This window comes from Leuconostoc citreum, assembly GCF_004354555.1.
Lineage (GTDB): Bacteria > Bacillota > Bacilli > Lactobacillales > Lactobacillaceae > Leuconostoc > Leuconostoc citreum.
Map to the genome: position 1 here is coordinate 345,720 of NZ_PUFH01000004.1, position 115,343 is coordinate 461,062.

At 38.4% G+C, this 115,343-nt stretch carries 107 protein-coding genes and 1 other annotated feature (2 of these 108 cut by a window edge); of the genes, 96 read left to right on the plus strand and 11 right to left on the minus strand.

All coding sequences use genetic code 11. The features are described from left to right. The 8 genes from C5L21_RS03505 to C5L21_RS03540 all read left to right on the plus strand — a co-directional run. Positions 1-2,334 carry the final stretch of a glycoside hydrolase family 70 protein gene (locus C5L21_RS03505; RefSeq protein WP_133286033.1) on the plus strand. Its footprint begins 3,450 nt before the window's first position, so 2,334 of the gene's 5,784 nt are visible here — the last part of the coding sequence; its start codon lies beyond the left edge, outside the window; it ends in the stop codon at positions 2,332-2,334. 307 nt (positions 2,335-2,641) lie between these two features. Beyond that, a complete protein-coding gene (locus C5L21_RS03510) occupies positions 2,642-3,280 on the plus strand; it encodes a Firmicu-CTERM sorting domain-containing protein (RefSeq protein ID WP_223245995.1) in 639 nt (212 codons plus the stop codon). Next, a complete protein-coding gene (gene xrtG / locus C5L21_RS03515; protein ID WP_004902005.1) occupies positions 3,273-3,857 on the plus strand; it encodes an exosortase family protein XrtG in 585 nt (194 codons plus the stop codon). The genes C5L21_RS03510 and xrtG overlap by 8 nt, the downstream gene beginning before the upstream one ends. Positions 3,858-3,860: 3 nt before the next feature. After that, on the plus strand, positions 3,861-5,201 hold the full coding sequence (locus tag C5L21_RS03520; RefSeq protein ID WP_133286034.1) for a TIGR03111 family XrtG-associated glycosyltransferase: 1,341 nt from the start codon (positions 3,861-3,863) through the stop codon (positions 5,199-5,201). A 2-nt stretch (positions 5,202-5,203) separates the two neighbouring features. Beyond that, positions 5,204-5,581, plus strand: a complete 378-nt coding sequence (locus tag C5L21_RS03525; RefSeq protein ID WP_004901999.1) for a 6-carboxytetrahydropterin synthase — start codon at positions 5,204-5,206, stop codon at positions 5,579-5,581. Positions 5,582-5,595: 14 nt separating this feature from the next. Further along, a complete protein-coding gene (locus tag C5L21_RS03530) occupies positions 5,596-7,161 on the plus strand; it encodes a TIGR03766 family XrtG-associated glycosyltransferase (protein ID WP_241652868.1) in 1,566 nt (521 codons plus the stop codon). A 246-nt stretch (positions 7,162-7,407) separates the two neighbouring features. Beyond that, positions 7,408-8,691 (plus strand): adenylosuccinate synthase, encoded by a 1,284-nt coding sequence (locus tag C5L21_RS03535; protein WP_004908014.1) that lies wholly within the window; start codon positions 7,408-7,410, stop codon positions 8,689-8,691. A gap of 29 nt (positions 8,692-8,720) precedes the next feature. After that, complete coding sequence (locus tag C5L21_RS03540) at positions 8,721-9,242, plus strand: YiiX/YebB-like N1pC/P60 family cysteine hydrolase (protein WP_004901994.1); 522 nt, start codon at positions 8,721-8,723, stop codon at positions 9,240-9,242. Between the two features lie 52 nt (positions 9,243-9,294). On the opposite strand, the gene C5L21_RS03545 is transcribed toward C5L21_RS03540, so the two are convergent. Continuing rightward, a complete protein-coding gene (locus C5L21_RS03545; protein WP_133286035.1) occupies positions 9,295-11,358 on the minus strand; it encodes an ATP-dependent Clp protease ATP-binding subunit in 2,064 nt (687 codons plus the stop codon). Positions 11,359-11,520: 162 nt separating this feature from the next. On the opposite strand from C5L21_RS03545, the gene C5L21_RS09425 reads away from it, so the two are divergent. The 35 genes from C5L21_RS09425 to C5L21_RS03715 all read left to right on the plus strand — a co-directional run bounded on the left by C5L21_RS09425 (position 11,521) and on the right by C5L21_RS03715 (position 46,571). Further along, on the plus strand, positions 11,521-11,694 hold the full coding sequence (locus tag C5L21_RS09425; RefSeq protein ID WP_004901989.1) for a hypothetical protein: 174 nt from the start codon (positions 11,521-11,523) through the stop codon (positions 11,692-11,694). 90 nt (positions 11,695-11,784) lie between these two features. Next, positions 11,785-12,792: a rod shape-determining protein gene (locus tag C5L21_RS03550; RefSeq protein ID WP_004901987.1), complete on the plus strand. Its 1,008-nt coding sequence runs from the start codon at positions 11,785-11,787 to the stop codon at positions 12,790-12,792. A 78-nt stretch (positions 12,793-12,870) separates the two neighbouring features. Next, positions 12,871-13,728: a rod shape-determining protein MreC gene (mreC, locus tag C5L21_RS03555; RefSeq protein ID WP_004901984.1), complete on the plus strand. Its 858-nt coding sequence runs from the start codon at positions 12,871-12,873 to the stop codon at positions 13,726-13,728. Beyond that, positions 13,728-14,255 (plus strand): rod shape-determining protein MreD, encoded by a 528-nt coding sequence (mreD, locus tag C5L21_RS03560; protein WP_133286036.1) that lies wholly within the window; start codon positions 13,728-13,730, stop codon positions 14,253-14,255. Before mreC ends, mreD begins: the two co-directional genes overlap by 1 nt. 42 nt (positions 14,256-14,297) lie before the next feature. Continuing rightward, positions 14,298-14,521, plus strand: a binding site (T-box leader). A gap of 173 nt (positions 14,522-14,694) precedes the next feature. Then, positions 14,695-15,336, plus strand: a complete 642-nt coding sequence (locus tag C5L21_RS03565) for an amino acid ABC transporter permease (RefSeq protein WP_040177251.1) — start codon at positions 14,695-14,697, stop codon at positions 15,334-15,336. A 3-nt stretch (positions 15,337-15,339) separates the two neighbouring features. Continuing rightward, positions 15,340-15,978 (plus strand): amino acid ABC transporter ATP-binding protein, encoded by a 639-nt coding sequence (locus C5L21_RS03570; protein WP_004901979.1) that lies wholly within the window; start codon positions 15,340-15,342, stop codon positions 15,976-15,978. Continuing rightward, complete coding sequence (locus C5L21_RS03575; protein ID WP_133286037.1) at positions 15,978-16,829, plus strand: amino acid ABC transporter substrate-binding protein; 852 nt, start codon at positions 15,978-15,980, stop codon at positions 16,827-16,829. Before C5L21_RS03570 ends, C5L21_RS03575 begins: the two co-directional genes overlap by 1 nt. A gap of 124 nt (positions 16,830-16,953) precedes the next feature. After that, a complete protein-coding gene (gene cls, locus C5L21_RS03580) occupies positions 16,954-18,408 on the plus strand; it encodes a cardiolipin synthase (RefSeq protein WP_133286038.1) in 1,455 nt (484 codons plus the stop codon). Further along, positions 18,405-19,682, plus strand: coding sequence for an EF-P 5-aminopentanol modification-associated protein YfmF (yfmF, locus tag C5L21_RS03585; RefSeq protein WP_133286039.1), 1,278 nt, complete (start codon positions 18,405-18,407; stop codon positions 19,680-19,682). The genes cls and yfmF overlap by 4 nt, the downstream gene beginning before the upstream one ends. Then, entirely contained in the window at positions 19,679-20,950 is a 1,272-nt protein-coding gene (gene yfmH, locus C5L21_RS03590; RefSeq protein ID WP_012305369.1) for an EF-P 5-aminopentanol modification-associated protein YfmH, read from the plus strand. The genes yfmF and yfmH overlap by 4 nt, the downstream gene beginning before the upstream one ends. A 14-nt stretch (positions 20,951-20,964) precedes the next feature. Then, positions 20,965-21,837, plus strand: coding sequence for a helix-turn-helix domain-containing protein (locus C5L21_RS03595; RefSeq protein ID WP_133286040.1), 873 nt, complete (start codon positions 20,965-20,967; stop codon positions 21,835-21,837). A 10-nt stretch (positions 21,838-21,847) separates the two neighbouring features. Further along, a complete protein-coding gene (pgsA, locus tag C5L21_RS03600; RefSeq protein WP_012305368.1) occupies positions 21,848-22,429 on the plus strand; it encodes a CDP-diacylglycerol--glycerol-3-phosphate 3-phosphatidyltransferase in 582 nt (193 codons plus the stop codon). 130 nt (positions 22,430-22,559) lie between these two features. Then, the gene (recA, locus tag C5L21_RS03605) at positions 22,560-23,705 is read left to right on the plus strand and encodes a recombinase RecA (protein ID WP_004901965.1); all 1,146 of its coding nucleotides are present in this window, start codon (positions 22,560-22,562) and stop codon (positions 23,703-23,705) included. A 111-nt stretch (positions 23,706-23,816) separates the two neighbouring features. Continuing rightward, entirely contained in the window at positions 23,817-24,506 is a 690-nt protein-coding gene (locus C5L21_RS03610) for a response regulator transcription factor (protein ID WP_100666120.1), read from the plus strand. Between the two features lie 183 nt (positions 24,507-24,689). After that, entirely contained in the window at positions 24,690-25,601 is a 912-nt protein-coding gene (locus C5L21_RS03615; protein ID WP_004901961.1) for a phosphate ABC transporter substrate-binding protein, read from the plus strand. Between the two features lie 113 nt (positions 25,602-25,714). Next, on the plus strand, positions 25,715-27,028 hold the full coding sequence (locus C5L21_RS03620) for a sensor histidine kinase (protein ID WP_099045062.1): 1,314 nt from the start codon (positions 25,715-25,717) through the stop codon (positions 27,026-27,028). 97 nt (positions 27,029-27,125) lie between these two features. Then, positions 27,126-28,007: a phosphate ABC transporter substrate-binding protein PstS family protein gene (locus tag C5L21_RS03625; RefSeq protein WP_133286041.1), complete on the plus strand. Its 882-nt coding sequence runs from the start codon at positions 27,126-27,128 to the stop codon at positions 28,005-28,007. Positions 28,008-28,096: 89 nt separating this feature from the next. Continuing rightward, complete coding sequence (gene pstC, locus C5L21_RS03630; RefSeq protein ID WP_004901956.1) at positions 28,097-29,020, plus strand: phosphate ABC transporter permease subunit PstC; 924 nt, start codon at positions 28,097-28,099, stop codon at positions 29,018-29,020. Continuing rightward, complete coding sequence (gene pstA / locus C5L21_RS03635; protein WP_133286042.1) at positions 29,020-29,904, plus strand: phosphate ABC transporter permease PstA; 885 nt, start codon at positions 29,020-29,022, stop codon at positions 29,902-29,904. The genes pstC and pstA overlap by 1 nt, the downstream gene beginning before the upstream one ends. 80 nt (positions 29,905-29,984) lie before the next feature. After that, a complete protein-coding gene (gene pstB, locus C5L21_RS03640; protein ID WP_004901951.1) occupies positions 29,985-30,824 on the plus strand; it encodes a phosphate ABC transporter ATP-binding protein PstB in 840 nt (279 codons plus the stop codon). After that, on the plus strand, positions 30,821-31,591 hold the full coding sequence (gene pstB, locus C5L21_RS03645; RefSeq protein WP_004901948.1) for a phosphate ABC transporter ATP-binding protein PstB: 771 nt from the start codon (positions 30,821-30,823) through the stop codon (positions 31,589-31,591). Before pstB (C5L21_RS03640) ends, pstB (C5L21_RS03645) begins: the two co-directional genes overlap by 4 nt. Positions 31,592-31,623: 32 nt before the next feature. Then, positions 31,624-32,298: a phosphate signaling complex protein PhoU gene (phoU, locus tag C5L21_RS03650; protein WP_004901946.1), complete on the plus strand. Its 675-nt coding sequence runs from the start codon at positions 31,624-31,626 to the stop codon at positions 32,296-32,298. Between the two features lie 153 nt (positions 32,299-32,451). After that, positions 32,452-32,805, plus strand: coding sequence for a phage holin family protein (locus tag C5L21_RS03655; protein WP_004901945.1), 354 nt, complete (start codon positions 32,452-32,454; stop codon positions 32,803-32,805). Between the two features lie 4 nt (positions 32,806-32,809). After that, positions 32,810-33,772, plus strand: a complete 963-nt coding sequence (gene hprK / locus C5L21_RS03660; protein ID WP_004901943.1) for an HPr(Ser) kinase/phosphatase — start codon at positions 32,810-32,812, stop codon at positions 33,770-33,772. Continuing rightward, complete coding sequence (locus C5L21_RS03665; RefSeq protein WP_133286043.1) at positions 33,765-34,781, plus strand: NAD(P)H-dependent glycerol-3-phosphate dehydrogenase; 1,017 nt, start codon at positions 33,765-33,767, stop codon at positions 34,779-34,781. The genes hprK and C5L21_RS03665 overlap by 8 nt, the downstream gene beginning before the upstream one ends. 35 nt (positions 34,782-34,816) lie before the next feature. Continuing rightward, the gene (galU, locus tag C5L21_RS03670; protein WP_004901937.1) at positions 34,817-35,689 is read left to right on the plus strand and encodes a UTP--glucose-1-phosphate uridylyltransferase GalU; all 873 of its coding nucleotides are present in this window, start codon (positions 34,817-34,819) and stop codon (positions 35,687-35,689) included. Positions 35,690-35,786: 97 nt separating this feature from the next. Further along, complete coding sequence (trxB, locus tag C5L21_RS03675; protein ID WP_004901935.1) at positions 35,787-36,755, plus strand: thioredoxin-disulfide reductase; 969 nt, start codon at positions 35,787-35,789, stop codon at positions 36,753-36,755. Positions 36,756-37,010: 255 nt separating this feature from the next. Then, entirely contained in the window at positions 37,011-38,210 is a 1,200-nt protein-coding gene (locus C5L21_RS03680; RefSeq protein ID WP_012305362.1) for an MFS transporter, read from the plus strand. 91 nt (positions 38,211-38,301) lie between these two features. Further along, positions 38,302-39,753 carry a sucrose phosphorylase gene (gene gtfA, locus C5L21_RS03685; RefSeq protein WP_004904914.1) on the plus strand — a complete coding sequence of 484 codons (1,452 nt, stop codon included), beginning with the start codon at positions 38,302-38,304 and terminating at the stop codon, positions 39,751-39,753. Between the two features lie 63 nt (positions 39,754-39,816). Continuing rightward, positions 39,817-40,473 carry a DedA family protein gene (locus tag C5L21_RS03690; protein ID WP_133286044.1) on the plus strand — a complete coding sequence of 219 codons (657 nt, stop codon included), beginning with the start codon at positions 39,817-39,819 and terminating at the stop codon, positions 40,471-40,473. A gap of 45 nt (positions 40,474-40,518) precedes the next feature. Continuing rightward, the gene (locus tag C5L21_RS03695) at positions 40,519-42,219 is read left to right on the plus strand and encodes a phospho-sugar mutase (protein WP_133286045.1); all 1,701 of its coding nucleotides are present in this window, start codon (positions 40,519-40,521) and stop codon (positions 42,217-42,219) included. A 121-nt stretch (positions 42,220-42,340) separates the two neighbouring features. Beyond that, a complete protein-coding gene (rplS, locus tag C5L21_RS03700) occupies positions 42,341-42,700 on the plus strand; it encodes a 50S ribosomal protein L19 (protein ID WP_004901922.1) in 360 nt (119 codons plus the stop codon). A gap of 341 nt (positions 42,701-43,041) precedes the next feature. Continuing rightward, positions 43,042-44,127, plus strand: a complete 1,086-nt coding sequence (gene dinB / locus C5L21_RS03705) for a DNA polymerase IV (protein WP_012305360.1) — start codon at positions 43,042-43,044, stop codon at positions 44,125-44,127. 65 nt (positions 44,128-44,192) lie between these two features. Next, positions 44,193-45,176, plus strand: a complete 984-nt coding sequence (locus C5L21_RS03710) for a DHH family phosphoesterase (protein WP_036061039.1) — start codon at positions 44,193-44,195, stop codon at positions 45,174-45,176. Between the two features lie 30 nt (positions 45,177-45,206). After that, positions 45,207-46,571 carry a DEAD/DEAH box helicase gene (locus C5L21_RS03715; RefSeq protein ID WP_004901919.1) on the plus strand — a complete coding sequence of 455 codons (1,365 nt, stop codon included), beginning with the start codon at positions 45,207-45,209 and terminating at the stop codon, positions 46,569-46,571. Between the two features lie 32 nt (positions 46,572-46,603). On the opposite strand, the gene C5L21_RS03720 is transcribed toward C5L21_RS03715, so the two are convergent. Further along, a complete protein-coding gene (locus C5L21_RS03720; RefSeq protein WP_004904904.1) occupies positions 46,604-47,434 on the minus strand; it encodes an alpha/beta hydrolase in 831 nt (276 codons plus the stop codon). After that, positions 47,424-48,641 carry a PTS sugar transporter subunit IIC gene (locus C5L21_RS03725; protein ID WP_133286046.1) on the minus strand — a complete coding sequence of 406 codons (1,218 nt, stop codon included), beginning with the start codon at positions 48,639-48,641 and terminating at the stop codon, positions 47,424-47,426. Before C5L21_RS03725 ends, C5L21_RS03720 begins: the two co-directional genes overlap by 11 nt. Before the next feature lie 152 nt (positions 48,642-48,793). On the opposite strand from C5L21_RS03725, the gene C5L21_RS03730 reads away from it, so the two are divergent. The 5 genes from C5L21_RS03730 to dltD are packed head-to-tail and all read left to right on the plus strand — an operon-like array spanning position 48,794 to position 53,236. Beyond that, complete coding sequence (locus C5L21_RS03730) at positions 48,794-48,934, plus strand: teichoic acid D-Ala incorporation-associated protein DltX (protein WP_004901910.1); 141 nt, start codon at positions 48,794-48,796, stop codon at positions 48,932-48,934. 14 nt (positions 48,935-48,948) lie between these two features. Beyond that, positions 48,949-50,481, plus strand: a complete 1,533-nt coding sequence (gene dltA / locus C5L21_RS03735; RefSeq protein ID WP_099044630.1) for a D-alanine--poly(phosphoribitol) ligase subunit DltA — start codon at positions 48,949-48,951, stop codon at positions 50,479-50,481. Next, positions 50,474-51,682 carry a D-alanyl-lipoteichoic acid biosynthesis protein DltB gene (dltB, locus tag C5L21_RS03740; RefSeq protein ID WP_004901907.1) on the plus strand — a complete coding sequence of 403 codons (1,209 nt, stop codon included), beginning with the start codon at positions 50,474-50,476 and terminating at the stop codon, positions 51,680-51,682. Before dltA ends, dltB begins: the two co-directional genes overlap by 8 nt. 28 nt (positions 51,683-51,710) lie before the next feature. Then, a complete protein-coding gene (gene dltC, locus C5L21_RS03745) occupies positions 51,711-51,947 on the plus strand; it encodes a D-alanine--poly(phosphoribitol) ligase subunit DltC (RefSeq protein WP_004901903.1) in 237 nt (78 codons plus the stop codon). A 5-nt stretch (positions 51,948-51,952) separates the two neighbouring features. Further along, complete coding sequence (gene dltD, locus C5L21_RS03750; protein ID WP_133286047.1) at positions 51,953-53,236, plus strand: D-alanyl-lipoteichoic acid biosynthesis protein DltD; 1,284 nt, start codon at positions 51,953-51,955, stop codon at positions 53,234-53,236. Between the two features lie 36 nt (positions 53,237-53,272). Here dltD and C5L21_RS03755 read toward each other — a convergent pair whose 3' ends face one another. Beyond that, the gene (locus tag C5L21_RS03755) at positions 53,273-53,992 is read right to left on the minus strand and encodes a YslB family protein (RefSeq protein ID WP_004901897.1); all 720 of its coding nucleotides are present in this window, start codon (positions 53,990-53,992) and stop codon (positions 53,273-53,275) included. 89 nt (positions 53,993-54,081) lie between these two features. Here C5L21_RS03755 and racE point away from each other — a divergent pair, with 89 nt between their 5' ends. Genes racE through ruvA form a run of 7 tightly spaced genes read left to right on the plus strand, consistent with a single transcriptional unit; the run spans position 54,082 to position 59,723 of the window. Continuing rightward, a complete protein-coding gene (gene racE / locus C5L21_RS03760; RefSeq protein ID WP_040190458.1) occupies positions 54,082-54,951 on the plus strand; it encodes a glutamate racemase in 870 nt (289 codons plus the stop codon). Continuing rightward, a complete protein-coding gene (locus tag C5L21_RS03765) occupies positions 54,926-55,528 on the plus strand; it encodes an XTP/dITP diphosphatase (protein ID WP_036061027.1) in 603 nt (200 codons plus the stop codon). The genes racE and C5L21_RS03765 overlap by 26 nt, the downstream gene beginning before the upstream one ends. 5 nt (positions 55,529-55,533) lie before the next feature. Continuing rightward, a complete protein-coding gene (locus C5L21_RS03770) occupies positions 55,534-56,070 on the plus strand; it encodes a YfcE family phosphodiesterase (RefSeq protein ID WP_133286048.1) in 537 nt (178 codons plus the stop codon). A gap of 37 nt (positions 56,071-56,107) precedes the next feature. Continuing rightward, entirely contained in the window at positions 56,108-57,166 is a 1,059-nt protein-coding gene (gene ruvB / locus C5L21_RS03775; protein ID WP_004901887.1) for a Holliday junction branch migration DNA helicase RuvB, read from the plus strand. Next, positions 57,166-58,026: a metallophosphoesterase family protein gene (locus C5L21_RS03780; RefSeq protein ID WP_133286049.1), complete on the plus strand. Its 861-nt coding sequence runs from the start codon at positions 57,166-57,168 to the stop codon at positions 58,024-58,026. The genes ruvB and C5L21_RS03780 overlap by 1 nt, the downstream gene beginning before the upstream one ends. Then, complete coding sequence (gene queA / locus C5L21_RS03785; RefSeq protein WP_004907961.1) at positions 58,019-59,086, plus strand: tRNA preQ1(34) S-adenosylmethionine ribosyltransferase-isomerase QueA; 1,068 nt, start codon at positions 58,019-58,021, stop codon at positions 59,084-59,086. Before C5L21_RS03780 ends, queA begins: the two co-directional genes overlap by 8 nt. Positions 59,087-59,132: 46 nt before the next feature. Beyond that, entirely contained in the window at positions 59,133-59,723 is a 591-nt protein-coding gene (gene ruvA, locus C5L21_RS03790) for a Holliday junction branch migration protein RuvA (RefSeq protein ID WP_004904886.1), read from the plus strand. Between the two features lie 38 nt (positions 59,724-59,761). On the opposite strand, the gene C5L21_RS03795 is transcribed toward ruvA, so the two are convergent. Then, a complete protein-coding gene (locus C5L21_RS03795) occupies positions 59,762-60,394 on the minus strand; it encodes a deoxynucleoside kinase (RefSeq protein ID WP_004901879.1) in 633 nt (210 codons plus the stop codon). 97 nt (positions 60,395-60,491) lie between these two features. Further along, positions 60,492-60,872 carry a large-conductance mechanosensitive channel protein MscL gene (gene mscL / locus C5L21_RS03800; protein WP_004901876.1) on the minus strand — a complete coding sequence of 127 codons (381 nt, stop codon included), beginning with the start codon at positions 60,870-60,872 and terminating at the stop codon, positions 60,492-60,494. 250 nt (positions 60,873-61,122) lie between these two features. Between mscL and C5L21_RS03805 the strand changes: the two genes are divergently transcribed. The 9 genes from C5L21_RS03805 to C5L21_RS03845 all read left to right on the plus strand — a co-directional run bounded on the left by C5L21_RS03805 (position 61,123) and on the right by C5L21_RS03845 (position 68,853). Further along, a complete protein-coding gene (locus C5L21_RS03805; RefSeq protein WP_133286050.1) occupies positions 61,123-61,311 on the plus strand; it encodes a hypothetical protein in 189 nt (62 codons plus the stop codon). Positions 61,312-61,338: 27 nt separating this feature from the next. After that, positions 61,339-61,830 carry a PH domain-containing protein gene (locus C5L21_RS03810; protein ID WP_004904883.1) on the plus strand — a complete coding sequence of 164 codons (492 nt, stop codon included), beginning with the start codon at positions 61,339-61,341 and terminating at the stop codon, positions 61,828-61,830. After that, a complete protein-coding gene (locus C5L21_RS03815) occupies positions 61,820-63,280 on the plus strand; it encodes a PH domain-containing protein (protein WP_133286052.1) in 1,461 nt (486 codons plus the stop codon). Before C5L21_RS03810 ends, C5L21_RS03815 begins: the two co-directional genes overlap by 11 nt. A gap of 88 nt (positions 63,281-63,368) precedes the next feature. Beyond that, positions 63,369-63,782: a 30S ribosomal protein S16 gene (rpsP, locus tag C5L21_RS03820; RefSeq protein ID WP_004904880.1), complete on the plus strand. Its 414-nt coding sequence runs from the start codon at positions 63,369-63,371 to the stop codon at positions 63,780-63,782. 166 nt (positions 63,783-63,948) lie between these two features. Beyond that, positions 63,949-64,545: a 5' nucleotidase, NT5C type gene (locus C5L21_RS03825; RefSeq protein WP_133286053.1), complete on the plus strand. Its 597-nt coding sequence runs from the start codon at positions 63,949-63,951 to the stop codon at positions 64,543-64,545. A 141-nt stretch (positions 64,546-64,686) separates the two neighbouring features. Beyond that, positions 64,687-65,451, plus strand: coding sequence for a DeoR/GlpR family DNA-binding transcription regulator (locus C5L21_RS03830; protein ID WP_133286054.1), 765 nt, complete (start codon positions 64,687-64,689; stop codon positions 65,449-65,451). Beyond that, on the plus strand, positions 65,448-66,365 hold the full coding sequence (pfkB, locus tag C5L21_RS03835; RefSeq protein ID WP_012305349.1) for a 1-phosphofructokinase: 918 nt from the start codon (positions 65,448-65,450) through the stop codon (positions 66,363-66,365). The genes C5L21_RS03830 and pfkB overlap by 4 nt, the downstream gene beginning before the upstream one ends. 9 nt (positions 66,366-66,374) lie before the next feature. Then, positions 66,375-68,294: a PTS fructose transporter subunit IIABC gene (locus C5L21_RS03840; protein ID WP_133286055.1), complete on the plus strand. Its 1,920-nt coding sequence runs from the start codon at positions 66,375-66,377 to the stop codon at positions 68,292-68,294. 61 nt (positions 68,295-68,355) lie between these two features. Continuing rightward, on the plus strand, positions 68,356-68,853 hold the full coding sequence (locus tag C5L21_RS03845; protein ID WP_133286056.1) for a methylated-DNA--[protein]-cysteine S-methyltransferase: 498 nt from the start codon (positions 68,356-68,358) through the stop codon (positions 68,851-68,853). A 182-nt stretch (positions 68,854-69,035) separates the two neighbouring features. Here the strand turns inward: C5L21_RS03845 and C5L21_RS03850 are convergent, their stop codons facing one another. Then, positions 69,036-69,866: a helix-turn-helix domain-containing protein gene (locus C5L21_RS03850; RefSeq protein WP_133286057.1), complete on the minus strand. Its 831-nt coding sequence runs from the start codon at positions 69,864-69,866 to the stop codon at positions 69,036-69,038. 232 nt (positions 69,867-70,098) lie between these two features. Between C5L21_RS03850 and C5L21_RS09595 the strand changes: the two genes are divergently transcribed. The 19 genes from C5L21_RS09595 (at position 70,099) to rfbD (ending at position 96,172) form a co-directional block, all read left to right on the plus strand. Next, positions 70,099-78,582: a glycoside hydrolase family 70 protein gene (locus tag C5L21_RS09595; protein WP_133286058.1), complete on the plus strand. Its 8,484-nt coding sequence runs from the start codon at positions 70,099-70,101 to the stop codon at positions 78,580-78,582. A gap of 110 nt (positions 78,583-78,692) precedes the next feature. Then, entirely contained in the window at positions 78,693-79,211 is a 519-nt protein-coding gene (gene rimM / locus C5L21_RS03860) for a ribosome maturation factor RimM (RefSeq protein ID WP_099044620.1), read from the plus strand. Beyond that, entirely contained in the window at positions 79,211-79,936 is a 726-nt protein-coding gene (gene trmD / locus C5L21_RS03865) for a tRNA (guanosine(37)-N1)-methyltransferase TrmD (protein ID WP_133286059.1), read from the plus strand. The genes rimM and trmD overlap by 1 nt, the downstream gene beginning before the upstream one ends. Positions 79,937-80,205: 269 nt before the next feature. After that, the gene (locus C5L21_RS03870; protein ID WP_133286060.1) at positions 80,206-80,973 is read left to right on the plus strand and encodes a tyrosine-protein phosphatase; all 768 of its coding nucleotides are present in this window, start codon (positions 80,206-80,208) and stop codon (positions 80,971-80,973) included. Between the two features lie 25 nt (positions 80,974-80,998). Then, complete coding sequence (locus C5L21_RS03875; protein ID WP_133286061.1) at positions 80,999-81,892, plus strand: YveK family protein; 894 nt, start codon at positions 80,999-81,001, stop codon at positions 81,890-81,892. A 16-nt stretch (positions 81,893-81,908) separates the two neighbouring features. Next, the gene (locus tag C5L21_RS03880) at positions 81,909-82,673 is read left to right on the plus strand and encodes a CpsD/CapB family tyrosine-protein kinase (protein WP_133286062.1); all 765 of its coding nucleotides are present in this window, start codon (positions 81,909-81,911) and stop codon (positions 82,671-82,673) included. A 28-nt stretch (positions 82,674-82,701) separates the two neighbouring features. Continuing rightward, positions 82,702-83,328 (plus strand): sugar transferase, encoded by a 627-nt coding sequence (locus C5L21_RS03885; RefSeq protein WP_133286063.1) that lies wholly within the window; start codon positions 82,702-82,704, stop codon positions 83,326-83,328. A 304-nt stretch (positions 83,329-83,632) separates the two neighbouring features. After that, complete coding sequence (locus tag C5L21_RS03890) at positions 83,633-84,454, plus strand: glycosyltransferase (protein ID WP_133286064.1); 822 nt, start codon at positions 83,633-83,635, stop codon at positions 84,452-84,454. A gap of 9 nt (positions 84,455-84,463) precedes the next feature. After that, complete coding sequence (locus tag C5L21_RS03895; RefSeq protein WP_133286065.1) at positions 84,464-85,378, plus strand: GT-D fold domain-containing glycosyltransferase; 915 nt, start codon at positions 84,464-84,466, stop codon at positions 85,376-85,378. Positions 85,379-85,395: 17 nt separating this feature from the next. After that, entirely contained in the window at positions 85,396-86,640 is a 1,245-nt protein-coding gene (locus tag C5L21_RS03900; RefSeq protein ID WP_133286066.1) for a CDP-glycerol glycerophosphotransferase family protein, read from the plus strand. After that, the gene (locus tag C5L21_RS03905) at positions 86,633-87,622 is read left to right on the plus strand and encodes a glycosyltransferase family protein (protein WP_133286067.1); all 990 of its coding nucleotides are present in this window, start codon (positions 86,633-86,635) and stop codon (positions 87,620-87,622) included. Before C5L21_RS03900 ends, C5L21_RS03905 begins: the two co-directional genes overlap by 8 nt. Then, entirely contained in the window at positions 87,580-88,764 is a 1,185-nt protein-coding gene (locus tag C5L21_RS03910; protein ID WP_133286068.1) for an EpsG family protein, read from the plus strand. The genes C5L21_RS03905 and C5L21_RS03910 overlap by 43 nt, the downstream gene beginning before the upstream one ends. A 2-nt stretch (positions 88,765-88,766) precedes the next feature. Then, positions 88,767-89,651 (plus strand): glycosyltransferase family 2 protein, encoded by an 885-nt coding sequence (locus tag C5L21_RS03915; protein WP_133286069.1) that lies wholly within the window; start codon positions 88,767-88,769, stop codon positions 89,649-89,651. Further along, on the plus strand, positions 89,638-91,146 hold the full coding sequence (locus C5L21_RS03920; RefSeq protein ID WP_133286070.1) for an oligosaccharide flippase family protein: 1,509 nt from the start codon (positions 89,638-89,640) through the stop codon (positions 91,144-91,146). Before C5L21_RS03915 ends, C5L21_RS03920 begins: the two co-directional genes overlap by 14 nt. A gap of 466 nt (positions 91,147-91,612) precedes the next feature. Then, the gene (locus C5L21_RS09500) at positions 91,613-91,960 is read left to right on the plus strand and encodes a glycosyltransferase (protein WP_241652869.1); all 348 of its coding nucleotides are present in this window, start codon (positions 91,613-91,615) and stop codon (positions 91,958-91,960) included. A gap of 718 nt (positions 91,961-92,678) precedes the next feature. Then, positions 92,679-93,551, plus strand: a complete 873-nt coding sequence (rfbA, locus tag C5L21_RS03930; RefSeq protein ID WP_133286071.1) for a glucose-1-phosphate thymidylyltransferase RfbA — start codon at positions 92,679-92,681, stop codon at positions 93,549-93,551. A 20-nt stretch (positions 93,552-93,571) separates the two neighbouring features. Then, on the plus strand, positions 93,572-94,165 hold the full coding sequence (locus tag C5L21_RS03935) for a dTDP-4-dehydrorhamnose 3,5-epimerase family protein (RefSeq protein ID WP_004903313.1): 594 nt from the start codon (positions 93,572-93,574) through the stop codon (positions 94,163-94,165). A 73-nt stretch (positions 94,166-94,238) separates the two neighbouring features. Next, a complete protein-coding gene (gene rfbB / locus C5L21_RS03940; RefSeq protein ID WP_133286072.1) occupies positions 94,239-95,276 on the plus strand; it encodes a dTDP-glucose 4,6-dehydratase in 1,038 nt (345 codons plus the stop codon). Between the two features lie 56 nt (positions 95,277-95,332). Beyond that, entirely contained in the window at positions 95,333-96,172 is an 840-nt protein-coding gene (gene rfbD / locus C5L21_RS03945; RefSeq protein ID WP_133286073.1) for a dTDP-4-dehydrorhamnose reductase, read from the plus strand. 52 nt (positions 96,173-96,224) lie between these two features. Here the strand turns inward: rfbD and C5L21_RS03950 are convergent, their stop codons facing one another. From C5L21_RS03950 to C5L21_RS03955, 3 genes are all read right to left on the minus strand, one after another. Then, complete coding sequence (locus tag C5L21_RS03950) at positions 96,225-97,919, minus strand: oleate hydratase (protein ID WP_133286087.1); 1,695 nt, start codon at positions 97,917-97,919, stop codon at positions 96,225-96,227. A gap of 44 nt (positions 97,920-97,963) precedes the next feature. After that, complete coding sequence (locus tag C5L21_RS09555; protein WP_260167115.1) at positions 97,964-98,092, minus strand: hypothetical protein; 129 nt, start codon at positions 98,090-98,092, stop codon at positions 97,964-97,966. 91 nt (positions 98,093-98,183) lie between these two features. Next, a complete protein-coding gene (locus C5L21_RS03955; RefSeq protein ID WP_004905923.1) occupies positions 98,184-98,741 on the minus strand; it encodes a TetR/AcrR family transcriptional regulator C-terminal domain-containing protein in 558 nt (185 codons plus the stop codon). A 153-nt stretch (positions 98,742-98,894) separates the two neighbouring features. Between C5L21_RS03955 and C5L21_RS03960 the strand changes: the two genes are divergently transcribed. The 13 genes from C5L21_RS03960 to C5L21_RS04020 all read left to right on the plus strand — a co-directional run bounded on the left by C5L21_RS03960 (position 98,895) and on the right by C5L21_RS04020 (position 115,140). After that, positions 98,895-99,956, plus strand: coding sequence for an aspartate aminotransferase (locus tag C5L21_RS03960; RefSeq protein ID WP_133286074.1), 1,062 nt, complete (start codon positions 98,895-98,897; stop codon positions 99,954-99,956). A gap of 10 nt (positions 99,957-99,966) precedes the next feature. Next, positions 99,967-101,403, plus strand: a complete 1,437-nt coding sequence (locus C5L21_RS03965) for a cryptochrome/photolyase family protein (RefSeq protein ID WP_133286075.1) — start codon at positions 99,967-99,969, stop codon at positions 101,401-101,403. Between the two features lie 86 nt (positions 101,404-101,489). Next, a complete protein-coding gene (locus C5L21_RS03970; RefSeq protein WP_133286076.1) occupies positions 101,490-102,827 on the plus strand; it encodes a threonine/serine exporter family protein in 1,338 nt (445 codons plus the stop codon). Positions 102,828-103,087: 260 nt separating this feature from the next. After that, positions 103,088-104,179 (plus strand): GntR family transcriptional regulator, encoded by a 1,092-nt coding sequence (locus C5L21_RS03975; RefSeq protein WP_133286077.1) that lies wholly within the window; start codon positions 103,088-103,090, stop codon positions 104,177-104,179. A gap of 256 nt (positions 104,180-104,435) precedes the next feature. Next, positions 104,436-105,860 carry an L-arabinose isomerase gene (gene araA / locus C5L21_RS03980; RefSeq protein WP_133286078.1) on the plus strand — a complete coding sequence of 475 codons (1,425 nt, stop codon included), beginning with the start codon at positions 104,436-104,438 and terminating at the stop codon, positions 105,858-105,860. 11 nt (positions 105,861-105,871) lie between these two features. Further along, positions 105,872-107,251, plus strand: a complete 1,380-nt coding sequence (locus C5L21_RS03985) for a sugar porter family MFS transporter (RefSeq protein WP_012305323.1) — start codon at positions 105,872-105,874, stop codon at positions 107,249-107,251. A gap of 96 nt (positions 107,252-107,347) precedes the next feature. Next, a complete protein-coding gene (locus C5L21_RS03990) occupies positions 107,348-108,970 on the plus strand; it encodes a xylulokinase (RefSeq protein WP_085698710.1) in 1,623 nt (540 codons plus the stop codon). A gap of 4 nt (positions 108,971-108,974) precedes the next feature. Further along, complete coding sequence (locus tag C5L21_RS03995) at positions 108,975-109,697, plus strand: L-ribulose-5-phosphate 4-epimerase (protein WP_004905907.1); 723 nt, start codon at positions 108,975-108,977, stop codon at positions 109,695-109,697. 166 nt (positions 109,698-109,863) lie between these two features. Next, complete coding sequence (locus tag C5L21_RS04000) at positions 109,864-110,817, plus strand: 2-dehydropantoate 2-reductase (protein WP_085698745.1); 954 nt, start codon at positions 109,864-109,866, stop codon at positions 110,815-110,817. A gap of 69 nt (positions 110,818-110,886) precedes the next feature. Further along, positions 110,887-111,411, plus strand: coding sequence for a peptide-methionine (S)-S-oxide reductase MsrA (msrA, locus tag C5L21_RS04005; RefSeq protein ID WP_004903281.1), 525 nt, complete (start codon positions 110,887-110,889; stop codon positions 111,409-111,411). A 165-nt stretch (positions 111,412-111,576) separates the two neighbouring features. Then, complete coding sequence (gene rnz, locus C5L21_RS04010) at positions 111,577-112,545, plus strand: ribonuclease Z (RefSeq protein ID WP_004903280.1); 969 nt, start codon at positions 111,577-111,579, stop codon at positions 112,543-112,545. A gap of 11 nt (positions 112,546-112,556) precedes the next feature. Next, on the plus strand, positions 112,557-114,521 hold the full coding sequence (recJ, locus tag C5L21_RS04015; protein ID WP_085698711.1) for a single-stranded-DNA-specific exonuclease RecJ: 1,965 nt from the start codon (positions 112,557-112,559) through the stop codon (positions 114,519-114,521). Positions 114,522-114,606: 85 nt separating this feature from the next. After that, positions 114,607-115,140, plus strand: a complete 534-nt coding sequence (locus C5L21_RS04020; protein WP_004903276.1) for an adenine phosphoribosyltransferase — start codon at positions 114,607-114,609, stop codon at positions 115,138-115,140. Positions 115,141-115,173: 33 nt separating this feature from the next. Here the strand turns inward: C5L21_RS04020 and C5L21_RS04025 are convergent, their stop codons facing one another. Then, a protein-coding gene (locus tag C5L21_RS04025) for an SAM-dependent methyltransferase (protein WP_085698712.1) crosses the window boundary here: on the minus strand, positions 115,174-115,343 show its 3' portion. Its footprint extends 547 nt past the window's final position; only the last 170 of its 717 coding nucleotides appear in the window; the start codon falls outside the window, past its right edge; its stop codon occupies positions 115,174-115,176.

Consider the following 115,343-nt stretch of genomic DNA (forward strand, 5'->3'; position numbering starts at 1 on the left):
GCCTTCCTACCTTTACAATTAATGAATCAAGACGCAAAAACAGGATTTGTTATTGATGCGGTAGGTGTTAAGTATTATTCTATTAGTGGTTATCAAGCGAAAAACAGTTTTATTCAAGATGATAATCATAATTGGTATTATTTTGATAATAATGGATACATGGTTCGACCAGAAAATGGCAAAAGCGGTTTGGTGCAAATGAAAGTAACAAATGCTGATGGCACTGTTCGAGAGAGCTTAGATTCATCAAATAAAGATGGACGCTATTATTACTTTATGCCAAATGGTATGGAAATAAGAAATGGCTTTGTTAAAGATATTGATGGTAAATCTTACTACTTCAACAGCGTGGGAGAAATGTTAACTAATCAATATGTATTTGATGCAAGCGGTAATGCATATCACTTGAATTCTGATGGAACAATGTCTACCGGTCTTGTTCTTGCAGGGTATAATAATGTATATCATTATTATGGCTTAAATGGTGTGCAGGTTAAAGGAAAGGTTGCATACGATAAAAATACAAATAAATGGTATAGTTTTGATGCAAATTCGGGAGATAGTCAAGCGTTCACTGACCGTCCAAATAACACGCAAGATTTTATCACAATTGATACTTCGTCAACTTTAGGTGTGAACGCTGATTATACAGCCTACATTACTAGCTCTGTCCGACAAGATGGTTTATTTGCTAATGCACCTTATGGTGTTATAACAAAGGATCAAACTGGGAATGATATAAAGTGGGAATTTATTAACAAGGACACGAAACAGTACGAAGGGCAACAAGTGCAAGTCACGCGTCAATACACAGACAGTAAGGGTGTGAGCTGGAACTTAATTACCTTTGCTGGTGGTGATTTACAAGGACAAAAGCTTTGGGTGGATAGTCGTGCGTTAACTATGACACCATTTAAAACGATGAACCAAATAAGCTTCATTAGTTATGCTAACCGCAATGATGGGTTGTTCTTGAATGCGCCATACCAAGTCAAGGGGTATCAATTAGCTGGGATGTCCAACCAATACAAGGGCCAACAAGTGACCATTGCCGGGGTGGCGAACGTTTCAGGTAAAGACTGGAGTCTGATTAGTTTTAATGGGACACAGTACTGGATTGATAGTCAGGCATTGAATACCAATTTCACACATGACATGAATCAAAAAGTCTTTGTCAATACAACTAGTAATCTTGATGGGTTATTCTTAAATGCGCCATACCGTCAACCGGGTTATAAGTTAGCCGGTTTGGCTAAAAATTACAACAACCAAACGGTTACCGTTAGTCAACAGTATTTTGATGATCAAGGCACGGTCTGGAGTCAGGTTGTCCTTGGGGGTCAGACGGTCTGGGTTGATAACCATGCATTGGCACAGATGCAAGTTAGGGATACAAACCAACAGCTCTATGTGAATAGCAATGGTCGTAATGATGGGTTATTCTTGAATGCGCCATATCGTGGTCAAGGGTCACAACTCATAGGCATGACGGCAGATTATAATGGGCAACATGTACAAGTGACCAAGCAAGGGCAAGATGCCTACGGTGCACAATGGCGTCTTATTACGCTAAATAATCAACAGGTCTGGGTTGATAGTCGCGCTTTGAGCACAACAATCATGCAAGCCATGAATGATGATATGTATGTGAATAGCAACCAACGGACAGATGGTTTGTGGTTAAACGCACCTTATACGATGAGTGGGGCTAAATGGGCTGGTGATACGCGTTCGGCTAATGGGCGCTATGTCCATATTTCAAAAGCTTATTCAAACGAAGTCGGCAACACATATTACTTGACGAATTTGAATGGTCAAAGCACATGGATTGACAAGCGGGCGTTTACTGCGACCTTTGACCAGGTGGTGGCATTAAATGCAACGATTGTGGCACGCCAACGACCAGATGGGATGTTTAAGACAGCACCATATGGTGAAGCGGGGGCGCAGTTTGTCGATTATGTGACAAACTATAACCAGCAAACCGTGCCAGTAACAAAGCAACATTCAGATGCTCAGGGTAATCAATGGTACTTAGCGACAGTGAATGGGACACAATACTGGATTGATCAACGGTCATTTTCACCAGTAGTAACGAAGGTGGTTGATTATCAAGCTAAGATTGTGCCACGGACAACACGTGATGGGGTGTTTAGTGGCGCACCCTATGGGGAAGTGAATGCTAAGCTAGTTAACATGGCAACTGCGTATCAAAATCAAGTTGTCCATGCGACAGGAGAATATACGAATGCTTCAGGGATCACATGGAGTCAGTTCGCGTTAAGCGGGCAAGAAGACAAGCTATGGATTGATAAGCGTGCTTTGCAAGCTTAAGGGAAGGATTCGACAAAGGAGGGTAACATTATCAGCGGATGGTGTTACCTTTTTTTGTTGTGCTAAATATTTCTCGCATAATTGAGACAGTTTCATGACAAATAAGCAAAACTAGTGTCAATGCTTCGGTTATGGGGTAAACTACTATTAACTATATTTAAGAATGAAATAGATATTAGCTGAGATATCTTTGAGGATGATTATGTTTAGTAGCAGAAAAATGTTTTTGTTAATTGTGAGCTTTTTTTGTGTTGCAGCATTGTTGTATAATTCCCCATCTGTAAGTGGGAATAGCACAGGTGTGGTTATGAATGGTAATTTTAAGGATTGGGAAGGAAAGTATCAGAATGTGCGTGCCAATAGTGACGCCTTTAGACATGTGGGTATTTGGGCAGATAAAGAGAATATTTACTTTTATATGGACTCGGCGCCAGATTTTAGGACTAATAACCAAGGCGGAGATAACCAACTCTATTTGAATACTGATTTTACTATAACTGTTGGAGATGAGGCATACCCAGTTAGTTCAGGACACGGATTCATGGATAACCAAATTATGAACTTTAATAATAGTTCTAAATCAGTGAGCCAAGTATTTGATATTAAGTATTGGGTTTGGCGACAAGAGTATGGTTATCAACCACCTACAGTAGGTAAAGCCTATGCACAGCATATAGTTGCTGGTAACCGCTCAAATAACATTTTTGAGGCGCAAATCCCATTCTCTGCTTTAGGCATAAAAGAGATACCTGAGAATACAAAAATTGCCATTTCAAATGAGTCAATTTGGCGAGGAAACGTGTCAATTAATTATGCTGGTTCACCAACAGGGCCATGGTTACTTGCCGGTATTGGTTTGGTTTTTGCTGGTGGTGGCTATTACCTACAAAATCAGCGCCGAAAAAAGATTACGGCATCAGCAACAAACGAGGTAATCCATGCTTAATAATGCGGTTATTATTGGTCTAATTATTATTTGGGTCTATGTATTATCTGTTCTGAAGCGTGCTAAAACGGATGCTTTTTATTTTTTGGCTGGCAGCGCAGGCTTGTTCGTTATTCTTCTTTTATGGAGTAAACCTTATGGTGTCTGGTTGTTTTCGACCATTCTCACTTGGTCGGCCGGAGTTGTTGGTCATCTTACTGGCTTATTTGATACTTTCTATGCGTCACATGTTATTCAGGTGGTGGCGAATCATCATACCAGCATTTTATTGGTTGATTATGAATGTTCAGGCATTATTGAAACAACGGCATTTTGGGGATTAATTGCCTTTTATCCTGTGTATGATGCACAAAAGCGGTTAATGTTGGCGCTTATTGGGGCATTATGGTTTTTCCTTGCAAATACGTTACGACTATCTTTTGTTGCAATTGTAATTTATTATTTTGGCGATGGGGCTTTTTATGTTGCTCATTCGATTATCGGACGCCTGTTGTTCTATTCAATTGCAATCTTACTTTATTATCTAGTCTTCACAAAGGGGCAACTTGTTAATCAAATGCTCAAAAAACAGGGATAAACTATGTCATTTTATTTACATCAATTTACTTATCAGTTAGGTTTTTGGTTCACTTGGTTGCTCATTCCGATTGTTGTGGAAATTTTCCCAGCTATTTATTTCAATCTAGTTTTGATAAAAACATCAAAAAACCATCAAGTGATGCAAGAACCATTGAAATTACCAATGGTATCTATTGTATTACCTATATATAATTCAGGACAAACATTATACCAGTGTATTCAGTCGATTAGTCAATCAACCTATCCAAAACAATTAATCCAAATTATTGCCGTGAATAATCAAAGCACTGATAACAGTTTTACGGTGTTTAATCAGGCTCAAGCTGATTTCCCAGTACTTAGAATGCAGTGGATGAACACAGATCAAGGTAAAGCGCGTGCACTAAATGCTGCTATTTATAATAGTATGGGGCAATATATTATTAATTTGGATACTGATGGTTGGTTAGAACCCAATGCCTTAAAACGGTTTGTGCTTTATTTTGAAAATCACTCAGAAATTGATGCAGCAACTGGTACGATTCTGACACAAAAAAAAATGATTCAAAAAACGCAAAGTAAATGGCTTAAATTGCTACAGTTAAACGAATATTTTGAGTATGCACAATCATTCTTATCAGGCCGTAGTATTGAAAACCGTGGTAATCGTTTGTTCACAATGTCAGGTGCATTTTCAGCGTTTAGACGTGATGTATTAGTTCAGACATTTATGTATAATGTTGACACGGTTGGTGAAGATACTGATATGACATTTCAACTGCGATTCCGCCTAGGCAAGCGTATAGGTTTCTGTGATGATGCCATGTTTTATGTTGAACCAATATCAGGTTATAGTGAACTTTATTTACAACGGCAGCGTTGGCAGCGTGGGCAAATTGAAGTCGCACAAAATTTCATGCAGAATAAGTTGAGTGTCCGTCAGATTTTTACTAACTTTATGATTAGTCGATTAATGATTGATCACACGTTTATATTTCCACGCTTGGTTTGGATTACTGGCCTTGCGATGTTATTATTTTTCGGTTACTCACCTGTCGTTGTGTCTATGTCAGTTGTGATGATGTACGTGTTATATGTTGCTTATGGGTTGATGAACTATACTAGTTCATATATGCTTTTGAAAGCGTTTCCCACTGAACGCGCTTACTTTAAAAATAAATGGTGGATAGCATTCACTATGCCACTTTATAATGGCATTAATACGTTAATTCGTTTTATTGGAATTATTAATACAATGACTAGAAATGCGGCTTGGCAGACAAAAACTTTTAAATCTGAAACACGTGATATTAAAAACATTCTGATGGCTGATTGGTCGCAGTTATGGAAGGATAAAAAATAGTTATGAGTAACAAGGTTTTAACATATAGGTTACGAACTTTTATTAATGCCACGCATGCAGTACGTTGGCAAGGAGTACAAGGTGTAGCACATCCTCACACGTGGGAATTGATTTTGGATATCCAACCGATGACTTATCCACAACCAATGAAGTTTGAAGATATTGAGACAGTGATTAATGATAGCATTGCAGTTTTTTCAGGTGAATTTCTAAACACTGTCGCACCATTTGATGACATTAATCCAACGCTTGAAAATTTTGCCGAAGTGCTATTTGATATTTTAACTACAGCTTTACTCAAAATATCATGTCAATTGCTGGATTTGTCTGTTGGTGAATCGCCAACGCGATTTATTAATATTGCTTTGGCGCAAGATTGAAGAGGTGGGTGGTGATGCGGACTAAATTACAACGGTGTGCTTATAATATACAAAAATGCCTAGATAGCATATATCTATTGTTTATTTTTATAACGTTATATTTTGCGGTGACTTCGACTAATTTGAATTTAAGAAGTAATTCAGGTGATGAATTTATTGGTATTGGCACGACTTGGGTATCCATCGTTTTTTTGTTGATAATCATTGCAATTGTATTGGCTTTTGCTGTTAATCAGACGTTTAGAACGCTTTGGCGACGAGTGTTTATACAGCATGGCGTGCTAGTAGCCACTATCATGGTTGTTTTAGCATTACTTTGGCAATTAATTGTCATTCTACAGACACATCCAGCCATTGGTTTTGATCCCGGTGCCATTCATGAAGCATTGACGCAAACGAGTTCAGCTAATATAAGATCTTATTATAGCTACAATACGAACAATTTATCATTATTATTGATTCAACATGAAATTGCCAAAGTAATGCATAATACCTCTTGGTTAATGTTTGACTTAGTCAACTGGTTATTGTTAATTGGGACTGCCCTCGTTAATATGACGACAGTCTGGTTCGTTGATAAACGTAAATTAGCGATTGGCTTGTATACACATGCTGTTTGGTTAATGCTTTTTCCAATGGTGTTGGTACCTTATTCCGACATTTATGTTTTACCGTTTGTAGCGCTTTTGATACTGTGTTATGTAATCATATCAACAACAAAATGGCATATAGTGTTAAAGGTGGGCATCAGCATTATAGCTGGTTTGACCTTGTCTGGCATTTACTTTCTCAAACCCTCAGCAATGATTCCTATTATTGCTATATTTGTTGTAGAATTTTTACACATTTTGATAACTAGAAATAATAATCAAAAAATAATGTTGATGAAAATTTTAGTGGTGACTGTATTTTTGCTGACAGCAGGATTCAGTTATCAGTTAGGCAACAAGGTATTACAAAATCAAACTTATATGGTGATTCAGAAAAATCGTACCTTACCACCAATTCATTTTATTAGTATGGGTGTGAGTGGCGATGGCGGTTATAATGCACAAGATGTCTTAGCAATGGCTAAACAACCTTCACAGGCTGCTATGTCACGCTATTCAAAAGACAAGTTAGTTGAAAGGTTACAACAGAAAGGGTTCATTGGCTATCTCATCTTTTTAGTTCACAAACAAGATAAAAATACATCAGATGGTACATTTGCTTGGCTGAAAGAGGGACGCTTTATCATCGATAAACCAGCAAAAAATGGTGTAAAAAGTGTGATACAAAATATTATTTATCCAAGTGGACATTATCTTTCTGACTTTCATTTTATTGCGCAATTCTGGTGGGTTATGTGTATCGGAATTATTAGTCTGGGATGGCGGCAAAAAGACCGACTGACAGCTGTGTTACGGCTAGCTATTGTTGGGGGCTTTTTGTATCTGTTGATTTTTGAGGGCGGCCGCTCACGATACATTATTCAGTTTTTACCGATATTTTTATTATTAACAGTGTTTGTCTGGCCACAAACAGTTGCACTAATTCAAGAGAAATTATCATGGCTTAATGTCAATAAAAAAAACATGTGATACTTTTTTAGAAACAACATTTTTTATTTGTTTTTCTATATCTTATCTCTCTTTTGTATGGTAAAATGTTTAGGTAAAAGGCGTTTATTGTTTTATTGTTCGTGTTTTACTAAAAAATAAAACGTGCCGTTACAGAGGGACACTCACGGATGGGCGCAAACAGGTGTTATCACGTTTGACTGACAACACTTTCTCCGACAAACCTATCCCGTCTGAAAGCAGCTGTGGCCGTACTAGGAGAAAAATATGTCTGGTGTAATTGTTGTTGGTTCGCAATGGGGCGATGAAGGTAAAGGTAAGATAGTAGACTTTTTTGCAGAGCATGCAGATGCAGTTGTGCGCTATCAAGGTGGCAATAATGCCGGTCATACTATCTGGCATGGCAATACAAAATTTGAGTTGTCAGCTTTACCTTCAGGAATCCTAACAGAAGGCCAATTAGCAGTTATTGGTAATGGTGTTGTGGTAAACCCTGAGGCTTTGCTTGCAGAAATTGCGGAAGTACAGTCTCAAGGTATTGCAATTGATAATTTGCGAATTTCAAATCGTGCGCATGTTATCATGCCTTATCACATTGCGCTTGATAAAGCTGCAGAATCATCAACAAATAATCGTATTGGTACAACTAAAAAAGGAATTGGTCCGGCTTATACAGATAAAATTTCACGTGTTGGTATTCGTGTGGCAGACTTAGTTGATCCTGATGTATTTGCTAAGTTGCTAAAAGAATACTTACCGTTTAAAAATGCACAATTGACCAAATTGTACAATGAAGAAGCACTGAACTACGATGACATTTATGAAACTTATGTTGAATATGGGCGTCAATTGGCGCCATATGTGACTGATACTTCCTATTTGCTTGGTCAGATGATGGCCAACAAAAAGCGTGTCGTTTTTGAGGGTGCCCAAGGTATTATGCTTGATGTTGATCATGGCACTTATCCTTATGTTACTAGTTCAAATCCTACTGCTGGTGGGGTTATGAATGGTGCTGGCGTAGGACCAAAACAAATTCAAGACGTGGTCGGGGTCATCAAAGCCTATACGTCACGTGTTGGGGAAGGCCCTTTCCCAACGGAATTACATGACGACATTGCTGATCATATTCGTGAAGTTGGTCATGAATATGGGGTGGTTACTAAGCGACCACGTAGAATTGGTTGGTTAGATGCTGTTGCGTTGCGACATGCGGTACAAGTATCTGGCTTGACAAAGTTAGCAATTAACTCACTTGATGTTTTGACCGGATTAAAAACGCTTAAAATCGCTACATCATACACCTATAAAGGCGAAGAAATTCATCATTTTCCAGCATCAGACACATGGTTTGAAGGCTTAGATGTTAACTTTGAGACACTACCTGGATGGGATGAGGATATTACTGGTGTGCAATCATTTGATGAATTACCAGCTAATGCGCAAAACTATTTAAAGCGTATTTCTGATTTATTGTCGGTCGACTTGTTAAGCTTTGCTGTGGGACCAAAGCCTGAGGAAACTCATTTACTCAGTGACGTTTGGCAATAATGTCTTATAACTTAGAAGGTGAGTAAGCAATGGTAACATTACAAGCAGCAGATTTGTTATTCGTACGAAATCAACATGATGGCATGGATGATGCTATTGCAGCCGCAACTGGCGATTATGTTCATGTTGGTATTGTGGTTGATGAGACACATGTTATTCATGCTAGTCCAAAATATGGTGTGGCAACGCAAACACTGGCACAATTTTTGTCGGATTCACCACATCCTGATCTTTATCGACCAGAAATTCAAAAACATCAAGCTGAGAATGTGATTGCGCAAGCCAAGACATACGAAGGTTTATCTTATAATAAAACTTTTTATCCAGATGGTGACGGTATTTATTGTTCACAGTTAGTAGAGTTAGCCTTTCAGGGTATGATTACATTTCCGACACAACCGTTACATTTTAATGATGATAAACAAGAAGTGTCAGATTATTGGCAGCATTATTATGACAAGCTAAATGTTGCTGTGCCAATTAACCAACCTGGCTCAAACCCAGAAGCCATGGCAAAAGATAAAAATTTAAAGTTTATTGACAAATTGTAAAAAACACGATTCCGCAACGACTAATCATGAGTCGCTAAGAATCGTGTTTTTCTTATGCTTTAACAGGAGATGCTTGATTTTCAGTGATAACAATATGATTGGCATCATCTAAATCAGCAAGTAATACGGTACTTGCTGGATGTGCCAAGTAGTAATCTGCCAGTTGATCTGCAATCTTATCTTGCAAGACACGCCGTAGAGGTCTTGCCCCTAGTGCAGGATTATAACCAAGTTCAGCTAACTTAGCTTTTGCTGAATCGCTAACAATGACATTCAGATTATTATCAGCCAAATTAGTGTTCATGTCAGCTAAGAGTAAATCAACAATAGTCAGTAAATGCTTTTGAGTGAGTGTTTGGAATTCAATAATATCATCAAAACGGTTCAAAAATTCAGGACGGAAATAATTTTCTAGGCGTTGCAAAAGTCTGCTTTGCGCATCAACTTGATTGAAGCCCATTGGTGTATTACCAGTATCTGTTGAACCGGCATTAGAAGTCATAATAACAATAGTATCTTTGAAACTAACAACATGTCCTTGAGCATCCGTTAAGCGACCATCATCTAAAATCTGCAAGAACATATTCATGACATCAGGATGGGCTTTTTCAGCTTCATCAATTAAAACTAATGAATAAGGGTGACGGCGAACTTGCTCTGTTAATTGACCGGCTTCTTCATACCCAACATAACCAGCAGGAGCGCCAATGAGCTTAGATACGGCATGCTTTTCCATATATTCTGACATATCAAATCGAATTAAAGCGTCTTTGCTACCAAACATCTCTTGCGCTAACTGCTTGGCGAGCTCAGTCTTACCAACACCCGTTGGACCAACAAAGAGGAAAGAACCAATAGGACGACCAGATTTTGTTAAACCAATTCGGTTACGACGAATGGCTTTAGCAACCGTTGCCACTGCATCATCTTGTCCAATAATGTGCGTTGATAGATTTTGATCAAGTGTCTGTAGTTGATTAGCTTCGTTTTCTTTTAGTGCACCTACAGGAATATCGGTCTTATCTTCAATGATTTGTAAAATATCTTTTTCTGTAATTGCTTGAGGTTTAAACATTTCAGGGTGCGCCTCAACTTGCGCTTTCTGTGATGTTAGCTGGTTGGCTTGATCGCGCCAGTAGCTTGCTTTTTCAAAATCCTCTTTATCAATGGCTTCTTGCTTTAGGCTCTCAGCGTGATCAATTTTTGCTTGGATTGTTTTAGGGTCAGCGATTTTCATTGACAGGTTCTTACGTGAACCAGCTTCATCAATGAGATCAATGGCTTTATCAGGTAAAAAGCGTTCTGTGATATAACGATCTGAGAGATCGACGGCAGCTGTTATTGCTTCGTCAGTAAACGCAACGTGATGATAATCTTCATATCGCTTTTGGATACCTTTTAAGATTGTAATTGTGGCTGACTTACTTGGTTCGTTAACCTGTACAGGTTGAAAACGACGCGCAATGGCACCGTCTTTTTCGATTTTACGGTACTCGTTTAAGGTTGTGGCACCAATGAGTTGAAATTCCCCTCGGGCCAGAGCTGGCTTTAATATATTGCCAGCATCCATACCGCCTTCAGCGTTACCAGCACCCATGATTTCATGTATTTCGTCGATGAATAAAATGACATCATCATTACTTGCCACTTCCTTCATTAGTTGACGCATACGTCCTTCAAATTGTCCTCGCATGGCTGTACCTTGTACCATGGCGGACATATCTAGACGAATCACTTCTTTGGAACGCAATTTTTCAGGGACTTTGTTAGCAACAATGGCTTGGGCCAAGCCTTCAACAACGGCCGTTTTACCAACACCTGCTTCACCGATTAAAACAGGATTGTTTTTTGTGCGTCGATTTAAAATTTCAATTGTTCGGGAAATTTCTTGATCACGCCCGATAACAGGATCAAGCTTACCTTCACGGGCTTGCTGCGTTAGATTTATACCGTATTCTTCGAGTAAAGTAGGGCGTTTATTTTGTTTGTTTTTTTTATCTTGTGTTGTGTTTGACGTTGACTGGTTGGCTGAACTCGTTTGCATTTGTTCATTCATAGCCCGCATCATCTCATCAAAATTGATGTTACCAAATCCAAATGGGTCTTGTGATGCCATAATATCACCGTGTGTGATCCTGAAAAAACGTGATGCACACATTTTCCTTTCTTAATTATGTCTCAAGTATAGCACCTAAAGATTAAATCGCAATTAAAATTAGCACTCTTTTATTTAGAGTGCTAAAAAGAAAATGTTGTATAATAATTGTGAGGTAAAATTATGGATTATGAACAACAATTAAATGATTTGAGAGATGGTAAAATTGACGAATTAGCCATTACGCCAGAAACCTTTCCCGCCTTTCAAAAAGTTTGGCGTGACTTTCCGTCTCAAAATAAAATAAGAGGCGTTGCAAGTAAGCAGGGTCATGTTAAATATATTCGCGTAAATTAGTCGGCAATATCGTCGATTTTTATGCTACAATACTATAAGTTAAGCATTTTTAAGATATGCATATTTTAAAAAGTAAAAAGGGGCAGCGTCGTGGCATTTTCATTTGGACAACGAAACGTCGGTATCGATCTTGGTACTGCCAACACATACGTATATATTGAAGGGCGAGGCATTGTACTACGAGAACCTTCAGTGGTTGCACGTAATACGCAAACCAATGAGGTTGTAGCTGTCGGCTCTGAAGCAAAAGACATGCTCGGCCGTACACCAGCTAGTATCGCAGCTATTAGGCCAATGCGTGATGGTGTTATTGCAGACTATGATACAACTGTTGCAATGATTCGGTACTACCTTCAAAAGGCACTTGGTGGACGTATCGGTAAACCATACGTTACAGTTGGCGTACCTTCAGGTGTGACAGCTGTTGAACGTCGCGCCGTGATTGATGCCGCCCGTGTGGCCGGCGCACGCGACGCCTATGTTATTGAAGAACCATTTGCCGCTGCTGTTGGTGCAGGTTTACCTGTAATGGATCCTACTGGTTCAATGGTGGTGGATATGGGTGGCGGTACTACTGATGTCGCTACTATTTCTTTGGGTGGTATTGTGTCGAGTCGTTCGATTCGTATTGCCGGAGATAAATTAGACGAATCAATTGCCAATTTTGTACGGAATAAGTACAATGTAACAATTGGCGAGCCAACCGCTGAACGCCTTAAGATAGAAATTGGCGCTGCGTCACTGGCGCTTGCACGCACATTACCAGATGCTTCCGTGCGTGGTCGAGATTTGTTAACTGGTTTACCTAAGACAATTGATGTGACTGCTGAAGATGTTGCTATGGCGATTCAAGAGCCTGTCAGAGAGATTGTTATCGCTATTCGCGAAACCTTGGAATCCACGCAACCTGAATTGGCAGCTGATGTCATTGATCATGGTATGGTGTTAACAGGTGGCGGCGCTATGTTGCGTGATATGGATAAAATTATTCAAGAAGCAACGAAGGTACCAGTTTTGATTGCAAACGAACCATTAGATGCAGTAGCTATTGGCACAGGCGAAGCCTTGAAGTCAATCGACGTTATGCGTCAAAATTAATCATTTATTAAGATAAAGAATTAACATTAGCGTGGCGGCTGGCGCTACGCTTTTATTTTTGAAAAAGGGGACAACAACATGCGTAAAATATTTTCTTCACGTACCGTTGTGACAATGATTATTGCGTTTATTGTGATTATCGGATTAATCACAGGTTCTAACTGGTTAGCAAAACGTACCAACACACCGCCTTTTATTCAACGTTTTGGTAACGATTTGGCTGGGGGAGTCAGTCGTATTATTGCGGTACCTACGACAGCAATTGGGCGAACAGCCAATAGTATCGGTAATTTATTAGATACTTTTGAAGAAAACCGCACGTTAAAGTCAAAGCTCGACCAGTTTGCGCAAGATAAGGTGCGACTACAAACCGTTGAAGAAGAAAATCGATCACTGAAAAAACAATTAGGGCTACAGGCGACTTTAACCGACTATAAAACAGTTTCTGCTGTGACAATTAGTCGTTCACCAACAACTTGGCAGTCACAATTAGTGATTAATAAAGGCACGAACACTGGCTTAAAAAAAGGTATGCCAGTGTTGTCAGGTGCTGGAATTATTGGTCGTATTAGCGAAGTCAATACAACAAATGCAAAAGTGGCTTTAATTTCAGACACCAGTGAAGATGCTAATCGCTTTGCCATCACGATTAAGGGTGGTAGTGGCGATGTTAATGGTATTGTGACTGGATTTAATCGAGAGAAAAATCAATTAATTATGGGACAGGTTACCTCAGATAGCACAATTAAATCAGGTGATTTGGTTGAAACGTCTGGTTTAGGTGGTGTGATACCTGCTGGACTGTACGTGGGTAAAGTTGCGCGTGTGACAAAGGACGACTACGGTTTGTCAAAACGTATATATATTGAACCAGCAGCTGATTTGGGCAATATTACCACGGTTATGGTTGCTGTATCTCAGTTAGGAGCAAAATAATGGCATTTTGGCAAATAACACGGCTAAGGGTTGTTTATCCCGTTTTACTTGTACTACTTCTTTTTGTTGATGGCGCTTTGATGGCTGGTATGGGCGGTATTTTTACTGCTTTTCCTTGGCATGTTTTACCAGTGACGACTTTAATTTGGTTATTTTACGGTGTGCAGTTTGACGTTGAGGCGGATCTACCGTTCTGGCTTTACACTGTCTTAGTGGGTATCTTATTTGATATGTATTATACTGGCATTTTTGGGACCTACACAGTAGCCTTTGTTGCCGCGACAGCTTTAATGAAACAACTTAAGCGAGTATTAGATGAACGCTTATTAAGTGGGGCAACAATCTTTCTCATCAGTCTAGTCGTCTATTTGTTGATAACTTACTTTGCTGGCTTTGTCATTGGGATTGCCAATGTCAGTGTTGCCACTTTTCTTATGTATGAAGTGTTGCCCACGGTAATACTAAATACTATAATTGCCACAGTTGGCTATTATCCTGTCTGGTCACTTTTTCAGTTTTTAAGATAGGACTTGACAAGTTGGCATAAAAAGGATATATTATTGTCAATATTAAAAACGTTGAGCAGAAGAGTAGTTTGATTAATTTTTCAGAGAGTTTGCGGTTAGTGTGAGCAAATAAATTATTCAGATGAACCACATCTGTGAGTATGTAGTTGAATTGAAGTAGGCTGCATCGGAAGTGCCCGTTATCGCATACAGTCTTTGGACTTATTGAGGTATTATCAGTGATGGTTAATACATTTAAGAGGTGGCACCGCGGTAACGCCCTCTGAGTAGTGATACTCGGAGGGCGTTTTTGCTACTATGACAAAGACTGAGTAAGTGATTTTGTGTGAGCAAGGTCAGAACATGAGGTGGCACCACGCTCGAGCGTCCTCTTGCAATATTTTGCAAGAGGGCTTTTTTAATATATAACATAATATTTAAATGTGATAAGGAGAAAAAAATGAACTATTTCCTCAATATTTTACCCAGCTTATTATCAGGCTTGAAAATGACACTGGGGGTGTTTTTTCTAACAATTGTTGGGTCTGTGCCACTAGGAATTATTGTTTCCCTAGGTATGAAGTCGGAGTACTTTACAATTCGTTGGCTAATTAATGGCTACATATGGATTATGCGAGGGACACCATTACTCCTTCAGCTCATATTTGTTTATTATGGTTTAGGCATGATGGGTATTACATTTCCTCGATTTGAAGCTGCTGCTATTGCCTTTATTATTAATTATGGCGCTTATCTAGCCGAAATATTCAGAGGGGGGCTACAAGCGGTACCCCGTGGTCAATATGATGCGGCTAAGGTTCTTGGGCTCAATAAAGTACAAACTTTTTTTAAGATTATATTGCCACAAGTTATTAAAATTGTTGTACCATCTTTTGGAAACGAGATTATCAATCTGGTGAAAGATACGTCGTTAGTTTATGTTATTGGTTTGGGTGATATTCTGCGGGCTGGGAACATTGCTGCAAGTAGAGATGTTACGCTAGTGCCTTATCTATTAGTCGGCATGATTTATCTGTTGATGACGGCAATTGTGACTGTGTTGCTAAAACAAAGTGAAAGTCGTTTGAATGTTTGGAGGTAACTGATGTTAGAAATTAAAAACTTAACAAAAAAATATGCTGATAACACGATTTTTAAATCATTAGATTTAACTGTTCAAGATGGTGAAGTCTTGAGTATTGTGGGCCCATCAGGTATTGGTAAAACAACCCTAATTAAAATATTAGCTGGCTTAGAAACAGCTGACAGTGGTGAAATTAAACTAAATCATGACGTGCTAGCAGTCGATGGTTCTAGATCTGATGCGAAAGTGGGCCTCATCTTTCAAGATTTTAACTTATTTCCAAATTATTCAGTTTTAGACAATGTGGCTTTGGCACCGATTAGTGTTATGAAATTATCGAAAAGCGAAGCAAGACAAGTAGCCAAACAATTATTGGAAACATTAGGTATGAGCGATAAAGTTGCTCTCTACCCTTTCCAGTTATCGGGCGGGCAAAAACAACGAGTGGCGATTGCGCGAGCACTAGCGATGCAACCGCAGATTTTGGCTTATGATGAACCAACGAGTGGGTTGGATGAAGCGTCAACACGTCAAGTGGCTGAGGTTGTTAAGACATTAAAACAACAAGGTGTGACGCAGATGATTATTACACATGATCAATTCTTTGCCGAATTAGTGTCTGATCGTGTATTCGACTTTGCAACGGAGGTGAAACGATAATGGTCAGTATGAAACGTAAAATCATTGTGAACACGTTGGTTGGTTTAGCTTTTTTAGCCATTGTTATTTGGGCAATTCTGTCCCTTGGCGTTGGTAATAAGCAGAACAAAGACATGCAAGCTACAGCGCAAAAAGATGATTGGCAGCGTATTAAGCAAGAAAAACAAATTACTATCGGATTAGATGATACCTTTGTGCCAATGGGATTTAGAAACAAAGAAGGTAACATTGTGGGGTTTGATGTTGACCTAGCAAATGCAGTGTTTAAAAACATGGATATCAAAGTTAAGTGGCAACCTATTGATTGGTCTATGAAAGAAACTGAACTAAACACGGGCAACATTGATGCGATTTGGAATGGTTATACTAAGACGACGGCGCGCGCTAAACAGGTGGCTTTTTCTGACACGTATCATCGGGCAACACAAGTTTTAGTGACATTAAAGAAAAATAATATTAATCGCTTTTCAGACATGAAAGGTAAAGTATTAGGAGATCAAACGGCTTCGAGTGGTGATGAGGGCTTTAATAAATACCCTGATGTTTTAAAACAGTACGTTAAAGACCAAAAAGTTGTTGGTTATGATACTTTTGATAAAGCATTTAACGATCTAAATGCTGGAAGAATAGATGGATTACTCATTGATGAAGATTATGCGCGTTACTATGTGGCCCATCAGCCAAACCCTAAAGATTATACTGTGACTGTTGGCGCATTTCCTGTTGATATGACAGCAGTTGGTTTCAGAAAATCGGATAATAAGTTGCGTGAAGCAGTTAATAAAGCTTTAACACAATTCAAAAAAGATGGCCGTTTACAACAAATTGAAAACAAATGGTTTGCTAATTAAAACACAAAATCAAAGCTAAACAATAGCTTTGATTTTTTCTTTAGAAAATAACGATCATTTTGTCATGAATGTCTGAAAAATGTTAAACTAGTAGTATTATGAGTTGAGAGTCGAGAGGTGACAAATGCTGAGAGATTCATTGTGGATAATTGTGATTTTGCTTTTAATCGTCAATACCCTCGGTGCCATCGTGACTGTATTCAGTCAGAAAAGAGATATTGCAACAATTTGGGCTTGGTTATTAGTGTTAATAACGATGCCGGTTGTTGGCTTCTTTATTTTTTTTCTAGTTGGCAGTCGTATTTCCAATAAGAAAATATTTCGTTTGCGAACCCAAGAACAACGTGGGTTAGAACAGATTGCTGACAACCAAAGGCAACAATTACAAAAAATTGAACAATTGCTACCTGTTCCAGATGCTGCGTCAGAGCTAGTCAATTTATTTTTGTCATCCGATGAGGCTGTTTTAACACGTGGAAACGATATTAAAGTTTATAATAATGGCCAAGATAAATTTGCGGCGCTGTTCGAAGATATTAGACAAGCCAAACATCATATTCATCTTGAGTATTTCACAATTTATGATGATCATATAGGCAATCAATTGATTGATTTATTGACTGCTAAAGCACAAGAAGGCGTTGAAGTTCGCGTGATATTTGATCAATTTGGCTCACATGGTCAGCACAGACGGTTATATAAACGCTTAAGGCTAGCCGGTGGTGTCGCTACATCATTTCTTATGAGACCGTTTCAATTGCTAACACTACGTTTTAACTTTCGAAATCATCGTAAGTTAGCCATTATTGATGGTATGATAGGGTATATTGGCGGTTTTAACGTGGGCGATCAATATCTTGGTCAATTCAAAAAATTTGGTCATTGGCGAGACACGCATTTGCGTATTCATGGTGATGCAGTCCTGTCTTTACAAAGTCGTTTTTTAATGGATTGGAATGCCACAGCCGAGACTAATGAGCTGTTAGTTAAAACAACACAGTATTTTCCAGTGATATCAACATTACCTGGCCGTTCAATGGTTCAAATTGTATCGAGTGGGCCAGATAATGACATGAAGCAAATTAAGCAGGGATTTATGCGAATGTTTGCTTCAGCTCGAACAGAAATAACAATTCAAACACCATATTTTATTCCGGATGCGGCTATTTTAGAGACATTAGAGATTGCTGTGATGTCAGGTGTACGTGTACGCCTAATGATTCCCGACCGCCCAGACCATCCTTTTGTGTATCGTGCAACGCAGTATTATGCGAAGGAATTAATTGATTTAGGTGCCGAAGTTTATCGTTATGATGGTGGCTTCTTGCATAGTAAGGTTGTTATCATTGATCATGAAATTGCCACAGTTGGTTCAGCGAATATGGATATTCGATCGTTTGCCTTGAATTTTGAGACCAACGCTTTTATGTATGACCCAGCGTTTGCTGGACAACTTGAAGCGCTTTTTGAACAAGATGTATCACAATCAACACAGTTAACAACTGTCGATTATGAGGAACAGTCTATTTGGATGACTATATTACAAAAATTCAGTCGTTTATTCTCACCAATACTATGAAAAAAATACAACTTAAACCAGGGGTGCACCTTGTTGTGATGCCCACAAAACAATTTAAAACACTAAACATTGCCGTCGATTTTGCAGCACCTTTGTTAGCAAGCACAACTTCGGCTAGGGCACTTTTAACGTACTTAACAGCGGTTAGTGCCCAAAAATATCCCAATCAACAAGCCGTGGCGCAAAAGACCATTGATTTATATGGTGCACAATATCAAACAGATGTCACGCGTTTTGGTCAGACACACCATATTCGCTATCAATTACAAATGCCAGCGCCCATTTATCTCAATTCTGCGGATGCAGGATATCATCTATTAACTGATGCTTTTGATTTTATGCGCGACATGATTTTTGAGCCCCTTGTTACTGACAAAGCTTTTAATCAGTCTGTGTTCCTGCAAGAGCAGCAAAGTTTAATCAACGAAATCGATGGCTTAATTGACGATAAAAAACGTTATGCAGCACTAAAACTCAGAGAATTAACTTATAGTTTACCCGCAATGCAACGGCCCACATTAGGGACGGTTGAAGATGTTAAAGCGTTAACACCGGCTAGTGTGTATAGTGCTTATCAAAGTATGGTGACATCAGACGAAATTAATATTATTGTATTTGGGGATGTGTCTGAAACCGACATTCTACCTCTCTTAGATAAATGGCCACTTCATTCTCGTACACAGCAACCGCTTCAACCATTTTATAGGCAGGGTCTGCGCCCAGCTACGGTTGAAATTACTGAAACGCAAGCTAACTTAACACAGGCTGTCTTGATGTTAGCTTACCAGTTGAGTTTAGCGCCAGACGATCCTCAAAGATTTACAGCAGTTATTTTGAATGCGTTATTTGGTGGATCACCTTTGTCCAAATTATTTGCAAATGTACGTGAAAAATCGTCGTTAGCCTACACTATTTATTCACGATGGCAGCATGATACAGGCTTTTTAACAGTAGCCGCCGGACTGGCCTCTGATAAAGTTGAGTTAGCTGATCACATGATACAGGCAGAACTTCAGGCCATTAAGCAAGGAAATATCAAACGAGAAATTCTCGAAGCCATTAAAACGAGTGTTGTCAATGATTATTTAAGTCAACAAGATTCACCTAATAGTGAAATGACCTTGGCTTTCTCAAGATTATTAACACGACGTGAAACGCCAACAAATGAATGGGTTAACGCCATTATGGCAGTTTCTGTGGAAGATGTCGCACAGCTAGCGCAAGCAGTTGTTTTACAAACGCGATTTACATTATTGCCTGAGGCAGTCGAATGAAAGAACAACACTATCAACAATTACAAGAACATGTATTAACTGAAACGCTAGATAATGGCTTAAAAGTGGTCATGATACCAAAAGAGAATTACCACAAGACTTTCGCCGTATTGACAACGCCATTTGGTTCATTAGATCGTCATTTTAAAATCAATAATTCAGAAGTGATTGATATTCCTTCTGGTACGGCTCATTTTTTGGAACACAAGCTTTTTGAAAAAGAAAGCGAGGATGCTTTTAAACGTTTCGGAGAATTAGGTGCTGATGCCAATGCTTTCACAACAGCTTATCAAACGAGTTATCTTTTTTCCACGACTGATAATTTTGAATTATCTTTGGTCCATTTACTAGATTTTGTTCAAACACCATATTTTAGTCTGCAAACGATTGCCAAGGAACAAGGCATTATTGGACAAGAGATACAAATGTATGAAGACGACCCCAACTGGATTGTATACATGGGATTATTGCAAATACTGTATCCTAAGTCGCCATTGGCTGATGACATTGCGGGAACACAAAAGACGATTTCAAAAATCACACCGCAATTGTTATATAATATTCACAAAGCTTTTTACCAACCAAAGCAGTTAACATTACAAATTGTTGGTCATTTTGAGCCAAAAACGGTGCTGGCTTTAATTCGTGACAATCAAGCGCAAAAAAGTATTGAAGATATTCAAGTCGATAGTCTAGCTGATCAACTTGAAATACCAACTAAAGTCACAGAAATCAAACATTTCAATGTGGTGAGACCTAAGATTGCTTTGGGTATTCGTCTAGAAAATACTAATTTGAAGTCTATGGATGGTACCAAAGCAGGGTTAATAGCTGATATTTTAGCCGATATGATGTTTGGAGAGCAGACAGATTGGTATCAAAACCTGTATAATAAAGGTATTATCGATACTGAATTTGAGACATCATTTGATATAATCCGTGATTATCAATTTGTTAGTTTTTTTTCAGAAACGACGGAATATGAAGCTTTAACAGCAGCTATTCAAAATCAGATTGAAAATTATAAAGCGATATTGTCAGGACAAGAGTCAATGTTTGAATCCTTAAAGCGGGCAACGCTGGGTGAGGGTATTCAGCGTCTCAATAGTTTGGAAAGTATAGCGTTACGAGGGGATGACGTCTTATTCAATCACAACTTGTTTGATAAAATTATGTTACTTCAAGCACTAACATATACCGACATATTAGACTTTGCTAACAAAATCTATCAAAATGTTACACTACAGCGCTTTATCTTGAAGAAATAATAACTGGGAAAATTATGAGTGAAACTTTAACGAATCAAATAGGGGAACAACTTAAAGCTGCTCGTCTAGCTAAAAATATGTCTTTGGATGATGTCCAACAGATTACAAAAATTCAAGTACGTTACCTTGAAGCCATTGAAAGTAATAATCTCAGTGTCTTACCAGGGGACTTTTATGTGCGCGCCTTTATTAGGCAATACGCGTTAGCCATGGGTTTGAATCCTGAAGATTTATTGGGAGAAACACGCCCAGCTTCAATTTCACGAACAAATGATTTGAGTCGTGCGCACCGAGATAATGACGGTATTGTGCGTGCAGGAAATGATACACAATTATCCACAAAATCTCGTTTATCAAACTTGTTACCAACGATTTGGGTCATTTTATTAGTGGTCATTGGGTTAATTGTGGTATGGTTTGCTTTGACACACTTAACACAAGGCAAGCAGCAGTCAAATGACAGTGGCAATGTCTCAGTGTCAAGATCAACGGTGCCAGCATCACAATCATCAAGCACAGCTGCTTCATCGTCAAGTCAAAAAGAAAAAAAGCCGGCTAAGCCAGCCTTGAATTTAGGAACGCCAGAGCAGAATACGGCGTTACAAACAACAATTTATAATATTTCTGGACAAAATAATACGGCGCATACTATCAAAATTAACGGTCAAGGCACAGGAACGAATGTTAAGGTGACAGTGGGACAAAATATTTTGTTTAATGAGATGGTTACCACAAATAAGTCAATTACTGTGCCTAGTGGAACGAATGCTGTCAATGTTCAATTTACAAATGTTGGCAACGCAGTAATGACGCTTGACGATCAAAAAATATCAGTAATTAATACTGCGACACCGTTTTGGAATGTGTTAATTAACTTAAATAAGTAAAGAGGCAATGATGAATCTCCCTAATAAATTAACAGTTTTTCGGATTGTTTTAATCCCAGTTTTCATTCTTATTCTATCCGTACCCTATCAATGGTCGGTCATTAATATGGGATCTGTACATTTACCAGTTAATTGGCTAATTGCGGCAATTGTTTTTGCAGTGGCAGCGTTTACTGACTTTTTGGATGGCCAAATTGCGCGACGTCAACACCTTGTTACTAATTTTGGTAAATTTGCTGATCCTTTAGCAGATAAGTTACTGGTAATGACAGCGTTGATATTTTTAACGGGTTTCCATGTTGTACCAGCATGGATGACGGCAGTTATTATAATTCGTGAGTTAGCGATAACTGGTTTACGGACATTGATTGTTGAAAATAATGGGCAAGTGTTGGCAGCGCAGATGCCTGGAAAAATTAAGACATTTTCTCAAATGTTTGCCATTTTATTTTTGTATCTCAAAGACATGCCATTCACTTTTGTACATGTGCCTGTTGGTGGCATATTATTGTGGATTGCCGTTGTTTTCACCATCTACTCAGGTGTAGATTATTTTTGGCAAAATAGAGCAGTTTTTTCTGATGGTATGTAAAGCGCTAATAGCGCTTTTTTCGTCTAATAAAATAAAGGGGAACATAAACGAACAATTGTTCGTTTATTTGCTTGCTTTTACTGTCATAAACAGGTAAACTAATGAAGTAAGATAAAAGGAGTAGCCACACATGGTCACAAAAAAGACGACTAAAAAAGATGATAAAGATAGCCAAGCTAAAGGCCGAAAAGCCGCTTTAGATGAAGCCTTAAAAAAAATTGAGAAAAATTTTGGTAAGGGTTCAGTCATGGTTTTAGGTGACAATGCTTTGACGCAAATTGAGACTTATCCTTCTGGGTCAGTTAAGCTAGATGTTGCGTTAGGTGTTGGTGGTTATCCCAAAGGCCGAATTATTGAAATATATGGACCAGAATCCTCTGGAAAAACAACTTTAGCTTTACATGCGGTGGCTGAAGTGCAAAAGGCTGGTGGTACAGCAGCTTATATCGATGCGGAAAACGCTTTAGATGTAAAGTACGCTGAGGCATTGGGCGTACAAAAAGATGAATTACTGCTATCACAACCAGATACTGGCGAACAAGGCTTAGAAATTGCTGATGCGCTAGTACAATCAGGTGCGGTCGATATTATTGTTGTTGATTCAGTCGCAGCCCTTGTACCTCGAGCTGAAATTGAAGGTGAAATGGGTGATTCGCATGTTGGTTTGCAAGCACGATTAATGAGTCAAGCGCTTCGTAAATTAGCTGGGACTTTAAATCGCACAGGAACCATTGCTATTTTTATTAACCAAATTCGTGAAAAAATTGGTGTGATGTTTGGTAATCCTGAGACAACACCTGGTGGACGCGCGCTGAAGTTCTATTCAACCATTAGACTTGAAGTTCGTCGTTCAACTCAAATTAAAGATGGTACGGATGTTACAGGTAACCTCACTAAGGTGAAGGTTGTAAAGAATAAAGTTGCGCCACCATTTAAAGTGGCAGAAATTGACATCATGTATGGCAAAGGTGTTTCTCAAACTGGTGAAATTTTAGATTTAGGTGCAGAACAAGAAATTATTCGCAAAGCTGGCGCTTTTTACTACTATGACGATGTGAAAATTGGTCAAGGCCGTGAAAAGGCAAAAGAATTTTTGGATGATCCAGAAAATGCCGATATGCGACAAACAATCTATGAAAAAGTTCGCAATGCTTTTGGTATAGGTGATGGTGAAACAGCCGAATCCGATGAGACGACTGCAGACAAGCAAAAAGGCTCTGAAACGATAGAACTTGTTAGTGATACAGATGACTTGACAGATGAGCCAATTGTATAATTCCTGTAAAGAATAAAAGGAAACGCTAGGGCGTTTCCTTTTTTTTTGTTACAATGCAATTAAGTAAAGAATTGGAAGGACTGCGCGCCATAAAAGGTGTGTCTGGAAATCATGGCAAAAATTTTAGTAGTGGATGATGAAATCGCAATCTCAACGTTGTTAAAGTATAATTTGGAAGAAAATGGTTATGAGGTCACGGTAGCTTCTGATGGCCAAACAGCTTATGATTTAGCCAAACAAGAAAGTTTTGACGCTATATTGTTGGATTTGATGTTACCGGTCATTGATGGTATGACGTTATTAAAAAATTTACGTCAAGATAAAGTGAGTACGCCAGTTATTTTGGTTACTGCAAAGGGCGACGAATTTGATCGCGTTTTCGGATTAGAATTGGGCGCAGACGATTATATTACTAAGCCTTTCAGTCCACGTGAAGTGGTGGCACGTGTCAAAGCTGTTCTTCGTCGTTCACAGGTAGATCATCAAGTTTTGGCTGAATCAGATGTCATTAAGGTTCAAAATGTCGTCATTGACGATAACAAAAAAGTTGTGACTAGGGACAATCAGATTTTAACTTTAACCCCCCGCGAGTATGAGTTATTACTTTATTTTGCTCACAGAATTGGACGGGTAATCGACAGAGAAACAATTTTGACAGCTGTTTGGGGTTATGAATTCACTGGTGAAAGTCGAATGGTTGACATGCATATCAGTAATTTAAGAGAAAAAATCGAAACCAATCCTAAATCGCCACAATTATTAAAAACGGTTCGTGGGTTTGGCTATACATTAGTTGTGTAAGTCGTTATGTAAAGACGTTTTTACAAACATTTACATAACGACAACACTTTTGATGGGGATTCTTTGACATAAGGTATGTAGTATATAACTTGTAAGCAAGGACAGGCACCCAAGAGCCTCTACTACAACCCCTGTTTACACTACATACGCTTCTTTGAAGCCTAGTCAAAGGGAGAATCACTCATGAACAAAACAGTTGTCGGAATCGTAGGCGGTGTCGTTGTAATCGCAGCGGGTTTCGCGTTGTATAGTAGTGCCAATCATTCAGGTAATAGTGGTGCTAAAACATCATCAAGTGCAACAACTAAAGTTAGTGGTAAAGTGCTTGCTTTAGGTTCAACAGCTTTGCAGCCATTAGCTGAACAAGTTGCAACGTCTTTCCAAGAAAAAAATCCTGGTGCTACAATTACGGTTCAGGGTGGCGGTTCAGGCGCTGGTTTGAGTCAAGTTTCAAGTGGGTCAGCCCAAATCGGTAACTCAGATGTCTTTGCTGAAGAAAAGTCTGGTGTTGACGCATCAAAACTACAAGATCATAAGGTAGCAGTGGTGGGTATTGCTCCAGTTGTTAACTCTGAAGTACAAGTATCTAGCTTGTCAAAAGATCAGTTACGCGATATCTTCACAGGGAAAGTCACTAACTGGAAAGAAGTTGGTGGTAAAGATGAAAAAATTGTTGTGATTAACCGTGCAACTGGTTCAGGCACACGTGCGGTCTTTGAAAAGAATGTCTTAAACGGGCAAGCAGCCATTAAGACAACAGAACAAGATTCAAACGGTACGGTGCAAAAGATTGTTTCAACAACACCTGGTGCTATCTCATACCTAGCATTTGCTTACCTAGATGCTTCAGGTATCAAGGCACTGAATATTGATAAAGTAACTCCTGATAAGAAAAATGTCGAAGATAATTCATGGCCAATTTGGGCTTATGAACATATGTACACTAAGGGTTCTGCAACAGGAACAACTAAAGCATTCTTAGACTATTTCTTGACAAAAGATGTTCAAAAGACGTTAGTTCCTAAGTTGGGTTATATCGGCTTAACTGATATGAAGGTAACTCGTGACGCTGCTGGTAAGGTTACAAATAATTAAAAGATTCAAATTAACAAAGCTCGCGATAGCGAGCTTTTTTGTTATGATATAAATGAGGTAAAGACTAGATGAAAAAAAATAGCCTAAAATTTTTGAGTTTTTTATGTGTGAATATGAGCGTCATTTTATTGTTTAGCGTGTTGTTATTTCATCTCAGTGTTAAACAATGGCTTCTTTTATTATTGGCGATTTTTTTAGCAACTATTGGCGAATATGCTGTCTCACTTTTTTGGAATGGGCGAAGACAACGTGAAATAGATGTTATGACAAACCGCATGTTAGCGACTCAAAATAATGAAGAGCCACGTGGTGTATTAGCTGAACCACAATCACCCTACTATGATTTAATCAATGCCTTTAACCAGTTGCAAAGTTATGTTAAACATATGCAATCGACGATGCAACGTGATCTAGCAAATTATCAATCTTTATTAACTAGTTTACCGGTTGGCGTTATTCATGTTAACCGGCGGCATATTATCGATGTTTTTAATCAAACAGCAGCGGATTTATTAGCTGTAGATCGTCCTGAAACACCTATTGCTGAGAGCTTAGTAATTCGCCAATTTGCCTTATCAGAGCTAATTACTCAAACTTTTAATACCCAGCAAAACCAGCAAGCGATCTTAAATTTGGCAGTTGACAACGGTATGAAACAGTATGAAGTGAGCACATTTTATCAAAAAGGCGATGTTCAGCACGCTGAAGTCATGATTATTTTATATGATTTAACAACTGTTCTTCAAATTGAGCGTATGCAGTCTGACTTTCTAGCGAATGCGTCACACGAATTAAAAACACCTTTAACAGCTATTACAGGATTTATAGAGACACTTCAAGGTCCTGCTGGTGAAGATGCAACCACACGGCAACAATTCTTGCAAATTGTCTCTGACGAAGCACAACGACTATCCTTGTTAGTGAATGATATTTTGTCTTTATCACGTGCACAGCAACGTGATGATACACTACAAAAAGAATTAACAATTAGTGACATGATTGATAAACAATGGGAACAAATTGGAACACTCTACACAGATAAGGCCATTACTCTAAGAAACGATGTACCACGGGATTTTGTTGTCCATAGCATTTACGCAGATGTTAATACAATTTTGCAGAATTTATTAGTTAATGCTGTGAAATATAATGTTCAGGGTGGTAGCATTCAAGTGACAGCATTTAAGGACCATCAACATTGGCAATTGAATATTAAAGATACTGGCATTGGTATCCCAACGAGTCAGCAATCACGCATATTTGAACGCTTTTATCGTGGGGATGAATCACGACAACGTAAAATCGCAAATGGAACGGGTCTTGGCCTGGCAATTGTTAATGAAATCGTCAGTAAGCATAACGGGACGATTAAGGTTCAGTCGCAAGTCGGTGTTGGGACAGTTATGAGTATGACGATGCCATTGTAAACGTTTCCTTTACGATTTCTTTACATAAGGCCGTAGTGACATTTACATTGTTTTAAGATAATAGAGGAGTAGTAGTTAAATCTTGGGAGGCATGAACATGTCGAAATCGCATCGCGGAACAATTGTGTCTGCAATTGTAGCCGTGGGTATTGTTGCGGCTATTGGAACAGCTTATGCAACACGTGACAAAGGAAATTCTGGCACATCTATCACAGCAGTTGGTTCAACGGCGTTGCAGCCATTTGTTGAATCAGCAGGCGAAGAGTATGCAAAGGAGAACCTAGGCACATTCATTAACGTACAAGGTGGTGGTACTGGTACGGGCTTAAGTCAAGTTGCACAAGGTGCAGTTGATTTAGGTAATTCTGATGTGTTTGCAGAAGAAAAAGCTGGTATTGACGCTAAAAAATTAGTTGATCATCAAGTAGCTGTTGTCGGTATTGCGCCATTGCTAAATAAAGACAATGGTGTTAGTAATTTAACCACAAATCAGTTACGTGACATTTTCACAGGTAAAGTAACCAATTGGCAGCAGGTAGGTGGCAAAAATATAAACATCGTCATTATTAACCGTGCAGCTGGTTCGGGGACACGTGCCACTTTTGAAAAGTGGGGACTAGGTGGCGCGCAAAGCCTTTCCGCGCAAGAACAAGATTCTTCTGGTATGGTGCGTTCCATTGTTGCAACAACACCAGGAGCCGTTTCATATGCTTCGTTTGGTTATATTGATCGTTCAGTCACTGCACCTTCAGTAGATAACATTGCCCCTACTAATGCAAATGTTATTGACGGTAGGTACCCAATTTGGTCTTATGAGCATGTTTATACGAAGGGTCGACCTAATAAAGAAGTCGCGCGCTTTTTAGATTACTTAATGTCAAAGAAAGTACAAAAGACACTAGTGCCAGAGCTGGGCTATATTTCAATTCACGATATGCATGTAACGCGACAATTAGATGGCCAATTAGTTAAAAAATAAAGTTTAAGATTCAATTAGAAGAGAACATGAGATATGATACCTGTGTTCACAAGTCCTGAATATAGGCTAAGTCATACTTTGGAGAAAAAATGGATAACATTACACAGAAGTTGATGCAAAAATCTGAATCAACGAAAAAAGATTCAATGGGCCGAGCAGTTAGTTTGGCAGCCTTAGCCCTTATTGTAATAGTCGTTGTATCGATTTTTGCTTTCGTTATGAGCCGCGGATTGTCAACATTTTTACATGATGGCGTTAGCGTGAAAGATTTCCTATTTGGCACCAATTGGAATCCATCCGTTATAGATCCACACACTAAGCAACCCTATATTGGGGCGTTGCCAATGATCTTGGGATCGTTTTTGGTTACCTTATTAGCAGCTATTGTAGCTACACCATTTGCAATTGGGACATCACTGTTTATGACAGAAATTGCCCAAAAACGTGGTGCTAAAATTATGCAACCAATTATAGAGTTGTTGGTAGGTATCCCATCGGTTGTTTATGGTTTTATTGGTTTGACAGTAGTTGTACCCTTTATTCGAGCAACTTTTGGTGGCTCAGGATTTGGTATTTTGTCTGGTACGATTGTCTTGTTTGTTATGATTTTACCAACAATTACTTCTATGACAGTCGACACATTGAAGTCGGTGCCACGTCATTATCGTGAATCAGCATTGGCAATTGGGGCAACGCGTTGGCAAATGATTTACAAAGTCGTTTTACGCGCGGCAACACCTGGTATTCTAACAGCAATTGTCTTTGGTATGGCACGTGCTTTTGGAGAGGCTTTGGCTGTTCAAATGGTCATTGGAAATGCGGCATTGATGCCTCATAATCTGATTTCTCCAGCTTCAACGTTAACATCTGTTTTGACAATGGGTATTGGTAACACAGTGATGGGATCGTTACAAAACAATGTTTTGTGGACGTTGGCTATGATTTTATTGCTGATGTCACTGGTCTTTAATTTGATTGTTCGCGCTATTGGTCGCAGAGGAGAAATGAAATAATGAACGCAAAAACTGCTGATAAAATAGCCACCGGCGTTATTTATGCCATTTCCGGCATTGTTGCTTTAATTCTTATTGCAATGCTTGCCTTTATTTTAGTCCGTGGCGTGCCACATTTGTCATGGCACTTCTTAACATCACCAGCAAAGGCCTTTGAAGCCGGCGGTGGTATTGGCATACAATTATTTAATTCATTTTACTTATTAATTTTGGCAATGATTATTAGTTTTCCTATTGCGTTGGGCGCTGCCATTTATTTGAATGAATACGCACGTAAGGGTAAATTCACCACGATTGTTCGTACAGCAATTGAAATTCTAAGTTCTTTGCCTTCTGTTGTTGTGGGACTGTTTGGCTTCTTGTTGTTCGTTGTTAAATTTCATTTTGGTTTTTCAATTCTATCTGGTGCTGTAGCGTTAACATTGTTTAACTTACCATTGCTAACGCGTTCAATTGAAACCAGCTTGGCGCAAATCCCTAATTTGCAACGCGAAGCAGGTTCAGCGCTTGGCTTGTCTCGATGGGAAACCGTCATCCATGTTATTTTACCAGCGGCTGTCCCATCAATTGTGACCGGTGTTGTGCTATCTGCAGGTCGTGTTTTTGGTGAAGCTGCCGCGCTAATTTATACTGCTGGTCAATCTGCACCAGCTTTGAATTTTGCTGACTGGAATCCATTTAATATTTCTAGCCCACTAAATCCAATGCGACCAGCAGAAACATTAGCGGTTCACATTTGGAAAATCAACTCTGAAGGTATTATGCCAGATGTCAGTGCAGTCTCAGCGGGGGCTTCAGCTGTTTTGATTATTGTTGTCTTACTATTCAACTTTAGTGCGCGCAAGATTGGTGCTAGGTTACATCAGAAACTGACAAGTGCCTAAATAGTGCTGGGTTAGTAAGGATACTAATAATGAAGTGGCTATGAACAATTATTTGATGTGAATAGCATGATGGAGAAAATATGGCTAACAATATTGACTTGAAACCAGTCAGTGAATTTATTTCAGAAAATGCACCAGAACGTTTTATTTATGATATGCCAGCGGAAAAACACGAAGTGGCTATCTCAACAAAAAATTTACAAGTATTTTATGGTGATAACCTTGCCTTGAGTGAAGGTGACTTGTCATTTGAACGCTATAAGATTACGAGTTTAATTGGCGCATCAGGATCCGGTAAATCAACATTTTTACGTTCATTAAATCGTATGAATGATGGTGTAGCGACCGTTAAAGGAAATATCATGTATCGTGGCGTTGACATCAATACTAAGGCAATTGATGTTTATGAAATGCGTCGTCATATTGGCATGGTATTTCAACGACCAAATCCCTTTGCCAAGTCAATCTATAATAATATTACTTTTGCATTGACACAACGTGGGGTGACCAAGAAGCAAGAGCTAGACGAAATTGTTGAAACAAGTTTGCGGCAAGCAGCGCTATGGGATGAAGTTAAGGACGAATTGAACAAGTCGGCATTAGCATTATCTGGTGGGCAGGCACAGCGGTTAGTTATCGCTCGTGCATTGGCATTAAAGCCAGATATTCTATTGCTGGATGAACCCTCTAGTGCACTAGACCCAATTTCATCGGCACAAGTGGAAGATACATTATTGGAGCTCAAAAATAAGTATACAATTATTATTGTGACTCATAATATGCAACAAGCAGCACGAATTAGTGATTATACAGCTTTCTTCCATATGGGAAAAGTAATTGAATATGATTTAACACGTAAAATATTCACGCGACCAAAAGTTGCGTTAACAAATGATTATATATCGGGGAACTTCGGATGACAGAGACAAAACAAAACAACATTCTGGAAACACGTGATGTTAAGTTGTGGTATGGTCAAAAAGAAGCATTGCATGGTATTAATTTAAGTTTTCCTGAAAAGGGTATTACTGCATTAATTGGGCCATCTGGATCAGGTAAATCAACTTATTTACGGGCATTGAATCGGATGCATGATCTGGAAGACAATATTACGGTTACGGGGACGTTTGATTTTAAGGGCACCGACATTTACGCACCAACAACAGATACGGTTGAACTTCGTAAACGTATAGGAATGGTATTCCAACAACCCAACCCATTTCCATTTTCAATCTATGAAAACGTTATTTTCGGCCTGCGTCTGGCTGGTGTTAAAGATAAAGCTGTGTTAGATGAAGCAGTTGAAAAAGCATTAAGGCAAGCCTCTGTCTGGGACGAAGTCAAAGATGATTTGCATAAATCGGCATTGGGCCTTTCAGGAGGTCAGCAACAACGTGTTTCAATTGCACGTGTCTTAGCAACTTCACCTGATTTGTTATTGTTAGATGAGCCAACATCAGCCTTAGATCCAGTATCAAGTCACAATATTGAAGAAACACTATTGAATTTGAGAAACGATTATGCGATGATTATTGTTACACACTCAATGTCACAGGCATCTCGTTTATCAGATCGTACTGCTTTTTTCTTAAGTGGTGATTTGATTGAAGTAGATGCGACAAAGCATATTTTCCTAAATCCCCAGAGACAAGAAACACAAGATTATGTGAGTGGCCGATTTGGTTAATAACTAAAAGTTTAACAATAAGGAGAAGTATGATGCGTCGATTATTTGATGAAGAATTAGCTGATTTGGATAACTCATTTACTGAAATGGGTATGCTTGTTGCACAAACGATACAAAAGTCCGTGCAATCATTTGTCGATCATGATCGTGAAGGGGCAAGAGCCATTCTTGATAATGATCACCAGATTAACGAACGAGAAGCAGCAATTGAAAAGAAAACCTTTGAGATGATTGCTTTGTATCAACCAGTGACAACTGATTTGCGTGAAATTGTGACTATCTTAAAAGCAGTCTCTGTTCTTGAAAGAATGGGTGATCAGGCCAGAAATATTGCCAATTCAACGATTCGTGTGAAGGGGACAAAACATATTGCCAACGTTGAAGAAAAACTTGGTGAAATGGGAACACAAGTAGCTAAGATGGTTTCTGCAGTCATGGATTACTATGTTAAAAATGATGCACTTGGTGCTGAATCAATTGCTGAAGAAAATCAATCATTATCAAAGCGGGCAGCACAAGTGCGTTCAGATTCAGTTGAAGGCATGAAAGAAGATGCTGAATTAGTTGATTCGGCAGCTGATTATCTGGTTATTGCTGGTTATCTCAAGCGTATAGGTGACTATACTACTGATATCGCTGAGTGGATTGTTTATAAGCGCACAGGTAAAATCATTGAGTTAAACCCAGGTTATAATTACTTTATTTAATATTATTTTACGAGATGAATGACTGAACGCTAAGTTTAGTCATTTTTTGTTTATCAGACGTCTTTTTGGTATAATGAAACTACTGGCACGAGTGAATAAGTGCATTGCAACAATGCGTTAAGCGCTTACACTAGTCAATGAAGGGAGGCTTCAATGCGTTTTCTTGCACGATTAGCAACAACAATGTTGGTCTTCTTAGTTATCGGCGCGTTATTTCCAAACGGATTTAGAGTTGATAATTGGTTAACTGCACTCGGGGCGGCATTAGTGTTAGCAATATTAAACACCATTATTAAGCCGATCTTAGTGCTGCTTACCTTACCGCTAACGATTCTTACATTTGGCTTATTCACAATAATTATTAATGCCGTAATGCTTGAATTGACTGCCGACTTGGTTGGTGGATTCGATTTTGCAAGTTTTGGATGGGCGATTTTAACAGCAATTATTTTATCAGTTGTGAATACTATTTTAACAACTGATGTGTATATGGATTCAGGAAGATAACAGCATGGCACAAAATTCAGTTACAGTAAAACAGTTAGTGGACAATACACGGTTAGAAATTGTCGCTGGCAATCAATATTTAGAACGGCCAATTACAACATCAGATATTTCACGACCTGGCTTGGAAATGACAGGTTATTTTAATTATTATGCTCCTGAACGTGTGCAATTATTGGGTATTACTGAAACATCGTTTTCTGAACGTATGGGGCATGAAGAATTGTTGATGGTTTATCGACGTATGGCTGATGCTGCGACACCAGCATTTGTCGTTTCTACCGGTTTGCCAATCAGTGATGAACTCAAACAAGCGGCTGATGAAGCAAAAATTCCTATATTAACCTCAACGTTGACTTCATCACGAATTCTATCTAATATGACATATTATCTTGGTGGACAACTAGCACCACGTGAAAACGTTCACGGTGTGCTGATAGATGTCCACGGATTAGGTGTTTTGATTACTGGCGATGCGGGTATAGGAAAAACTGAAGCAGCGCTAGAACTCATACAACAAGATAAAGCACGTTTGGTCGCTGATGATCGCGTTGATATTTATCAAGAAGATGAAGAGCGTTTAATTGGTGAGCCTAATGGTGTGTTACGCAATATGATGGAAGTACGTGGTGTTGGTATTATTGATGTTCAACAAGTATATGGTGCCGTTTCAGTACGATCACACGCAACGATTGCCTTAAACATTCATTTATCAAATGGTAAGATTGGTGAAGCTAATTTTGACCGACTAGGGAATGATAACGACACATTAGAAATTTTGGGTGTCAAAATTAAGCGTATGGTCGTACCGGTCACACCGGGGCGAAATACAGCCAGCGTGATTGATGCCGCTGCGGTTAAGTTCCGTACGGCTAATATGGGTATTGACGCGCTAAAGACATTGGAAGAGCGAATGTCTGCCGAAATGATTAAAAACGAAAAGAAAGACTTGGAGAACAAAAATGACTAAAATTGCTGTGCTGGGCGCTGGCTCATGGGGGACAGCACTAGCCAATACTGCTGCTGAAAATGGTCATGATGTTCGCTTATGGACGCACCACTCTGATCAAGCAGCAGAAATTAATCACAACAAAACAAATACAAAATATTTACCAGATGCAACGCTCTCAGAGCAGTTGTTTGCTACTGATGATATGGCACTTGCCGTAAAAGATAGTGATATTGTGTTATGTGTTGTTCCAACTAAGGCTGTACGGGAGGTTGCTAAACAGTTAGCTGATACACTGGCACAGTTAAATCACCAGGTTATTTTGGCACATGCGACAAAAGGACTTGAGCAGGGCACTTATAAACGCATTTCTGAGATGTTATCGGAAGAAATACCGGAAACCTACCGTTATGCATTAGTCGTTGTATCTGGCCCATCACATGCAGAAGATGTTATAAAACATGATTTGACAGCAGTTTCTATTGGTGGAAGTGATGAAAATGCAACTAAGCTGCTACAGCGCGTGTTGTCAAACAAAACGTTTAGAGCTTATACCAATCATGACTTACTTGGTTCCGAATTGTTTGCTGCATTAAAAAATATTGTTGCTATAGGATCAGGTGCTTTAGTTGGTTTAGGTTACGGTGCAAATGCACAAGCTGCGCTTTTGACTAGAAGTTTAGTTGAGATGCGTCAGTTGGGCCTAGCAATGGGGGCACAAGAAAAAACATTGTATGAACTAGCCGGTATCGGTGATTTAATTGTGACGGGCATGTCACCAAATTCTCGTAACTATCGTGCTGGCTTAGGATTAGGTCAGGGAAAAAGCTTAAAGCAAGTGTCTGATGACATGGGCATGGTAATTGAGGGTGTCAACACAACGAAAGCAGTATATGATTTTTCACAACAGTACCATGTGGACATGCCGATTACCAAAGCAATTTATCAGGTTTTGTATGACAATAAACCGTTATCTGAAGCCATTAATGATTTGATGTCACGGCCTTTGAAATCTGAAGACGCGTTGTAACTATGATGAAGTGTTAAGAAAGAGAGTAAACTATCATGAAACCAGTACGTAAAGCAGTTATTCCAGCCGCAGGATTAGGCACACGTTTCCTGCCAGCAACAAAGGCACTTGCCAAAGAGATGCTCCCAATTGTTGATACGCCAACAATTGAATATATTGTGCGTGAAGCCATCGCCTCAGGAATTGAAGATATTGTGATTGTTGATGGTAAGTCAAAGCGCTCAATTGAAGATCATTTTGATTCTAATCCTGAACTAGAGAATAATCTGCGTGAAAAAGGCAAAGATGAACTATTAAAGATTGTTCAAGAAACTACCGATATTAACATGTATTTTATTCGTCAGTCACATCCGAATGGGTTAGGCGATGCTGTTTTGACTGCAAAAGCTTTTATCGGCGACGAGCCATTTGTCGTGTTACTAGGTGATGACTTAATGCAGGATGAAGTACCACTCACAAAGCAACTAATAGAACGTTATGAAGAAACTGGCGAATCAACGCTAGCGGTTATGAAGGTACCACATGATCAAGTTTCTGAGTACGGGGTAATTGATCCAGCTGCTGAAGCTTCTGATGGTTTATACCGTGTTAAGACATTTGTGGAGAAGCCTAAGCCAGAAGATGCACCATCTGATTTGGCGATTATTGGTCGCTACTTGTTGACACCAGAAATTTTTGAAGAATTAGAAAATACGAAACCTGGTAAAGGTAATGAAATCCAATTGACTGATGCGATTGATTCTTTGAACAATCGTCAACACGTTTATGCACATGAATTTAAAGGTAGCCGGTATGACATCGGATCTAAGATTGGTTTCTTAGAAACTAATATTGAATTTGGTTTGAAGCATCCACAGACACGTGATCAGTTGCGTGCTTATATTAAGGAATTAGCTGCAAAATTATAAGTCGATACCATTGTCAGTGTAGACATTTGATTAGACAAAGACAGTTGTTTTGTGTAAAATTATACTGATAAAAGGTAAGTAAAGTGAGGCGTGTCAAATGGCAGATTTAAAACGATATGATGTTATCATAGTGGGTGCTGGACCAGCGGGAATGACAGCGGCGACGTATGCGTCACGGGCTAATTTGTCTGTGCTGATGTTAGACCGTGGTATTTATGGTGGCCAAATGAATAACACTGCTGACGTTGAAAATTATCCCGGATTTGATACAATTCTTGGACCGGATTTAGCTGAAAAAATGTATGCGTCTTCTACTCAATTTGGCGCTGAATATGGCTTTGGTAGTGTGGAAAGTGTTGAATTGCAAGGGCAAGACAGGATTGTTCATACAGATATGGGCGACTATGTGACGAAAGCAATTATTATTGCCACAGGTTCAGAACATATTCATTTAGGAGTTGATGGCGAAGAACAATACCAAGGACGTGGTGTGAGTTATTGTGCCGTTTGTGATGGGGCCTTTTTCCGGGATGAGGATGTATTAGTTATCGGTGGTGGTGATTCAGCTATTGAAGAGGGTCTCTATCTTACTAATTTAGCCAAATCAGTTACTGTATTGCATCGCCGTGATAAGTTACGTGCACAGCAAATTATTCAGGATCGTGCCTTTGATAATGAAAAAATGGCATTTCGGTGGCATACAGAAGTACTGAAAATCACTGGGGACGATGAAAAGGTAACTGGTGTAGATGTTATTAATAACCAAACACAAGAAGTGTCGCACATTGATGCCAGCGGTATCTTTATATATGTTGGCTTGATGGCAAACACACAAGGGTTTGAAAATCTCAATATTACAGACAGCGAAGGCTGGATTCTAACCAACGAAAAAATGGAAACGACCATTCCGGGTGTCTTTGCTGTTGGTGATGTTCGTGCAAAGACATTACGTCAGATTACAACAGCAGTTGGCGATGGTGGTATTGCTGGACAGGCAGCTTATGACTACATTAGTAGTTTGCCATCTGTCAATGAGGCAACAACCAGCGTAAAAGCAAATTCTTAGAATTTGCTTTTTTTGTTAAATTTAATAAGCTTTATTTTATCTTGTTTTTTTCTCATAAATAGTTGCTATAGACAGTTTTTATATGATTTGAAAAACTTATGAAAATTCATGTAAATTAACATTACTATTTTCATAGTGGAAAACGTTTGACAATTGAGGTGCAAGCGGTTACAATTATTTGTGTTGACTTGCACAAAGAAATTTTAATACAAAAAGGAACCGGTTCTATTTTAACGAGAACTGAAGGAGAGAATCATGAAGAGTCAAGATAAATGGATTACTAAAGTTGCTTTCTTAGGTATTTCATTCATGTTAACTAGTGCGTATGCCATTAACGGGGCACTACCACAGATGACTAAATCATTAGGTGTTTCGGCGACAGAAGTACAGGCGCTTGCAACAACACCCTCAATCGTTGTCACAGTCTTTGTACTGTTAAGTTCGTTCATTGCTGCTAAACTAGGCGACAAAAAGACAATTATACTCGGTATGTTACTTGTCGGCTTTGCTGGTATCGTGCCATTTTTCGTCTCATCGTATGCAGCAATTTTAGTTTCTAGAATGGTATTGGGCGCTGGCTTTGGTATTTTTAATTCACTAGCAGTCTCAATGATTGCCGTGATGTATCAAGGGCAAACACGTGCCACGATGTTAGGTTGGCGTGCCGCCGTGGAACAAATTGGACAAGCTGTATTAACTTTTGTTGCAGGCTTATTGTTGAATTTTGGCTGGCATACAACGTTCTTAGTTTATCTTTTGGCTTTCCCAATCTTATACTTATTCTACGTTCGTGTACCAGATACGACAGAAATGTTGGCAGAGGCAGAAGAAAAGCAAGGAAAAGCTGCTAAAAAAAGTCTAGAAGGACCGAAAAAAATTAGTCCAGTTGTTTGGATATTAACTTTATTTGCAGCTTTCTTAGTTATTGATTACATGGCTATTCAACTTAGCTTTCCGTTCATGGCACAGAGTCTAGGCGTAAATGGTATGGTTGTGTCAACAATTTTGTCCTTCATGTTGGTGGCTGCAATGGTCGGTGGCATAGTATATGGCACAATCCAAAAACTGTTTGGACGTTTTACATTACAAGTGGGCTTGATTTTGATGGCCATTTCCAATTACCTAGTCGCTTTTTCAAACCATAATTTTGTTATGTTAACGATTGGTGTACTGCTCATTGGCTTCCCAATGCAATTGATTTCACCATTTATTTTTAGTCAATTACCTAATCTAGCACCACTTAAGAAACAACCATTTGTGACATCAATTATTTTGATTGGTTTTAACGTTGGTGTCTTCGTTGAACCGTTTATTATTTCATTTTTGGCCGGCATTATGGGCAATCATACAAGTAATGTTGCAGCGGCGGCATATACGACAATTCCGCTGCTCGGTGTCATTCTATTAATTATTGCGGTGATTACTTTTTTCACTAATCGTAAGCGCTTGGCATAATGACAGAGCACCTGCGCTGCTAGACGGCGCAATATAAATAGTCTAAGTTTATAAAGTTTACAACTGTGTTTTTAAAAGGAGAACAAAAAACATGAAAAAGCTTACCAATGAAGCAATGCTAATTACATATGCTGACTCACTTGGAAAGAATTTAAAAGAATTAAATCAAGTTTTGTCAAATGAACTTGATGGTGTTGTTGGTGGTGTCCATGTGTTGCCATTTTTCCCTTCAACAGGTGATCGCGGATTCGCCCCTGAAGAATACGAAACAGTCGACCCAAAGTTTGGTGACTGGTCAGATATCGATAAGTTAGCAGAAAAATATTACTTGATGTTTGATTTCATGTTGAATCATATTTCACCACAATCAAAGTATTTCCAAGACTTCTTAGAAAAGAAAGAAGCATCAGAATATTATGACATGTTCTTGAAGTATTCTGAATTTTGGCCTGAAAACCGTCCTACTGAAGCTGATATTGATTTGATTTACAAGCGTAAGGATAAGGCACCATTTGCACCCGTAACATTTGCTGATGGTACAACCGATCAAGTATGGAACACTTTCGGTGACCAACAAATGGATTTGGATGTCACTAAAGAAGTAACTAAAAAGTTCATCAAAGACTCATTGGTTAATTTGGCACATCATGGTGCATCTGTTATTCGTTTGGATGCCTTTGCTTATGCGATTAAAAAGTTGGACACAAATGATTTCTTCGTTGAACCGGAAATTTGGAACATCTTAGATGAAGTTCGTGAAATCCTGGCAGCGGAAGGATCAGAAGTGTTGCCAGAAATCCATGAACACTACAAGATTGTCCGTAAGATTACTGAACATGACATGTATTCATATGACTTTGCTTTGCCATTAATCACGTTGTATTCATTGTACTCAGGAAAGACAAATCGTTTAGCTGATTGGTTACGTCAAAGCCCAATGAAGCAGTTTACAACCTTGGATACACACGATGGTATTGGTGTTGTTGATGCTAAGGACTTGTTGACACAAGAAGAAACTGACTTTACAACTGAAGAAATGTACAAAGTTGGTGCCAACGTTAAGAAGATTTTCTCATCAGCAGCTTATAACAACTTAGACATTTACCAAATTAACACGACTTATTACTCAGCATTAGGAAACGATGACGCTGCTTACTTGCTAGCACGTGCAGCTCAAATTTTTGCACCAGGTATTCCACAAATTTATTATGTTGGTTTGCTTGCGGGTGAAAATGATATTGAGTTACTAGAAAGCTCAAAAGAAGGCCGTAACATTAACCGTCATTATTATGATTTGGCTGAAATTGCTGAAACAACAAAGCGTCCGGTTGTTTCAAACTTGTTTAACTTGCTACGTTTCCGTAATACAAGCTCAGCGTTTGATTTAGATGGTACAATCGATGTGATTAATGATGGTGAAAACGAATTGACAATCACACGTACGTCTGCAGATGGTAAGACAACAGCTGTGTTGGATGCTAATTTTGAAACAAAACAATTTACTGTAACAGAAAATGGTGTTGAAATTTTCGCTACAAAGTAAAGACGTCAAGAAAAGCGCCTCGGCGCTTTTTTGGTATAATAGAGGCAAATAAAGGATAACGTTATGCTCATACTTGCTTCTAATTTACCTCACTTTTTAACAGATATTCTTTCAGCGGATAATCCGTTTTCAATGACTAAGCTCGTGATTCTTTTTTTGCTTATTTTTATTGAGACAGCAGGTATTGTGACTGGTTTTATACCAGGGGACACAATATTAACCACTGCTGGTGGACTTGCAGGAACACATCATAATTTCGGCGAATTAATGGCTTATATTGCTATTTTTTCACTGGCTTCTTTTTTGGGCGATGCCGTCAATTATTGGTTTGGTGCCTTTTTGATGAAACAGATTAGTAAAATTCCGTTTTTAAAGCGACACCTACAGGGAGAAATGTTAGATAAATTAGCTGCTAATTTTCATCCAAAGCGTTGGCTATTATTTGTTGTTTTAGGACGCTTTTTACCTTTCATTCGTGTTGTTGTACCGCTATTAGCAAGAAGATTAGGACTGCCGTTTGTGAGCTATATTCGTATGGCGGCTTTTGCGAGTGTATTGTGGTCTGCAGTCATTGTTTCTGCAGGATACTTCATTGGACACCTAGATATACCGTCAGATATGCTGTTAATTATCGTTGTAGGTATAGCGATCGTCTTTATCGTGGCTTTAAGAGTCCCAAAATTTAGACAAGCAATCGTTAACTTGTTTGTTCGGAAATAATCAAACTTTGTTATAATAAAGCTAGAATACACATAGGAGAAAATCATGAGCTATCAAGAACAATTAGCAAAATGGGAAGCAGCAGTTTTGCCAGAATATTTGGCCAAGGATTTGGCGCACTATACACCTGAAGAGCAAGAAGATGCGTTCTACCAGAATTTGAGTTTTGGTACAGCTGGCATGCGTGGTGTTTTGGGTGCCGGCACAAATCGTATGAATATTTATACAGTTCGTCAAGTCACTGAGGCATTAGCGCGTTATATTGACGCCCAGGGCAATGCTGAAAAGACTAGTGGTGTTGTTATCAGTTTTGATTCGCGACACTTTTCACCAGAATTTGCTTCAGATGCAGCGCAGGTTTTATCTGCACATGGTATTAAAGCCTATTTGTTTAGCAGTTTACGACCAACACCGGAGTTGTCTTTTGCTGTACGCGAACTTGGCACATTTGCGGGCATTATGATTACAGCATCGCACAATCCTAAAGAATATAATGGCTATAAAGTATACGGAGCGGATGGTGGACAAATGGTGCCAGAAGCTGTTGAGGCGGTTGTTTCAGAACTTGAAAATATACAAGATGTCTTTACGATCGCTTTAGATGAATCAAATGCGCATGTGCAAGTTATTGATTCAGAAATTGATGATAAGTATTTAGCTAACGTTGCCACAGTAACGGTTAACCCAGAGTTGGTTGCTAAGGAAGGGGCTTCGTTGAAATTTGTTTATTCACCGCTACATGGCACAGGACAGTATATTGGTGAAAAAGCACTACAACAAGCTGGTTTTACAAACTATACCATTGTAAAAGAGCAAGCGGTGATTGACGGAGATTTCCCAACAGTTAAGAAGCCAAACCCAGAAGATGCAGCAGCCTTAGTTATGGCTATTGATTATGCTAAGCGTGAAGGGGCTGATGCGGTTGTGGCGACTGATCCCGATGCAGATCGTATGGGAGCAGCTGTCAAATTAGCTGATGACACATTCCAAGTCTTAACAGGGAACCAAATTGCGGCTGTGCTTGTGAATTATTTTTTGACGGCAAAGAAAGAAACAAATACATTACCAGAAAATGGTGCTATTGTGACTTCAATTGTTTCTTCACGTTTTGCTTCAAAGATAGCGGCTAGTTTTGGGGTAACAACAGCAGACGTCTTGACAGGGTTCAAGTACATTGCTGCAACGATTGATGAGTATGAAGCAACTAAATCACATCAATTCTTATTTGGCTTTGAAGAGAGTTTTGGTTACCTGGTTAAGCCATTTGCCCATGACAAAGATGCTATTCAAGCTCTTGTGTTATTTGCTGAAGTAGCAGCATATTATAAGTCACAAGGCAAGACGTTCGCCGACGGCCTACAAGAGTTATTTGAAAAGTTTGGTTACTTTGAAGAAAAGACAATTAGCCTAGACTTTCCAGGGATACATGGTAATGATGAAATGTCAGCCATTATCAGTAAGTTCCGTAATGAACAGCCGAAGACAATTGGTGGTGTGGCAGTCAATCGTGTACAAGATTTTTCAACGGCAACTGAAACATCAGCAGACGGTCAACAAAAAACATTACCACAGCCAAAAGCTAATGTCTTGAAATATTGGTTAGCAGATGGTTCTTGGGTGGCTGTGCGTCCTTCAGGTACTGAACCAAAATTGAAATTCTACATTGGTGTTGAATCCGATAGTCAAGCGACATCACAAGCTAAAATTGATGTTATTTCGGAAGATTTGATGCGCTTTGCAAAGTAATTCTGGACAAGTAATAATTTATTTGATATAATTAAAAAAGCCGTAATGGCAATATTAACGATAATCCGCTGTGCGTCAAGCCTAAGGGCAAGTGTAAGATTGTCGACTAGGAGAATGACCAATGCGTCAAAATACTATTTTAGAGAATGTGACATCAGCACAATTGCGTTCTGATATTCCTGAGTTCCGTGCCGGTGATACAGTTAAGGTTTATGCCAAGATTGTCGAAGGTTCACGTGAACGTATCCAATTGTTTGAAGGCGTTGTCATCAAGCGTAAGGGTTCAGGTATTCAAGCAACATATACTGTTCGTAAGATTTCATCAGGTGTAGGTGTGGAACGTACTTTCCCATTACATTCACCTCGTGTTGAAAAGATTGAAGTTGTACGCTTTGGTGCGGTTCGCCGTGCTAAGTTGTACTACTTGCGTGCTTTGCAAGGTAAAGCCGCTCGTATCAAGGAACGTCGTCGCGACGTATAATCCTAAAAAGGCACCCATTGCAGGTGCTTTTTTACTACAATTTTTATGCCACTACAGCTCAAGTATAGCGGTTGTCTGTGTAATATTTGCGTAACACAATAGCAAAGCTATTGATATGGATACCAATCTCTGAGGGTATATAATAGTTACATACTCGAATAATATTTGAGTTTCATTACTCCCCTAGTAATGTTTCAATCAGCCCCCCAATTACTGATTGATTTTAATGATAGCGAGAGCTATCTTCCCTCTGACCATTGCCCTCTTCGGTCAGAGGGATTTTTTTGTGCTGACTGCTGAAAAACGAACTTATGTTCGCTTATTGATGTTATAATGTTGATATGGCAGAATTCTTAATAACAACTGATTTAAGGAAAATATTACACGTTGACATTGATGCTTTTTATGCGCAAGTAGAGATGCGGGATAATCCTGAGCTGCGCAATCGGCCACTAATAATTTCGCGTGATCCTGCAGAAACAGGTGGACGTGGTGTGGTCGCGACGGCTAATTATGTTGCACGAGCGCTAGGTGTGCACTCTGCCATGAGTGCAGTTGAAGCACGGCAGTTAGCGCCAGAAGGCGTCTTTTTATCGCCAAATTTCAAAAAATATAGGCAAGTATCAAAAACGATTCATCACATTTTTCACACGTTTACCGAAAAAATTGAACCCGTTGCACTTGATGAGGCTTATTTAGATATGACAGATTCACACTTGTCTGGGGCGAGTATAGCCGCACAAATTAGACATCAAATTTTAAAAGAAACGGGTTTGACCAGTTCAATAGGTATTTCACACAATAAGTTACTTGCTAAGCTAGGATCCGAGTTTAACAAACCAAATGGTGTCACGGTTATTACACACGATAACATGTTGTCTTTTTTAGCTGAATTACCGATAGGCGACTTTCGTGGGGTAGGTGCGAAGACAAAAGCAAAATTTTCAGCGTTAAAAGTTGAAAATGGGTTACAATTACGTCAATTACCTAAAGAAACACTGAGAGGATTGTTTGGTAAGATGGGTGAGAACTTATACTGGCAAACACGAGGCGTGCATTTTGGGGAAGTGCAGTGGCAACGTCAGCAACAGTCAGTGGGAAAAGAAGCTACTTTTAGGTATTTTATCCACAATGAAATTGATGTCCATAAAGCCTTTAAGCAACTAGCCAATGAGATGATAGCCGCTTTAAAAGTAAAACAATTAACTGGACGTACATTAAATATCAAAATAAGAGATGATGCATTTAATACAATTACGCGTGCAATCACTAGAGAAACACCATGGCCATTATCTGAAACACTCATAACACAAACGGCTCAGAGTGTGTTTGAGGAAGTTATTCAAACACCTTTTTCAGTAAGGTTGCTGGGCTTGTCTATTAGTAACTTACAATCGAGTACATTTGAAGAAATGACATTGTTTTAAACATGGTATACTTATTGAAGGCGTAATGAAGCAGATAAATGATTACGATTCAGAAAGACGAATTAATGGCACGAATTGAAGAAGAAATTTTAACACAAATTAAACGATATGATACGATTATTATTCATCGGCATCAACGACCAGATCCTGATGCGTATGGCTCACAATTAGGATTAAAGGCTATTTTACAAGCTAGTTTTCCGAAAAAGAAAATTTATGCAGTTGGTAAGGCCGTAGCAGGCTTGTCATGGATGTCACAGGATGAAATATTTATGGATGACATACCTGATAAGGCATATAACAATGCGTTAGTAATCATGGTTGATACAGCAAATGCACCTCGAATTGATGATCAACGGTGGCCTAATGGTTTAGAAACAATTAAAATTGACCACCATCCAAATGACGAACCTTATGGCGATTGGCAATGGGTAAAAGAAGGTCATTCGGCAACGAGTACCATGATTTACGAATTTTACGAAGTGTTGAAAGATCAAGGCTTGGTTATGAATGCCAAAGCCGCACGACTACTTTATACAGGTATTGTAGGTGACACTGGCCGCTTTATGTATAGCATGGATAAAGAAACATTCCGTGTTGTATCAGAGCTTTTTAATTATGATTTTGATTATGAGGCTGTTCTTTACAATATGACAACTATGACAGAGAATGCTGCCAAGTTATCAGGCTATGTACTGCAAAATTTGACGATTCTACCATCAGGGTTTGCTTATATCATTTTAACGAATGAACTAATTGCTTCATATAACTTACGTGACGCTGGAACGGCTTTTGTTGTGTCGTTGCCGTCAAAAATTGATCAGGTGAAAGCCTGGGCGATTTTCGAGGAGCAAGATGAGGGTAATTACCGAGTAAGATTACGTTCACGAACAATTGTGATTAATAAAATTGCTAACCAATTTGAAGGTGGTGGGCATGCAATGGCCTCAGGTGCATGGGCACAAACGACAAACGATATTACGCGCCTAGTCGACATGGTTGATGGGAAATTAATGGCAGAAAATCACATGACAGATAAAAGTAAATAACATGATATGTATTGAAAGCAGAGGAAATTAATGGCAGAAAAAGCAAACCAATTTGGACAATTTAATTTAAAATCAGACATTATTTCAGCACTAACAGCTATTGGTTTTATACAACCAACTGCAGTTCAGGCTAAATTAATCCCGGCCGTTTTACAAGGGCACGATGTTGTTGGCCAGTCGCAAACAGGTTCAGGTAAGACGCATACTTTTTTGATTCCAATTATTAATCAGTTGGAGCAAGGAAAGAATTACGTACAAGCGGTAATTACAACACCTTCGCGTGAACTTGCTGCACAAATTACAAAAGCGGCGAAGCAGTTTGCTGATAAGTTGCCTTACGAGGTAACAATTTCGGAATTTGTTGGTGGCACAGATAAGCTACGACAAGTTAAACAACTGGAAAATAATCAACCACAGATTATTATTGGGACACCAGGGCGTATAAAAGATTTAGTTTCTTCTGGTGCGCTAAAATTGCATGCAGTTAAAACATTAGTTGTTGATGAAGCGGACATGACATTGGATATGGGTTTCTTAAATGAAGTGGACTATATTGCAGGTGCTATGCCAGAAAAATTGCAAACGCTAGTTTTCAGTGCAACCATGCCAGAAAAACTCAAGCCGTTCTTAAAAAAATATTTGGATAATCCTAAATTCGAAGCAATTCCTGTTTCAACTGTTATTGCCGAAACAATCGACAACTGGTTGCTAGCTACAAAATCAAAAGATAAAAATGATGTCATTTATCAGATCCTAAGTATTAGCAATCCCTATTTAGCACTTGTTTTTGCCAACACAAAGGATCGCGCGAAAGAGATAGCTAGCAATTTACGTAGTAAAGGCTTAAAAGTCGCTGAGATTCATGGGGATATTGAGCCAAGAGAACGTCGACGTGTCATGAAAGCGATTCAAAACTTAGATTATCAATATGTTGTGGCAACTGATTTAGCAGCTCGAGGTATTGATATTGAAGGTGTATCGCATGTGATTAATGATGATATACCTGGTGAACTTGAATTCTTTGTTCACCGTGTTGGTCGTACAGGGCGCAATGGTATGCCAGGATTGGCAATTACCTTGTATGGACCAGATGAAGAAGATGAAGTAGTAGAGCTTGAATCATTGGGAATTGATTTTAAAGCAAAACAAATTAAAGATAATCAAATTATTGATGTTAAAGATCGTCGTGCACGTAAACAGCGTGTGGCAACGACTAAAAAGCTTGACCCAACAATGGTTGGCATGGTTAAAAAGAAAAAGAAAATTGTTAAACCAGGTTATAAGCGACGAATTAAATCAGCTATTCAACGTAAGAACCAAATGGATCGACGTATTTCTCAACGTGAAGAAATGCGTGCAGTGCGTAAGGCTAACAAAAAACGTGGTGACGCATAAAAACCTTGATAACGCTTGTTATCAAGGTTTTTTTACTGTTTTCTATCAGAACGTGCTAATGGCTTGAGAATATTTGATTCAATTAAGCTAACAACTTCAGGATTTTCTGGCAGGCTTGAATGCTGAGCATTGTCGCCGGAAACAGTAATTTGAGTATATGATTTAACAGCTTTTTGATAAATATATTTACCCGCAATCACACTTTGAACTGGTACGATACCGTCATCAGTATAATCTTCAGTGCCAGCAACAGAATACATGGTTAAATCTTTGGGTAGCTGATTGTTGCCACTAATGAGATCATTAAGCATTTCAGTTCGGCGTTGTAAGGAAGATTCTGAGAAATTAAAAGGTGTACCGAGCGTCATGAGTATTGGAATATTAAAATCATCGTCAGCATGGTATTTTTCTAAATAAATAGTCCAATCAAGACCACCATTAGAATGCCCAACTGCAGAGAATGTTTGAAAATGATAGCGATCTTGCAGGGTGTCTAGTGCTTTAGCTAACCATGATGCTTGCTTTTTAATGTGGTCATAACCATCTTGATTATCTTCAAAACCAATAACAATAAAAGGCTGTCGGTCATTGGCATTAATACTACCTAGAAAAGTTAATTGGCCACTAGTGCTGACCTGAACTTTGAGGACACTATGCGGCGCACCCTTGGCATTGATGGTGGCAAATAAATCATCAAATCGGTTAATCGTGGCCTCGGAACCTGGAACAAAAATCGTGGGCACCATTCGGGAATTCTGTATTTTGGCTTGGCTAGTTGTTGTTTTTGCAACCCAATGTTGGCCATAAAAGCCTAATGCAATTATAAGCATCAGACTAACAGTTAAAATGAACTTATTTCTCATAAGAACCCCCCTCGGTCAAGCGATGAACAAATGGGCGGTAGATAACGATACTTAATATGAAGACGGCAACGGTAACTAACGTTGAACGTATTGGCGTTGTACTGGCAATTGTTGGTAACAGTAGATTAGGAATATTCATTGGTGTTGGGTAAACAACGGGTTGAATGAAATGGGTGGCGATAGCAACATACCCAATGAGTTGACTAATAACTGAAACCAAAAGCATAGGCACTAACATGAGTGGCCTAAGAAATAGCGGAACGCCAGCGAGTAACAAAGTGTTATCATCAAACAGACTAGGGAACCAAGTGATGAGGCCTAATTTTTGGTGCTTCCTTGAGGTAGCGAATAACAGCAATAAACTAATGGCTAAAGTATTACCAATGCCACCAAATAGAGTGAAAGCACCGTAAGTACTGTATAGATTTTCGGGATACGGTAAGACTTTATGACCTGTGCTTAGGACGGCATCTAAATTAGCGATAACAGTATTTAAGGTTGTTTGATCATCAGTCAGTTCTGAAGGCAGTGCAAAGCCAAAAACGAACAGCAAGGGTGAAAGAATTGAAACAGCGAGCAAACCCCAGAAGGTGGTGAAAAATGTTTTAGACAGCAGGACAGATATGGTAGTTTGAAAATGTGGGATGGCAATTAATTGCCGCAATAACCAACTCATTAAGATAATTAAGACGGCCCAGACTAAATAGCGATAGGCATAAGGTGACGTATCAGGATTGACCCATTTTTTTTGAAACCAGCAATAGGTTGTGACACTAAATAAGACAGTAACACTCATGAGTAAGTATTGCGTTGTATTATATGTAGGAATCTGATTTTTACCGACTAATAATAAATAAATGGCAATAAAATTCGTTAAGATGGGCAAACTGGTATTTGTAATACCTTTGGTTGTGAGGTAGTGTTGTGTGAGTGCAATAACAAAAATCATCACGATGGCAGCATCTAAGAAGGTTAACCCAATACGCATGTGGTTAGATATAACCTTTGTTATTGGCGGATAGTTGTCGACCATGCGACCGATAAAGTTATCAGGGGCAAAGATTAATCGAAATAGAAGATGCGCATAGACATCAATTACTAATATAGGTCTAAGTTGCTGTAACGCGGTCTTGACTGCCTGCATGGTTGCATGCTGATAGACAATATTATCCCAACGTTGTGATTGATTAACAAGCGTTTTAAGCATGGCATATCTCCGAATGATGTAATCTGTATTGTAATAATTTGCTACAAAACGAGCATGTTTGTGCTATAATTAATTCAATTGTGTTTTATAGTAGTTCCAAATATGTACTATGTTGATTATACATGAAATCACAGATACGGGGGTAACCTGAAATGATTAAACAATTTTTTCAACGTCCGGTTGTCAATTTTATTGCACGGACGCTGTTCTATTTTATTGTCATTCTAACGCTTGTGTACCTTTATAGTTATTCAGGTGTAGGTGGCGGTAAGTTTATTTATAACGAATTTTAATTTAGGAAAATAATATGATGATTAAAAATGTCATTGAAACAATTGATAGTTTCGCTGAAACACAGGGGGATACAATTGCTTATGATGAATTAGGTGTACAACACACTTATGCACAACTGAAAGATGCCTCTGATGCTTTAGCAGCATTTATTGAGACGCAAGATATTGCTGAAAAGGCGCCGATTATGATTTATGGCGGTCAACAATTTGATATGATAGCTAGTTTTTTGGCTAGTGTGAAGTCAGGACACGCCTATGTGCCAGTTGATGTTAACTCAGCTGAAGAGCGTTTGACAGATATTATAGAGATTGGGCAACCAGCTTTGATAATTGCGGTAGATGATTTGCCTATTACAGTTACTAAGGTGCCGGTAGTTAAAAAAGAAGCATTGCGCGCAATTTTTGAAGCCAAAACATCGTTTACATTGAGTCAGCCAGTTAGTGGCGATGACAATTTCTATATTATTTTCACTTCTGGGACAACTGGTAAGCCGAAAGGCGTTCAGATTTCACATGATAATTTGTTGAGTTTTTCAAATTGGATGTTGGGGGATGACTTCGCTTGGGAATCTGGTAGCAATGTCTTGTCACAACCGCCATATTCTTTTGACTTATCGGTTATGGATTGGGTGCCGGCTTTATTGTCGCATGGGACATTAAAAGCTTTGCCTAAACAAACGGCTGATGATTTTAAATCACTATTTAAGACATTGCCAACGTTGAATTTGCATAAGTGGGTCTCAACACCATCTTTTGCCGACGTTGCGTTATTAGATCCAGAATTTAAGCAATCAGTACATCCCAATTTAAGCGCTTTCTTCTTCTGTGGTGAGGTATTGACCAAAACAACTGCTGAGAAACTGCTAGCACGTTTTCCCGATGCGCATATCTATAATACTTATGGCCCTACTGAAGCCACTGTTGCGGTAACTAGCATACCAATTACTCAGGCTGTCATCGCTAACAACAACAAGATGCCAATCGGCTATGTCAAAGCTGACACTGAGATTGTTATTCAAGATGCTGATGGCGAGATGGTTGCCGATGGTGAGCCAGGTGAAATTATTATTGTTGGGCCATCGGTATCAAAGGGTTATCTCAATAATCCTGAAAAGACAGCGGCAGCGTTTACTACAGTTAACGGCCAACAAGCCTATCGTACTGGTGACTTAGCTATTCGTGATAAGGATGGTTTACTACACTATAAGGGCCGTAGTGATTTTCAAATTAAATTGCATGGCTTCAGAATTGAATTAGAAGAAGTTGCTCAGCAATTACAACAAAGTCAGTGGGTGGAACAGGCTGTTGCCATCCCTAGGTATGATGCCGATGGTAAAGTAAAACAATTATTAGCAATTATTGTTGCAAAAGATAATGATTTTGAAAAACCTATTCTACTAACCAATGCAATCAAGGCGGAGTTGGAAAATATTATGATGCCATATATGGTACCAAGCCGCTTCATGTATCGGGAAAGTCTGCCATTGACGCCGAATGGTAAGATTGATTTGAAAGGGTTGATTGCTGAGGTGAATGGCAATGCTTAATTTACAACCCTATGCTGATCCAAAATATTTTGTGATTTTACTACTAGCACTTGCACCGCTTGCTATTGGCTTATACTTTGGCAAGCGTTTTGCTTGGTATGAAGTCATCGTGTCGTTTGCGTTTATTTTCCTAATGTTCAATGGCAAGAAATACCATGAAGGCTATGCTATTATTGGGTTCATGATATGGCAGTGGCTACTTGTCTGGGGCTATACGCTATATCGAAAGAAAGCCAATAATACGGTCGTATTTTACGTCGTAACGTTACTGGCGATATTGCCGTTATTCTTGGTTAAACTGTCTGCACCAACACACTGGACACATGTGGCCACGTTGTTAGGTTTTCTAGGTATTTCGTATTTGACATTTCGTTCAGTTGGTATGATTTTAGAGACGCGTGATGGCTCGATTAAAGAATTTAATCCTTGGTTATTTTTACGTTTTATGCTCTTTATGCCAACTATTTCGTCAGGACCAATTGACCGATATCGCCGTTTTATAGCAGACGTGACTTCGGTACCAGATCGTGACAAGTATCTAAAAATGTTAGAAAAGGCTGTTTGGTATTTCTTCCTCGGCTTTTTGTATAATTTTGTTATATCGGCCTATTTTTTCCAGAGTTTTGTTTTACCTCAGGTTAAAAGTTTGGCAATTGAATCGGCCAGTGTACACGGTGGCTTAACATGGTGGTTAGTGCCAGTGATGTACGCTTCAGGTTTGAATTTGTTCTTCAACTTTGCCGGCTATTCATTATTTGCTGTTGCAACAAGTTATGTTATGGGTATTGAAGTCCCTATGAACTTTAATAAGCCATTTTTGTCAAAAAACTTGAAAGAATTCTGGAATCGTTGGCACATGACTTTGTCATTCTGGTTCCGTGATTATATTTTCATGCGATTTGTTTTTCTCATTATGAAGAAAAAATGGATTAAAAGCCGTGTAACAACCTCGAATTTAGCATACATTTTTAATATGTTAGTGATGGGATTTTGGCACGGTTTACACTGGTATTATATTGTTTATGGCTTATTCCATGGCGTCGGATTAGTGATTAATGATGCATGGCTGCGTTATAAGAAGAAACACAATGTACCGCACAACAAATTTACAGAAGCACTAGCCATTTTCATTACATTTAATGTTGTTATGGTAAGTTTCTTAATATTCGATGGTTTCTTAGACAAATTATGGTTTAAGTAAACGTATTTAAAAGAAAGAGGAAATAACAATGGCAGTAAAAGAAGAAGTAGTTGAAATTTTAAATACAATTATTGGTGAAGATATTTCAGATCAAATGGACGATGACTTTTTTGAAAGTGGTCTGCTTGACTCAATGTCAACAGTTGAGTTGTTACTTGATCTTGAAAGTAAGTTCAATATTCAAGCACCTGTATCAGAGTTTAACCGTGACGAATGGAACACGCCCAATAAAGTGATTGCTAAAGTTGAATCATTAATCGGGTAAATCGCATGAAAAAACGAGGATTATGGTGGATTTTTGGACCGGTAATCATTGCGTTTGTATTAATTGGCGCACTTTTTTTGGCACCGTTTTCCTTAAATCACATCACACAAAATGATATCCGTGAAGCATCTGTTTCGTTTTCGAAAAATGTGTTCAAGGGTGAAGCGATTAAAACTGCAGCGTTTAATGATAAATCTAAACGATATGTGCCTTTTTTTGGCTCGAGTGAGTTGCTACGTTTAGATACGATGCACCCATCTATGCTTGCTGAAAAATATCATCGTAATTATCAACCTTTTTTACTAGGACAAGCTGGCACAGAAGCACTAACGCATTATCTAAGCATGCAAGAAATGCCCAATGGTTTGCATAAAAAACAAGCTGTATTTATTATTTCACAGCAATGGTTTACGAAAAAAAATTCTAAAGTTTCTTTTTCTGAATTTTATTCACCGTTACAAACGGCTAATTGGTTGCAACGAATTGATCGTATTACACCCACTGACCGTTTCATAGCAGATCGTTTACTACGTGAAAAGCAAGTCAAAAATAATGCCGTTTATAACCGTCTAGTAACAAAAATTAGTAATAACCAACCACTATCAAACGCCGATAAAAATATATTAAGCGTTCGGCATCGTATGTTATTACGGGAAGATCAATTATTTTCTAATTTCTCAGCATCTAATAATTGGAAAAATCGTGTCAAGCCCGCTATTGGTCGCTTACCCGATAAGGATGATGCAGCAACACTGCTAAGCGAAGCGACAAAATTAGGTGAGCAAGAGACAACAAACAATAATTTTCAAATTAAGAATTCATTTTATAAATACCGTATTAAACTTAATTTGAAAAGATTAAAAAATTCACAACGCAATTTTGACTATCGTGAATCCGAAGAATATTCTGATTTGCAAGCTGTATTAGCTGAGTTTGCTAAGCAGCATACAGATGTGTTATTTATCATCCAACCAGTTAATCAACGTTGGACCGATTATACAGGTTTGCGTAAAGAAATGTATTATCAAAGTGTCGATAAAGTTAAAAAACAGTTAACTTCTCAAGGCTTTAATAATATTGCAGACTTTTCACGTGATGGGGGTCAAAATTATTTCATGCAAGATACGATTCATCTTGGTTGGAATGGTTGGGTAGCAGCAGATCAAAAAATCAACCCATTTTTGACAAAGGGTTATCAGCCAGTTAATTACCATATTAACAATAACTATCTTTCAACGCGTTGGCAAAATCTTTCGCCAACACCTGAAAATTTGAAATCGTTTAAATAAAAAAGATGTGCCACTTTTGGGGCACATCTTTTTTTGTTATGAGAAAGGTGATTGCGAATCTTTATTGGTGTTTGTTGGAAAGTTAAAAGGGTCAATTTCTTCTTCACTAGATAGTGCACTCAAGCTGGTTCGTTCTTCTGCAGGTGATATGACATCATCGAATTTAAATGCCAGTAGTGAGTCAGTAATTGATTGTTCCCTCGATATATCACCATCATCGCGCAGTTCAACTAATTTTGCGTGCTCAACGCTAGCGTGCGTCTTTTTGAGAAATGATTCGCGAGCGGCAACGCGTTGTTTAATATCAGAAACGTCAACAGTTTCATTTAAATCAGTGACGACTTCAAAGCTGACACCGATATTTTTTTTCATGATTTTGAAAGTTGCTTCAGCAATGGCGCCTGTTTGTACTTCAAGTTGTTGTGCTAAAAATCCTGCCTCGAGACTGAAGTCAGCTGTCTTGTCGCGTGCTAAACGTTGCTGTACTAAATCACCTGTGAGGGACCAGCGTTGATTTTTACTATCTTGAGAGGCAATTTCTAAATCTCCAAAACCAGCATTTTTAAAAAAATCTACAACTGAGGCAAGTGCATCTGTTGGGAATTGACGAGCAATTTCTTTACCGGCCCAGTAGAGAATGTGTGGATAATCCTCTTGCAGTAAATTTTTAAGTAAGCCGTCACGTAAGAGGGTTAGAGCAAAACTGTTAACTTGAAAATTTGTTTGTAAAATTTTATCGTAATCGTTGATATTCATGAACTTGTTTGACCTTTCAGACTTTTATTATACCAAACTTTACGGCCTAAAAGCTTGCATTCTTTGCATTTAAAGGCATAATTATAGATATGAATAAAAATAATCCAATCGGTTTTGTTGATTCTGGTGTTGGTGGTCTAACAGTTATCAAAGAAGCTCAGAAACAACTACCCAACGAACAATTTATCTTTATTGGTGATACAGCACGAATGCCTTATGGCCCACGGCCTACTGAAGAGGTTGTGCGTTATACCTTTCAAATGGCAAATTACCTCGTCGAGCAAAAGCATATTAAGTTGCTGGTTATTGCTTGTAATACTGCAACAGCACGCGTATTGTCTCAGTTACAGAGGACATTAGCTATTCCTGTCATTGGGGTTATTCAACCAGGTGCTTGGGCTGCCACTAAAACAACTAAAAATAATCGCATAGGCATTATTGCAACACAGGGAACTGTCGATTCTGGTGCCTATGATAATGAGATTCACGCTTTTCGTGATGACGTTCAGATAACGTCACAAGCTGAGCCTGAATTTGTTCAGTTAGTTGAGTCGAATAAATACCACGAGGCAGCAACGAGGAATATCGTTAGTCAGCATCTTGAACATATGAAGAGCCAAGATGTCGATACGTTGATACTTGGATGTACACACTTTCCTTTATTAGCGCCTTTTATTGAATCGGCCATGGGGCCACAGGTTACTCTAATAGATGCTGGACGTGAGACCGTTCGCGTGATTCAAGAAGCCTTGCTTATGCATGATTTATATACAAGTGTCGCACATTCACATAGTAAAGATATTTACTATACAACAGGGAATACAGCAAATTTTCGTATCATAGCGACCGATTGGTTAGATTTACCAGACGCTTTAGATGTACGACACCTTAATATAGTAGAAAACGATAGGCAACAATATTTGGAGGAACAAGATGGCAAGACTAATTTTAGCCAGTAACAATGCGCACAAAATTAGTGAGCTAAAGGCAATGTTGGCAATGTTGCATATTGAACTCACTGTTGTCCCATTGAACGAATTAGACAGTAACATACCAGAAATAGTCGAGAATGGGAAAACTTTTGAGGAAAATGCCACGATAAAAGTTCAGACTATTGCCAAAGTGGCACCCAATGATTATATTTTGGCTGATGATTCTGGTTTGTCTGTTGATGCCTTAGCCGGTCAACCAGGAGTTTATTCGGCGCGCTATGCGGGCGATCATGATGATGAAGCAAATATCGATAAAGTGTTGACAAAATTATCTGGTGAAAAGAATCGTACAGCACATTTTAATAGTGTGCTAGTGTTGATTGATAATCATGGACGTCGGTTAGTTGCTAATGGTCAAGTTGATGGACAAATTACCACAGCGCGTCGTGGTAATAACGGCTTTGGGTATGATCCCATTTTCTTTGTACCCCAATTTGATAAAACTTTTGCTGAACTGACTGCTGAAGAAAAAAATCATGTTAGTCATCGAGGGTTGGCGCTCAAGTCTTTGGGACAGCAACTACCAGATTGGTTGAAAGGATAGGATAAATGACGAAGTTTCTTATTGTATCGGATACGCATGGTGATCGAGATATACTCGTTGATATTTTTAATCATTGGCAGTCAAATGTTGCAGCTGTTTTTTATAATGGCGATTCAGAGTTATCAGCCAATGACAGTGTATTTGACGGCGTCTCAACTGTGATTGGTAATATGGATACCGATGATGATTTTGTTGCAGCACGGGTTACAACTATTGCGGGCACGACTTTTTTTCAGACACACGGGCATTTATATAATGTACGTTCGTTGGATTCTTGGGCTAATTTAACCGTGATGAACCAACTTGCTAAGGAAGCGAAAGCGCAAATTGTGTTGTTTGGCCATACACATATCGATGGCGTGGCAATGTTTGACGATAAATTATTTATTAATCCAGGTTCGATTAGTTTGCCAAAGGGGCCACATACGGCTATTGGTGGCACTTATGCAGTATTAACAGTGTCCGATACAGCGTACTCTGTGGCATTTTATAATCGGCAGCATGAGGAAATTCCTGCATTAACGCAATCGTTCAATTGCTAATGGCTGAATCCTGAATAAACGTGATAAAATTGTAACTATGGGAAATCAACAAGAACCACAATTTAACCAATGGTATGATGAAAATACTGAAGTAGATAGCTTGTTACGTCATGCTGCCGCCAATGAGGCGGAACAGCATGATGAACTGTCGCTAAGACCCCAGTTTTTGCGTGAGTATATTGGGCAAGCTGCCTTGAAAGAGGAACTGTCTGTTTATATTTCGGCGGCCAAGCAGCGTGAAGAGGCACTTGACCATGTCTTATTATTTGGACCACCAGGGCTAGGGAAGACTACGCTGGCTATGATCATTGCTAACGAGATGGGGGTTCATATTAAAACCACCTCGGGGCCAGCAATTGAGAAACCAGGCGACCTAGTGGCGTTGTTAAATGAATTAGAACCAGGTGATATTTTATTTATTGATGAAATTCATCGCTTACCAACAAACGTTGAAGAAATTATGTATTCTGCCATGGAGGATTATTTTGTAGACATTATGGTTGGACAAGGACCGACAGCGCGTGCCGTGCATTTTCCTCTGCCACCTTTTACTCTCATCGGCGCAACAACACGTCCAGGTATGTTATCTAAGCCATTGCGCGATCGTTTTGGGATTATGAGTGCGATGTCATATTATACGCCAGAGGAACTACAAGAAATCGTTGTCAGGTCATCTGATATCTTTAAGGCGCCCATTAAACCGGAAGGGGCTTACGAAATTGCTTTGCGTTCACGCGGAACACCAAGAATTGCTAACCGGCTGTTAAAACGCGTGCGTGATTTTGCGCAAGTCCAAGGGAAAGCAGCCATTGATCGGGTAATTGTTGATATTGCCTTAGATAAGTTGCGTGTTGATAATCGTGGTCTAGATGAAACAGATCATAAATTATTAGATACAATGATTACGTACTATCAAGGTGGTCCGGTTGGCTTAAATACGCTTGCTGCTAATATTGGTGAGGAAGCAGAGACGCTTGAATCCATGGTTGAACCTTACTTATTACAAATTGGTTTTTTACAGCGCACACCAAGGGGACGAGTTGTTACTGAAGCAGCTTATGCGCATCTCAATATCCCGTACCAAAGGAAAATGTAATGGACTATATTATCTCTGATACGCATTTCAATCATGAAAAAATTCTTTATTTTGATAAATCACGTGTAGAATCATTAAAATTATTGGGAATAGCACCTACTATTTCAGAAATGGATCGCTATTTAGAAAAAATTTGGAATGATACAGTGACTGATGAAGACACTGTATATTTTTTGGGTGATTTGGGGATGTTTCGCAAAAAGCAAGATTTTGTGGCACAACTGGCTCGCCTGCGGGGTAAAAAAATATTATTTAAGGGTAATCATGATCATACTGATCAGCTGAAAGCAGCGTATAAAGCGCCGGAGGCTCAAGTCATTGAAGTTGTTGAGACAGCAAAATCACTCAAGATTGATGGTCGGCAAGTTTGGTTGAGTCACTACGCTGTTGATTTACCATACCCATTATTATCACTTCATGGGCACATTCATGAAGCAGAATATCAGCGTGATAATATGATTAATTTATCACTTGACTCAGCCTATATGCAAACAAGGGTATTTGGACAGCCTATTAGTTTTGAGGCGCTTAGTCCGTTACTATCACAACGTATTGCAGCAATTTCAGAAACCTATCAAATAGAATCTGAGAATAAACGTTATGATCGTTTGGTTGAGCGTGCATTTGATGAGAAAATCACCATCAACAAACCAACAGCAACACAACGTCATGAATTAGCACTGCTCGTTGATTATCTGAATAAAAATGATTTAACTTATGCGACTGTTCTAAAACAGTTTAATATTCCAAATGATAATAAAGTGTTATCCGAAAAAGAAAAAGAGAAAGTGAACTTGACAGGGTTTGAATTTGAAAAGCAAACTGGTATGTCAGGTAATACAGGTATAAAAGATGACTGATGAGAAACATTACCAATTGGCGGACTTTGATTATGATTTGCCAGAAGCATTAATTGCGCAAACACCTTTAAAGCAGCGTGATGCTTCACGTTTACTGGTACTAGATGCTGATACAGGCGCTTATCAAGACAAGCATTTTTACGACATTTTAGATTACGTGAATCCTGGTGATGCCATTGTCATGAATAACTCACGTGTTTTGCCAGCAAGATTGCATGGTGTACGTCCAGAAACTGGTGGACATGCTGAAGTCCTGCTATTACGCCAAGATCATGGGGATGTATGGGAGACATTGGTGCGACCAGCCAAGAAATCACCTGTTGGTTCGACTATTGTGTTTGGTGATGATGTGACACAGCCAATCATGACAGCAACGGTTGTCGGCGAGCTAGAACATGGTGGTCGATATGTCGAATTCCATTATGATGGCATTTTTATGGCGCTATTAGATAAATTAGGTGAGATGCCACTACCGCCTTATATTAAAGAGAAGTTGGCTGACCAAGAACGCTATCAAACGGTCTATTCGAAAGTTGATGGTTCAGCTGCAGCGCCAACAGCTGGATTACATTGGACACCTGAGTTGCTTAATCAAGTCCGGGCTAAAGGAGTTAAAACAGTTGAATTAACGCTTCATGTGGGGCTAGGCACTTTCCGACCAGTAGAGGAAGAAAATATAGAAGACCACAAAATGCATTCAGAGTTCTATCAATTAAGCCAAGATGCAGCGGATACATTAAACCAGGTACGTGAAAATGGCGGACGCATTATTGCCACAGGGACAACATCTATTCGTACTTTGGAAACAATTGGGTCAAAATTTGAGGGCAAATTGCAAGCAGATTCAGGCTGGACAGATATTTTCATTAAGCCAGGGTACAAGTGGACAACTGTTGATGCATTTATTACTAATTTCCATTTGCCAAAGTCAACTTTGGTTATGTTGGTTGCTGCGTTTACGGGTCGTGAAAATATTCTAAATGCCTATCAACATGCTGTTGCTGAACAATATCGTTTCTTTAGTTTCGGGGATGCGATGTTTATTAAGCGCGACAAATAATGTTACAGTGGCTTAAAGAGCACATGTCTACATAAGGAGAGACACGATGTATGAATATATTAATGGCTTGATTACAAATATTTATCCCGCTTATCTAGTGATTGCTGATCGCAGTGGTGTTGGTTACAAATTATTCGTAGCCAACCCATATCGCTTTGAACAAAATGTTGAATCTCACGTCTATGTTGAACAAATTGTTCGTGAAAATGAAATGACATTATACGGGTTTATAGACGAAAACGAAAAATATTTGTTTAATAAACTGCTCAATGTTTCTGGTATTGGACCTAAAAGCGCCTTGGCTATCTTAGCAAGTGATGATGCTGCAGGATTAGTAACAGCTGTGGCCAACGATGATGCATCTTATTTAACACAATTTCCTGGCGTGGGTAAAAAGACAGCCCAACAAATTGTGTTGGATTTGAAGGGAAAGTTAGATGATTTGGCATTATCAGCAGGTATGACGGTAGAAACAGTCCCTACAACTGATAATCAGGCATTGGCTGATGCTTTGGCAGCACTGGAATCGTTGGGTTATAGTGCGAAAGACGTCGCTAAATTACAGACAGTTTTGGCTAATCAAAAGGATACAACAGATGGGTATATTCGCTCAGCGTTGAAGTTTTTGGTGAAATAATATAAAAAACACATGACCAGATGGCCATGTGTTTTTTATTAACGAATTGTTTTCAAAGCATCATTAATTTGATTTAAAATAATAGTTTGATTTTCTGGTATTTCCAAATCGTATGTCTGGAGATCTACTTTTATTTTTGGTGAGGCATCATAATTGTCAAACCACTCACGGTAAGCTGACCAAATGCGGAAATAGTATTGACGTAAGTCGTCATTATTGTCGAATTGTTCGTAATCGCGGCCACGTTTTTTGATACGATAAAGAATGGTCTCAAAATCTGTTTCAGCATAAACTAACAAATCAGGTGACTTTTTAGGTAATTTTTGCAGTTCGGACATCATATTATTTAATAACTGTGTATAAACTGACATTTCAGCATCTGTAATATTACCATCTTTGTGGTTCTCAGATGTAAATAATGCGTCTTCATAAATCGAACGATCTAAAACATTATTATCATCTGCTAATGCCTGCTTAATCATATCAAACCGACGATTTAAGAAGTAAATCTGTAATAAAAAACCGTATTGCTTTGGATCAGAATAATAAAGTGGCAAAACCGGATTATCACCAACCGGTTCATAAAATGCTTTTGTGCCAAAATTTTCAGCGATTAAACTTGTTAATGTTGTTTTACCAACGCCAATCATACCTGCGGTAATAATCACCATGACGACCTCCAATATTTTAGTAGCTTAATAACTATACAAAAAAACCGTCCAAACAACAAGTACGGTTGTCGGACGGTTTTAAGTCAAAAAGCGAACATTAAGCTTTTTTCTGTGCTTCAAGCAAGTCACGGATTTCAGCTAATACTTCTAATTCTGGATTGGCTTTAACTTCTTCTTTTTTGTTTGTACGCAGGATACGATTAACAAATTTTACCAAGAGAAAGACGACAAAGGCAGTAATTAAGAAGTTAATGACGTCATTCAAAAAGGCACCATATTTGAATGTTAATTCCTTAGTAACGACTAATTTTAAGTTTTGAAGATCTGAGGTGCCACCGGTGAAAAATGTGATAATAGGACTGATTAAGTTATTGGTTAATGACTTGACAATACCAGTGAAAGCACCACCGATAATGACGCCAACGGCTAAATCAAGCACGTTGCCGCGCATGATAAATGTCTTGAATTCTGATAACATACTAAAATATCCCCTTATATGAGCCTTAATATCAGGCTACATACTTCCTTTCCTTACTGAATACTAACCTCTATTTTACCTAACAATTAGCTATTTACCAAATTAAGCCGTTGAATTTAGGCCTTTTTTAGCTAATTTGAGATTAACTTAAAGTTTGTTATATCACAAGAATTGATAATGACCGTCTTTCTCATGAAAGAAACCGCTAACCATGATAAAATAAACGTAATTGTTTTGAAGGAGATTTGTTATGACTGAAAAAGATCAATTAACACTATGGCATGAACAACTGATTGCCATTATTAAAGATATTAATACGCCACATACACTTGGCGGTATTACAAATGACGCTAACCGTGAGCATGATTCGCGCTTAGCACGACGGGCATTAGATAATTTAATTGTGTTGAGTGAAGAAATCAATGCTAAACGACAATAAGTAATCATGGGGGGTCTGGGGGGCAATATGATATCTAAATATGCACAATATTTACCAAAACGTGCGAAAATCGTCTGGGTGTTGGACGATTTAATAGGGATGCTAGTATTGGGCCTAGCGTTATTAATCCTTAATTTATGCTTAGGGGCGCAGTGGCCAAGTACCATTATCATGGTTTTAAATATAATGTTAATTGTGATTATTGGTTTGGTCATTGGTCATCTATTACTGATACCGTACTATTATCGTTTTCACCGTTATGCTTTAGATGATACAGCTATTTTAATTTATAAAGGCTTTTTTCTTAGAAAAACAGAAGCGATACCACTTAATCGTATTCAAAATGTTGATACGACTCAGGGGCCATTACTTCAGTTTTTTCATTTAAAGAGACTGGTTATTGTGACAGCGGCACATAGTTTTTCGATTGCAGCAGTTGATGAGCAAGTTGCGCAAACATTGCGTGAACGATTGATTTTAGCGGCAAGACAAGCGCGTGAGGTTAATAATGATGACTAAATCTGCTCATCAACCTGTTGTTGCTGTTATTGCCGAAATCATTATGACAGTACGAGAATTCTTTTTTGTCGTGTTGTTTTTGTTTTTTGGTCACACGCGTAGTATGACGAGTCGCTTAATCGTCATTGTTGGCTTAATCTTGTTAGCAATACTTTTTGGTGTTTTACGATGGTGGTTTTTTACATATGACGTGACACCTCATGAAATAACACTCAAGAAAGGGGTGTTCATTAGAAAATATGTACATATGCCTTTCGAGCGAATACAGACGATTACACGTACACAACCATTTTATTTTCAGCCATTTGATGTTTATCGGGTAAGTATCAAGACATCTGGCAAAAAAGATGATCGTTTAGTTTTTAGTGCGTTACGCTTAACTCAAATTGAAGTGATCGAACAATATCGTCAGCAATCACAAACGAAAACAACTGAGTCAAAGGAAGTACCAAAAGCCGATCATGTTTACCATATCCAGACATCTGAACTTGTCGTGTTTGCTTTGACATCATTAGGGAGTTTGGGCATTTTTGGTGCCTTAGCAACAGTCATTTCTGAATTGAGTATGCATATGCCACAGGATTTAGTGGCAAAGTTTGATCACTGGTTTTCAGGTCAAACGTTTGCAGGGTATATCATGATTTTGGCTGTCATCTTAATTGTGAGCTTAGTCATTGCCTTTGCACGAATTTATAACCGCTATTATCACTTTACATTGACACGATTTGGCGTTCATCTAGCCATCACACAAGGTTTATTGACTAAAAAAGAAATACAGTTGCGCTTATCGCGTATTCAAGCCGTACACTACGAGCAATCTTTATTAAGACGTTGGGTAAACCTCGCAACAATCAATGTCTTGTTAGCTTCATCAGGCCGAGGGGATAAAGAGAAACAGGATAAAACGACGATTATACCTGTTGTTAGTAGTTCAAAAGCGTATCATGTGTTGTCTGATTTCTTACCTAGTTATCGGTTGATTACACCAAAAAAGGCTATTGGTATTGACCATGCTATGTTTTATGAGCTACGTTATGAGGTGCTCATGAGCCTAATCTATTTAACTTTGCCGACTGTGATTTATTTTGGTTGCGCTTATGTCTGGCATTGGCCGACAATTTATAGTGTCATTGGTATTTTCATATTGTCTGTTTTAATAATTTATGTTATGATATGTGCGGCTGTTCGCATGACAGACCAGCGATTAGTCATTGAACAAGAAACATTAACCCTTCAAACATCTCAATGGCTGACCAAACATGTGTATACAATTCCTCGTGACAAGATTCAGGGGGCGAAAGCAACGCAAAGTTGCTTTATGATTAAGTCACAAGCACAACATCTGCGCGTTATAATTCGGAATGGCGATAGGGCTAAAATGATTGACATGCGTTATTTACCAGAAGCAGAAGTAGAAAGGGTTATACGTTGGATAACACATGTCAAGTAAAAACCCTTGACATAAGATTGGTTTAGTGGGATACTATTAGTTGTAAATAAAGTGCAAAAAGCACAAAAGAAATTTGGAGGACATTAATATGTCAGTAAAAATCCGTTTGAAGCGTATGGGTGCTAAGAAGCGTCCTTTCTACCGTGTTGTTATCGCTGATTCACGTTCACCTCGTGATGGCCGTTTCATCGAAACAGTTGGAACATACAACCCAATTGCACAACCAGCAGAAATCAAGCTTGATGAAGCAAAGATTTTGACATGGTTGAGCAATGGTGCGCAACCATCAGATACTGCACGTAACTTGTTGAGCAATGCAGGTATTTTAGCAAAGTTTGCTGAAATGAAGGCTGCTAAGAAGTCAACTGCTGCAAAGCCTGCAGCATCAGCTACAAAGCCAACAGAAAAGAATACTGTTGCCGAAATCAAAGCTTATTTGGATGCTCAAGGCACTCAATATGCATCATCAGCTAAGAAAGCCGATTTGTTAGCATTGGTATAATTGATAATATTGTATGATTTGAAAGTGATAATTGCGCTAATTTGTTAGCATAGTTATCACTTTTTGTATGTAATATAATGCTGACGACTAAGTTTTGAGATGGTATAATGATGGTGTCCAAGTTTTGAAAGTGCTTTCTTTAACTTTGACATTATGGAGAAAACACATGTTAGCAAAACCTAAGCTGTTTTTAGATATGGATAATGTGCTTGTGGATACGTTGTCTGTTTTAAATACCCTTGATATGGCGCAATTCCAGGTAGATAAACCAGACCAAATTCCTGGTATTTTTCGTCATTTACCACCAATGTCCGGCGCTGTTGAAGGCATTAATGTTTTGGCAGCAGATTTTGAGTTGTACATTTTATCAACTGCACCATGGCGTAATCCCAGTGCTTGGCAAGATAAACTTTTATGGTTGACAGATTATTTTGGGAATGATAATACTAGCCCTTTTTATAAGCGTGTTATTTTAACACATGATAAAGGAATCGTTCATAAGACCGGTGGTATTTTGTTGGATGATCGACCTTATCATGGTGCTAGTCAGTGGCAAGATAATACAGTGGATAGTTTATGGCTGCAGTATGGCTACGATACTAATCTTGTTTGGTCAAAAGACTTAGTTGCATACCTTCAAGCAGTTGCAAAATCGTATCAATTATCAGGCAAGTTACGAATGAGCGCTGAAAATATTGCAAAAGATAAGCATTATCAATTATTTGGGCACACAGAAACTTTTGAAAAAGCACCTTGGGAATAAACTATTAAAAAAGCAATCAAGAATTGATTGCTTTTTTTGTGACATGTTATGACTATTTATGACACAAAAAGCTTGCAAAAAATATTAAAAGCAGTTATTATTAAATCGTAAAGAAAGCGCTTACAAATAGTGAGGACAAACATGATTGTCGCAGAACGTAAGAAACAAATTTTAAAAATCATCCAAAAAAATCAATTTATTTCGCTACAAGAACTCAAAAAGGTAACAAAGACATCATTGTCTACGGTGCGTCGAGATTTGGATATTTTGGCTGCTGATGGGTTAGTACGTCGTGTACACGGTGGTGTTGAATGGATAGAGCCGAGCCGTGGTAGTTTACCGGTGAGTGAACGTTTATCACTGTATCAAGCAACGAAACAAAAAATTGCGCAACGCGCAGCACAACAATTACAAGGTGGTGAAATTATATTTCTTGATGCCGGCACAACGACAGGAGAACTTATTCCATATTTAGCAGATAAAAAACCTGCAGTGACAGTCGTCACGAATTCAGTCCATCATGCAGCCCAACTATCCGATTTGATGATACCCGTAATGATTATTGGTGGGCAAGTAAAGCAGACAACTGATGCGGTTATTGGCGCAGCAGCTGTTAATCAAATCAATCATATGGTATTTAATGTTAGTTTTGTTGGGGCCGATGGTCTGTCGGTCGAATTTGGCTTAACGACACCAGATTTAGAGGAAGCAGCAATAAAAAAAGCTGTTGTTGAGCGGTCAAAGGTGAGCTATGTGTTGGCTGATAATAGCAAAATTGGAACGGCTGCCTTTGCAAAAGCAGTTGATTTAGAACGTGTTGTCTTAGTAACATCAGCTCTAACCAATCAGCAGTGGCAAGTATTAAGCCAAGCTATGACAGTAATAGATGCGGAGGAAAATAAATGATTTATACAGTCACCTTAAATCCTTCTTTGGATTATATTACGCGGCTAACACACCTTAAACTAGGCGAAACAAATCGCTCAGATTCGCAAATAATGTATCCCGGAGGTAAAGGTATTAATGTTAGCCGATTATTGGCACATCTAGCTATTGCTAACACGGCTTGGGGGTTTTTGGGTGGTTATACTGGTCAGCATCTGCAAGCTACCTTATCTGAATCGCATATTCACCAAAATTTTACAACAATTGCTGGCAATACACGTATTAATATTAAGATAAAAGCAGCTGAAGAAACCGAGATTAATGCTACAGGGCCTCATATTAGTGATGACGAAGTGGCGCTATTTCTCTCACATTTTGATGTATTAACAGCTCAAGATATTGTGATTTTATCAGGTAGTGTGCCTAAAAATTTAAATGATACAATTTATCAAAAAATGCTAGACAAAATTCAAGAGCGACAGGCAGCATTTGTTATCGATACCACAGGGGAACAATTACAATTAGCTTTACGCCGTCAACCATTATTGGTCAAACCTAACCGTGCAGAACTGGCACAGCTTTATCAGGTGCCACTTACGCAACCCAAAGAGGTTATACGTTGGGGACAGCAATTATTGAAAGATGGCGCAAGATATGCGATTGTTTCATTAGCAGGGGATGGAGCGATATTATTTACAACAACAGGGCAATATTTTGCACAACCGGTTGTCGGTAAAGTGGCAAACTCCGTTGGTGCTGGGGATTCAATGATTGCTGGCTTTGTTGGCACTTGGTTAACAACAGGAGATGTAATGGCAAGTTTTAGAATGGCGGTAGCTAGTGGGACAGCCACCGCATTCAGTGATGATATTGCAACGCAAGAAAAGATTAATGCAGTTTATGAACAAGTGATTGTCACACCATATGATATGTGAGGAAACATCATGAAAATTAGTGAATTGTTAGTACCTGAAGTAATGATTTTAGATTTAAAGGCAAAGACTAAACAAGCAGCTTTTGAAGAAATGATTAATCGGTTGTATGAAGCTGGTCGTATTACTGATAAAAAAGTATTTTTAGAAGGTATTTTGGCTCGTGAATCACAAACGACGACTGGTTTGGGTGATGGCATTGCGATGCCACATGCTAAAAATAGTGCCGTAAAAATGCCAACAGTTGCTTTTGCACGATCAACCGCTGGCGTAGACTATCAAGCTATGGATGGACAGCCAGTGCATTTGTTATTTATGATTGCTGTGCCAGCAAATGCTAATAATACCCATTTGGAGGCGCTAGCCAGCTTATCACGTTATCTGCTACAAGATGGCTTTATGGATAAACTCAAGCAGGCAACAACACCCGATGATGTGGTGAATTTATTTACAACTCAAGAAACGGCACCAAATACAGCACATGTTGAAGATGACGCCCCATATTTGGTAGCGGTTACTGCATGTACAACTGGCATTGCGCATACTTATATGGCTGAAGAAGCATTAAAAAAAAAAGCTGATAAGCTAGGTATTCGTATTAAAGTGGAAACAAATGGTGCTGGTGGCGTTGGAAATAAGTTAACCGACTCTGATATTGCGCATGCACAGGGTGTCATTATTGCCGCAGATAAAAAAGTCGAGATGGCACGTTTTGATGGAAAACCCTTGATTAATCGGCCTGTAGCCGATGGCATTCGCAAACCAGACGAGTTAATTGAATTAGCACTACGGCAAACTGCACCAATATATCATAGTCAAGAGGCCAAAACGACAAACTCTTCGGAAACAACACAATCCATTGGTAAAGCATTCTACCGTCATTTGATGAGTGGCGTCTCAAGTATGTTGCCATTCGTTATTGGCGGTGGTATTGCCATTGCATTTGCTTTTCTAATTGATCAAAGCTTAGGTGTGCCAAAAGATGCATTGTCTAGTTTAGGAACTTATCATCCAATTGCTGCTTTTTTTAAGCAGATTGGTGGGGCAGCCTTTGGCTTTATGTTACCAGTTCTTGCTGGATACATTGCTTATTCTATTGCTGAAAAGCCTGGACTCGTTGCTGGATTTGTTGCCGGTGCACTAGCTGCCAATGGTTATAATCTGTATAATGTTGGCCTTAATGTTAAGCATATGCCAATTCCATCAGGATTTCTAGGCGCACTTGTCGGCGGATTCTTAGCCGGCGGTATCATGTTATTACTTAAAAAACTTTTCCAAAGTTTGCCGAAATCTTTGGACGGCATTAAATCCATCTTGTTCTATCCGGTCTTAGGTGTCTTGTTAACTGGATTTGCGATGTTACTGATTAATATTCCAATGTCTGCAATCAACACAGGATTGAATCATTTTTTGTCAGGCTTAAGTGGAACCAACGCTGTTTTGCTAGGTATTATTCTTGGTGGCATGATGGCCATTGATATGGGTGGACCGGTTAATAAAGCGGCTTACGTGTTTGGTACTGGGACTTTAGCTGCAACAGTTGCTACTGGTGGGTCCAATATTATGGCCGCAGTGATGGCTGGTGGCATGGTGCCACCGTTGGCAGTCTTTGTGGCAACGCTAATTTTTAAGCAGAAATTTGATCAACAAGAACGACAAGCTGGTTTGACAAACATTGTGATGGGCCTGTCGTTTATCACTGAGGGGGCCATTCCCTTTGCAGCGGCAGACCCAGCACGCGCTATCCCAAGTTTTATGGTTGGTTCAGCAGTTGCTGGGGGGTTAGTTGGTTTGACTGGTATTAAATTATTAGCCCCACATGGTGGTATCTTTGTTATTGCACTAACGAGTTCACCATTACTTTACCTTGTGTTTATCGGCATTGGTGCCATTATTTCTGGTGTTATTTTCGGTTTGTTGAAGAAAGGTTAATGGCATGTTAAGTAGAGATTATTGTTATACTATCAGATACTTTTCATGGTAAAATAATAACATGATTATTTACGACACAATGAAATTTAAGAATTGGCAGTTAACCCTTTTTAAAGATAATGAGGCGATTGTCTTTATTAGTTTTGCTGATGATGGTGTTGCTGAATTTTCATTACAATATCCCCGCATGAAGCTTCAATACGCTAAAATACCAGAGTTGCGCTATTTTGAACAATATTTATCTGGTGAACGTGTTGATTTTAAAAGGCTTAATGTCGCTTACCTATCGGGAACCCCTTTTCAAATTAGTGTCTGGCATGCTTTGCACGAGATGGGCAAGGATGAAAAACTTACTTATCAGCAGTTAGCACAACGTGCTGGACAGCCAACAGCTATTCGAGCTGTGGCTAGTGCTGTCGGTAAAAATCCGTTAACTATTATTAACCCATGTCATCGTATACTACCAAAAAATGGTGGTGTTGGTCAGTATCGGTATGGGCAAGCATTAAAAAAATTACTCATCTCATTAGATGATAGTGAAACAACACAATACTTTTAAAATAAATTAATCATTTTTGTTTTGTAAGCTGAGTTTTTTTTTAACCCAAACTTAAATGAAGCTAATTTATAAAAAACACGGTATTCTATCCGATAGAATATCGTGCTTTTGTTTCGTTACTGACTGCACAATGAAATCACTAGGCCTTACTATGACAGACGTTATAAGAAAAATAGACGGTTTTACTCACGCATTTGAGCACACTGTAAGGCAATACGTTTAAAAATATTTTTGAGATGACAATCATCTAAAATAGTTAATATTGTGTAGGCTTGATCAATTTTGTGTTGCTCATTTCTGTATAATCCGATTAAAAACAGCAACCAAACTTGGTGCGTTAAGCTATCCTCTAAAGGTATATCTTCTATTTTTTTGATAATCCATTCAATAATAATTGGCTTATTTTGGAGAAGACTCGTTTCAAAAAAACGGATAATAAGATTAGTAATATTATCCAGTTGGTTATATTGCACTGTCTCATAAATATATTGGCCTAGAATATCGGAGATATAGGGTCTAACTAGTGTGACCGGTAACATGTTCACTGTGCATTCTAGTAAATAGATGTCGTACAATTGCCAGCTAATGAGCTTGTTGAAATAGTCAATCAATATATTTTGATCTGTTGTTGATGCGATTCTAAATTTAGTGTGATAGATAGTTGCTTTCAGCATTAAGATATCATGCTTATTGTTTAAAGTTAATGTCTTTCTCAGTTTTAGTTCATTATACATGGCATATAAGCCGTCAATGTCATTATGAAGGTACTTATAATTTAATTTATTTCGAAAGTTAACGATATTAAAATCGATTTCAAAATTGTTAGAAAAATATTCATCGATGGTGATGTCTAGCTCTTTGCAAATAAAATAAATTGATTGTGCATTAGGTAGAATCTGGCCACTTTCAATTCTAGAAACCATAGCTTGTGAACCGATAAAGGCACCTAACTGTTTTTGAGATAAGTTTTTTAATTTTCGACGTTCTTTGATAATGTTTGTTTCTTTCCGCATAATAATCTGTCTCCATTGCTTTCAAAATAATAATAGTTAATTATTATCATGGAACAATCAATATTTTATTTATATTCACTATTGAATATCCTTTTTTGCATAAATCTCTAGAGCCGATTTTTTGGGTTATACAATGAATTGGTAAAGGTTAATCATTTTTACAAAACCATGGTGGTTTTTTATTTTTTCTAAAATTACCGAACTAGAGGAAGAGAAAAGGAGCAATAGTTGTATGAGAGACATGAGGGTAATTTGTGACCGTAAAAAATTGTACAAATCGGGCAAAGTACTAGTAACAGCCGGTATTTTTGCTTTGATGATGTTTGGCGTCACAACTGCTAGTGTTAGTGCAAATACGATTGCAGTTGACACGAATCATAGCCGTACTTCAGCACAGATTAATAAGAGTGCCGTTGATAAGGTTAATGATGACAAGACTACTTTAGGAGCGGCAAAAGTAGTGGCAGTAGCCACAACGCCAGCGACACCGGTAGCAGATAAAACAGTAAGTGCACCCGCAGCAGATAAGGCAGTAGATACAACGTCATCAACGACACCTGCAACAGATAAGGCAGCAGATACAACGCCAACGACACCCGCAGCAGATAAGGCAGTAGATACAACGCCAACGACACCTGCAGCAGATAAGACAGTAGATACAACGTCATCAACGACACCTGCAACGGATAAGGCAGTAGATACAACGCCAGCCACACCTGCAGCAGATAAGCCAGCAAATACGACGCCAGCGACACCTGCAACGGACAAGTCAGTAGATACAACGCCAGCGACGCCGGTAGCAAATAAAGCAGCAGACACGAGTAGTATTCATGATCAACCGTTAGATACAAATGTGCCAACTGATAAATCAGCAAACCTCGTCTCGACAACACAAAAAAGTACGGATAATCAACAAGTTAAGTCTACAGAAACATCTCATCTTCAAGAAATCAACGGTAAAACCTATTTTCTTGATGACAATGGTCAAGTTAAAAAGAACTTCACCGCTATTATTGACGGTAAAGTTCTATACTTTGATAAAACATCCGGCGAATTGACCGCAAATGCACCGCAAGTTACTAAGGGATTAGTAAATATTGATAATGCACATAACGCGGCTCATGATCTCACAGCTGATAACTTCACAAATGTCGATGGTTACTTAACAGCTAACAGTTGGTATCGTCCTAAGGACATCTTAAAAAACGGAACGACCTGGACACCAACAACAGCAGAAGATTTTCGACCATTGCTCATGTCTTGGTGGCCGGATAAGAATACGCAGGTAGCTTATCTACAATATATGCAATCAGTTGGCATGCTACCTGACAATGTTAAAATATCAAATGATGATAATATGAGCACATTGACTGATGCTGCTATGACTGTTCAAAAGAATATCGAATCGCGAATTGGTGTATCTGGAAAAACTGATTGGCTCAAGCAAGATATGAACAAACTGATTGATTCACAGGCAAATTGGAATATTGATAGTGAATCAAAGGGTAATGATCATTTACAGGGCGGGGCATTGTTATATGTGAATGATGACAAAACACCTAACGCGAACTCAGATTACCGTCTGTTAAACCGTACACCAACCAACCAAACCGGCCAAATTACTGATCCAAGTAAACAAGGTGGATATGAGATGTTATTAGCTAATGATGTTGATAATTCTAACCCTGTTGTACAAGCTGAGCAATTGAACTGGCTTCACTACATGATGAACATTGGTACTATAGCTCAGAACGACCCAACAGCTAATTTTGACGGTTATCGTGTTGATGCGGTTGATAACGTTGATGCCGATCTCTTACAAATTGCTGGTGATTACTTTAAAGCTGCATACGGTACTGGTAAAACTGAGGCAAACGCAAACAATCATATTTCGATCTTGGAAGATTGGGATAATAATGATTCTGCGTACATTAAAGCCCACGGGAACAACCAATTGACAATGGATTTTCCAGCACACTTGGCTTTGAAATACGCCTTGAACATGCCTCTTGCCGCACAAAGTGGCCTAGAACCGCTAATTAATACAAGTCTTGTTAAGCGTGGGAAAGATGCCACAGAAAATGAAGCACAACCAAACTATGCCTTTATCCGTGCCCATGATAGTGAAGTGCAGACAGTTATTGCACAAATTATTAAGGATAAAATTAACACAAAATCAGACGGCTTAACTGTAACACCAGATGAGATTAAGCAAGCTTTCACTATTTACAACGCCGATGAATTAAAAGCAGATAAGGAATATACAGCATACAATATTCCTGCTTCTTACGCTGTATTGTTGACAAACAAGGATACTGTGCCACGTGTTTATTATGGTGATCTATTTTCTGATGATGGACAGTATATGTCACAGAAGTCACCATACTATGACGCCATTACGTCACTTTTGAAAAGCCGTATCAAATATGTTGCTGGTGGTCAAAGTATGAATATGACGTACTTGCATGAGTGCTTTGATCCAGCAAAAAATGAGACAAAGCCACAAGGTGTCTTAACATCAGTACGTTACGGTAAAGGTGCGATGACAGCTGACGATTTGGGTAATAGTGACACACGTCAACAAGGTATTGGTTTGGTGATTAATAATAAGCCATTCTTGAATTTAAATGATGATGAACAAATTGTGCTCAATATGGGTGCTGCTCACAAAAATCAAGCTTACCGACCACTTATGTTGACAACAAAATCTGGTCTTCAAATTTACGATAAGGACGCCGGAGCGCCAGTTGTTTATACTAACGATGCTGGTCAACTTATTTTTAAGTCAGATATGGTCTATGGTGTCAGCAATCCACAGGTATCTGGTTATTTTGCTGCATGGGTACCAGTCGGTGCGAGTGATAGTCAAGATGCTAGAACACAAAGCAGCCAGTCAGAAACTAAGGATGGCGATGTCTATCATTCAAATGCTGCGCTTGATTCTAATGTGATTTATGAAGGCTTCTCGAATTTCCAAGCAATGCCTGAAAAGAATGATGACTTCACCAACGTAAAAATTGCTCAAAATGCTAAATTGTTTAAAGATTTAGGGATTACAAGCTTTGAATTAGCACCGCAATATCGTTCAAGTACAGATAATAGTTTTTTGGATTCGGTTATCCAAAACGGCTATGCCTTTACTGATCGATATGATGTTGGCTATAATACGCCAACAAAATATGGTACAGTTGATCAACTTCTAGATAGTCTAAGAGCATTACACGCACAAGGTATTCAGGCTATTAATGACTGGGTACCTGATCAAATTTATAATTTACCTGGCGAACAAATCGTCACCGCAGTTCGTACAAATGGTTCAGGTAAGTACGATTATGATTCAGTGATTAATAACACGCTCTATGATTCACGAACAGTTGGGGGCGGCGAATACCAAGAAAAGTTTGGTGGCCTGTTCTTAGACCAGTTGAAAAAAGATTATCCTAGCTTGTTTGAAACTAAGCAGATATCAACGAATCAGCCGATGAATCCGGATGTTAAAATTAAAGAATGGTCTGCAAAGTACTTTAATGGTTCAAACATTCAAGGTCGTGGCGCTTGGTATGTACTTAAAGACTGGGCAACAAATCAATATTTCAATGTGTCTAGTGATAATGGATTCTTGCCTAAACAGTTACTGGGTGAAAAAACAAGCACCGGCTTTATAACAGAAAATGGTAAGACTTCTTTCTACTCAACAAGTGGTTATCAAGCTAAAGATACCTTTATTCAAGATGGAACAAATTGGTATTACTTTGATAATGCAGGCTATATGTTGACAGGTAAACAAAATATCCACGATAAAAATTATTATTTCTTACCTAATGGTGTGGAACTTCAAGATGCTTACCTTTTTGATGGTAATCAAGAATTTTACTATAATAAAGCTGGGGAACAAGTTATGAACCAGTATTATCAAGATAGTCAAAATCAATGGCATTATTTCTTTGAAAATGGTCGCATGGCAATTGGCCTGACAGAAGTTCCGAACGCTGATGGCACCCATGTTACACAATATTTTGATGCTAATGGTGTCCAAATTAAAGGCACAGCTATAAAAGATCAGAATAATCAATTACGCTATTTTGATGAGGCCACAGGTAATATGGTGGTTAATTCATGGGGACAGTTAGCAGATAAGTCTTGGCTTTACCTTAATGCACAAGGCGTTGCTGTGACTGGTAACCAAAAAATTGATGGTGAAGAGTACTACTTCAATGCTGATGGTAAGCAAGTTAAAGGCAATGCAATCATCGATAATAATGGTGATCAACGTTATTATGATGGTGATAAGGGTGTCATGGTAGTTAATTCATGGGGTGAGTTGCCAGATGGCTCATGGTTATATTTGAATGACAAAGGTATTGCTGTAACAGGCCGTCAAGTCATTAATAATCAAGTTAATTTCTTTGGTAATGATGGTAAGCAAATCAAAGATGCCTTTAAATTATTATCCGATGGTTCATGGGTGTATTTGGATGATAAGGGCCTGATAACAACTGGAGCCAAAGTTATCAATGGTCTAAATATGTTTTTTGATAAAGACGGTCATCAAATCAAAGGTGATGCCAGCACGGATGCCAATGGTAAGCGCCATTATTATGACAAAAATGATGGTCATCTTGTCACAAATTCATGGGGTGAGTTGCCAGATGGTTCATGGTTATATCTAGATGAACAAGGTGATGCTGTTACTGGTCAACGTGTGATTGATGGCAAGACACGCTATTTTGATGAAGATGGCAAACAAATTAAAAATAGCCTAAAAGCGCTGGCCAATGGCGATAAGATTTATCTTGATGGTGATGGGGTTGCTGCAACAGGCTTACAACATGTGGGCGATAAAATCATGTATTTTGATGAAGATGGCAAACAAGTTGTTGGCAAGTTTGTATCAGCAAAAGATGGTTCATGGTATTACTTAAATCAGGATGGTGTTGCCGCAGTTGGTCCAAGCAGCATTAATGGACAATCACTTTACTTTGATCAAGATGGTAAACAAGTTAAATATAATGAAGTTCGTAATAGTGATGGGACAACCAACTATTACACAGGATTAACGGGTGAAAAGTTAACGCAAGACTTCGGTGAACTGCCAGATGGTTCATGGATTTATCTTGATGCGCAAGGTCATACAGTAACTGGCGCACAAATCATTAACGGTCAAAATCTTTACTTTAAGGCTGACGGCCAGCAAGTTAAAGGTCATGCTTATACTGACCAATTAGGTCATATGCGTTTTTATGATCCTGATTCAGGTGATATGTTGAGTAATCGCTTTGAACAAATCACACCTGGTGTATGGGCTTACTTTGGTGCTGATGGTGTGGCCATAACTGGACAACATGACATAAATGGTCAGAAGCTATTCTTTGATGAGACAGGATATCAAGTTAAAGGTTCGCAACGTACAATAGATGGTACGTTATACAGCTTCGATTCTCAAACTGGTAACCAAAAACGCGTACAGACAACATTGTTGCCACAAGCAGGTCACTATATCACGAAAAATGGTAACGATTGGCAGTATGATACCAATGGTGAACTAGCGAAGGGTCTGCGTCAAGATAGCAATGGTAAGTTACGTTACTTTGATTTGACAACCGGCATACAAGCGAAAGGTCAATTTGTTACAATTGGTCAAGAAACTTATTACTTTAGTAAAGATCACGGGGATGCGCAGTTATTGCCAATGGTCACTGAAGGGCATTACGGTACAATAACACTCAAGCAAGGTCAAGACACCAAAACAGCCTGGGTTTACCGTGATCAAAATAATACTATTTTGAAGGGATTGCAAAATATCAATGGCACGTTGCAATTCTTTGATCCATATACAGGGGAACAACTTAAGGGTGGCGTAGCAAAGTATGACGACAAGCTCTTTTACTTTGAATCAGGTAAAGGTAATCTTGTTAGCACCGTAGCAGGTGACTATCAGGATGGTCATTACATTGCCCAAGATGACCAAACACGTTACGCAGATAAGCAAAATCAGTTTGTAAAGGGACTTGTTACTGTTAATGGGGCATTACAATACTTTGATAACGCTACTGGTAACCAAATAAAAAATCAACAAGTTATTGTTGATGGCAAGACGTACTATTTTGACGATAAAGGCAATGGTGAATACTTATTCACTAATACATTAGATATGTCTACTAATGCTTTTTCTGCCAAAAATGTTGCATTCAATCATGACAGTAGCAGTTTCGACCATACTGTTGATGGCTTCTTGACGGCAGATACTTGGTATCGACCAAAGTCAATTTTGGCTAATGGGACAACTTGGCGTGATTCGACTGATAAGGATATGCGACCATTAATCACTGTTTGGTGGCCAAATAAGAATGTTCAAGTCAACTATCTCAATTTCATGAAAGCAAATGGCTTGTTGACAACAGCAGCACAATACACACTACATTCAGATCAATATGATTTGAACCAAGCTGCACAAGATGTTCAAGTGGCCATTGAAAAGCGCATTGCGTCAGAGCATGGCACAGAATGGTTACAGAAATTGTTGTTTGAATCACAAAATAATAACCCATCATTTGTGAAGCAACAATTCATTTGGAATAAGGATTCTGAATATCATGGTGGTGGTGATGCCTGGTTCCAAGGTGGTTATCTGAAGTATGGCAATAACCCACTCACACCAACAACTAATTCTGATTATCGTCAACCTGGTAATGCATTTGATTTCTTGCTAGCCAACGACGTGGATAATTCTAATCCTGTTGTGCAAGCTGAAAACTTAAACTGGTTACATTACTTAATGAACTTTGGCACAATCACTGCGGGTCAAGATGACGCTAATTTTGATAGTATTCGTATTGACGCTGTCGACTTTATTCATAATGATACAATCCAACGTACTTATGATTATCTTCGTGATGCTTATCAAGTGCAACAAAGTGAAGCCAAAGCAAACCAGCACATTTCATTGGTTGAAGCTGGCTTAGACGCTGGTACATCAACGATTCATAATGATGCGTTAATTGAGTCAAACCTCCGTGAAGCAGCGACATTGTCGTTAACAAATGAACCTGGTAAAAATAAACCATTGACGAATATGCTACAAGACGTTGACGGTGGTACGCTTATCGCCGACCATACGCAGAATAGTACAGAAAATCAGGCGACACCAAACTATTCAATTATTCACGCGCACGATAAAGGTGTGCAAGAAAAAGTCGGTGCAGCCATTACTGATGCTACTGGTGCTGATTGGACGAACTTTACAGATGAACAGTTAAAAGCCGGATTAGAGCTATTCTATAAGGATCAGCGCGCAACAAACAAAAAGTATAATAGTTATAACATACCAAGTATTTATGCCCTGATGTTGACAAACAAAGATACTGTTCCTCGTATGTATTATGGGGATATGTATCAAGATGACGGACAGTATATGGCAAACAAGAGTATCTACTATGATGCCTTAGTGTCATTAATGACGGCTCGTAAAAGCTATGTCAGCGGTGGTCAAACTATGAGTGTTGACAATCATGGTTTGTTGAAGAGTGTCCGTTTTGGAAAAGATGCGATGACAGCTAATGATTTAGGTACATCAGCTACGCGTACTGAGGGTCTTGGTGTCATTATTGGTAATGATCCAAAGTTGCAACTTAATGATTCGGATAAAGTGACACTGGATATGGGTGCCGCACATAAAAATCAAAAGTATCGCGCAGTTATCTTAACAACACGTGATGGTTTGGCAACCTTTAATTCAGATCAAGCACCAACAGCTTGGACAAACGATCAAGGAACGTTAACATTCTCAAATCAAGAGATTAACGGGCAAGACAATACACAAATTCGTGGTGTTGCTAATCCGCAAGTTTCTGGTTATCTAGCTGTTTGGGTGCCTGTGGGTGCATCAGACAATCAAGATGCCCGTACAGCAGCAACGACAACAGAAAACCATGATGGTAAAGTATTACACTCGAATGCGGCATTAGATTCTAACCTTATTTATGAAGGTTTCTCTAACTTCCAACCTAAGGCAACAACGCATGATGAACTTACGAACGTTGTAATTGCTAAAAATGCCGATGTCTTCAATAATTGGGGTATTACGAGTTTTGAAATGGCACCACAGTACCGTTCAAGTGGGGACCACACATTCTTGGATTCAACGATTGATAATGGTTATGCCTTCACTGATCGCTATGACTTAGGTTTCAATACACCAACGAAGTATGGCACTGATGGTGATTTGCGTGCAGCGATTCAAGCGCTACATCATGCTAATATGCAAGTTATGGCTGACGTTGTTGATAACCAGGTCTATAACTTACCTGGTAAAGAAGTTGTTTCAGCCACACGAGCAGGTGTTTATGGTAATGACGACGCCACGGGCTTTGGAACGCAACTCTATGTGACTAACTCCGTTGGTGGTGGTCAATACCAAGAGAAATATGCTGGACAATACTTAGAAGCTCTGAAAGCAAAGTATCCAGACCTCTTTGAGGGTAAGGCCTATGATTATTGGTATAAGAACTATGCAAATGATGGGTCAAATCCTTACTATACATTGTCACACGGTGACCGTGAATCTATCCCAGCAGATGTTGCTATTAAGCAATGGTCAGCTAAGTATATGAACGGCACGAACGTTTTGGGCAATGGTATGGGTTATGTTTTGAAGGATTGGCATAATGGTCAATATTTCAAGCTTGATGGTGATAAATCAACATTACCTCAAATTTAATTTATTTTGATAGGGAACGATTATCTTATCAAATTGTAGTGACAAAAGTCGCAGATATTGAATCCAATATCTGCGACTTTTCGTCTGTAAAGCTATGCTATAATAACGTTATGACAAAAGAAAATTATTTTAAAGTTGGCACAATTGTCAACACCCACGGTATTCGTGGCGAAGTGAAGATTATGGCCATTACTGATTTTGCCGCCGATCGTTTTAAAAAAGGTGCAGCATTACAAATTGAAACCAAGCAAGGCTTTGTGCCAGTGACTGTACAATCGTCACGTTTACACAAAAATATGTGGTTGGTATTATTTGAAGGCGTCACAAATATTAACGAGATTGAAAAATATAAAACCAACGACATCTACGTATATGGCGAAACGCGTGAAGCACTTGGTGATGATGAATATTATTACGATGAAATTATTGATAGTCGTGTTGTGAGTCTGACTGGTGAAGCAATCGGTGTTGTGTCTGAAATTATGACAACAGGGGCCAATGATGTTTGGGTCGTTAAACGGCAAGGTCAGTCAGATGCGCTTATTCCTATGATTGATGATGTTGTCAAGTCAGTTGATGTGGACAATAAGCTGATTACCATTGATGTGTTGGAAGGATTGTTAGATTAATGCGTATTGATGTTTTAAGTCTATTCCCAGATATGTTTACGCCCTTAAAGCAATCTATATTGGGTAAAGCGATTGACAAGGGGGCATTAGATTTTCATGTCACTGATTTTCGTGACTACACTGAAAACAAGCATAATAATGTCGATGATTATCCATTTGGTGGTGGGGCAGGCATGTTGCTCATGGCGCAACCTATCTTTGATGCCATGGCTGCGGTAGAAAAAGCGGCCGGTGATAAAGGTCACGTTGTCTTGCTGGATCCTGCTGGGCGTAAATTTGACCATCATGTTGCCGAAGAATTAGCACAGAAATCGCATCTCACTTTTATTGCCGGACATTATGAGGGCTATGATGAGCGTATTCGTGAACTAGTCGATGATGAAATTTCGCTTGGTGATTATGTATTGACTGGCGGTGAGCTTGGCGCAATGGTGATTATTGATGCGACAGCGCGCTTTTTGCCAGATGTTTTAGGCAATCAAGTGAGTGCTGAAGAGGACTCATTTCAAGATAATTTACTTGAATTTCCACAGTATACTCGGCCCGCAGATTTCCGTGGGCGTAAGGTGCCGGATGTTTTAATGAGTGGCAATCATGCTAAAATTGCTGAGTGGCGTTTAAAGGAGTCCTTGCGCCGGACATGGCAGAGACGACCAGACTTGCTAGAAAACCGTGTTCTTACACAGACAGAATGCGATTTGCTCGATGATGTCAAGAATGAGTAAGCTGAGCTAATAAGCATTGACAAAATTCTTATATTACAGAACGTTAACGAACAATTAATATTGTTCGTTTTTTATTTTGTGATTATTTTCTCATATATGTTCAATGATGATTAACGTTAAGCAATTTGTTATATTACAATTACTGTTATGAATGTGTCATTTCTGTAACAAAAATGAAATTAATGAGTGTTAAGGTATTTATATACATATATTATTAAATCATTATTCGCATGAATAATTCATCATGTGAAAGGGAGATTGGAAGCGGGATGATTGATTTACATAGCCATCTACTACCGGGAATAGATGATGGTTCTCAATCAATGCAGGCATCCCTTCAGCTAGCGCGTGACGCAGTTGAAGAGGGTGTTGAAGCAGCATTGATGACACCACACCATATGAACGGTCAGTTTGTGAACCACAAGCGTGATGTCGTTGCCTTAACGACAAAGTTTCAAATGGCACTTGAACAAGAAAAAATACCACTGCAAGTTTTTCCATCGCAGGAAGTACGCATTAATGGTGAGTTGTTGACAGCGTTGGATCAGGACGACATTCTGTTTGCCGATGAAAGTAACCGGTACCTGTTACTTGAATTCCCGGATGATGATGTACCGACATACAGTGCCGATATGATTTTTAATATCATGCAACGGGGCATTATCGTCCAAATTGCCCATCCAGAGCGAAACGTGAAAATTATGTCGCAACCAGATATCTTATATCAACTTATTGAGAAAGGTGCTGTTGCCCAGATAACAGCTAGTTCTTATGTTGGTGCCTTTGGTAAAAAGGTGCAAAAGTTTGCGGAGACAATTATTGCCCATCATTTAGGGCATGTTTTTGTTTCGGATGCCCACGATTTACCAAACCGTACGTACCACATGGCAACGGCTATGATGAAGCTTGAACAGCAGATGGGGGCAGATTATCAACAGATGTTTGCTGAGAATGCTGAGGCGATACTAGATGGCAATCCGGTAGCACGGTTGATACCTGAAAAAATTGTCAAACGCCGTTTTTTTAATGGATTTTAAATACATAATAAAGGATTAATAAATAATGAATAACGTACTTGAGTTACGACAACTATGGGACATTATCCGTAAGCATTTTTTTGCCATTTTTTTTATGGCGTTAATTGGTGCCGGTATTGGCTATGGTATTGCTAAGTTTTTAATCGCGCCCACTTACAGTGCATCAACGAGCATGCTAGTTAACCGATCGACAGATAATACAACGGGAAATGCTAATTTATCTGATCAACAAGCTGATGTGCAAATCATCAATACATATAAAAATTTAGTCATTTCAAGTAATGTGCTGGGAGACGTTGCTGATAAATTAAAGCAACCCAAAACTGAGGTGGTTCAACCAGCTAAACCAGCCGTTTACGAGACTTTAGCTGACGGCACACGCCGCTTAGTGTCGCCTGAACAAAAAGAAATCACAAAAACATCTTCACAACAGACCTATGATTTCACTGTTGACCAATTAAAGAAGATGGTCTCAATTTCTAATCAACAAAACTCACAGGTATTTGCTATTAATGTGACGTCAAAAGATCCAAAACAGGCAGCACTTGTCGCTAATACTGTTGCTGATTCTTTTAAAGCCAAAATTGGTGGCTTTATGAAGATTAACAACGTGTCGATTATTGATTCAGCCAAAATAAACAATAAACCTGTTGGACCAAAAATACAGATATTCATGTTAGCCGGATTAATTATTTTAGGCGGCTTGGCCTTCCTAGTTTCCTTGGTTCGCGAATTATCTGATACGACAATCAAATCGCCTGATGCAGTTTCACAGCTATTTGGCTTTACCAATCTTGGTGTCGTTAGTCATATTAAAGGCATGAAGCATTTTGATATGGCACCAACAGTTCAAAGTATGTCAGATGATGGCAAAGCAATGCATTCACGTTCACGGCTCAGTCGTTTGAACAAGGATTAATAGGGGAGAACAGACAATGGCCTTTTTTAAGAAAAACAAAGCACTAGGTGATGGGTTATCTGCCGAAACAATGACTAAAGGTGCCAGACTGATTGCGGCTGCTGAACCTAAAAACCCAGTTTCAGAGCAATTTAGAACGTTACGGACGAATATTGATTTTGCCTCAGTTGCCAAGGGAAATGTCAAGACACTGCTCGTTTCCTCTGCTTTACCTTCAGAAGGAAAATCAACAATTACGGCAAACCTAGCCGTTGTTTACGCGCAACAAGGAAAGCGTGTCTTGTTAGTTGATGCAGATTTGCGACGTCCAACAGGCGCAATCACTTTCGATGTGACTGATAATCACGGGTTAACGAATTATCTTGCGGATGTTCATAGTGAACTTGGTTCGATTATTCATCATACACGTATGGATACGTTAGACGTGATTACTTCAGGTCCAGTACCACCTAATCCAGCTGAATTGCTAGCGTCAGCGCGTATGACGACGTTAATTACGCAACTAAGAGATCATTATGATTTGGTGATTTTTGATGTCCCACCATTCTTGATGGTAACTGATGCACAGGTATTGATGAGCAGAATGGATGGTGTTGGCATTGTTGTCAGTGGTGGTAAAACAACCAAAGGTGCGTTACAGCGGACATCTGAAATTCTGAAAATCGCCGAAGCACCGGTAGTAGGCTTCATTTATAATGATCAGAATCAGAAGAAAAAAACTGGGAGTGGCTACGGCTATGGCTACGGCTATGGTTATGGTTATGGAGAGAGCAAGGCTTAAGCGATAATTGGGAGATGGGAGAAATCTATTGTTTTATAGAAAAGTTGTTAAACGATTGCTTGATTTATTGCTAGCAATCCCAATGTTAATCATATTATTGATTCCATTAATCATTGTTGGCATTATTATTAAACTGACTTCGGAAGGCCCAGTTCTATTCATTCAGGAACGTTACGGCAGAAATTCGAAGCCTTTTGCGTTGTACAAATTTCGTTCAATGACTAACAAGGCACCAGTCAAAGCAAACTCAGAGTTTGAAGACATCACAAGTTATGTGACGCCTTTTGGTATGTTTATTCGAAAAACATCAGTAGATGAATTACCGCAGTTGTGGAACATTATTAAAGGTGACATGAGTTTTATTGGTCCTCGTCCATTGGCTGAGACTGATAAAAAAGTGTTGCTTTTGCGAAAGCAGAATGGTGCCGATCAAGTATTACCAGGTATTTCAGGATTAGCACAAGTCAACGGGCGAAATAATCTTTCTGATGAAGATAAGGCGGCTTATGATGCTAAATATGCAGCACACTTAAGTTTTAGAGTAGATATGTTATTGACTTTGGAAACGATTGTATCTGTGTTGAAGCGTGATGGTGTGTTTAAAGAAACAGTGATTGACGATAATAAGTCAGATAAAGATATGGGTGAGGCATGATGAAGTAAGTATTGATGTTAGCAGCAAAGGCTAATTGATCCTACTTACTACAAATAACGGTTCATTAAGTTTATAGTTGTGAGCAATACGTGACTCTATAAGGAGATAATAAATAAATTTTGAGATAGTCTATTTATTTAACTATAAGCCATAACGCTGTACTTTTAATATTAATAATTGTTTTGATTTGTCACATTTGGGGTAATGTAACCAGCTAATTTGAATTTTAAAAGAGAAAAAAATTTATGACAAGTTATTTATATGATACAGATTGTTTATTCTATGTCGCTACAAGGAGGGAGATTTGAACCAATTTACAGTTTTAATGTCAGTTTATGAAAAGGATGATGCAAATTACTTTATTGAGGCCGTTCAAAGTAATTTTCAACAGTCCGTGAAACCGAAGGAATTAATCTTAGTTGTGGATGGGTTTATACCGAGACAATTAGAAACGGCAGTTAGTACTGTTAAGAATCAATATCAAGGTCAAATTAAGGTCATTCGTCTTGAAAAAAATAGTGGTCTAGGACTTGCACTTAGAGAAGGGATGAAGCATATTCAGACAAACTTAGTTGCAAGAGCAGATTCAGATGATATTTCGGATAAGAATAGGTTTGAAAAACAATTATTGGAATTTTCTCGTGAACCTGACTTGGTCATAGTGGGTGGCTTAGCCAAAGAATTTGTGGGCGGGGTAAGTAATATTACATCTTCAAGGCGCTTGCCCAAAAATGATATAGAAATAAGAAAATTTTCAAAATTTCGAAGCCCTTTTAATCATCCTACCGTCATGTTTAAAAAGGATGAAATATTAAAAGCGGGAAATTATCAAAGTTTTAAATCCTTTGAAGATTATCATTTATGGATGCGAGTATTAAATTTAGGTGGTCGAGTTAAAAATATTGATGATGCTGTTGTGTTTATGAGAACCGACACTGGTATGTATAGTAGACGCGGAGGAGTAACTTATGCTCTTCAAAATTTGAAATTGAGATGGTTCTTCATGAAGATTGGCTCGATTTCTCTCTTTGATATGTTATTGGTAGATACTATTTTAATGATTACCGCGTTAATTCCTACCTCCTTTAGGTCAGTATTGTATAAGATTTTTCTAAGAAAGAGGTAAATTATTAAAATGTTGAAACGAATAATAAAAAGTAGGTTTGTTCAATCGTTAAAAATTGCTAAGGTTATTTATTTACCTTTTTATATTAATACTCAAAAGAAATTACAAGTTAAAGTTTTGCCCCCACTTGAAACAGTTAAACGTATAAATGAAGAAAAATTATCCATAGGACGTTTTGGAGATGGCGAAATGAGAATAATGTTTCAACAGAGAGATATAGGCTTTCAAAAGTTTGATCCAAAGCTTGCAAATGAGTTGTTCAAATCAGCCACTCCTTCCGGTAAGTATGTTATTGCGATACCGCATGGATTTATGACGACAAAAGATGATAATTTGAGAACTGCTGTTTTTTGGTGGAAATATGTTTTTGAGAACAAAAAACATATTAGAACTTTGACCGACCACGCTAAAACGAAATTATTTTTTGATACTAATTTTAGTAGAACAACCACAGAACTTAAAAATACGGATACTGTTGACAATGTGATTAGGGAAGTTAAAAATATTTGGTTAAATCGTTCTGTTATTATGATTGAGGGCAAGCAGACTCGCTTTGGAATTGGAAATGACTTGTTTGACAATGCCTTGGCAGTTAGGCGTGTTGTGGGACCTGCAGAAAATGCTTATGACGCTATAGATAGTTTAGAAGAAGTTGTTGTGGAATTGAGCAAACAGTTGATTGATCCAATCGTTTTGATAGCGCTTGGACCAACAGCTACTGTCTTGTCGCATAGAATTTTTAGTTTAGGTCTACAAACAATTGATATTGGTCACTTTGATTTACAGTATGAATACTATTTAAAGGGGTCTCGTCATCGAGTTAAGGTTTCCGGCAAGTATGACAATGAAAGGGGGATTACAGGACAGGAGGAAAATTTTAATGATGATTCTTATAAGAATCAGATATATAAAAAAATTTTATAAAAGGAGGGAAGTGATGAATGATAGGTAAAATAATATACACATTGAAAAGAAACACAGCTGTTAAGGATAGATTGAAATTGTTAATTGCATTGTTGTATTTTCCAGTAATAATAAGTGCGTATATATTTTCGAAAATAAAAGGGAACAAAGGTGATTTATGGCTGATAAGTGAGATGGGTATTGATGCTAAAGACAACGGACGAGACTTTTTTGAATATATCCGCATCAACCATCCCGAAATTCAAACAGCGTTTATTTTAAAAAAAACAGCGCTTGAATATAAAAATATCAGTAGTATTGGCCCCGTAATAGAGCCTGGATCATTTGAGCACTTTGTTACTGTATTCAGATCTAATTTTTTAATATCTACTCATGATCATTATGTCTTACCAATGAAATGGGTTAATTGGCGGGAATTTAAAGAGCTATATGGTTGGATGGTTCCTGATTTGAAGTTCGTATTTTTGCAACATGGTGTTGAACAGTGGAATGCTGAAAAAAATTCAAACTATAATAGAACAAAATTTGATTATTTTGTTACAAGCACACAATCTGAATTTGAAGAAGTTTCAAAATATGGATATCCCTTTGGTAATGTTATTAAAACAGGGCTGCCAAGGTTTGATAAATTGAATTCCGCTGATAATAAATTATTGCGGGATAGAGAACGAATAATTTTATTTTCACCAACATGGCGTCAATATTTAGCAAATGTTTCAGATAAAGAATTCTTAAGCTCTAATTATTTTAAAACGATTAATTCAACATTAAATAATGAAAAGGTGTTGGAGTTGTTGGATAAATATAGTATTGATTTACTTTTCATGCCACCACATCATGAAATCCAAAAATATCTCCACGAGTTTTCAGCTGGGTCTGATCGTGTTAAATTAATTTCTATAGACGACCATTCATTAAAAGAAGTATTAAAAGACAGTTCCCTAATACTTACAGATTATTCAAGTATTTCAATGGATTTTGCATATATGAATAGGCCGGTCATATACTTTCAATTTGACCAAGACGAATTTAGCAAGGGGCACTACCAATATAGCGATGACTATTTTACTCATGAGCGTGACGGATTCGGCCCTGTGGTTACAAATATTGACGATTTAGTAGCTAATATTAATAAAGTGATAGAAATGAATTTTGTAATGAGTGACTACTACATAGATAGAGTTCAACATTTTTTTGATCTCCGTGACAATGATAACTCACAAAGGCTATACAATATTCTTATAGGGGAAAAACATGATTGAATTTGTAACACTGGTTGTTACCTATGGTAGTGAAGATAGAGTGCATAACTTAGTTAAAACAATAAATAGTGCTTTGAAGCAAGGAACACAAAAAGTTTTCGTAGTTAGTAATGGTGCACAATACGATATAGTGAAATTTTTGAGTATTTTTGAAAATAAGGTAGATTTAATTAAGTATGACTTTAATGTGGGATCAGCTGGTGGATTTGGTGGTGGCATTACGGAAATTCTAAAATCTAAGGAAGTTAACGATGAGACATACATTCTTATATTGGATGATGACGTCAAAGTCGATGATGGATTTTCAAAAAAATTAGAAAAATTAGAATCGAAGTTCAGCTGGAGTTCACATATATGGTCTATGTTAAGAAGAGGACGTGATTCAACATTCTCTGCTAATTGGGACAGAAGCATGGAATCGTACAGAAATTCAATAGCTGGTTTTTCATTGAGAAATAAAGTTTTGCTACCAAAAAAACAACGAAAAAATATTGAAGTAGCGGAACCAACGTTTATTACGTGGGCAGGTGTCGTTGCTCAGAAAAGTGTATTAAAAAATGTTGAGTTGCCAAACGAAGATTTTTTTGTTTATGAAGATGATGCTCAATTTTCATTGAATGCACAACGTAAAGGAATTAAAATCCGAAAAAGTAAAAATTTAACGTTGTCAGAAATTGGTGAATCGTGGTTTGAGGATAAAAAAAGAAATTCTGGATATAGAATTTTTTACAAGAGTCCAAGTGATGAGGGGTTAGGTCGTTTTTTATATATGCTTAGAAACAATGTCTATTTAATTCGAAATAACGGATTACTTACAAGTCATCTTATATATTTTACGAACCTATCAATTTTTGTTACCTTTGGTTTTATTAGGTATGGGCATGGAACCTTCCGTTCGATGAAACGTTTAGTTTTGGTTATGAGTGCTATCCATGACGGATGGAGTGGTCATTTAGGTCAAAACATCAATTGGAAATTATAAGATCCATTGGAGTAAAGCTTATGCTATTTGTTTTAACAATCATAGTATCATTTATTGCTAGTCTATTATTTAAAAACACTCGAATAATTGGTGCGCTAGGATTTATATCATTAGCTTGGCTTGCTGGAACAGCTGATGAGAGAACAACCACCGATTATGCAGTATACAAAATACATTTTAACTCTATTGGTTATGAAGTTTCGCCCTTTGAAAAGGGATACACAGGCATGTCAGTATATTTTAGCCATATAGGATTTGACTATGCAGAATTTCGATTGTTGTTTGTGTTCCTAGCCTTTACCATACTATTTTTCGGTGTGACATTATTTACTAAGAATGTTGCAATGTTCACTTGGATATATGGAATAACAGTTTTTTTTAATGATGCTACACAAATACGAAACTTGATGATGATATCTATGGTTATATTGGGAAGTGCTATATTTCTTAAGTTTTCGTTAATTGGAAAATGTCTGGGTAGCTTATTAATTCTATTTTCATCACAATTTCACGATTTGGGATTTTTATTTATTTTAATCATACCAATTTTTTTAATTAACAAAAAAATTCTTACAAAAATAGAAGTTTGGATAATCAGTGTGGCGGGAATAATTTTGATGTTTGTGACTATTTTTGGAAATTCATTACTTCAGAGGATACTTGTAAAATTTTTGATTTCATTTTCTTCACGTAATGATTCCGCAAGTAATGTTCAAAATAATTTTTCAAGAGGAACTAGTGTTTCTATAATTTTACTTATTTGGGCTACCGTATTATTAGTGCTTTATTTGTCTAACAAATTCATATCTTCTCTGAGCGAGACTCAGAAAATTAGAATAAATCAGCTGAAAATGTTATACAGTGGTATTTTTATATCCATAATCGCTCTACTCTTGATTGTTATGTCACCTGACTATTCTAGAATATCTAGAAATGCATTTTTATTTTTTATAATTTTAGCTACTATATACATAACTGATAGTCAGCAAAAAAGCACTTTATTTAAGCATGGAAGAATTTTGTTTGTACTTTCCCTAATTTTAGTAACTTATACACATACAATGATATGGGGATCGGACTATCAAAATTCCATCGCTTATATAGCAAAACTAAAAAATTCTAATATTATTAGTGGGGATTAAGAATGACAAAATATTCTATTGATGCAGTTATTGTGACATATAATCCAGATATAAGATTATTACTGGATAATGTTAAAGCAATAATAAATCAAGTTGATAAAATTTTTATTGTGGACAATGGATCAGATAATTTGGATCAGTGGAATTCTCTAATTAATTCGTCAAATGTTTCTGTGTTTCCTCTTCTTGAAAATAAAGGGATTGCTTATGCTCAGAATTTTGGAATAAAAAAGTCCAAAGAGCAGAGTTCTGACTGGGTATTAACTTTAGATCAAGATACAATTTTACCAACAAGCTATGTTGTGGAGATAATGAGAAATCATTTCCCGAGCAAAGTAGGAATTATATCTGGCAGATTTATTGACAGATCATGGAAAGAAATTAATAGTATTTACAATGAAAAACCAAATATTGAAGAAGTTAATGAAATTATTTCATCCGGAAATATAGTAAATATCTGTGCTTGGAAAAATGTTGGTGGTTTTGATGAAAATTTGTTTATTGATTATGTTGATTTTGACTTTGATTATAAACTTCATCGACAAGAGTATGGGATATATAGAGTTAATAATGTTGTATTTGAACATGAAATTGGCAATGGAATACCTGAATCGATGATAAAAACATTTTTAGGATTGAAAAAAAAGCATGTTTTTGACCATTCAGCGTATAGACTATACTATATAAATCGAAATAGAATTATAGTGAGAGCCAAGTTTCCAGAGTATGGTTCTCCATACAAAATGATAGTCCGAGAATTAATCAATTTGAAAGAAATTCTTTTATTTGAAAAACCCAAAGTCAATAAATTAAGGTTTTCTATTAAGGGGATATTTGCAGGAATATATTACTTGTTTAGTGGGAGATATTTGGATGAAACCAACTAAGAAATCACGAGTTTTAGCCACTAAAAAAAACGTCATGTTTGGTGTTGTTTTTCAGTTGCTTACATTAATTATGACGTTTGTAGGTAGATATTTTTTCATTCATAAACTTGGTAATTCTTATTTGGGTCTAGATGGGCTATTTAAAAATATCCTAAGTATGTTATCATTCACAGAATTAGGTATTGGTGTAGCAATTACATCCTCTCTTTATAAGCCATTAGCTGAATCAGATTACGTATTAGTGAAATCATTAGTATCATTATTGAAAAAAGTATATTTAATAATGGTGATTATTATTATTTTTTCGGGTAGCATTTTGACGTTATTTCTTCCCTTTTTTATTAAAGGTGTTATTCCTGATGGAACACGTATTGCTTTTGTAGTGTACTTTATGAATTCTGCAGCGAGTTATTTCCTTGTGGCCAATAGATCGCTTTTGATTGCCGATCAAAATGGATATCTAAATGCCTATAATCAATTTGTGTTTAATATGGTTGCGCAGGTAGCTCAAATTATCACATTATTTATTTTTAATAATTATGTAGTTTATTTGCTTGTGTTACTTATTTCAACAGTTCTTTCAAATATTACATTAAACAGGACAGTCAAAAATAAATACCCAATAATAGATAAGATACATTCCAGTCCAGTTCCAAAAGAAATAAAAAAAGATTTATTACAAAATGTTACCGGAATGGTTTCCTCTAAATTGGGAGGAATTATATTAAACAGTACAGATAACTTGGTTTTATCTTATTTTGTGGGATTAAGTGTTGTAGGCATTTACTCAAATTATTTGATAGTAGTCAACGGATTAACTACTCTTTTAAATTCTGGAATTTCTGCGTTAACAGCTTCTATTGGTAATTTAGGTACAGAAAAAGACACAGTTAAGGAAGAAAGAACATTTTATCAATTGTTCTTAGGCAACAGTTTATTAATTCAAATTGTCAGTTTTGCAATGATTATTTTCCTACCTCACTTTATTTCTGTATGGGTTGGTAGTGAGTATCGGCTTTCTCTTTGTACGACTTTTGCAATTGTTTTTTTATTCTTTTTAAACCAGTTACGTCAGATTTCCATTTCTTTCCAGATTGCGCATTCCTTATTTTGGCAACAACGTTATAAATCAATATTTGAAGCGGTTTCAAATCTAGTCATTTCTATTATCTTAGTTAAGTATTTAAACTTAGGTGTTCTGGGTGTTGTTTTGGGCACTATTTCTAGTAATTTTTTAGTAAACTCTTGGTGGGAGCCACTGATTGTTTTCAAGTCTGGGCTGAAAGTTGGATTGAGACACTATTATTTCCTGTTCATAATTCAAATTATTGCTGAGCTGTTATTACTTAGTTTGGGAATGTATGTATCTGTGGCTGTTTACTCAATTATTATTAAAATAATTATTTTCACAGCTATGATGTGTTTTTTAATCATTATTACCTATCTGTTCAGTAAGGATTTTAAAAATTTTATACATAAAATTTTTCTAAGGTAAGTTATTATATTCTTATTATTAAAAAAATAATAAAATTAGCATACTTGGTGACCGTTTGATACCGTTCTTCGATTAAATTTCTATGAAAAATATTACCTCATATATATACTGCTTTGTTCTAGAAACTATTAATGTTTTAAATTTCTATAATTGGTCTTTTTAAGTCGAAATTAAACAATAATTAAGGATAAATCGCTATACTGAATAATGAGAATAGGTTGTTTTTTTGTTTTAAGATTATCTGTGCTAGGAGACTTATGTCGAAACAGCAATACTCTTGTCACTTCATAATTGTTTTTTATGGTGATTATAATTATTTATCAATACTATAGCTATTTAATTGAAAATATGGATACGAAGTAAGGATTTGATTCTAAAAATTAATTGTTTTTTTATTAATTATGTATAGTCAAATCATAACTTGGTTGGATTATTGTAGCAACAGGAAATATGTGAGACTCTAAGAATGAATCAAAATGGATTTAAAGTATCAGTTGCTATAGCATACTACAATGCGGGAAATTATAGCAGAAAAGCGCTCGACTCTTTGGTTAGACAGACGATGAACCAAGATGATTTTGAGGTAATTATTGTTGACGACAAGATCACCAAGCTATTAGATATTATTCAGGAATTTGAGTCTAAAATTAAGCATTTGCGAATAATTATCGAAGATCAGAATCATTGCTATCCAAGCATTCCAAGAAATCATGGGGTATCAAAAGCACATGGCACATTCATCATGCTTATCGATCAAGATGATAATTTAGCAGATGTCACTTTGTTGAATTTGCTGGCGATTATTCTGATGTGATTATTGGCAAATACGCGAAGATAAAATGTACAACGGTACACAGATTCCATTTAAAAACGGTATGAACATTAAAGACGCGAACATCATAACGGATAGTATTCTCAGTACGTTGGTAGCATATAAGATGTATCGATGGGGGACTGTTAAATCAATAAAATGTTAGATTATCGGACAGTAGTTACATTTCAGTCGAAGAAGATCAAGTTTTCAATATGAAAGCCTGTTCTGTTTCGAGAAAGATTACGATTATTGGAATATACGATAAGACTTTGTCACAGTAATCTAAGCTCAAGTCAATGTATATTGGTCGAATTTAATAGATCATATGCAACTGCGAGAAGAAATTATTAAGCTTCATAAAAATGAACAAAAGAGGGAAAGGCTAATTGCTGGTTTGAGAAAAATTATCAGTTAGTGTATGAATACACAAAGTATTAGCGCAACTCGCAAAGAATCACGATAGATAGTTCTCAAAATTTATTATGGTATAAAGAATAAGAAATTATCCAATTTAGAGACTGAATTATTTTCAGGCAAGAAATTATTGGCGCTGAATATATAGCGCATTAATAGCGAGACAGTTAAAAAGCTATTAATCCATGGACAAATATGTGTCATTCCAGTCAATCTTTTGAAGAAAAAAGACTCTTGGTTTAAATTAAATTAGCGTGCACTATTCTTTGATATGAAATGTGCAAACCTACAGAAGGAGCGAAAAATGAAAGGCATTATCCTTGCCGGAGGTTCCGGCACAAGGCTATATCCTATTACAAAAGCAACAAGCAAACAACTTGTCCCAATTTATGATAAGCCAATGATTTATTACCCAGTATCAGTGTTGATGTTAGCTGGTATTCAAGATATTCTGTTGATTTCGACGCCAGAATATCTTGAGCAGTTTGAAGCCTTATTTGGTGATGGACATGAGCTCGGTCTGAATATCACTTACGCTGTTCAAGAAGAACCCCGAGGTTTAGCTGATGCATTCATTGTTGGTGCTGACTTTATTGGTTCAGATTCAGTAGCTTTAATATTAGGGGATAATATTTTCTATGGTGCTGGGTTATCTGAAAAATTGCAGGAAGCAACACAGAAGAAAATTGGCGCGACAGTATTTGGGTACCAAGTTGCTGACCCAGAACGTTTTGGTGTGGTAGAATTTGATAGTAATGGTAAAGCAATCGCCATTGTAGAAAAACCAGCACAACCAAAATCCAATTATGCCGTGACCGGTTTGTACTTCTATGATAACGATGTTGTTCATATTGCAGCAAATGTGAAACCCTCTGAGCGTGGCGAAATTGAAATTTCGGATATTAACCAAGCATACTTAGAACGTGGTGATCTTGATGTTCAAGTCATGGGACGCGGTTTTGCGTGGTTAGATACAGGGACACATGATTCATTATTGGAAGCATCATCATTTATTGCGACAATCCAAAAACAACAAAACCTTAAGGTTGCGTCGTTAGAAGAAATTGCTTATCGGATGGGCTACATTGGTTTATCACAATTAGAAAAACTTGCACAACCATTAAAGAAAAACGATTACGGGCAATATTTGCTCCGAGTGGTTGCTGAAGAATCATAATTAGAATAAAGGGCACAAAAATGACAGATCAATTTTTTGAAAAAGAACTTGCAGCAAGGAAAATTACTGATATTCCTGGTATGATTGAATTTGATATTCCAGTTCACGGGGACAACCGTGGTTGGTTCAAAGAAAATTTCCAAAAAGAAAAAATGGTACCGTTAGGTTTCCCAATAGATTTTTTTGCGGCGGATAAGCTACAAAATAATGTCTCGTTATCAAGACAAGGGGTTTTGCGTGGCTTGCACGCTGAACCATGGGATAAGTACATCTCTGTAGCCGATAATGGTAAGGTACTTGGGGCATGGGTTGACTTGCGTGAGGGCGAGTCATTTGGTCACGTCTACCAGACAGTGATTGATGCCAGTAAGGGTATTTTCGTTCCACGTGGTGTTGCGAATGGCTTTCAAGTATTAAGCGAGACGGTTTCATATTCATATCTAGTGAACGACTATTGGGCATTAGATCTCAAGCCAAAATATGCCTTTGTAAACTATGCAGATCCTACTTTAGGGATTGCATGGGATGATGTCGACAATGCTGAAGTAAGCGAAGCTGACAAAAATCATCCTATGCTGAAAGATGTGATGCCATTAACTGCAGAAAAATTATAATTGTAGTAAAATCTATTGTTCTAACGTATAATGTAATAATAAGCAACACATTAGAACCTATCTAGGAGAAATCATGACTGACTATAAGAATATTTTGGTAACCGGTGGTGCCGGATTTATTGGTGCGAATTTTGTACGCTATATTGTTGAAGAACATCCTGACATCTTTGTGACTGTGCTTGATAAGTTGACTTATGCTGGGAATCGTGCGAATTTAGCTGGATTACCAGAAGACCGTGTTAAGCTCGTTGTTGGTGATATTGCCGACGCACCACTTGTTGATCAACTTGTTTCTGAGACTGATGCTGTCATTCATTATGCTGCTGAATCTCATAATGATAACTCATTGCAAGATCCATCACCATTCGTACAGACGAATATCATTGGCACCTATACATTACTTGAAGCAGTTCGTAAGTACAACAAGCGCTTCCATCATGTATCTACTGATGAAGTTTATGGTGATTTACCGCTTCGTGAAGACTTACCAGGGCATGGTGAAGGTGTTGGCGAAAAGTTCACCCCAGAATCGCCATATCGGCCATCAAGTCCTTATTCATCAACAAAGGCAGGGTCTGATTTACTTGTCCGGGCCTGGGTACGTTCATTTGGGGTCCAAGCAACAATTTCTAATACCTCTAATAACTATGGGCCATACCAACACATTGAAAAGTTCATTCCTCGTCAAGTAACCAGTATTTTAAGTGGCATTAAGCCAAAACTATATGGTAATGGTAAAAATGTCCGTGACTGGATTCACACATACGATCATGCTACAGCCGTATGGGCTATCTTAACCAAAGGTAAGATTGGTGAAACATATCTTGTTGGCGCTGATGGTGAGAAGGACAATATCACAGTGTTGCGCGCCATTCTCAAAGACATGGGCAAGCCAGAAGATGATTTTGATTTTGTACAAGATCGTTCTGGTCACGATTTGCGTTATGCTATTGATGCTACAAAGATGCATGAAGAGCTCGGTTGGCAACCTAAGTATACTGATTTTGCTAGTGGATTAGCACATACAATTCAATGGTATACTGACAATCAAAACTGGTGGCAAGCAGAAAAGGCTGAAGTTGAAGCCAAGTATGCTAAAAATAATCAATAAACGATACTGCAAAACTCACATCTTGTGATTTTTTTGTCTAGGAGGAGAAAGATAATATGACGTACTTGATTACCGGAGCCAATGGGCAATTAGGACAAGAACTACAAAAGTTATGCAATGAACGTGATATAGATTTTGTTGCTTTTGATTCTAAGCAGTTAGATATTACTGATAGAGAAGCTGTATTTGAAGCTTTTGCGCGTGTACAACCTGATGTGGTATATCACGCTGCAGCTTACACAAAAGTTGACCTTGCTGAAGATGATGGCCGAACAGTGAACTGGCAAGTCAATGTTAATGGCACCAAGAATGTTGCCGATGCGGCACATCACTATCAGGCGAAATTGGTTGCTGTGTCAACAGATTATGTTTTTGAGGGGACAAGTGAAACAGCTTATCAAGAAACAGATGCTGTTAACCCACAAAATGCTTACGGACGCGCCAAGTTAGCTGGCGAATTGGCAGTCACTGAGAGTGGTGCTGATGCCTATATTGTACGGACAAGTTGGGTATTTGGTGAGTTTGGTAATAATTTTGTTTATACCATGCAACGTCTGGCTGAAACCCATCCACGACTGACTGTTGTTAACGACCAATTGGGACGGCCAACTTGGACGCGTACACTGGCTGAATTTATGTTATATCTTATTGATAATCAAGCAAACTATGGCATCTATCATTTGTCCAATGATGATGTTGCCACATGGTTTGATTTTGCGCGTGAAATATTGAAAGATCATGCAGTGACAGTTTCACCGGTTACCAGTGCAGAGTTTCCCCAAAAAGCGTACCGGCCTAAAAAGTCAGTCATGAGCTTAGACAAAGCAAAAGCAACTGGCTTTGAAATACCAACTTGGCGTAATGCATTAAGTATGTTTTTAGAAAGCATAAAATGAACCATTAAAAAAAGCGACCAATGAAAAATTGGTCGCTTTTTTATTCTATTGCTCAGGCAAATAATTTTTTAGTTGCGCGTAGCAATGTTTTTATGTCACGATCATATCTTGGTGTGTCAACTAAGCGAGACATCGAGATACCAGCAAAATGATAGGCAGCAATTTCACCGGAACGAACAGCACTTTGTTCGGTAAAAATCATTTGGTAAGGTTGTTCCACAAATTCACCGGTAAAAGCCAAATTAGTTGCATGCTCGGGAATCACTTCTGGGCGGTCAATTTTAGCGCGATTATTGAACAAAGCTGAGGCGTAAGGCATATATACTGGAATATTATTGATGACACTTGCTAATATATCATCTTCTTTCTCCTTGATATTGACAGGGCCGGAATCAACTGCTGAGAGATGTGCAATCAGCTCGAGTAACATTTCCTTACCGGTCAATTCAATATAAGGCTTACCAAATAATGGGCTGTTGCGTCTTGGATATAAGAAGTAACCCCAAAGAACTGTTTCATTAGGTTTTTGACTAGTGAAGTGGGGCTGGTGATGAACAACAATCGACATATCAACGTCAATCTGATCTAGTGGTGTGATGGGGGTGTTAGATAAGAATGAATTCAGCGCATTACCAGGTAATTGCGTTGTGATACGCGTAATTTCATTTAATAGCAGATGGTCTTTAGTTGTTAAAGTAAAGCTAACCCATTCACTTGCATCACGGTCAGCAAAGAATTTATCAGGGTTACCCAGATTATAGAAATGCTCAGTAGCTTGGCGCCATAAGCTTGAAGCTGCACCGTAATCCATATTTTCTGGTGCTGGTGTGTCATAGTCACCAAGAGTTGCTGAATCAGTAATAGAACCATTGGTGAAAATGACAGCAGTATCGTCATCAATAGCGACATGTTCTTTTTGATTCGTTGTCGTGTTCACCATCTGTAGACCCGTGACAGTAATTTCATCGGTCATTGTCGTATCTTTAAATTCAAACGCAGTGACACGGCGATTAAGAATAATCTGGCAACCGTTAGCTTTCAGGTAATTGATTAGTGGCAGCATAATGCTTTCATATTGATTATAACGTGTTCGGTTAACACCAACTAAGTGTTCAATTTGTGTAAATTCATAAATCATTTGGTGCATATAACGCCGTAATTCTTGGGCCGAGCTACGTGTACGAAAGGCAAATGTCGTTTCCCACATGAACCAAAAGTTTGTTTCAAAGAAGTGCGGATCATCGGCAAAATACTCTGCAATAGTGACGTTATCTAGTTTTGTTTCTTCGTCATCAGGCATGAGAATTAATTGTGTTAATAATTTACGGTCTGCCTGATTAAAGCCTAATTTGCTAGCATTCAAAATGCCCTGACCAGGTTGCAATAAACGTGCTTTATCAAATGTCGGGTGCTTGGCATCAAAATCGCGTGTGTCTGCTGCCGCAGTCATATTAGGTTCGGTCATCGAAGGAATACGATCCAGTAGATCCATGAGGTCAACGTAAGTACGGTAATTTAACATACGACCACCACGAGCAATATAACCTTTGGTATTAGATAATGGATGATTTTTATTCCAATAGTCGTCGACGACTGAATCAGTGGTATCTCCATCATTTGAACCATGTTGATCTAGCGCATAAAAGGTAATATTTTCTCCAGACCAGTGGCCTTCTTGAATTAAGTAGACGGCCGCCGCCATATTGGCTATACCGGCACCAATCATTACAGCTTTATTTTTACGCATCATCAATCTCCAATCTGATATTTTTTACAGGACAATATTATCGCTTAGCTCTCAAATTTCTTATAGCTATCTAAATCGTCACCTTTAAATAGTGATAATTTTTTAGCGGTATAACTACCATAGACTAGCAGAGAAACACAAGCTAAACCTAAAACGACAATGTACTTTTTCATAAGAATATCCACCTTTCAATTAGTAGGTCTTTCTAATGATTATTATAATCTTATCAGTAATAAATGTCTTTGGACGAAATAGCTTATTTGCCTAGTTGCTTGTGTGTTTATTTTTATTAATGATGAATTCAATGGTGCCGTCCAGAATAGCTGTTGCGCGGGAGACTAATATATCTTTTGGTGTGTCGCAATCAGTCAGTAGCCATTTAATAATTTGCGATGCAATGGCGCTACCGTAAAAATCAACTAAATCTTGTGCGAGTAATGGTGTAACATCGTCATCGATGGTAACTACGACAGACTGCACCATTTGCGCGCCGAGTTCAAATAGAAAAGTTTCCAGTAAGTCACGTTGGTGTGAGTGTAATGCTTCCAGGCAAAGGGCTTTGTTTGCCAAGATGTAATTTAAAGCAATTGCATACTTTGCTGCCCAATTTTTAGCGGTAAGATGATCTTGCACTTGTGAAATAATATCTTGTTCTAACGTCCAGCGTAAAAGATCATAAATATCACCAAAATGATAATAAAATGTATTACGATTAACTTGTGCTTTTGTAGCCAATGCGTCAATTGTAATTTTATCGAGTGCTGTTGTTTGAACAAGTGTTTTTAGAGCGAAAGCGAGATCTTTTTTCGCCTGTGTGGACATAACTAACTCCTTTAATCCTTGTAATTTCACGACGATTATACCAGTTTTTCTGGTTAGGCGTGTGATAAATGTTCTCAAAAGCGTCCAGCTTAACATGATATACTATTAACTAACATCTGCTAATGTGACATGAGGTCTAGATAAAGGAAAAATATGCTAAAACCGGCAAATTTGCAAACACTCGTCTCACAATTAAATCACAGTAACGCTGATGCGCGACAGTATTTAGCTAATCTAGGAAATACAACAATTAGGCAACAAGAGTTAGTGGGTATCCAAAAATTAGTTCATTTGTTACCAGTTGAAACGTCGGCACTCCAAGCGGTCTATGTTGGCTACAGTGTGCCCAAGCTGAGTAAGGAATTTGACCTACTGTTATTTGGTGCTAATAATCAAATCATCAACGTAGAATTAAAAAGCGATGCCCATTACGCTGTTGAAAAAGTCAGAAAACAACTGGTTAATCATAAATATTACCTGATGAATATGTCAGATAATCTATCCCTGTATACCTACAATTCTGATGCCAATCGGGTGTATACGTTGCAAGATGATGACACATTAGAGAGTGTGTCAACCACCGACAAAGAAGCATTGTCAAGCACAAAGTTTTATCAAGATATCATTGCTTGTCAGCCTATAACATTGCCAAGTATTGACCAAGCGTTTAACCCAGATCAATATTTAGTCTCGCCTTTAGCGCAGTTGACCACATTTTTAAGTGGGCAATATCATTTACCGCATCACCAGCAGCTGATTCAATCAAATATATTGGCTGTTAAACATTCAGGTATATTTGCCATGAATATTGCTTCTAGTACTGGAAAAAACTTGATGCTATATGACACGGTAAAACTATTACAGACATCGCACCGTGTGTTAATTGTTCAAATCGGGTCATTGAATAGTGGGCAAAGTTATTTGAGGAGAATCTATGGTTGGCAAATTTTACCTGAACGACAATTTTTCAAGAAAATTAAAAATAATCGTTTAGCCCATTTTGATGTGATTTTTATTGATGACGCGCAACGTCTTTCCGTCAAACATGCTAATCTTTTGATGAAACATCAAGTTAATCAGCATTTACGTGTTTATTTGCTCGGGGATGTTAACCAAAAGGAACGTCAAAAATCACAGCGTGGTACATTTTTTGAAAGCATTAATCAACAACTGGTGGCCAATCAGGTCATCGAATTACAAGTGTTAAACAAGTGAGGAAAGACAATTGAACAAAGTGAGTATAGTTTGGATCCGTCGCGATTTTAGAATCCAAGATAATTTAGCGCTTGCTGCGGCAACGGAGAACAGTGACAGCGTATTATTAGTATTCATCGTTGATCCAGAACAAATTGAAACTACGGCATCATTGAATCAAAGTGCTTTCTTTGCCAGTGCTAAAGCATTCCAAGCTCATTTAGCAAAAGAAAATATTCATTTACTGGTTTTAAAAGGGACACCAGAATCACAATTTGAAAAATTAACAGCAGCTTTGCCAGAAATTTCTGATTTGTATTTTAACTTTGATGAGCGTGGCTATGGCAGGCAACGTGATCAACAAGTTGCACATCATTGTCAGACGACCTTAGGCCTCAAAACGCACGCCTACATTGATTATAATTTGCACAGTGCCAATGAAATAAAAAAAGCAGATGGCGTAGGTTATCAAATATTCACACCTTACTTTAAGCGCTGGATAACCTTACCAAAACCAACGCCAGTGAAAGTGAGTGTGACTAGCCTGCAAGAAAAACAAATGGCCAATATTGAACCACTACATTTGCACCAAGAGGGCTTATTAACAAGCTTAATTAACGAAAAACATGACAAACAATTAGTTGGACAAGTTGGTGAGGCAAAAGCGCTACAAACTTTGAAAGATTTTATTCAGTCACATCTGTCTGAGTATGACACGCAACGCGATTTGCCATTTTTGAATGCAACGAGTCACTTATCTCGTTACCTGAGGACAGGGGAAATAGCGATTAGAACGATTTATCAAGCTGTCATCAATGAGCCAGAGAGTGAAGGGCAGCAGACCTTCATTAAGGAACTAGCATGGCGTGATTATTATAATATGATTTATGCTATGAATCCGCAGCAAAACACACAGTCATTACGACCTGAATTTCAGAAAATTGCTTGGCGAAATAACCATAATGATTTTTTGTTATGGCAAACAGGGCAGACTGGTTTTCCAATTGTTGATGCAGCTATGCGACAACTTAACCAAACGGGCTGGATGCATAATCGGTTACGCATGATTGTTGCATCATTTTTGACGAAAGATCTACTGATTGATTGGCGTTGGGGTGAGCAATATTTCCATGATCAATTACTTGATTATGACCCTGCCAGCAACATTGGTGGTTGGCAATGGGCAGCCTCGACCGGGACAGATAGCGTACCGTATTTCCGAATCTTTAACCCAACACGACAATCACAAAAATTTGATCCAGATGGACAATTTATTAAACAATTTGTGCCAGAACTATCGCAAATCACCAATGATAAAATTCACGAGCCACAGTTGTTAACCGATTTAGAACAAAAAGAATTTCAAGTCACACTGGATAAAGATTATCCAAAACCTATGGTGACACATAAGCAGGCGAGATTACGTGCTATTGAAGTTTATGAGCAGAGTAAAGACACTGTAAAATAAGTATTTTTGTGACGGTTATTTTGTGATTTAGGGTTTTATTGCGTGATACAATGAAAGTAATATAGGCTAAGGAGATTGGGTTGATCATGAGTCGTATGTTACTAAATAGACCAAATAATATGTTATTGGATTGGCATTTGCTACTAGATGATACCAGCAAAAATAGGCTAATTAAAGATGCCGCATTAAATGAAAAAGCGCTTGTTGTTGGACGTGTTGGCCTGATTTTACTTTCTTGTGGTACTGGTGCTTGGCGTGTCAGAGAAGCTATGAACAGTATTGCAACCAATCTTGGCATTATCTGCGTTGCCGATGTTGGTTTTACTAGTATTAACTTGAGTTGCTTTGATAGCGCTCGAGAGGCCTACTCGCAAACTTATGTTTTATCGGGAACAGGTGTCAATACTGATAAATTAAGTACAATAGATAAATTTGTTAAGAATTTTGGGCAACAATTAGAAACACTAACGGTTGCTGGCGTTCACGATCAATTAGAAACAATCAATAAAAAGACAGCTAATTATAACCCCGTCATCAATGGCTTGGCTGCTGCATTGGCTTGTTCATGTTTTATTTTTTTACTTGGTGGTGGCATCCCCGAAATGATTGGTAGTTTCATTGGTGCTGGTGTTGGTAATTTGGTTAAAAGTTTGATGACCAGAAAGCATTACTCCACGTTGATAAGTTTGGGAATTGCGGTAGCAGTCGCTGGTTTAGCGTATGTTGGAACGTTTCATCTCATGCGTACATTTATTGATTTACCGTTATCACATGAATCTGGCTATATTGGTGCGATGTTGTTTGTGATACCTGGTTTTCCTTTTATCACTAGTATGCTTGATATTTCTAAGTTAGACATGCGTTCTGGAATAGAACGTTTGAGCTACGCAACGATGATTACAGTGGTGAGTGCACTTGTGGGTTGGGTGATTGCCGCTTCAGCGAAATTCTATCCCGCCGATTTTGTGGTATTGCCACTAACGACAAATCAGATTATTATTTTACAGCTTATAGCTAGTTTTGGTGGCGTATTTGGTTTTTCAGTGATGTTCAATAGTCCAATTAACATTGCAATCACTGCTAGTTTGATTGGTGCTGTAGCCAATACAACGCGGTTAAGCCTGATTAGTTTGTATCACGTACAGCCAAGTTGGGCAGCCTTTATTGGGGCATTAATGGCGGGTGTCTTAGCTTCAATTGTCAATCATTATAAAGGTTACCCGCGAATCACCTTAACTGTGCCAGCAATTGTTATCATGGTACCTGGCTTGTACATTTATAAAGCAATCTACTATATTGGCTTTAATCAATTGGCGACAGGGCTACTATGGTTAAACAAGGCAATTTTGATTATATTATTTTTGCCGCTAGGATTGTTTGTTGCAAGAAGTTTATTAGATTATAAATGGCAACACTTTAATTGAGTTAAACAGCGAAAAATCACTAGAAAGCGCCCGATAAGTTGGCGCTTTTTTAGTGATTTGATTGCCTGGTGGCTGCACTTAAATAGCACTAAAATGTTAAAAATAGCAGTACAAATTTGAAGTGTGATATTATTGAGAGAGTTTAAGTGTACATGCTTTGCACACGGCAACACAATAAAAGGGAGTGGAGCAAAATTATCAGGTGATGTGTTCTCGTCAATGCGGGGCAGCATTTTTAGAGTTTGTTCGTTAAGTAGGCTATGCCAAGTAAATATGAAACTGTAAAAAAATATATATTAGATCAAATCGTCACGGGTGAGTTGCAAAAAGACCAAAAATTGCCGACTGAAAGTGAAATGATGGCAACGTTTTCTGTCAGTCGCTACACAATTCGACGCGCTATATCTGATTTAGAGAATGAAAATTATGTATACCGTATACAGGGTGGTGGATCCTTTGTGACTGATTGGCAAACACAGAGAACCCCGGATAAAATGCCAAGAGTTATCGGCATTTTGTCAACTCATGTTGCTTCTTATATTTTCCCTGCAATTATTGATGGTGCTGATCAAGTCATTAGTGATAGTGGTTTTTCACTCAGTTTGGCCAATACTCATAATCAACCTGCTAGGGAACGTACTGCGCTAATTAATTTAATGAGTCAAAATCTAGCGGGCTTAATCGTTGAACCGACTCAGAGCGCGATACCAACCCCAAATATTGATTTATATCAAAAATTACAGAAAATGGCAATTCCAATTGTTTTTATCAATGCTGGCTATCAAAATGTTGCCGATGTTTCTGTCATCAGTGATGATAGTGAGGCGATTTATCGGGCGACCAACTATCTGATTAGTAAGGGCCATCATCGCATTGTTGGTGTATTTCAAGTTGATGATCAGCAAGGTGTCAATCGATTAGATGGTTATATGAAAGCCTATCAAGCACACTCGGCATTGTTAACTGACTGTATGCCGATGATGTATAAATCTGATGATGTTACCCAAGCATTACATCAAATTAATGAACTTGTTGTGCAATCACCGACAAAAAGACCAACCGCAATTATTGCGTACAATGATCAATTGGCTATTCGTATCATTGCAATGATTCATGATTTAGGCTTACGTGTGCCTGAAGATATTTCTGTGATGGGATTTGATGATTTCCAATTGTCACAGTATTTATCACCGCGGTTAACAACGATGACCCACGAAAAACAGAAAATGGGACAAGATGCAGCAAAGCTGTTGATTCAAAAAATTAATCATCACAAGGTTGCCTCAATTATCTACCGCCCAGAATTAATTGAACGTGATTCTGTCAAAGACTTAAGTGTTCACGATAATTAATTGTAAATAACTGTGTATTATGTTAAAAAAATAAATATAAGCTCATAAAAAAATAAAGTTTGGTGCCTTTCTGTGCATTAAGCTTTATTTTTTTATCTATTTATTTATCAGATGAAAATATATATGTTTGACTTATACGGACAAATATCTTATAGTAACACTGTAAGCGTTTTCATTAATCGCTAAATTCTAGGTAAATGGTGTTTTAATGAAAATAATTATTGAAACCACACAAGAATAAGAGAGGATTTTCAAAATGTCAAATGTTAAAGAATACAAGTTTTGGTTTGTCACTGGCTCACAATTTTTATACGGACCAGAAGTACTGGAACAAGTCGCCGCAGATTCAAAGAAACTGGTTGCCGCGTTGAATGATTCTGGAAAATTACCTTATCCAGTTGAATTTAAAACAGTTGGTGTCACTGCTGAAAATATTACTGAGACAATGAAAGCAGCTAATTACGATGATTCTGTCGCCGGTATTATCACTTGGGCACATACTTTTTCACCTGCCAAGAATTGGATTAGAGGGACGCAACTACTTAACAAGCCATTACTACATTTAGCCACCCAAATGTTAGATAAAATCCCTTACGATACAATTGACTTTGATTATATGAATCTCAATCAATCTGCACATGGTGATCGTGAATATGCATTCATTAACGCACGACTTCGGTTGAACAATAAAATTATTTTTGGCCACTGGGGTGACCCAGCAATCCAAGAACAAATTGGCAAGTGGATGTCAGTGGCTGTGGCATACAATGAGAGTTTTAAAATTAAAATTGTTACATTCGCAGATAAGATGCGTAATGTTGCTGTGACTGACGGTGACAAAATTGAAGCCCAAATTAAACTGGGCTGGACTGTTGATTATTGGGGGGTTGGCGATTTAGTCGCTTATGTTGATGCAATAGATAGTCATACAATTGATGACCTTTATACAGCGTTACAGAATAAATATGACTTTGTCAGAGGTGATAATGACGCGGCAAAATATGAACATCATGTAAAATATCAGCTGCGTGAATACTTGGCCATTAAGCAATTTATGGATGAAAAGGGCTATTCAGGCTTTACAACAAACTTTGAAGATCTTGTCGGCCTAGAGCAATTACCAGGCTTAGCAGTGCAATTATTGATGGCTGATGGCTACGGTTTTGCCGGAGAAGGGGACTGGAAGACGGCAGCGTTGACACGACTACTTAAGATTGTTGGACATAATCAAGCAACAGCATTTATGGAAGATTACACATTGGATTTGCGTAAAGGTCACGAAGCAATCCTTGGTTCACACATGTTGGAGGTTGATCCGACAATTGCTTCCGACAAGCCACGTATTGAAGTACATCCGCTAGATATTGGTGGCAAAGCAGACCCAGCAAGATTGGTATTCACGGGTAGAACCGGAGATGCAGTTGATGTCACATTAGCTGACTATGGCGATGAATTTAAATTAATTAGTTATGATGTTACAGGAAATAAGCCGGAGGCAGAAACGCCATATTTGCCAGTAGCAAAGCAACTATGGACGCCAAAAGCTGGTTTGAAAGCTGGCGCAGAGGGATGGTTAACAGTTGGCGGTGGCCACCATACCACATTAAGTTTTGCTGTTGATTCAGAACAACTCCGTGATTTGGCAAACATGTTTGGTTTAACGTATGTAAATATTCAGTAACGGTGACTATGATGACAAATCAATCAACAAAAAAAATTTCAAGTACGTATATCTATTTCTTTGGTGCATTTGGTGGGATTCTCTTCGGCTATGACATCGGTGTCATGACAGGCGCGTTACCATTTTTACAACGAGACTGGCATTTGACAGACGCTGGTGTCATTGGTTGGATCACTTCTGCTCTCATGCTAGGTGCTATCGCTGGTGGTGCTTTAGCTGGACAATTATCAGATAAGCTCGGGCGTCGACGTATGATCTTAGCGTCATCATTTGTATTTGCGATTGGTGCCCTTATGGCTGGCTTATCACCTCACAACGGTGTTGCTTGGTTGTTAATCGCACGTGTATTGCTAGGTATAGCTGTTGGTGCCGCTTCCGCATTGGTACCTTCTTATATGTCAGAAATGGCACCAGCCAAAACAAGAGGCCGGTTATCTGGATTGAATCAATTAATGATTGTCTCAGGGATGCTACTATCTTACATTGTCGATTTCCTACTGCAAGGATTGCCACATGGGATGGCGTGGCGTTTAATGCTTGGGTTGGCTGCTGTGCCGGCAATAATTCTCTTTCTTGGCGTGTTGAAGTTGCCAGAATCACCACGTTTCTTAGTAAAAATAAATGATTTAGCTGCAGCAAGACATGTTTTGACCTTTATTAGGCGAGACAATGAAATTGAACCTGAATTAGTTGAGATACAAAGAACAGTGTCAATGGAATCGAGCGCACAGAAAAACGTCACCTTAGCGACACTTTTCTCGAGTAAGTATCGCTATCTTGTAACCGCTGGTATTGGTGTTGCAGCTTTCCAGCAGTTCATGGGTGCTAATGCCATTTTCTACTACATTCCATTAATTGTTGAAAAAGCAAGTGGGCAAGCAGCATCTAGCGCATTATTATGGCCAATCGTACAAGGTGTGATTTTAGTGCTAGGCGCTATTCTATACATGGTTATTGCTGATAAATTTAAGCGACGGACTTTGTTGATGATTGGTGGTACAGTGATGGCGCTATCATTTCTTATGCCAGCAGCACTAAATGCTTTGGTAGGCGAACATCATTTACCACCAATGCTGATTGTTGTTTTCTTATCAATATTTGTGGCTTTTTACTCTTTCACTTGGGCACCATTAACTTGGGTATTGGTTGGCGAAGTCTTTCCTTTAGCTATTCGTGGCAGGGCAAGTGGCCTAGCTTCTTCGTTTAATTGGCTTGGTTCATTTGCGGTTGGTTTGTTATTCCCAATCATGACGGCAATGATGCCTCAGGCATCCGTCTTTGCTATCTTTGGTGTCATCTCAATTATTGCGGTATTGTTCATTAAATTTGCGGTACCAGAAACGCATGGTAGAACATTAGAAGAAATTGAAGCACAGGGTACAAACCATTAAAAAAACATGTGTTTATCTGAAACAAAATAATGCGCTAATCAGATAAAGACAATCTGGTTAGCGTTTTCAAATGAAAAAGTTTAGGAGAATAACAGCATGACAGCACAACAAATACAAGAAAAAGCCATTGCAACCGGACAGGTGGCATTAGGCGTGGAATTTGGATCGACAACAATTAAAGCAGTATTGACTACTAACAGCGGATTAACGATTGCTTCAGGCAGTTATGATTGGACAAACAATTTTCAAAATGGTCTCTGGACGTATAGCCTGGATGATGTTTGGCTAGGTTTACAGAGTGCCTATCGACAACTGAAAGCACAAGTTGAATCAAAATATGGCTTGAAACTTAAAAAAATCAAAACAATGGGTTTTTCAGCTATGATGCACGGCTACTTAGCATTCGATAATCAAGACACACTACTAGTTCCATTTCGTACATGGCGCAATGCGACAACTGGTCGGGCATCACGCGAATTGACCAAGTTATTTGGCTTTAACGTGCCACAACGATGGAGCATTGCACATTTGTATCAAGCTATCTTAGATCAGGAGACGCATGTTAAAAATATTAGTTATTTCACAACACTTGCAGGATATGTTCATTGGCAATTAACCGGTGAAAAAGTTTTAGGTGTTGGCGATGCCTCCGGGATGTTTCCTATCGATGCAGACACTGGTAATTATAATCAAAATATGATTGATCAATTTTCTCATTTGAAAGCGGTCCAACAATATCAGTGGCAGATACAAGATATATTACCAGAACCGCGACATGCTGGTGATATGGCGGGTCATTTAACAGCAGCTGGTGCTAAAAAGTTAGACCCAACAGGCGATTTAATGGCAGGTGTCATCGTGGCACCACCAGAAGGCGACGCTGGGACGGGTATGGTAGCGACCAATAGTACGCAAGTACGAACAGGTAACATTTCAGTGGGAACATCTATTTTTTCAATGATTGTTTTAGAAAAAAGTTTAAAGCATGTTTATAGTAATATCGATATCGTCACTACGCCAACTGGCTTACCTGTTGCCATGGTTCACGCCAATAATTCTGCCTCTGATTTAAATGCTTGGTCCAAACTGTTTGCGGAATTTGCAGGGATGATTGGTCAGAATTTATCAAACGCGGCCCTGTATCAAACCCTGTTCAATGCTGCTTTGAATAATGCTGATGCTGATGCTGGTGGTTTAACTGGTTATGGCTACTATTCCGGTGAAAACATTACTGCAGTACCGGAAGGACGACCGCTATTAGTCAGACAACCAGACTCACATTTTACGGTTGGCAATCTTATGCGTTTACATATCTTTAGTGCATTCGGTGCGATTAAAATTGGCATGCGGATTTTAGCAGATGAAAACGTACTAACCGATAATATTGTGGCTCAAGGCGGTGTGTTTAAAACACCAATTGTGGCTCAAAAATTGTTAGCAGCAGCACTCAACACAAACATTACTGTGATGGCCAATGCTGGTGAAGGTGGGCCGTGGGGAATGGCTATTTTGGCACTTTATGCAGCTAATAAATTAGACGGTCAGACACTAGATGATTATTTAGCAAAAAACATATTCGCTGAAACTAAAGCACAAACACTCGCGCCAGAACCACGTGATGTTGCAGGATTTGAAGAATTTATGACACGTTATATTGATGGCCTACAAATTGAGTTAACCGCCATTAAAGCATTGCCTAGTAATCAAATAAAGGAGTAAGCAGATGTTAGAAGTATTAAAGCAGCAAGTATATGAAGCAAATATGGCATTACCGCAGAATAATTTAGTGACATTAACTTGGGGCAATGTGTCTCAAATTGACAGAGAAAAAGGGTTGTTTGTCATTAAACCAAGTGGTGTGGATTATGATGCATTACGGCCAGAGGACATGGTCGTTGTTAATTTGGCAGGTGAAGTTGTCGAAGGAGAAATGAACCCATCGAGTGATACACCGACGCATGCTTTCCTATATCGGCATTGGCAACAATTAGGTGGCATTGTGCATACGCATTCTAAGTGGGCAGTTGCTTTTGCACAGGCAGGGATACCCATTCCTGCAGCAGGCACAACCCATGCTGATACTTTTTATGGTGATGTGCCTGTAGCAGATAGATTGACGAAAGAAGAAGTCGACGGTGATTATGAATTAAATACAGGCTACTCAATTGCGCGTGTTTTTGACCGCGAAAAAATTGATCCAATGGCATTACCAGGTGTTTTGACAAACGATCATGGACCCTTTACTTGGGGTGTAGATGCGCAAGATGCTGTTCATAATGCTATCGTACTCGATGTTGTGGCAGAAATGGATTATCACACGATGCAGCTCAACCCTTCGCAAGATTTACATGTGCCACAGTATCTTCTCGATCGCCATTATTTTAGGAAGCATGGTAAAGGTGCCTATTACGGCCAAAAGAACAGCAATAAGGTGTCATCAAAATAAGCAATTTAGGATACGAGGTGTTAGGAGCGACCATAGTTACACATTACGGTGACGCATGACGACTATCTCTTCTGATTTACAGTATGGTAAAATCAAGGTAAAGCATTTTATACAATTGATACTTATAGTAAACGGAGGCACACAAGGTAGTCGTGTGAATAATAATATGAAAATAGCTATTGCAGGATTTGGTGCACTTGGGGCACGATTAGGTGTCATGCTCCAGGCTGGTGGCCATGAGGTTACTGGGATTGATGGTTGGCCGGCACATATTGCTGCTATTAATACAAAAGGTTTAACAGTCGTTAAAGATAATGATGCACCACAAAAGTATTTTGTACCAGTTATGCCGGCAAGTGAAGTGACGGGCACATTTGATTTAATTATTTTACTCACTAAAACACCACAACTAGACCGCATGTTAACAGATATTCAGCCTATTATAACGGATACTACAAAATTATTGGTATTATCAAACGGTTTGGGTAATATTGAAGTGATGGCAAAGCACGTGTCGCGCCATCAAATTTTGGCTGGCGTCACATTATGGACATCGTCACTAATAAAGCCAGGTGAAATACATGTTACTGGTAGTGGCTCTATTAAATTACAAGCAATTGGCGATGCTGATGTCCAAAGTATAGCGGATGCTTTGAATCAGGCTGGCTTAAACGCCGAAATTACCCCAGATGTGATGACAGCAATTTGGCATAAGGCAGGTATCAACGCGGTACTCAATCCTTTATCCGTGTTGTTAAATGCAAATATTGCTGAATTTGGCACAGCTGGCAATGCCATGGATCTAGCGTTGAATATTCTAGATGAGATGAAGCAAGTTGGTGCGTCACAAGGCATTAAAGTTGACGTTAGTGGTATTATGACGGACTTGAGTCAGTTACTTAAACCAGAAAATGCAGGTAATCATTTTCCGTCAATGTACCAAGATATTCAAAATGGTAAACATACTGAAATTGATTTCTTGAATGGTTACTTTGCCAAGATAGGACACGAATCTGGCATTCCGACCCCTTTCAATGCCTTAGTGACACGGTTAATTCATGCTAAGGAAGACATTGAACGTGTTAAATTAGCAAAACAGCAAGAAAACTTTGAAATTTGATTTCGATTATAGTATCATGAAGAGAAAATAATTTTTCTCTTTTTTATCATCTACAAGGAAGTAATGAATATGACAGATAATATTGAAACAGCAATTTTTGCGGGCGGATGTTTCTGGTGCATGGTCCAGCCATTTGATTCATTACCAGGCATTGAAAAAGTGCGCTCTGGATATACCGGTGGTCATACTGAAAATCCAACATATGAAGATGTTTTGTCGCATACCACTGGTCATACTGAGGCCGTAAAAATTTGGTTTGATCCAGCAATCATGAGTTATGAAGAACTGGTCTCGATTTATTGGGAACAAACAGATCCAACCGATGCCATGGGACAATTTCAAGACCGTGGTGATAATTATCGACCAGTGATTTATGTTGCTGACGAACAACAACGTCAGATCGCTGAAAAGTCCAAGGCAGCTTTGGCAGCCTCAGGTCGTTTTGATGAGCCGATTGTGACAACAATTGAATCAGCAAAGCCTTTTTATGAGGCGGAAGAATACCACCAAGATTTCTATAAAAAAGATCCGAACCGAGAGGCGCTAGCGATGAGACAACGCGCTGCATTTCAAGCGGATAAATGGGGCAAGTAATCGACAGCCAAAGGCTGTTTTTTATTTTGTATTCTGATTGTGACGTTAAAAATTGGCGAGATATGGTAAAATGGATAAGTTATGGATGGTCTGTGATCGTCTAATTGATTAGGAGAATAAGTTTGATTATCCGGTCATTTACCGGGTCAAGCTGTCACAATAAAAATGCAACTTGAATTTTTAGGTACAGGTTCTGGGCAACCATCAAAATTTAGAAATGTTACCAGTATTGCTTTGCGTTTATTAGATGAGCGTAACGCAGTCTGGTTATTTGATGTTGGTGAAGCCACGCAACATCAAATTTTAAAAACCACCTTGCGTCCGCGCAAAGTTGAAAAAATCTTTATTTCTCATTTGCACGGAGACCATATTTTTGGGTTGCCGGGGTTCTTGAGTTCGCGTTCATTTCAGGGTGCAGATAAAAATGAACCATTAACCATCTACGGTCCAAAAGGTGTGAAAGAGTTTGTGCAAACAGCCCTCCGTGTCTCTGAAACACGTCTATCTTATCCGTTGGTTTTTGTCGAATTAACGGCAGGTGTTGTTTTTGATGATAAAACATTTCGTGTCATTGCGGCTAAAATGAAACATCGCATTGAAAGCTGGGGGTTTAGAGTTGAAGAAAAAGATCATCCTGGTGAACTTTTGGTCAATAAATTACGTGCAGAAAACATACCATCTGGTCCGATATTTGGACAACTTAAGGCAGGAAAACGTGTTAGTTTACCTGATGGTCGTATTTTAGATGGTCATGATTATGTTGGTCCAGCACAAAGGGGACGTGTTGTCACATTTATATTAGACACCCGCCCAAATGATAATATCGAGCTTCTAGCGCGACACGCAGATGTCTTAGTTCATGAAAGTACATATGGTGCCGGTGAAGATGAAGCAAAAATGGCTCGGGCACATGCCCATTCGACGAGTATTAACGCAGCTAATAATGCACGTCGAGCACAGGCCAATCAGTTGATATTAACACATCTATCAGCTCGATATATTGGTCCATTGCTTAAAAATTTGGTTTCAGATGTGCGCCATGTTTTCCCAAACACGATTGTTGCAAGAGACCTAGATGTGATAGATGTGCCACTCAAAAAAGAGGTGTCGGTTTCAGACCCACACAAAGTATAAAGAAGGTTACAATGAGTCAGAGTAATTGGCGCTTGATGCCACAACCACCAGAAAAGGCGGTTAGACAACTTACGTCACAATTAAATATTAATCAATTAACGGCTACGATTGTTGCGCAAAAAGGCTATACGACGCCAGAGGCTGCCTTTGGTTATCTGCAGCCGACCATTACGCAGTTACATGATCCCATGTTGCTACATGACATGGATAAAGCATTTGAACGCTTAACGGAAGCAGCTTTTGGTGGCGAAAAGATTGTTGTTTATGGTGATTATGACTTAGATGGTGTTACGAGCACGGCTGTCATGGTTGAAGCTTTAGAAGTATTAGGTGCTGATGTAACGGCTTACATTCCAAATCGTTTTACTGATGGTTACGGACCTAATGTTGCAGCATATCAACGTTTAATTGCAGAGGGTGCTCAGGTAATTGTGACAGTTGATAACGGTGTAAGTGGTCATGAGGCTGTTGCTGTGGCAATGCGTGCCGGTGTCGATGTTATCATAACAGATCATCATGAATTAGCCCCAACATTGCCGGAAGCTTACGCAATTGTGCATCCAAGACATCCTGACGGACATTATCCATTTGCTGACTTATCTGGCGTTGGTGTTGCTTTCAAGCTGGCGCAAGCGTTGTTGACTGATGCGCAGCCAGTGACAGAAAAGAGTGAGTTACCAACAGAGTTATTAGACTTAGTGGCATTGGGTGAAATTGCCGATATGGTATCGCTAACCGATGAAAATCGTACACTTGTTTCCTGGGGGTTAAAACAAATCAGTGATAGCCCACGTCCAGGCATTGCTGCTTTGTTAAAAAATGCTGGCCAGGTAGCGAATCAGCCAATTAATTCGGAAACAGTATCTTTTAAAATTGCACCACGCTTGAATGCGGTCGGTCGGTTAGGCGACGCAAAACTTGCCTTAGATTTATTAGTATCACAAGATGACGACACAGCTGTTAATTTGGCCACCCAAGTCGAAGCCATTAACGCACAACGACAAGAAATTGTTGAAGAAGTGTTTGGCGCCGCTAAGCAAATTGCATTATCAGATAAGTACCACGACGATCAAGTTTTGGTTATTGCTGGTGAAAATTGGCATCAAGGTATCTTGGGTATCGTTGCTAGTCGGTTGGTTGAGTTAATGCACAAGCCAGTCATTGTTCTAAGCCAAGTTGATGGTGTTTATAAAGGTTCTGGTCGCTCGTATGGCAATTTTGATTTGTACACTTTAATGGGACAATATCGCGATCTCTATGACACATTTGGTGGTCATGCTAGTGCACTTGGATTAGCAATTACACCAGCTCATTTGACATCATTACAAAATCAAATCAAACAGCTTCAGCCACTTAACATTGCTGAAAAAGAAGTAAATGTTAATATGATGTTAAGTGCTGAAACAATGACCACAGCGTCTTATGATGCATTGACACTTTTAGAACCCTTTGGAACCGATAACCCGCAACCGGTCTTTGGTGTGCAAGAACCAAAGATTACCAAAGCAGCAACTATGGGCACAACAAACCAGCATATTAAATTAACACTGGCTAATCATGTTGAAGCTGTTGGCTTTAATCATCCTGAATGGGCAAGTGTTGTTGCCCATCCGCAAAATATTTCGTTTGCGGCGACGTTAGGCATGAATTATTTTCGCGGTCAAAAAAAATTGCAATTATTGTTAGCTGATATGACTATGCCACAAGTCACGGATAACAATACTCACAAAAAATTCTTTGCCGATGTTTACAAGTTCATCTATGCTAATCAAGACTTGAATTTTGCACAAAACTTGGATAAAATAGCAAAGCAGCTACAAATTACTAAAACTGACCTGAATATCATGGTGCAAGTATTTATCGAACTTGGATTTGTTCATGTTGTGGACGGTGGTTTTGTAAAAGTAGTCCCAAATGCGCCGCAAAAGGCATTAACGATGTCAACCACTTATCTTAAATTTTTGGCTAACCGTTAATGATAAAATAGAAAGTATGAGTATGGCCTAAAGAGGTATCGTACGAGTGTTTAACAGTTCATTAACACATACTCAGAGAGAAAAAATGACAGTAGATTTGTATAATTATGTAGCAACCGTTGAAAATTTTCCAGAACCAGGTGTTAATTTTCGCGATATTTCACCGTTGATGGGGGATGGCGTTGCCTATAAGCAAGCAGTAGATGCCATTGCTGATTTTGCAAAAGATTTAAACGTCGACTTAATTGCTGGGCCTGAATCGCGTGGCTTCATTGTTGGTTCACCATTAGCTTATGCTTTAAATATCGGCTTTGTGCCAGCGCGTAAAGGTGGTAAATTACCACGAGCAGCCGTGAGTGCAGCGTATTCTTTAGAATATGGTGGTGAAAATGTTTTGGAAATTCATCAAGATGCGATTAAACCAGGACAACGTGTCCTAATCGTTGATGATTTGCTAGCAACGGGTGGCACAATTAACGCTACTCGCGAAATTATTGAAAAATTAGGTGGCATTGTTGCAGGGGTTGCCTTTATTATTGAGCTAACAGATTTGCATGGTCGTGAAAAAATTATGCAAAATGGGCGTGAAGTACCATTTCTAACACTCATGACATATTAAAAAATAGGGTAAGAACACTTAAGTGTTCTTACCCTATTTAACTAGGAAAATACGGTCATCAATAGTATCAAAAGAGTGATGGTTTGCATTGAGTTCGGGTACTTTTGTTAACTGAGCTGTTTGCCAAAATGCCATAGAATTGGTATGTTTAAATGGTTCACCAATGAGAATGAAGTCACCAGTAAAATGAGTTGCTCGAAGAT

Coding starts and splice junctions, on each gene's coding strand:
- C5L21_RS03510 (WP_223245995.1), top strand. CDS start 2,642: ATGAATGGTAATTTTAAGGATTGGGAAGGAAAGTATCAGAATGTGCGT.
- xrtG (WP_004902005.1), top strand. CDS start 3,273: ATGCTTAATAATGCGGTTATTATTGGTCTAATTATTATTTGGGTCTAT.
- C5L21_RS03520 (WP_133286034.1), top strand. CDS start 3,861: ATGTCATTTTATTTACATCAATTTACTTATCAGTTAGGTTTTTGGTTC.
- C5L21_RS03525 (WP_004901999.1), top strand. CDS start 5,204: ATGAGTAACAAGGTTTTAACATATAGGTTACGAACTTTTATTAATGCC.
- C5L21_RS03530 (WP_241652868.1), top strand. CDS start 5,596: ATGCGGACTAAATTACAACGGTGTGCTTATAATATACAAAAATGCCTA.
- C5L21_RS03535 (WP_004908014.1), top strand. CDS start 7,408: ATGTCTGGTGTAATTGTTGTTGGTTCGCAATGGGGCGATGAAGGTAAA.
- C5L21_RS03540 (WP_004901994.1), top strand. CDS start 8,721: ATGGTAACATTACAAGCAGCAGATTTGTTATTCGTACGAAATCAACAT.
- C5L21_RS03545 (WP_133286035.1), bottom strand. CDS start 11,358: ATGGCATCACAAGACCCATTTGGATTTGGTAACATCAATTTTGATGAG.
- C5L21_RS09425 (WP_004901989.1), top strand. CDS start 11,521: ATGGATTATGAACAACAATTAAATGATTTGAGAGATGGTAAAATTGAC.
- mreC (WP_004901984.1), top strand. CDS start 12,871: ATGCGTAAAATATTTTCTTCACGTACCGTTGTGACAATGATTATTGCG.
- mreD (WP_133286036.1), top strand. CDS start 13,728: ATGGCATTTTGGCAAATAACACGGCTAAGGGTTGTTTATCCCGTTTTA.
- C5L21_RS03565 (WP_040177251.1), top strand. CDS start 14,695: ATGAACTATTTCCTCAATATTTTACCCAGCTTATTATCAGGCTTGAAA.
- C5L21_RS03570 (WP_004901979.1), top strand. CDS start 15,340: ATGTTAGAAATTAAAAACTTAACAAAAAAATATGCTGATAACACGATT.
- C5L21_RS03575 (WP_133286037.1), top strand. CDS start 15,978: ATGGTCAGTATGAAACGTAAAATCATTGTGAACACGTTGGTTGGTTTA.
- cls (WP_133286038.1), top strand. CDS start 16,954: ATGCTGAGAGATTCATTGTGGATAATTGTGATTTTGCTTTTAATCGTC.
- yfmF (WP_133286039.1), top strand. CDS start 18,405: ATGAAAAAAATACAACTTAAACCAGGGGTGCACCTTGTTGTGATGCCC.
- yfmH (WP_012305369.1), top strand. CDS start 19,679: ATGAAAGAACAACACTATCAACAATTACAAGAACATGTATTAACTGAA.
- C5L21_RS03595 (WP_133286040.1), top strand. CDS start 20,965: ATGAGTGAAACTTTAACGAATCAAATAGGGGAACAACTTAAAGCTGCT.
- pgsA (WP_012305368.1), top strand. CDS start 21,848: ATGAATCTCCCTAATAAATTAACAGTTTTTCGGATTGTTTTAATCCCA.
- recA (WP_004901965.1), top strand. CDS start 22,560: ATGGTCACAAAAAAGACGACTAAAAAAGATGATAAAGATAGCCAAGCT.
- C5L21_RS03610 (WP_100666120.1), top strand. CDS start 23,817: ATGGCAAAAATTTTAGTAGTGGATGATGAAATCGCAATCTCAACGTTG.
- C5L21_RS03615 (WP_004901961.1), top strand. CDS start 24,690: ATGAACAAAACAGTTGTCGGAATCGTAGGCGGTGTCGTTGTAATCGCA.
- C5L21_RS03620 (WP_099045062.1), top strand. CDS start 25,715: ATGAGCGTCATTTTATTGTTTAGCGTGTTGTTATTTCATCTCAGTGTT.
- C5L21_RS03625 (WP_133286041.1), top strand. CDS start 27,126: ATGTCGAAATCGCATCGCGGAACAATTGTGTCTGCAATTGTAGCCGTG.
- pstC (WP_004901956.1), top strand. CDS start 28,097: ATGGATAACATTACACAGAAGTTGATGCAAAAATCTGAATCAACGAAA.
- pstA (WP_133286042.1), top strand. CDS start 29,020: ATGAACGCAAAAACTGCTGATAAAATAGCCACCGGCGTTATTTATGCC.
- pstB (WP_004901951.1), top strand. CDS start 29,985: ATGGCTAACAATATTGACTTGAAACCAGTCAGTGAATTTATTTCAGAA.
- pstB (WP_004901948.1), top strand. CDS start 30,821: ATGACAGAGACAAAACAAAACAACATTCTGGAAACACGTGATGTTAAG.
- phoU (WP_004901946.1), top strand. CDS start 31,624: ATGCGTCGATTATTTGATGAAGAATTAGCTGATTTGGATAACTCATTT.
- C5L21_RS03655 (WP_004901945.1), top strand. CDS start 32,452: ATGCGTTTTCTTGCACGATTAGCAACAACAATGTTGGTCTTCTTAGTT.
- hprK (WP_004901943.1), top strand. CDS start 32,810: ATGGCACAAAATTCAGTTACAGTAAAACAGTTAGTGGACAATACACGG.
- C5L21_RS03665 (WP_133286043.1), top strand. CDS start 33,765: ATGACTAAAATTGCTGTGCTGGGCGCTGGCTCATGGGGGACAGCACTA.
- galU (WP_004901937.1), top strand. CDS start 34,817: ATGAAACCAGTACGTAAAGCAGTTATTCCAGCCGCAGGATTAGGCACA.
- trxB (WP_004901935.1), top strand. CDS start 35,787: ATGGCAGATTTAAAACGATATGATGTTATCATAGTGGGTGCTGGACCA.
- C5L21_RS03680 (WP_012305362.1), top strand. CDS start 37,011: ATGAAGAGTCAAGATAAATGGATTACTAAAGTTGCTTTCTTAGGTATT.
- gtfA (WP_004904914.1), top strand. CDS start 38,302: ATGAAAAAGCTTACCAATGAAGCAATGCTAATTACATATGCTGACTCA.
- C5L21_RS03690 (WP_133286044.1), top strand. CDS start 39,817: ATGCTCATACTTGCTTCTAATTTACCTCACTTTTTAACAGATATTCTT.
- C5L21_RS03695 (WP_133286045.1), top strand. CDS start 40,519: ATGAGCTATCAAGAACAATTAGCAAAATGGGAAGCAGCAGTTTTGCCA.
- rplS (WP_004901922.1), top strand. CDS start 42,341: ATGCGTCAAAATACTATTTTAGAGAATGTGACATCAGCACAATTGCGT.
- dinB (WP_012305360.1), top strand. CDS start 43,042: ATGGCAGAATTCTTAATAACAACTGATTTAAGGAAAATATTACACGTT.
- C5L21_RS03710 (WP_036061039.1), top strand. CDS start 44,193: ATGGCACGAATTGAAGAAGAAATTTTAACACAAATTAAACGATATGAT.
- C5L21_RS03715 (WP_004901919.1), top strand. CDS start 45,207: ATGGCAGAAAAAGCAAACCAATTTGGACAATTTAATTTAAAATCAGAC.
- C5L21_RS03720 (WP_004904904.1), bottom strand. CDS start 47,434: ATGAGAAATAAGTTCATTTTAACTGTTAGTCTGATGCTTATAATTGCA.
- C5L21_RS03725 (WP_133286046.1), bottom strand. CDS start 48,641: ATGCTTAAAACGCTTGTTAATCAATCACAACGTTGGGATAATATTGTC.
- C5L21_RS03730 (WP_004901910.1), top strand. CDS start 48,794: ATGATTAAACAATTTTTTCAACGTCCGGTTGTCAATTTTATTGCACGG.
- dltA (WP_099044630.1), top strand. CDS start 48,949: ATGATGATTAAAAATGTCATTGAAACAATTGATAGTTTCGCTGAAACA.
- dltB (WP_004901907.1), top strand. CDS start 50,474: ATGCTTAATTTACAACCCTATGCTGATCCAAAATATTTTGTGATTTTA.
- dltC (WP_004901903.1), top strand. CDS start 51,711: ATGGCAGTAAAAGAAGAAGTAGTTGAAATTTTAAATACAATTATTGGT.
- dltD (WP_133286047.1), top strand. CDS start 51,953: ATGAAAAAACGAGGATTATGGTGGATTTTTGGACCGGTAATCATTGCG.
- C5L21_RS03755 (WP_004901897.1), bottom strand. CDS start 53,992: ATGAATATCAACGATTACGATAAAATTTTACAAACAAATTTTCAAGTT.
- racE (WP_040190458.1), top strand. CDS start 54,082: ATGAATAAAAATAATCCAATCGGTTTTGTTGATTCTGGTGTTGGTGGT.
- C5L21_RS03765 (WP_036061027.1), top strand. CDS start 54,926: ATGGCAAGACTAATTTTAGCCAGTAACAATGCGCACAAAATTAGTGAG.
- C5L21_RS03770 (WP_133286048.1), top strand. CDS start 55,534: ATGACGAAGTTTCTTATTGTATCGGATACGCATGGTGATCGAGATATA.
- ruvB (WP_004901887.1), top strand. CDS start 56,108: ATGGGAAATCAACAAGAACCACAATTTAACCAATGGTATGATGAAAAT.
- C5L21_RS03780 (WP_133286049.1), top strand. CDS start 57,166: ATGGACTATATTATCTCTGATACGCATTTCAATCATGAAAAAATTCTT.
- queA (WP_004907961.1), top strand. CDS start 58,019: ATGACTGATGAGAAACATTACCAATTGGCGGACTTTGATTATGATTTG.
- ruvA (WP_004904886.1), top strand. CDS start 59,133: ATGTATGAATATATTAATGGCTTGATTACAAATATTTATCCCGCTTAT.
- C5L21_RS03795 (WP_004901879.1), bottom strand. CDS start 60,394: ATGGTGATTATTACCGCAGGTATGATTGGCGTTGGTAAAACAACATTA.
- mscL (WP_004901876.1), bottom strand. CDS start 60,872: ATGTTATCAGAATTCAAGACATTTATCATGCGCGGCAACGTGCTTGAT.
- C5L21_RS03805 (WP_133286050.1), top strand. CDS start 61,123: ATGACTGAAAAAGATCAATTAACACTATGGCATGAACAACTGATTGCC.
- C5L21_RS03810 (WP_004904883.1), top strand. CDS start 61,339: ATGATATCTAAATATGCACAATATTTACCAAAACGTGCGAAAATCGTC.
- C5L21_RS03815 (WP_133286052.1), top strand. CDS start 61,820: ATGATGACTAAATCTGCTCATCAACCTGTTGTTGCTGTTATTGCCGAA.
- rpsP (WP_004904880.1), top strand. CDS start 63,369: ATGTCAGTAAAAATCCGTTTGAAGCGTATGGGTGCTAAGAAGCGTCCT.
- C5L21_RS03825 (WP_133286053.1), top strand. CDS start 63,949: ATGTTAGCAAAACCTAAGCTGTTTTTAGATATGGATAATGTGCTTGTG.
- C5L21_RS03830 (WP_133286054.1), top strand. CDS start 64,687: ATGATTGTCGCAGAACGTAAGAAACAAATTTTAAAAATCATCCAAAAA.
- pfkB (WP_012305349.1), top strand. CDS start 65,448: ATGATTTATACAGTCACCTTAAATCCTTCTTTGGATTATATTACGCGG.
- C5L21_RS03840 (WP_133286055.1), top strand. CDS start 66,375: ATGAAAATTAGTGAATTGTTAGTACCTGAAGTAATGATTTTAGATTTA.
- C5L21_RS03845 (WP_133286056.1), top strand. CDS start 68,356: ATGATTATTTACGACACAATGAAATTTAAGAATTGGCAGTTAACCCTT.
- C5L21_RS03850 (WP_133286057.1), bottom strand. CDS start 69,866: ATGCGGAAAGAAACAAACATTATCAAAGAACGTCGAAAATTAAAAAAC.
- C5L21_RS09595 (WP_133286058.1), top strand. CDS start 70,099: ATGAGAGACATGAGGGTAATTTGTGACCGTAAAAAATTGTACAAATCG.
- rimM (WP_099044620.1), top strand. CDS start 78,693: ATGACAAAAGAAAATTATTTTAAAGTTGGCACAATTGTCAACACCCAC.
- trmD (WP_133286059.1), top strand. CDS start 79,211: ATGCGTATTGATGTTTTAAGTCTATTCCCAGATATGTTTACGCCCTTA.
- C5L21_RS03870 (WP_133286060.1), top strand. CDS start 80,206: ATGATTGATTTACATAGCCATCTACTACCGGGAATAGATGATGGTTCT.
- C5L21_RS03875 (WP_133286061.1), top strand. CDS start 80,999: ATGAATAACGTACTTGAGTTACGACAACTATGGGACATTATCCGTAAG.
- C5L21_RS03880 (WP_133286062.1), top strand. CDS start 81,909: ATGGCCTTTTTTAAGAAAAACAAAGCACTAGGTGATGGGTTATCTGCC.
- C5L21_RS03895 (WP_133286065.1), top strand. CDS start 84,464: ATGTTGAAACGAATAATAAAAAGTAGGTTTGTTCAATCGTTAAAAATT.
- C5L21_RS03900 (WP_133286066.1), top strand. CDS start 85,396: ATGATAGGTAAAATAATATACACATTGAAAAGAAACACAGCTGTTAAG.
- C5L21_RS03905 (WP_133286067.1), top strand. CDS start 86,633: ATGATTGAATTTGTAACACTGGTTGTTACCTATGGTAGTGAAGATAGA.
- C5L21_RS03910 (WP_133286068.1), top strand. CDS start 87,580: ATGGAGTGGTCATTTAGGTCAAAACATCAATTGGAAATTATAAGATCC.
- C5L21_RS03915 (WP_133286069.1), top strand. CDS start 88,767: ATGACAAAATATTCTATTGATGCAGTTATTGTGACATATAATCCAGAT.
- C5L21_RS03920 (WP_133286070.1), top strand. CDS start 89,638: ATGAAACCAACTAAGAAATCACGAGTTTTAGCCACTAAAAAAAACGTC.
- C5L21_RS09500 (WP_241652869.1), top strand. CDS start 91,613: ATGAATCAAAATGGATTTAAAGTATCAGTTGCTATAGCATACTACAAT.
- rfbA (WP_133286071.1), top strand. CDS start 92,679: ATGAAAGGCATTATCCTTGCCGGAGGTTCCGGCACAAGGCTATATCCT.
- C5L21_RS03935 (WP_004903313.1), top strand. CDS start 93,572: ATGACAGATCAATTTTTTGAAAAAGAACTTGCAGCAAGGAAAATTACT.
- rfbB (WP_133286072.1), top strand. CDS start 94,239: ATGACTGACTATAAGAATATTTTGGTAACCGGTGGTGCCGGATTTATT.
- rfbD (WP_133286073.1), top strand. CDS start 95,333: ATGACGTACTTGATTACCGGAGCCAATGGGCAATTAGGACAAGAACTA.
- C5L21_RS03950 (WP_133286087.1), bottom strand. CDS start 97,919: ATGCGTAAAAATAAAGCTGTAATGATTGGTGCCGGTATAGCCAATATG.
- C5L21_RS09555 (WP_260167115.1), bottom strand. CDS start 98,092: ATGAAAAAGTACATTGTCGTTTTAGGTTTAGCTTGTGTTTCTCTGCTA.
- C5L21_RS03955 (WP_004905923.1), bottom strand. CDS start 98,741: ATGTCCACACAGGCGAAAAAAGATCTCGCTTTCGCTCTAAAAACACTT.
- C5L21_RS03960 (WP_133286074.1), top strand. CDS start 98,895: ATGCTAAAACCGGCAAATTTGCAAACACTCGTCTCACAATTAAATCAC.
- C5L21_RS03970 (WP_133286076.1), top strand. CDS start 101,490: ATGAGTCGTATGTTACTAAATAGACCAAATAATATGTTATTGGATTGG.
- C5L21_RS03975 (WP_133286077.1), top strand. CDS start 103,088: ATGCCAAGTAAATATGAAACTGTAAAAAAATATATATTAGATCAAATC.
- araA (WP_133286078.1), top strand. CDS start 104,436: ATGTCAAATGTTAAAGAATACAAGTTTTGGTTTGTCACTGGCTCACAA.
- C5L21_RS03985 (WP_012305323.1), top strand. CDS start 105,872: ATGACAAATCAATCAACAAAAAAAATTTCAAGTACGTATATCTATTTC.
- C5L21_RS03990 (WP_085698710.1), top strand. CDS start 107,348: ATGACAGCACAACAAATACAAGAAAAAGCCATTGCAACCGGACAGGTG.
- C5L21_RS03995 (WP_004905907.1), top strand. CDS start 108,975: ATGTTAGAAGTATTAAAGCAGCAAGTATATGAAGCAAATATGGCATTA.
- C5L21_RS04000 (WP_085698745.1), top strand. CDS start 109,864: ATGAAAATAGCTATTGCAGGATTTGGTGCACTTGGGGCACGATTAGGT.
- msrA (WP_004903281.1), top strand. CDS start 110,887: ATGACAGATAATATTGAAACAGCAATTTTTGCGGGCGGATGTTTCTGG.
- rnz (WP_004903280.1), top strand. CDS start 111,577: ATGCAACTTGAATTTTTAGGTACAGGTTCTGGGCAACCATCAAAATTT.
- recJ (WP_085698711.1), top strand. CDS start 112,557: ATGAGTCAGAGTAATTGGCGCTTGATGCCACAACCACCAGAAAAGGCG.
- C5L21_RS04020 (WP_004903276.1), top strand. CDS start 114,607: ATGACAGTAGATTTGTATAATTATGTAGCAACCGTTGAAAATTTTCCA.